The 115,343-nt window shown below is 32.2% G+C and carries 98 protein-coding genes (2 of these 98 only partly in view); 64 read left to right on the forward strand and 34 right to left on the reverse strand.

The features are described 5' to 3' along the window. Positions 1–353 carry the beginning of an alpha-amylase family glycosyl hydrolase gene (locus D1816_RS03355; protein ID WP_118501174.1) on the reverse strand. 1,348 nt of this gene lie to the left of the window's left edge, so only the first 353 of its 1,701 coding nucleotides appear in the window; the start codon lies at positions 351–353; its stop codon lies beyond the left edge, outside the window. A 261-nt stretch (positions 354–614) separates the two neighbouring features. On the opposite strand from D1816_RS03355, the gene menA reads away from it, so the two are divergent. From menA to D1816_RS03385, 6 genes are all read left to right on the forward strand, one after another. Further along, a complete protein-coding gene (gene menA / locus D1816_RS03360) occupies positions 615–1,514 on the forward strand; it encodes a 1,4-dihydroxy-2-naphthoate octaprenyltransferase (RefSeq protein ID WP_118501175.1) in 900 nt (299 codons plus the stop codon). Between the two features lie 58 nt (positions 1,515–1,572). Next, the gene (locus D1816_RS03365) at positions 1,573–2,253 is read left to right on the forward strand and encodes a metal-dependent hydrolase (RefSeq protein ID WP_118501176.1); all 681 of its coding nucleotides are present in this window, start codon (positions 1,573–1,575) and stop codon (positions 2,251–2,253) included. Further along, complete coding sequence (locus D1816_RS03370) at positions 2,254–3,294, forward strand: o-succinylbenzoate synthase (protein WP_118501177.1); 1,041 nt, start codon at positions 2,254–2,256, stop codon at positions 3,292–3,294. A gap of 12 nt (positions 3,295–3,306) precedes the next feature. Then, the gene (locus D1816_RS03375) at positions 3,307–4,206 is read left to right on the forward strand and encodes a CPBP family intramembrane glutamic endopeptidase (RefSeq protein ID WP_066310540.1); all 900 of its coding nucleotides are present in this window, start codon (positions 3,307–3,309) and stop codon (positions 4,204–4,206) included. Between the two features lie 75 nt (positions 4,207–4,281). After that, positions 4,282–5,385, forward strand: coding sequence for an AMP-binding protein (locus D1816_RS03380; RefSeq protein WP_232517345.1), 1,104 nt, complete (start codon positions 4,282–4,284; stop codon positions 5,383–5,385). 71 nt (positions 5,386–5,456) lie between these two features. After that, the gene (locus D1816_RS03385) at positions 5,457–6,773 is read left to right on the forward strand and encodes a M24 family metallopeptidase (protein WP_118501178.1); all 1,317 of its coding nucleotides are present in this window, start codon (positions 5,457–5,459) and stop codon (positions 6,771–6,773) included. A gap of 72 nt (positions 6,774–6,845) precedes the next feature. On the opposite strand, the gene D1816_RS03390 is transcribed toward D1816_RS03385, so the two are convergent. The 8 genes from D1816_RS03390 to D1816_RS03425 form a co-directional block, all read right to left on the reverse strand. Continuing rightward, positions 6,846–7,046, reverse strand: coding sequence for a hypothetical protein (locus D1816_RS03390; protein WP_066310531.1), 201 nt, complete (start codon positions 7,044–7,046; stop codon positions 6,846–6,848). Between the two features lie 162 nt (positions 7,047–7,208). Beyond that, positions 7,209–7,520 (reverse strand): hypothetical protein, encoded by a 312-nt coding sequence (locus tag D1816_RS03395; RefSeq protein ID WP_118501179.1) that lies wholly within the window; start codon positions 7,518–7,520, stop codon positions 7,209–7,211. 57 nt (positions 7,521–7,577) lie between these two features. Beyond that, positions 7,578–8,300, reverse strand: a complete 723-nt coding sequence (locus tag D1816_RS03400; protein WP_147405046.1) for a hypothetical protein — start codon at positions 8,298–8,300, stop codon at positions 7,578–7,580. 4 nt (positions 8,301–8,304) lie between these two features. Beyond that, a complete protein-coding gene (locus D1816_RS03405) occupies positions 8,305–9,006 on the reverse strand; it encodes a VWA domain-containing protein (RefSeq protein ID WP_066310523.1) in 702 nt (233 codons plus the stop codon). 46 nt (positions 9,007–9,052) lie between these two features. Continuing rightward, on the reverse strand, positions 9,053–9,682 hold the full coding sequence (locus tag D1816_RS03410) for a hypothetical protein (RefSeq protein ID WP_118501181.1): 630 nt from the start codon (positions 9,680–9,682) through the stop codon (positions 9,053–9,055). Between the two features lie 140 nt (positions 9,683–9,822). Continuing rightward, complete coding sequence (locus D1816_RS03415) at positions 9,823–10,572, reverse strand: LytTR family DNA-binding domain-containing protein (protein WP_066310520.1); 750 nt, start codon at positions 10,570–10,572, stop codon at positions 9,823–9,825. A gap of 25 nt (positions 10,573–10,597) precedes the next feature. Next, the gene (locus tag D1816_RS03420) at positions 10,598–12,328 is read right to left on the reverse strand and encodes a tetratricopeptide repeat protein (protein ID WP_158597730.1); all 1,731 of its coding nucleotides are present in this window, start codon (positions 12,326–12,328) and stop codon (positions 10,598–10,600) included. Between the two features lie 133 nt (positions 12,329–12,461). Then, positions 12,462–14,090, reverse strand: coding sequence for an acyl-CoA carboxylase subunit beta (locus tag D1816_RS03425; RefSeq protein ID WP_066310516.1), 1,629 nt, complete (start codon positions 14,088–14,090; stop codon positions 12,462–12,464). Between the two features lie 241 nt (positions 14,091–14,331). On the opposite strand from D1816_RS03425, the gene D1816_RS03430 reads away from it, so the two are divergent. The 7 genes from D1816_RS03430 to D1816_RS03460 all read left to right on the forward strand — a co-directional run bounded on the left by D1816_RS03430 (position 14,332) and on the right by D1816_RS03460 (position 21,554). Further along, positions 14,332–15,768: a DNA/RNA non-specific endonuclease gene (locus tag D1816_RS03430; RefSeq protein WP_118501183.1), complete on the forward strand. Its 1,437-nt coding sequence runs from the start codon at positions 14,332–14,334 to the stop codon at positions 15,766–15,768. 304 nt (positions 15,769–16,072) lie between these two features. Further along, positions 16,073–17,521 carry a DNA/RNA non-specific endonuclease gene (locus tag D1816_RS03435; RefSeq protein ID WP_118501184.1) on the forward strand — a complete coding sequence of 483 codons (1,449 nt, stop codon included), beginning with the start codon at positions 16,073–16,075 and terminating at the stop codon, positions 17,519–17,521. Positions 17,522–17,748: 227 nt separating this feature from the next. After that, entirely contained in the window at positions 17,749–17,931 is a 183-nt protein-coding gene (locus D1816_RS03440; RefSeq protein WP_066310506.1) for a CAL67264 family membrane protein, read from the forward strand. A gap of 51 nt (positions 17,932–17,982) precedes the next feature. After that, positions 17,983–19,674 (forward strand): energy-dependent translational throttle protein EttA, encoded by a 1,692-nt coding sequence (gene ettA / locus D1816_RS03445; RefSeq protein ID WP_118501185.1) that lies wholly within the window; start codon positions 17,983–17,985, stop codon positions 19,672–19,674. 88 nt (positions 19,675–19,762) lie between these two features. After that, on the forward strand, positions 19,763–20,455 hold the full coding sequence (locus tag D1816_RS03450) for an HAD family hydrolase (protein ID WP_066310497.1): 693 nt from the start codon (positions 19,763–19,765) through the stop codon (positions 20,453–20,455). Beyond that, complete coding sequence (locus tag D1816_RS03455; protein ID WP_118501186.1) at positions 20,455–21,084, forward strand: chloramphenicol acetyltransferase; 630 nt, start codon at positions 20,455–20,457, stop codon at positions 21,082–21,084. Before D1816_RS03450 ends, D1816_RS03455 begins: the two co-directional genes overlap by 1 nt. A gap of 8 nt (positions 21,085–21,092) precedes the next feature. Further along, a complete protein-coding gene (locus D1816_RS03460) occupies positions 21,093–21,554 on the forward strand; it encodes a hypothetical protein (RefSeq protein WP_118501187.1) in 462 nt (153 codons plus the stop codon). Here the strand turns inward: D1816_RS03460 and D1816_RS03465 are convergent. After that, on the reverse strand, positions 21,513–22,142 hold the full coding sequence (locus tag D1816_RS03465) for a pseudouridine synthase (RefSeq protein ID WP_118501188.1): 630 nt from the start codon (positions 22,140–22,142) through the stop codon (positions 21,513–21,515). The two genes, D1816_RS03460 and D1816_RS03465, sit on opposite strands and share 42 nt — an antisense overlap. 301 nt (positions 22,143–22,443) lie before the next feature. Between D1816_RS03465 and D1816_RS03470 the strand changes: the two genes are divergently transcribed. Continuing rightward, positions 22,444–22,887, forward strand: coding sequence for a cold-shock protein (locus D1816_RS03470; protein WP_066310485.1), 444 nt, complete (start codon positions 22,444–22,446; stop codon positions 22,885–22,887). A 67-nt stretch (positions 22,888–22,954) separates the two neighbouring features. On the opposite strand, the gene D1816_RS03475 is transcribed toward D1816_RS03470, so the two are convergent. After that, positions 22,955–23,755 carry an MBL fold metallo-hydrolase gene (locus D1816_RS03475; RefSeq protein WP_118501189.1) on the reverse strand — a complete coding sequence of 267 codons (801 nt, stop codon included), beginning with the start codon at positions 23,753–23,755 and terminating at the stop codon, positions 22,955–22,957. 101 nt (positions 23,756–23,856) lie between these two features. Then, complete coding sequence (locus D1816_RS03480; protein WP_118501190.1) at positions 23,857–24,612, reverse strand: sulfite exporter TauE/SafE family protein; 756 nt, start codon at positions 24,610–24,612, stop codon at positions 23,857–23,859. A gap of 239 nt (positions 24,613–24,851) precedes the next feature. Between D1816_RS03480 and D1816_RS03485 the strand changes: the two genes are divergently transcribed. After that, positions 24,852–26,498, forward strand: a complete 1,647-nt coding sequence (locus tag D1816_RS03485) for a SulP family inorganic anion transporter (RefSeq protein ID WP_233565246.1) — start codon at positions 24,852–24,854, stop codon at positions 26,496–26,498. Positions 26,499–26,514: 16 nt separating this feature from the next. Here the strand turns inward: D1816_RS03485 and D1816_RS03490 are convergent, their stop codons facing one another. Beyond that, on the reverse strand, positions 26,515–27,480 hold the full coding sequence (locus D1816_RS03490) for a hypothetical protein (RefSeq protein ID WP_118501192.1): 966 nt from the start codon (positions 27,478–27,480) through the stop codon (positions 26,515–26,517). A gap of 395 nt (positions 27,481–27,875) precedes the next feature. On the opposite strand from D1816_RS03490, the gene D1816_RS03495 reads away from it, so the two are divergent. Next, positions 27,876–28,706 (forward strand): DMT family transporter, encoded by an 831-nt coding sequence (locus D1816_RS03495; protein ID WP_232517343.1) that lies wholly within the window; start codon positions 27,876–27,878, stop codon positions 28,704–28,706. Positions 28,707–28,710: 4 nt separating this feature from the next. Here the strand turns inward: D1816_RS03495 and D1816_RS03500 are convergent, their stop codons facing one another. Further along, on the reverse strand, positions 28,711–28,962 hold the full coding sequence (locus D1816_RS03500; protein WP_066310470.1) for a hypothetical protein: 252 nt from the start codon (positions 28,960–28,962) through the stop codon (positions 28,711–28,713). A 266-nt stretch (positions 28,963–29,228) separates the two neighbouring features. Here D1816_RS03500 and D1816_RS03505 point away from each other — a divergent pair, with 266 nt between their 5' ends. From D1816_RS03505 to D1816_RS03515, 3 genes are all read left to right on the forward strand, one after another. Next, a complete protein-coding gene (locus D1816_RS03505; RefSeq protein ID WP_118501193.1) occupies positions 29,229–30,140 on the forward strand; it encodes a DUF4350 domain-containing protein in 912 nt (303 codons plus the stop codon). A gap of 31 nt (positions 30,141–30,171) precedes the next feature. Then, positions 30,172–31,458: a nuclear transport factor 2 family protein gene (locus D1816_RS03510; protein ID WP_118501194.1), complete on the forward strand. Its 1,287-nt coding sequence runs from the start codon at positions 30,172–30,174 to the stop codon at positions 31,456–31,458. Between the two features lie 118 nt (positions 31,459–31,576). Next, positions 31,577–32,203: a DUF6624 domain-containing protein gene (locus D1816_RS03515; RefSeq protein WP_118501195.1), complete on the forward strand. Its 627-nt coding sequence runs from the start codon at positions 31,577–31,579 to the stop codon at positions 32,201–32,203. A 13-nt stretch (positions 32,204–32,216) separates the two neighbouring features. Here the strand turns inward: D1816_RS03515 and D1816_RS03520 are convergent, their stop codons facing one another. The 5 genes from D1816_RS03520 to D1816_RS03540 form a co-directional block, all read right to left on the reverse strand. Beyond that, complete coding sequence (locus D1816_RS03520; protein WP_118501196.1) at positions 32,217–32,930, reverse strand: LytTR family DNA-binding domain-containing protein; 714 nt, start codon at positions 32,928–32,930, stop codon at positions 32,217–32,219. Further along, on the reverse strand, positions 32,923–33,879 hold the full coding sequence (locus tag D1816_RS03525) for a sensor histidine kinase (protein ID WP_158597731.1): 957 nt from the start codon (positions 33,877–33,879) through the stop codon (positions 32,923–32,925). Before D1816_RS03525 ends, D1816_RS03520 begins: the two co-directional genes overlap by 8 nt. Positions 33,880–34,052: 173 nt before the next feature. After that, positions 34,053–34,745 (reverse strand): FRG domain-containing protein, encoded by a 693-nt coding sequence (locus tag D1816_RS03530; RefSeq protein ID WP_082832318.1) that lies wholly within the window; start codon positions 34,743–34,745, stop codon positions 34,053–34,055. A gap of 170 nt (positions 34,746–34,915) precedes the next feature. Continuing rightward, the gene (locus D1816_RS03535; RefSeq protein ID WP_118501198.1) at positions 34,916–36,067 is read right to left on the reverse strand and encodes a sorbosone dehydrogenase family protein; all 1,152 of its coding nucleotides are present in this window, start codon (positions 36,065–36,067) and stop codon (positions 34,916–34,918) included. Positions 36,068–36,144: 77 nt separating this feature from the next. After that, the gene (locus tag D1816_RS03540) at positions 36,145–36,585 is read right to left on the reverse strand and encodes an SRPBCC family protein (RefSeq protein ID WP_118501199.1); all 441 of its coding nucleotides are present in this window, start codon (positions 36,583–36,585) and stop codon (positions 36,145–36,147) included. Between the two features lie 325 nt (positions 36,586–36,910). Here D1816_RS03540 and D1816_RS03545 point away from each other — a divergent pair, with 325 nt between their 5' ends. From D1816_RS03545 to D1816_RS03560, 4 genes are all read left to right on the forward strand, one after another. Next, a complete protein-coding gene (locus tag D1816_RS03545) occupies positions 36,911–39,652 on the forward strand; it encodes a tetratricopeptide repeat protein (RefSeq protein ID WP_205504652.1) in 2,742 nt (913 codons plus the stop codon). A gap of 146 nt (positions 39,653–39,798) precedes the next feature. Further along, positions 39,799–40,533 (forward strand): hypothetical protein, encoded by a 735-nt coding sequence (locus D1816_RS03550; RefSeq protein ID WP_118501201.1) that lies wholly within the window; start codon positions 39,799–39,801, stop codon positions 40,531–40,533. Positions 40,534–40,806: 273 nt separating this feature from the next. Then, a complete protein-coding gene (locus tag D1816_RS03555; protein WP_118501202.1) occupies positions 40,807–42,213 on the forward strand; it encodes an RICIN domain-containing protein in 1,407 nt (468 codons plus the stop codon). 189 nt (positions 42,214–42,402) lie between these two features. After that, the gene (locus D1816_RS03560) at positions 42,403–43,305 is read left to right on the forward strand and encodes a hypothetical protein (RefSeq protein WP_118501203.1); all 903 of its coding nucleotides are present in this window, start codon (positions 42,403–42,405) and stop codon (positions 43,303–43,305) included. 89 nt (positions 43,306–43,394) lie between these two features. Here D1816_RS03560 and D1816_RS03565 read toward each other — a convergent pair whose 3' ends face one another. Then, positions 43,395–44,168 carry a hypothetical protein gene (locus D1816_RS03565; RefSeq protein ID WP_118501204.1) on the reverse strand — a complete coding sequence of 258 codons (774 nt, stop codon included), beginning with the start codon at positions 44,166–44,168 and terminating at the stop codon, positions 43,395–43,397. Positions 44,169–44,351: 183 nt separating this feature from the next. On the opposite strand from D1816_RS03565, the gene D1816_RS03570 reads away from it, so the two are divergent. Further along, positions 44,352–44,828 carry a hypothetical protein gene (locus D1816_RS03570; RefSeq protein WP_066310442.1) on the forward strand — a complete coding sequence of 159 codons (477 nt, stop codon included), beginning with the start codon at positions 44,352–44,354 and terminating at the stop codon, positions 44,826–44,828. Between the two features lie 45 nt (positions 44,829–44,873). On the opposite strand, the gene D1816_RS03575 is transcribed toward D1816_RS03570, so the two are convergent. Together D1816_RS03575 and D1816_RS03580 are read right to left on the reverse strand one after the other, a co-directional pair. Further along, positions 44,874–45,872, reverse strand: coding sequence for a type IX secretion system membrane protein PorP/SprF (locus tag D1816_RS03575; protein WP_118501205.1), 999 nt, complete (start codon positions 45,870–45,872; stop codon positions 44,874–44,876). A gap of 35 nt (positions 45,873–45,907) precedes the next feature. Continuing rightward, the gene (locus D1816_RS03580) at positions 45,908–49,909 is read right to left on the reverse strand and encodes a T9SS type B sorting domain-containing protein (protein ID WP_147405047.1); all 4,002 of its coding nucleotides are present in this window, start codon (positions 49,907–49,909) and stop codon (positions 45,908–45,910) included. Between the two features lie 252 nt (positions 49,910–50,161). On the opposite strand from D1816_RS03580, the gene D1816_RS03585 reads away from it, so the two are divergent. Then, complete coding sequence (locus D1816_RS03585; protein ID WP_118501207.1) at positions 50,162–53,017, forward strand: carboxypeptidase-like regulatory domain-containing protein; 2,856 nt, start codon at positions 50,162–50,164, stop codon at positions 53,015–53,017. Positions 53,018–53,021: 4 nt separating this feature from the next. After that, positions 53,022–57,599, forward strand: coding sequence for a TonB-dependent receptor plug domain-containing protein (locus tag D1816_RS03590; RefSeq protein ID WP_147405048.1), 4,578 nt, complete (start codon positions 53,022–53,024; stop codon positions 57,597–57,599). 78 nt (positions 57,600–57,677) lie between these two features. On the opposite strand, the gene D1816_RS03595 is transcribed toward D1816_RS03590, so the two are convergent. Further along, positions 57,678–58,532, reverse strand: coding sequence for a T9SS type A sorting domain-containing protein (locus tag D1816_RS03595; protein WP_118501209.1), 855 nt, complete (start codon positions 58,530–58,532; stop codon positions 57,678–57,680). A gap of 313 nt (positions 58,533–58,845) precedes the next feature. On the opposite strand from D1816_RS03595, the gene D1816_RS03600 reads away from it, so the two are divergent. The 3 genes from D1816_RS03600 (at position 58,846) to D1816_RS03610 (ending at position 59,911) form a co-directional block, all read left to right on the forward strand. Continuing rightward, positions 58,846–59,076, forward strand: a complete 231-nt coding sequence (locus D1816_RS03600) for a hypothetical protein (protein WP_118501210.1) — start codon at positions 58,846–58,848, stop codon at positions 59,074–59,076. Positions 59,077–59,358: 282 nt separating this feature from the next. Next, the gene (locus D1816_RS25560) at positions 59,359–59,529 is read left to right on the forward strand and encodes a hypothetical protein (protein ID WP_162900332.1); all 171 of its coding nucleotides are present in this window, start codon (positions 59,359–59,361) and stop codon (positions 59,527–59,529) included. Further along, positions 59,522–59,911: a YchJ family protein gene (locus tag D1816_RS03610; protein ID WP_118501211.1), complete on the forward strand. Its 390-nt coding sequence runs from the start codon at positions 59,522–59,524 to the stop codon at positions 59,909–59,911. Before D1816_RS25560 ends, D1816_RS03610 begins: the two co-directional genes overlap by 8 nt. Before the next feature lie 4 nt (positions 59,912–59,915). Here D1816_RS03610 and D1816_RS03615 read toward each other — a convergent pair whose 3' ends face one another. After that, positions 59,916–61,001, reverse strand: coding sequence for an adenylate/guanylate cyclase domain-containing protein (locus tag D1816_RS03615; RefSeq protein WP_118501212.1), 1,086 nt, complete (start codon positions 60,999–61,001; stop codon positions 59,916–59,918). Between the two features lie 181 nt (positions 61,002–61,182). Then, entirely contained in the window at positions 61,183–62,268 is a 1,086-nt protein-coding gene (locus D1816_RS03620; RefSeq protein WP_066310409.1) for an adenylate/guanylate cyclase domain-containing protein, read from the reverse strand. Between the two features lie 187 nt (positions 62,269–62,455). Between D1816_RS03620 and D1816_RS03625 the strand changes: the two genes are divergently transcribed. Beyond that, positions 62,456–63,034, forward strand: coding sequence for a carboxymuconolactone decarboxylase family protein (locus D1816_RS03625; protein ID WP_066310408.1), 579 nt, complete (start codon positions 62,456–62,458; stop codon positions 63,032–63,034). Between the two features lie 6 nt (positions 63,035–63,040). Here the strand turns inward: D1816_RS03625 and D1816_RS03630 are convergent, their stop codons facing one another. Together D1816_RS03630 and D1816_RS03635 are read right to left on the reverse strand one after the other, a co-directional pair. After that, positions 63,041–64,393, reverse strand: coding sequence for a hypothetical protein (locus D1816_RS03630; protein ID WP_118501213.1), 1,353 nt, complete (start codon positions 64,391–64,393; stop codon positions 63,041–63,043). A 250-nt stretch (positions 64,394–64,643) separates the two neighbouring features. Further along, on the reverse strand, positions 64,644–65,378 hold the full coding sequence (locus D1816_RS03635; RefSeq protein WP_118501214.1) for a hypothetical protein: 735 nt from the start codon (positions 65,376–65,378) through the stop codon (positions 64,644–64,646). Between the two features lie 438 nt (positions 65,379–65,816). On the opposite strand from D1816_RS03635, the gene D1816_RS03640 reads away from it, so the two are divergent. The 3 genes from D1816_RS03640 (at position 65,817) to D1816_RS03650 (ending at position 70,086) form a co-directional block, all read left to right on the forward strand. Continuing rightward, on the forward strand, positions 65,817–68,228 hold the full coding sequence (locus D1816_RS03640) for a T9SS type A sorting domain-containing protein (RefSeq protein WP_118501215.1): 2,412 nt from the start codon (positions 65,817–65,819) through the stop codon (positions 68,226–68,228). 145 nt (positions 68,229–68,373) lie between these two features. Continuing rightward, a complete protein-coding gene (locus tag D1816_RS03645; RefSeq protein WP_118501216.1) occupies positions 68,374–69,282 on the forward strand; it encodes a DUF6268 family outer membrane beta-barrel protein in 909 nt (302 codons plus the stop codon). A 237-nt stretch (positions 69,283–69,519) separates the two neighbouring features. Continuing rightward, a complete protein-coding gene (locus D1816_RS03650) occupies positions 69,520–70,086 on the forward strand; it encodes a hypothetical protein (protein WP_066311004.1) in 567 nt (188 codons plus the stop codon). Here D1816_RS03650 and D1816_RS03655 read toward each other — a convergent pair. Beyond that, on the reverse strand, positions 70,083–70,964 hold the full coding sequence (locus D1816_RS03655; protein ID WP_118501217.1) for a pirin family protein: 882 nt from the start codon (positions 70,962–70,964) through the stop codon (positions 70,083–70,085). The genes D1816_RS03650 and D1816_RS03655 overlap by 4 nt on opposite strands. A gap of 646 nt (positions 70,965–71,610) precedes the next feature. On the opposite strand from D1816_RS03655, the gene D1816_RS03660 reads away from it, so the two are divergent. The 7 genes from D1816_RS03660 (at position 71,611) to glgB (ending at position 79,904) form a co-directional block, all read left to right on the forward strand. Further along, positions 71,611–72,930: a cation:proton antiporter gene (locus D1816_RS03660; RefSeq protein WP_118501218.1), complete on the forward strand. Its 1,320-nt coding sequence runs from the start codon at positions 71,611–71,613 to the stop codon at positions 72,928–72,930. Between the two features lie 3 nt (positions 72,931–72,933). After that, positions 72,934–73,638 carry a YafY family protein gene (locus tag D1816_RS03665; RefSeq protein WP_066310390.1) on the forward strand — a complete coding sequence of 235 codons (705 nt, stop codon included), beginning with the start codon at positions 72,934–72,936 and terminating at the stop codon, positions 73,636–73,638. Positions 73,639–73,797: 159 nt separating this feature from the next. After that, positions 73,798–74,112: a hypothetical protein gene (locus D1816_RS03670; RefSeq protein WP_147405049.1), complete on the forward strand. Its 315-nt coding sequence runs from the start codon at positions 73,798–73,800 to the stop codon at positions 74,110–74,112. A gap of 144 nt (positions 74,113–74,256) precedes the next feature. Further along, positions 74,257–75,060: a DNA alkylation repair protein gene (locus D1816_RS03675; protein ID WP_199729944.1), complete on the forward strand. Its 804-nt coding sequence runs from the start codon at positions 74,257–74,259 to the stop codon at positions 75,058–75,060. 193 nt (positions 75,061–75,253) lie between these two features. After that, a complete protein-coding gene (locus D1816_RS03680) occupies positions 75,254–76,666 on the forward strand; it encodes a glycogen synthase (RefSeq protein WP_118501220.1) in 1,413 nt (470 codons plus the stop codon). A 1-nt stretch (position 76,667) separates the two neighbouring features. Then, on the forward strand, positions 76,668–77,939 hold the full coding sequence (locus tag D1816_RS03685) for a glucose-1-phosphate adenylyltransferase (protein ID WP_118501221.1): 1,272 nt from the start codon (positions 76,668–76,670) through the stop codon (positions 77,937–77,939). A 54-nt stretch (positions 77,940–77,993) separates the two neighbouring features. Then, entirely contained in the window at positions 77,994–79,904 is a 1,911-nt protein-coding gene (glgB, locus tag D1816_RS03690; protein WP_118501222.1) for a 1,4-alpha-glucan branching protein GlgB, read from the forward strand. A gap of 104 nt (positions 79,905–80,008) precedes the next feature. Here glgB and D1816_RS03695 read toward each other — a convergent pair whose 3' ends face one another. Further along, the gene (locus tag D1816_RS03695) at positions 80,009–81,808 is read right to left on the reverse strand and encodes a glycoside hydrolase family 15 protein (protein ID WP_066310373.1); all 1,800 of its coding nucleotides are present in this window, start codon (positions 81,806–81,808) and stop codon (positions 80,009–80,011) included. An 82-nt stretch (positions 81,809–81,890) separates the two neighbouring features. Here D1816_RS03695 and D1816_RS03700 point away from each other — a divergent pair, with 82 nt between their 5' ends. Continuing rightward, positions 81,891–84,083: a bifunctional alpha,alpha-trehalose-phosphate synthase (UDP-forming)/trehalose-phosphatase gene (locus tag D1816_RS03700; protein ID WP_118501223.1), complete on the forward strand. Its 2,193-nt coding sequence runs from the start codon at positions 81,891–81,893 to the stop codon at positions 84,081–84,083. A gap of 368 nt (positions 84,084–84,451) precedes the next feature. After that, positions 84,452–86,854 (forward strand): glycoside hydrolase family 31 protein, encoded by a 2,403-nt coding sequence (locus tag D1816_RS03705; protein WP_066310367.1) that lies wholly within the window; start codon positions 84,452–84,454, stop codon positions 86,852–86,854. A gap of 6 nt (positions 86,855–86,860) precedes the next feature. On the opposite strand, the gene D1816_RS03710 is transcribed toward D1816_RS03705, so the two are convergent. Genes D1816_RS03710 through D1816_RS03725 form a run of 4 tightly spaced genes read right to left on the reverse strand, consistent with a single transcriptional unit; the run spans position 86,861 to position 96,276 of the window. Beyond that, positions 86,861–90,742 carry an AAA family ATPase gene (locus D1816_RS03710; RefSeq protein WP_118501224.1) on the reverse strand — a complete coding sequence of 1,294 codons (3,882 nt, stop codon included), beginning with the start codon at positions 90,740–90,742 and terminating at the stop codon, positions 86,861–86,863. Continuing rightward, positions 90,739–92,523 carry a hypothetical protein gene (locus D1816_RS03715; RefSeq protein WP_066310363.1) on the reverse strand — a complete coding sequence of 595 codons (1,785 nt, stop codon included), beginning with the start codon at positions 92,521–92,523 and terminating at the stop codon, positions 90,739–90,741. The genes D1816_RS03710 and D1816_RS03715 overlap by 4 nt, the downstream gene beginning before the upstream one ends. A 35-nt stretch (positions 92,524–92,558) precedes the next feature. Next, a complete protein-coding gene (locus D1816_RS03720) occupies positions 92,559–93,389 on the reverse strand; it encodes a hypothetical protein (RefSeq protein WP_118501225.1) in 831 nt (276 codons plus the stop codon). Continuing rightward, positions 93,370–96,276, reverse strand: coding sequence for a caspase family protein (locus D1816_RS03725; RefSeq protein ID WP_118501226.1), 2,907 nt, complete (start codon positions 96,274–96,276; stop codon positions 93,370–93,372). The genes D1816_RS03720 and D1816_RS03725 overlap by 20 nt, the downstream gene beginning before the upstream one ends. A 430-nt stretch (positions 96,277–96,706) precedes the next feature. On the opposite strand from D1816_RS03725, the gene D1816_RS03730 reads away from it, so the two are divergent. The 14 genes from D1816_RS03730 (at position 96,707) to D1816_RS03795 (ending at position 108,231) form a co-directional block, all read left to right on the forward strand. Next, a complete protein-coding gene (locus D1816_RS03730) occupies positions 96,707–97,528 on the forward strand; it encodes a M48 family metallopeptidase (RefSeq protein ID WP_198403798.1) in 822 nt (273 codons plus the stop codon). Positions 97,529–97,665: 137 nt separating this feature from the next. Continuing rightward, positions 97,666–98,988, forward strand: a complete 1,323-nt coding sequence (locus tag D1816_RS03735; protein ID WP_066310353.1) for an MFS transporter — start codon at positions 97,666–97,668, stop codon at positions 98,986–98,988. Positions 98,989–99,202: 214 nt separating this feature from the next. Next, positions 99,203–99,691: a lipocalin family protein gene (locus D1816_RS03740; protein ID WP_066310350.1), complete on the forward strand. Its 489-nt coding sequence runs from the start codon at positions 99,203–99,205 to the stop codon at positions 99,689–99,691. Positions 99,692–99,710: 19 nt separating this feature from the next. After that, entirely contained in the window at positions 99,711–100,403 is a 693-nt protein-coding gene (locus tag D1816_RS03745; protein ID WP_118501227.1) for an OmpA family protein, read from the forward strand. An 82-nt stretch (positions 100,404–100,485) separates the two neighbouring features. Then, positions 100,486–101,619 carry an NAD(P)/FAD-dependent oxidoreductase gene (locus tag D1816_RS03750; protein WP_118501228.1) on the forward strand — a complete coding sequence of 378 codons (1,134 nt, stop codon included), beginning with the start codon at positions 100,486–100,488 and terminating at the stop codon, positions 101,617–101,619. Continuing rightward, complete coding sequence (locus D1816_RS03755; protein ID WP_118501229.1) at positions 101,613–102,335, forward strand: methyltransferase domain-containing protein; 723 nt, start codon at positions 101,613–101,615, stop codon at positions 102,333–102,335. The genes D1816_RS03750 and D1816_RS03755 overlap by 7 nt, the downstream gene beginning before the upstream one ends. Before the next feature lie 12 nt (positions 102,336–102,347). Next, a complete protein-coding gene (locus D1816_RS03760) occupies positions 102,348–103,400 on the forward strand; it encodes a type III polyketide synthase (RefSeq protein WP_066310338.1) in 1,053 nt (350 codons plus the stop codon). A gap of 40 nt (positions 103,401–103,440) precedes the next feature. Then, complete coding sequence (locus D1816_RS03765) at positions 103,441–104,232, forward strand: SDR family oxidoreductase (protein WP_066310336.1); 792 nt, start codon at positions 103,441–103,443, stop codon at positions 104,230–104,232. A gap of 51 nt (positions 104,233–104,283) precedes the next feature. Next, the gene (locus tag D1816_RS03770) at positions 104,284–104,775 is read left to right on the forward strand and encodes a hypothetical protein (protein WP_233565247.1); all 492 of its coding nucleotides are present in this window, start codon (positions 104,284–104,286) and stop codon (positions 104,773–104,775) included. A 10-nt stretch (positions 104,776–104,785) separates the two neighbouring features. Further along, on the forward strand, positions 104,786–105,223 hold the full coding sequence (locus D1816_RS03775; RefSeq protein WP_118506204.1) for a 3-hydroxyacyl-ACP dehydratase FabZ family protein: 438 nt from the start codon (positions 104,786–104,788) through the stop codon (positions 105,221–105,223). Positions 105,224–105,228: 5 nt separating this feature from the next. Beyond that, a complete protein-coding gene (locus tag D1816_RS03780) occupies positions 105,229–106,128 on the forward strand; it encodes an alpha/beta hydrolase (RefSeq protein ID WP_118501231.1) in 900 nt (299 codons plus the stop codon). After that, positions 106,121–107,395: a beta-ketoacyl synthase gene (locus D1816_RS03785; RefSeq protein WP_118501232.1), complete on the forward strand. Its 1,275-nt coding sequence runs from the start codon at positions 106,121–106,123 to the stop codon at positions 107,393–107,395. Before D1816_RS03780 ends, D1816_RS03785 begins: the two co-directional genes overlap by 8 nt. 45 nt (positions 107,396–107,440) lie before the next feature. Beyond that, positions 107,441–107,695: an acyl carrier protein gene (locus D1816_RS03790; RefSeq protein ID WP_066310328.1), complete on the forward strand. Its 255-nt coding sequence runs from the start codon at positions 107,441–107,443 to the stop codon at positions 107,693–107,695. After that, a complete protein-coding gene (locus tag D1816_RS03795) occupies positions 107,692–108,231 on the forward strand; it encodes a 4'-phosphopantetheinyl transferase superfamily protein (protein WP_118501233.1) in 540 nt (179 codons plus the stop codon). Before D1816_RS03790 ends, D1816_RS03795 begins: the two co-directional genes overlap by 4 nt. A gap of 19 nt (positions 108,232–108,250) precedes the next feature. On the opposite strand, the gene D1816_RS03800 is transcribed toward D1816_RS03795, so the two are convergent. Further along, on the reverse strand, positions 108,251–108,850 hold the full coding sequence (locus D1816_RS03800) for a YceI family protein (RefSeq protein ID WP_066310320.1): 600 nt from the start codon (positions 108,848–108,850) through the stop codon (positions 108,251–108,253). Between the two features lie 318 nt (positions 108,851–109,168). On the opposite strand from D1816_RS03800, the gene D1816_RS25565 reads away from it, so the two are divergent. The 8 genes from D1816_RS25565 to D1816_RS03835 form a co-directional block, all read left to right on the forward strand. Next, a complete protein-coding gene (locus D1816_RS25565) occupies positions 109,169–109,339 on the forward strand; it encodes a hypothetical protein (protein ID WP_158597732.1) in 171 nt (56 codons plus the stop codon). A gap of 196 nt (positions 109,340–109,535) precedes the next feature. Beyond that, positions 109,536–109,943 (forward strand): DUF983 domain-containing protein, encoded by a 408-nt coding sequence (locus D1816_RS03805; protein ID WP_066310318.1) that lies wholly within the window; start codon positions 109,536–109,538, stop codon positions 109,941–109,943. Next, positions 109,936–110,568: a Crp/Fnr family transcriptional regulator gene (locus D1816_RS03810; protein ID WP_066310316.1), complete on the forward strand. Its 633-nt coding sequence runs from the start codon at positions 109,936–109,938 to the stop codon at positions 110,566–110,568. The genes D1816_RS03805 and D1816_RS03810 overlap by 8 nt, the downstream gene beginning before the upstream one ends. A 73-nt stretch (positions 110,569–110,641) precedes the next feature. Continuing rightward, positions 110,642–112,372, forward strand: a complete 1,731-nt coding sequence (locus D1816_RS03815) for a SulP family inorganic anion transporter (RefSeq protein WP_118501234.1) — start codon at positions 110,642–110,644, stop codon at positions 112,370–112,372. A gap of 72 nt (positions 112,373–112,444) precedes the next feature. Further along, the gene (locus D1816_RS03820; protein ID WP_118501235.1) at positions 112,445–113,857 is read left to right on the forward strand and encodes a rhodanese-like domain-containing protein; all 1,413 of its coding nucleotides are present in this window, start codon (positions 112,445–112,447) and stop codon (positions 113,855–113,857) included. A gap of 104 nt (positions 113,858–113,961) precedes the next feature. Beyond that, the gene (locus D1816_RS03825) at positions 113,962–114,351 is read left to right on the forward strand and encodes a rhodanese-like domain-containing protein (RefSeq protein WP_118501236.1); all 390 of its coding nucleotides are present in this window, start codon (positions 113,962–113,964) and stop codon (positions 114,349–114,351) included. A gap of 88 nt (positions 114,352–114,439) precedes the next feature. Then, the gene (locus D1816_RS03830) at positions 114,440–115,039 is read left to right on the forward strand and encodes a Crp/Fnr family transcriptional regulator (RefSeq protein ID WP_066310999.1); all 600 of its coding nucleotides are present in this window, start codon (positions 114,440–114,442) and stop codon (positions 115,037–115,039) included. 172 nt (positions 115,040–115,211) lie between these two features. Beyond that, a protein-coding gene (locus D1816_RS03835; RefSeq protein WP_066310302.1) for a peroxiredoxin crosses the window boundary here: on the forward strand, positions 115,212–115,343 show its 5' end (the start). The gene runs 531 nt beyond the window's last position; 132 of the gene's 663 nt are visible here — the first part of the coding sequence; its start codon is at positions 115,212–115,214; its stop codon lies beyond the right edge, outside the window.

Consider the following 115,343-nt stretch of genomic DNA (forward strand, 5'->3'; position numbering starts at 1 on the left):
TGTTCGACAACAGGGTTAAACCATAATGCATTAATTCCTAAATCATTAAAATAACCATCTTCTATCTTTTGTATAACCCCTTTTATATCTCCACCTTCAAACCCTCTTAGTTTTCCTGTTTCTTTGGTTCTATCAAGGACACTATCATTTGTGAGATCACCATTATAAAATCTATCTGTTAGAAGAAAGTACACATTGGCGCCTTCCCAAACAAAAGAGTTTTTTATAGCTACGGTTTCGGATTCCTCTTTTCCGGTATCAATTGCCGGAGTTTTGTCTTTTTTTATTTCACTTTTACAAGAAATGGTTATGTATAAAAGTAAAAAAACTGTAGTTTTTAGTAATTTCTTCATAAGAATTTAGTGGTTTGAAATGCTAATCTATAAAAAGTATGGATAAGTTAGAATGATAAGTATATGAGAAATTCGTAAAAATAATTTAGTCGATTACAGTTTTAAAATGTTAAGCATTTCCTAGGAAGGGGTTTCCTATGCCTTAGAAAAGAAGGTGTTTCAAAGAAAGAAATTTATGGTATAAAGTTAAAGTAAAGAATAGATGCAATTTAGTTTTATTTTTTAGTAAAATACTGTTCCTTTGAAAACTAAATTATTGAAATGACTAAAATCAAAGCTTGGGTTTCGGCGGCAAGACTTCGTACCCTTCCTTTATCAATATCGGGAATTATTGTAGGTTCTTCTTTGGGGAATAATGATTTTTTAAATACAAAGATCTTTTGGTTTGCAATTGCAACAACTTTAGGACTGCAGATTTTATCGAATTTTGCAAATGATTACGGAGATGGTGTAAAAGGAACAGATAACGAAGATCGAGTAGGACCGACTAGAGCATTACAAAGTGGTGTCATTTCCAAAAAAGAAATGTTTAGGGGTATTGTCATAACATCTATTATTGCACTTTTATTTGCTATTACTTTAATTTATGTCTCTTTTGGTGCTGCTCATTTTTTATACTCATTAGTTTTTTTCGTTTTAGGAATTACTGCTATAGCTGCCGCCATTAAATATACCGTGGGTAAAACAGCGTATGGATATCGTGGTTTAGGAGATGTATTTGTATTTATGTTCTTCGGGTTGGTTAGTGTAGTAGGGTGCTATTTTTTATATACAAAAACCCTAAATATATTTGTTGTCCTTCCTGCAATAACTATTGGTTTATTAAGTACTGCAGTCTTAAACCTTAATAATATGAGAGATTATGAAAGTGATAAGAAATCAAATAAAAATACTCTGGTTGTTAAAATAGGAGTAAGCAAATCAAGAAAATATCACTTTAGTTTGATTGTAGTTGCAATGATTACGATACTTTCTTTTTCTATACTTAAATATAGTTCTCCAATTAATTTATTGTTTCTAGTCGCGTTTATTCCGTTAAGTATTCATCTAAAAAAAGTTAAGGATACAAATGATACCAAATTGTTAGATCCAGAACTAAAAAAAGTGGCTTTAACAACTTTTTTACTAGCGATCCTATTTAGTCTGGGTCAGATTTTATAATTTAGATTAACATAATTTGTAAAAAGTCTGCGTTAAAAAAGTTTAAATAGTTTCTCAAATGAAAATCACATTTTACGGTCACAATACATTATTACTAGAAATAGGAGATACTAAGGTACTTATAGATCCATTTATTACAGGAAATCCATTGGCCAAAGATAAAGTGACTCTAGATAGTATTAAAGTAGATTATATTTTGCTCACACATGCGCACCAAGATCATATTTTGGATGTAGAAGAAATAGCAAAACAGAGTAATGTAATTATCGTTTCGAATTATGAAATTGCGACCTATTATCAAAATAAAGGGTTTGAAGTACACCCTATGAATCATGGGGGTAATTGGAATTTTAATTTCGGAAAAGTAAAGTATGTAAATGCGATACACACAAGTAGTTTTCCTGATGGGACTTATGGGGGTCAGCCTGGTGGATTTGTAATTGAGGCCGATTCTAAAACCATTTACATAGCAGGAGATACAGCATTAACAATGGATATGAAACTAATTCCTTTGAGTCATAAGATTGATCTTGCGATATTACCATTAGGAGATAATTTCACAATGGGTGTTGATGATGCTATTATAGCAAGTGACTTTGTTGAATGTAACAAGGTTTTAGGTGTACATTATGATACATTTGGATTTATTAAAATTGATCATAAAGAGGCAAAACTGAAATTTACAGAAAAGAATAAAGATTTAATATTACTAGAAATAGGAGAGAGTATCAGTTTGTAAATGAAAGCGACTTATCACAAATACATTCTTAATTTCAAAAGACCAAGTGGTACTTCTAGAGGTGTCTTAAAGACTAAAGAAACATGGTTTATTGTTATTTCTAATGACGACACTAAAGGTATAGGAGAATGTGGAATACTAAGAACGCTTAGCATAGATGATCGACCAGATTATGAAAAGAAGTTAAAATGGACATGTGATAATATACATCTAGGAGAAGAAACACTTTGGGAAGCATTAAAAGAGTTTCCTAGTATTCAATTTGGAGTAGAAATGGCTTTTAAATCTTTAAATAGTGAATCTCCATTTCTATTGTTTCCATCCCTTTTTGTTAAAAATCAAGACTATATACCTATTAATGGATTGATCTGGATGGGAGATAAGGAGTATATGAAAGAACAAATTTCAGATAAACTGAGTCAGGGATTTGATTGTATCAAAATGAAAATAGGTGCCATTGATTTTAAAACAGAATTAAATTTATTAGCTCATATTAGAGAACAATTTTCTGCAAAAGATATAGAATTGCGAGTAGATGCAAATGGAGCTTTTACTGCAAATGATGCCTTAGGTAAATTGGAGCAATTAGCAGACTTTGATTTACATAGTATCGAACAACCTATAAAACAAGGTCAGTATCAATCTATGAAAATCTTATGTAGTAAAACTCCTTTACCTATCGCCTTAGATGAAGAATTAATTGGTGTTTTTGATGTAGCAGAAAAAGAAAAATTATTAAGAACCGTACGACCACAATATATTATTTTGAAACCTAGTTTAATTGGTGGTTTTAAAGGAACTAAAGAGTGGATCACTATTGCAGAATCTTTAGGTATTGGTTGGTGGATAACAAGTGCTCTGGAAAGTAATATAGGATTAAATGCCATAGCACAGTTTACATATACACTACAAAGCAAATTGCCCCAAGGATTGGGTACAGGCGGTCTGTATACTAATAATTTTGAGTCCCCGTTAATGGTGCAAGACGGAACCCTAACTTATAATCCAGCATTGGACTGGGTCGTTAAATATTTAAATTAATAAGAAACATATATGTTTATAGAACAAGGAAGAGAAGGAAAATTAGGAATGTGGAAATATATTCCGATACCATTAGGATTTTTTGCACTTATGGCATTTAACTATTTAGTGACTACAATGACAGATATGGATACAAATGCCGCTATGGAACAACAGATTGATCTCATCGGTAAAAAAGGGTTATTCTTGCTTTTATTGGCTCCTTTTGTGGTTTTTTTAGGTGGTTTGTTGTTTTGGGTAAAATTTGTGCATCAACAATCGATAAAATCTCTTACGACGTCTAGAAAGAAAATAGATTGGAAAAGATTTTTTTTCGTTTTTGGTCTTATGGCTGCCTTTATAATTATTTCTATTGGAATTAGTTATTTTGCGAGCCCCGAAGATTTTATAGTAAATTTTGATCCGGTTTCATTTGCGGTACTATTTGTAATGGCTATAATCTTAGTTCCAATACAAACAAGTTTTGAAGAATACCTTTTTAGAGGATACTTGATGCAAGGTTTAGGACTAGCCACAAAAAGTAGAGCAGTAGCTTTAATTGTTACTTCTGTAACCTTTGGTGTAATGCATCTTGGTAATCCAGAAGTAGAAATGCTAGGTCCAATGATCATGGTGTATTATATTGGTACTGGTTTGTTTTTAGGAATAATGACACTTATGGATGAAGGCCTTGAATTAGCTTTAGGGTTTCATGCTGCAAATAATTTGATTACAGCACTGTTAGTTACAGCAAACTGGACGGCCTTTCAAACAGATTCTATTTTGGTTGATATTTCTGATCCCACAGAAAGTGCTGGATATGAGATACTATTTCCTGTATTTGTTATCTTCCCTATATTTTTATTTATCTTATCAAAGAAATATAAATGGACTGGTTGGAAAGACAAGCTTTTTGGTACTGTAAAACAGTAACATATTTATAATATAATTTTTACAGTTTGATAACATAATTATCTGTAATATGGTAGAAATTTGGGTATGCAAATCATGAATACATTTTCTATCCCCGAAATACATGAAGATTTTACGATTAACGGAAAAACTGTAGACGTTGATCGCCTTAAACGTATGTCTCAAAATCTTATTAAAACAGGAGAGGTGTATGAACAAGAAGTAGGACATTTTTTGTTAGAGTGGTTAAATGATAAAGATTATATCGTTGTAAAAACTTCGGGATCTACAGGGAAACCTAAAAAGATTAAAGTATATAAAGCCCATATGGTAAATAGTGCCAAAGCTACTGGTAAGTTTTTTAAAGTAGAAGAAGGAACCACTGCACTTCTTTGTCTATCGGCTAATTACATTGCAGGTAAAATGATGTTGGTAAGAGCATTAGTGCTAGGATGGAAAATTGATATTTTACCTCCTAGAACAAACCCTTTGGATAATGTGTACAAGCAATATGATTTTTGTGCAATGGTTCCACTACAATTAGATAACTCGCTTAATAGGCTTCATTTGATTAAGAAGCTTATTGTTGGTGGAGGAACAATTTCAGAGCATTTAAAAACATTAATACAAGGGGTCAAAACCAAAATTTTTGAAACATATGGTATGACCGAAACAGTTTCTCATATTGCAGCTAGAAGAGTAAATTCTAAGAAAAGAGAAAAAAAGAGTATCTACTTTAAAGCATTACCAAATATTACATTGGGGGTAGATGATAGAAATTGTTTGGTTATTAAAGCTCCATTGTTAAATAAGGAAACTATCATTACAAATGATGTTGTTGAATTAGAAACTTATAAAAGGTTTCTCTGGAAAGGTAGGTATGATAATGTCATTAATAGTGGTGGAATAAAACTCTATCCTGAGCAAATAGAGACCAAATTGCAGCTCCTTATCGGTCATCGTTTTTTTATCGCAAGTATACCTGATGACGCTCTAGGTGATAAAGTTATTTTGATTGTTGAGCGTGACTATGATAAAATTGCAAAATTAGCATTGCAAAACGGTCTTCAAAACCTCAAAAACCTAACTAAATACGAAGTGCCAAAAGACATATATTTTCTCCCACAGTTTATCGAAACAGATAACGGTAAGGTGCAAAGAATAAAAACACTAGAATTAGTTGTAAATATGAAGCACTAGTTTTTAATAGCAGTATCTGTTTTTGTAGTACCTTAGTTTCTTCTAATAATTAATGATTCACAATTGTCAAAATGAAGAGACTACTTATTCTTTTAATGTTTATACAGACTATTTCTAACGCTCAAATCCTTCCGCAAAGAGAACGAGCGGCTGTTATTGATATGGTCTTAGAGGATCGATTTAATAATCTTTTACCTCAATTAATGGATCGCACTAACTTTGATATGTGGATCATAATATCAAGAGAGTATAATGAAGACCCGGTGCTTAGAACTATGTTGCCTGCAACATGGTTAAACGCCAGAAGGAGAACCATTCTTGTTTTTTATAGAGATAAATCTAAAAATACAATAGAAAAATTAGCAGTTGCTAGATATAATGTTGGTAAAAATATTGAATCGGCTTGGGATAAAGAAAAGCAACCAAACCAATGGAAGGCTTTAATGCAAATTATTCAAGATAGAAACCCTAATAAAATAGGTATTAACTTTTCTAAAGACTTTGGAATTGTTGATGGTGTTGTAAAGACAGATTATGAAGAATTTATACAAGAATTACCAGAGGTCTATAAAAATAAAGTTACCTCTGCAGAAAAATTAGCCATTGCTTGGATAGAAACTCGTACGTCTCAAGAAATTGAAATTTATAAAGACCTTGTAGACATAACTCATACTATTATTTCTGAAGCCTTTAGTACAGCGGTTATAAAACCAGGAACCACTACAACTGATGATGTAGTTTGGTGGTTACGACAAAAAGTAACTGATATGGGGCTAAAAACATGGTTTCATCCTACGGTTGATATTCAACGAACTGGGGAAGATTTACAAAATCATATTGTTTCTTTTTCGAATAGACCGAAGGATAAGGTGATCCGGCAAGGAGATCTTATTCACTGTGATTTTGGTATTACGTATTTAAGACTAAATACGGATTGTCAGCAACATGCTTATATTCTAAAAAATGAAGAAAACAAACCACCAGTATTTTTGGTTAATGCTTTTAAAGATGGAAACAGAATTCAAGATATTTTTACTGCTAATTTCGAAACTGGTAAGACAGGAAATGAAATATTAATTAAATCATTAGAGCAAGGTAGGGCAGAAGGACTTAAACCTGCCATATATACGCATCCTTTAGGTTTATATGGGCACTCATCAGGTCCGACTATAGGAATGTGGGATTCACAAGAAGGTGTGCCCGGTACAGGAGACTATCCTTTGTTTGAAAATACAGTGTATGCTATCGAATTAAATACAACTGTTACTATTCCCGAATGGAAAAAAGATATTCGAATTATGTTAGAAGAAGCAGGGTTCTGGGGAAAAGAAGGGTTTAAATACGTAAATAAAAGACAAACAGATCTAATAACTGTTCCCAAACGATAATACAATTAAAATCAGAGCTAACTTTAGTAAAGTCAGCTCTGATTTTAAAATTCTTACTTTTTGTTGTTTTTTTTAGAATGCACAAAGATCAGGTATATAAAGATCCTCTCCATTATTGTTTACTGTTACACCACAACCACCGCAAGCGCAATCACTATCTCTCCAGCAAGGCTGAAACTGAGGGCAATTGGCAAAAAATCCTGCGTTAATAGCTTTTTGTTCTCCTTTTTTAAGGATAGTAACACTGTCTAAGTTTAAAATGTTCTTAATCATTACATGAAATTTAGATGTTAATTTTGATTAGTTTCCCTTACTAATTTTGAACATACCTAAATATCGTTTTTTTGTTGACCGAAAAATAGTCATTAAGGACACAAGTTGTTATACTTTGTTCTTGACATTTATAAATTTAGACTTCATTTTTACTAACCTAGATTAAATGAATTGTTTGATTAGCAGTACTATACTTATTGCACTAAAAATAATCCCCCAGTATTCCATCTTAATCCAGAATAAACTATGATTTGGCTTTAAAATAATTTCTTGACCAGTACTTTTGTCAATAACAGTTCTACCTTCTGGTTTATTCCATTTTTTACCCATAATCCAACTAAAAATTCCAGCAATAAAAAGTCCAATGACTAATGCATAATCTCCTTGTTCTTTTGGTATGAAATTTAAAAGCACTACATAGACAATGACTAAAATTATAAGAGAAAGGAATCCCCTTCCTGACCATACTATCATATCGTTTTTGTTATTTGTTACTACTGTTTGTTTGTTTAATTGAAGATTTCTTTTTTGCTATAGTACTTTTGTAAGTTCGTGGTAACCGATTAGTTTACCTTTTTTGTTATATGATTCTGATCGCACAACCATAACATCATTATAATACCATTCTACTCCAGATCCTCTTATATTTAAAATCCCGAACTTTGATTCAAAATCAAAAGTTACTTTTTTGCACTTATATGTTCCTGCTGGGGTAGTAATTTGTTCTTCTCCTACAATCTCTCTGTTTAAAACATCAAAACTTAGTGTAACCAAAGTAAAGGTATTGTCTTCATTATTGATTTTAATATTTATTGTTCCATCATCAAGATCATCTCCCGGTTTCATTTGATATGGAAATTCAAGTACATCTCCATCAATCTTAATGTTAAGGTTATTTTTGTTGTGTTCTGATAGTTTATCAAAATCAAAAAACCGCAACATATCTACACTAAACAGGCCATAATTACATTTTACATTGTAATCTGTACTATACTTGTCTTTATTCTTATTATCAACTACTGTTGCTTTGATTACAGCATTAACGATACCATCTGTAGAAGGTGATATAGCAGTAGTTTCGTGGCGAGTGGTACCTTGTAGTTTTCCTTTTTTGTTGTAATCGGTATATTCTAAAACTGCTCCGACTTTCATAAAAGGTACCGCATTACAGTCTTGTGCTTTTACCTCTGTATAAACAATACATTGTAATAGAAGTAGGAATATTACCGTTTTGATTGTGATCTTGAAATTCATTGTTTTACATTTTGGATGTAATAAATGTCCCATTATTTTCTTGAGCTAATGTTCGCATAAAATTATGATCTGCGTCTTCTCCAAAAGCAATTGTATGAATAATAACATTGTTAGTATTGGTTTTTCGAATTTCTTCTAAAACTGCTTCTGGCCCCCCATTAGGTAACCCATCACTCATTAAAACAATTTCTTGTACTCCTGGTGTTGATATTGCTTCGATTAAACCTTTGGCAGTATTAGTTCCACCGCCGGCTTTAAGGTTTTCAACAAAAATATTAGCAGAAGTTCGGGACATATTACTAGCTACTCGAAGCTCTATAGATTGTTTGGTAACATCATTATTATATGCAAAAACTGTAAATTTCTTACCATCGGGTAACCCTTTAATAGCAGGAATTAATTTTCGTTTTACTGCACCTAATTTAGTTGCTTGTTTGGTTACTTGTTTACCTAGTATATTGCCAATTTTGCCCCCTATAGCATTACTTACTACATTACCAGCTTTATTACCGGCTTCTCGCATTACCTGATCTTTTATAGATCCTTCGTCTATACCTTCCATACTACCTGAAATATCAATAAGATATAAGGTGTTTTTAGTTGAAGTTTCGATACCAAAAAATTGATCTGATTTTTTCATGACATAGCAAGACTGAAACATCATAAATACAGTACAGATTGATAGTAATAATTTTACTTTTTTCATTTCCAAATTTTAAATATAATTTATGTGTAATAGGGGGTAGTTTTTATTAGTTTATGTCGTTTAGAACTCCTAGTTTTATTTGATCTACTGCTTTTTTTAATTGCTCTAAAGGTATACTTTGTCCTTCTAGAGAGACAATAAAACGTTTTGAAATTAAAAGATCGATTTTAGAATTTAGGTCATCACTATAGTCATCTTCTTCTACTTCCTCTATAGCTTTATACCCATTAATTTTAGTTGATTTTTTATAACCTCTTTCACTTTGTTCTTCAAAATCACGAGCAAAACCTAAACGTGCCAGGGTAATCATTGCACTTCCTGTTTCTCCGGCTCCATCCATAATTGATAATGAAATAATATTTCCATTTTCGTTTTCATATTCTGCTTCTGCCATTGCTACATCTGGCATAAATTGATTTCCTATTGTAAAGGTCTTTCTTGTAAATCCAATCAATTCTTTTGGTAGCAGGGCTTTCAGTTTTTCGTTAGATATCGGTGTTGCTTTCAGAAGTTTGTCATTTTCTTCTTCTAAATTTTCAACTTCTTTGGCCATTTTATTAAGATCAGAGATTCCTTCAATAGCATCAAGTAATCCAGGCTCTTTGTCTTTGCTTTTATCCTTTCCACAGGAAAAAAATAGCGTTATGAAAATTAGGATTAAGAATATTTTGTTCATTATCTGTTGTATTTTAATAAGTTGTTTAATAGTAGTTCTTAGAACTAAATTAAACCTTAAATGAACAGAAATATGAGTAAATGAGAATTTGGGTAGTAGTTTTTAGGAATACAAGAGTTTTGAATAGAATTTGATAGAACTTATAAATGATTTTCGATGTATTCGATCAAATTTTTTCTTCGACTTTGTGCTACAGGAATAGTGTATTCTTCTTTTAAGACAACTTCTTCATCACGTTTATTAAACGAGGAAACATGACTTAAGTTAATTAAAAAACTTTGATGTACTCTGAAAAAATTATATGGTGTTAACTTTTCATCAAAGGCTTTTAGAGGTTTAGAAATCAATATTTCTTTTCTGTTGTTGAGCAGAAATGTAGTATAATTGTTATCAGATTTTGCATATAAAATATCTTCGGTATTTACAATGTGTATGGTTTCGGTAGTTTTTAGAACAATTTTTTTAGGACCTTCTTTAGTAGAAAAGTTTTGAAGTAAGGTTTTTAATTGAATCTGATAATTTTCTTTATGGATATCTTTAGAGACTTTTTCAAGAGCGTTAATCATTTCTTGTTTATCATATGGCTTTAATAAGTAGTCTAAAGCACTAAATTTAAAAGCATCTACGGCATATTTTGCAAAAGAAGTGGTGAATATAATCTTAAATGATATGGTTTCGAACAAGGCAAGGAATTCAAAAGCATTGCCATCTGTTAAAAAAACATCGAGTATAATAAAATCAGGTTGTAACTTTTTTATAGCATCAGCAGCATTATGAATACTGTCTGAAGTACCTAGAACGTCTATGTTTTCATATTGTTGAAGTATGTTTATGGCATATTCATATGCTTGAGGGTCATCTTCTACAATAAAACAGCTTATATCGGTCATATGCTAAAAATACGATACTTTGATGTTATTTAGAGGCAAAGCTTAAGGTAACTTTTGTACCACTTTGAGATGGATGTATACTAATATCTCCATTAAACCCTTTTGAGGTTCTATTTAAATTTTCGAGTTGTTCTTTTATAATGTTCATACTCATTGACTTGTGCAGTTTTTTTGATTCCTCACTTTTAACCTCAAATCCTTTTCCATTATCCTTTATAGAAACAAATAACATAGCATTCTCTTTGTAGTAGCTAACAGCAATATTGCCATTAGTAACATTTTTTAACCCATGTAGAACAGCATTTTCTACAAATGGTTGTGTTATTAAAGTAGGTAAGGTGTCAAAATCTTCATCTACTGTATTTTCTACAGTCACTGTATATGAAAATGAATCATTTTGATTTAACTGCTGCAGTTTGAGGTAGGATTCTATTGCTAATTGATCATCTGCAACACTCGTAAAATTATCATCCGATTTTTCTAATACTAGTCGTATGAGCTTAGAATAACTGCTTAAATAAGAACTAGATTTTTCTTTATCATTTTTGTAAATAAAATTTTGAATGCTCTGTAGGGCATTAAATAAGAAATGTGGATTTAACTGGGTTTTTCTTAACTTTTGTTGTAGTAATACCGTGTTTAGCTGTTGTTTTGTTTTATAGTTTTGGAAACCAAAATATCCTAGAATTAGAAATAATAAACCAAAAGCAATCAAAACTATCAATAAATACTTTTGCTGAGAAATAGTAAGTGCCTGTAATTCAGTTTTGGTGTCTAGAATATCAATTTGTTGTTGTTTCTTTTCTGACTCAAATTTCTCTGTTAACTCTGCTACTTTTTCTTTTTGTTGTGCATTGTTTATAGAGTCCTTAAGTTGATCCTTTAAATCAGCATATATTATAGCTTTCTTAAAATTATTAATACCTTCATATGATTCTTTTAAATTGTTATATACATAAGATTTTAAAAGACCCTGTGACTTTGGTAAAGCGCTATCTAAATACTTAATAGCTGTTTGATATTGGCCTTTTCTTAAATACGAATGACCTATATTATTATAAGGTAATCCAAGAGAGTGAATAAGATTTAATTCCTTCTTAATGGCAACGGATTTTTTACCATACGTAATGGATAGGTCATAATCAAGTTCAGGGTTATTTAGAGCATCTTCACTATAATGTGTAGAAAGATTATTGTAAATAGCAGACAAAGACCTTTTAGATTTATATTTCTCAGCAAGTTGCTCAGCCTCCAATATAGTACTACTAAATTTTTTATAAAGTTTTTGTTCTTTGTATATATTACTTAAGTTGACTAAAATTTGCAATCGAAGAATTTCGTTAAATTCACTTAACGGTAATGCTCTTTCAAGGTATGTTGTGGCATTTTTGAAATTCTTTAAAATTGAATTGATCGTTCCAATATTTGTATATGTATTTACAAGAAGCTTAGAATTACTTACTTTTTCCATAGTTTTTGCCGCTTGCAAATATATATCCAAAGCTTTTTCAAAATCTTGTTTATAATACTGTATAGTGCCCAGATTGTGCAAAGTCTGTCCCTCTATATGTAATGGTAATCTTTTTGTTAGGTTACCTTGAAGTAGTGAGTCAGCTTCGTTAAATCCTTTTTTAAATATAAGAACACTACTTTTTTGTATGTTGGCTTTAGCTAGCAAAGTATCGTTATCGATCTTTTGGGACAGCAATTGGGCTCGATTGGCATAGAAAAAAGAGCTATCTAGATTTTTTTGCATAAAATCTTTCGAGCTTTTTAGATTCTGTTCTATGATATCGATCTTTTCAGAGTTAGATTGAGCGCAAATAGTTAATATATTACCTAACAAGAGGCTAAAAAGAATAGTATAAAAAAATCTCATGCAGTATTGATTATGCTTGTATCACGCCTAAATTAAACTTCTTTTCAATAGGGGAGTGATTGGCAGCTTCGATACCCATAGAAATAACGTTTCTTGTTTCTAACGGGTCAATAATACCATCTGTCCAGATTCGTGCTGCAGCATAATAAGGAGAAATTTGTTTGTCATATCTAGCTTTAATTTTATCAAACAATGCTTTCTCATCTTCTTCTGATAGTTTTTCTCCTTTCTTTTTAAGAGAAGCAGTTTCGATTTGTAATAAAACTTTTGCAGCTTGAGCACCACCCATTACAGCTAATTCTGCACTTGGCCATGCATAAATAAGTCTTGGATCATAAGCCTTACCGCACATTGCATAATTACCAGCGCCATAGGAGTTGCCGATTACGATAGTAAATTTAGGCACAACACTATTACTTACAGCATTTACCATTTTTGCACCATCTTTTATAATGCCACCATGTTCACTTTTACTACCTACCATAAACCCGGTAACATCTTGTAGAAATACTAAAGGAATTTTCTTTTGATTGCAATTTGCAATAAAACGAGTGGCTTTGTCGGCAGAGTCAGAATAGATCACACCTCCAAATTGCATTTCTCCTTTTTTAGTTTTTACAATTTTACGTTGATTAGCTACAATACCAACAGCCCAGCCATCTATACGCGCATATCCTGTAATTATACTTTGCCCATAGCCAGCTTTGTACTCTTCAAAATCAGAATCATCTACTAATCGTTTTATGATTTCCATCATGTCATACTGCTCATTTCGAGCTTTGGGTAAAATACCATAAATTTCTTGAGGATCTTCTTTTGGTTTTACAGCTTTAATACGGTTGAATCCAGCTTTATCAAAATCTCCAATTTTCGACATAACATTTTTGATGGTGTCTAATGCATCTTTGTCGTTTTTGGCCTTATAGTCTGTAACACCAGAAATTTCACAATGTGTTGTTGCTCCTCCTAGAGTTTCATTATCAATAGTTTCTCCAATAGCAGCTTTTACCAGATAACTACCGGCAAGAAAAATACTTCCCGTTTTATCAACGATAAGTGCTTCGTCACTCATAATGGGTAAATAAGCACCTCCTGCAACACAACTTCCCATTACAGCAGATATTTGAGTAATCCCCATACTGCTCATAACCGCATTGTTTCTAAAAATTCTACCAAAATGCTCTTTATCAGGGAATATCTCATCTTGCATAGGTAGATATACCCCAGCACTATCAACCAAGTAAATAATCGGCAGTCTGTTTTCAATAGATAACTCCTGCGCTCTTAAATTTTTCTTTCCAGTAATAGGAAACCATGCACCTGCTTTAACAGTGGCATCATTTGCTACAACGATACATTGTTTTCCACTTACATATCCTATTTTAACAACTACACCTCCGCTAGGGCATCCACCATGTTCTTCATACATGTCTTCTCCGGCAAAAGCTCCTATTTCTATAGACTTTGAATCTTTGTCTAATAAATATGAAACTCTTTCTCGAGCAGTCATTTTACCTTTTGCGTGTAGTTTTTCAATTCGTTTTTCGCCACCACCTAATTTAACTTTAGCAAGTCTTTGGCGTAAATCAGATACTAATAACTTATTATGATCTTCGTTTTTATTGAAGTTTATATCCATTTGTATGTATTGTGTGTATTGTCTGCACGAAAATACAAAAAAGGTACAGTATATGAAGTGTGCAAAAAGAATTTAAGTGTCGTGAAACTAATGTTTCGGTAATTTTATTTTATGGTTATTTAATTGTTTGGTTATTAATTATTTAGTAACATTTTTTTGGCAAGTGATTAACATTGTTACGAGGCATTTGGGGTTATTTTGATTTTAATCTTACACAAATCAATAACCTAAAAATTCAACTATGAGACTATTAAATGTCAATTTTATTATTCTTTTTATTGCTACAACACTTCTAATTACATCATGTAATACTAATGATGATGATGTTTATGAACCTATAGTATCTATGCCATTAACAATTAATGGAGAATTAGATGCAGCTACCAATTTTTATGATAATCAAGGCCCTCATGAACACAATTTTTCAGGTAAAAGATCTTCTGGTTTTACAGAAGGGTATGAATCAGGCTCTAAACCAAGATATGCCACAGGAAATGTAACACTTTCTTCTTCTGGAAATTGGACTTTTAGTGATGCTTTGATCGGAACACTTTCTAGAGATAGGAAATTTGGTAGAAAATCTGTTAGAATGAGAAATACAGGTTATGTTGTTATGTCTTTTAATATGGATAATGGGGCGAGAACAGTTCGAGTTCGTCATGCAAAATATGGTAATGATGGTAATTCGTCTTGGAGATTAATAGCGTCTTATGACAATGGAGCTTCATGGTCTTTTGTAGGCACAACGGTTAATACTGCGTCAACTACATTAAATACAGTTTCTTTTGAGGTAAATGAAACTCGTAGTGTACGTTATGGAATTTCCAAAACCTCTGGTGGAAGTAACAGAATTAATATTGATAACTTAGAAATTGTTACAGAAGGTACAGGTGGCGGTGATGGTGATGGTGGTAATAATGGAGGTAGTGGTAGAAATAGTAATATAGCCTTTGGAAATCCTTCAAATGCAAACTCTTCGGCGAACAACTATTTCTTGTCAAAACCAGAGTTCACACTTTCTTATAATAACAATAACGGAACTCCAAACTGGGTGAGTTGGCATTTAAATTCTGATTGGTTAGGAAATAGAGGCCGCTGTAACTGTTTTCAACAAGATAGGTCTTTACCCAGCTCTTTTAATAGAATAACAGAAAATGAGTATAGAGGTTCTGGTTTTCATAGAGGTCATATCTGTCCGTCTGCAGATAGAACGGTTACTGCTCAAGAAAATGAAAACACTTTCTTTATGACAAATATGGCTCCGCAAGCCCCAAGAAATAATACGAGACCATGGGTTGGATTAGAACGATACTTAAGAACTTTGGTTAATAACGGTAACGAAATTCATATCATATCTGGTGTTTCTGGCACTGGTGGTACAGGAAGTAATGGGTTTAGAACAACTTTAAGTAATGGTAGGATAAATGTTCCTGATTCTTTTTGGAAAGTTGCCCTAGTATTGCGAAATGGATCAAATGATATTAATAGAGTAACTACTTCGACTAGAATAATTGCTATAAACGTACCAAATGATCAGAATGTAAGTAGTGACTGGAGACAATACACGACCACAGTGGATGCTATTGAAAGTCTAACAGGTTATGATTTATTTGAAAACATACCTAATGATATCGAAGCCGTTTTAGAATCAAGATTAGCAAATAGATCTTTTAACTAAACGAATACGCTATTCATATTACGAATACTAGAATATACTCCTTAGATTCGATTTGTATAAAGTAGTATTTTTTTAATAAACCCCGTAATACTATATGATTGTGATTTTATATGATAATCATTGGGTTACGGGTATTTGCATTAATGGTATTATTTTTTGTTCATAGAAATTCGGTTTTATTTGGTGCACCAATAATTAAAGTTTACATATCGAATACTAATCTTTGAAATATTAATTATGCGGATTGAAATACTTTTAAGGTTTTCATAAACACAAACTCAATTATTAATTTAACAATTCAATCATGAGATTTTTTAAAATTAATTTTAAACTCATTTTCCTAATTACAACACTGTTTATTATAAGTTGTGAAACTTATGAGTCAGTCGATGCACCTGTAGAGTTCGTTCCACTAGAACTAAACTCAGAAGTTATTGAGGCAGAAACTAATTATTATGACAATCAAGGCCCACATGAATATAATTTTTCTCCTAAAGTAAGCTCTGGATTTACCGAAGGTTATGAATCGGGAACAAAATTTACATATGCTACACGAAACATAGATTTGACTTCTGGTACTTGGCGTTTTAGCAGTGCTAAAATAGGTACATCATCACGAGATAGAAAATTTGGTAGAAAAGCAGCTCGGTTACGAAACAACGGATATGTGATCATGTCTTTTAATATGGATAATGGTGCAAAAACAGTAAGAATTAGACATGCAAAATATGGTAGTGATGGTAATTCTTCTTGGAGATTAGTAGCTTCATATGATAACGGTGAGAATTGGTCTTTTGTGGGAGAAACAGTAAACGTAAACTCTACAACATTAAATACAGTATCATTTGAAGTAAATGAAACAAGAAGCGTTCGATATGGTGTTTATAAAAGTTCTGGTGGGCGTAACCGCATAAATATAGATAATATAGAAATAGTTACTGATACTACCGATGGAGGTGGTGACGGTGGCGATGGTGGCGACGGCGGAGATGGTGGTGAAGATAATGGAGGTAATGGTAGAAATAGCAACCTTACTTTTGGTAATCCTTCAAATGCAAATACAGATGCAAATAATTATTTTGTAATAAGACCAGAATATACTTTATCATATAATAGCAGTAAAGGAACTCCTAATTGGGTCAGCTGGCATTTAAATAGTGCATGGATCGGAAATAGAGGTAGATGTAATTGTTTTCAGCAAGATACATCATTACCGTCTTCATTCTTTAGTCCTACAGAAAATGATTATCGTGGTTCGGGGTTTCAAAGAGGTCATTTATGCCCATCGGCAGATAGAACTGTTACAGCTCAAGAAAATGAGAATACATTTTTTATGACAAACATGGCTCCTCAAGCCAGAGATAATAATACAGGTCCTTGGGTTGATCTTGAAAGGTATTTAAGGTCTTTAGTAAGAAGAGGAAATGAGGTTCATATTATAGCAGGTGTTGCAGGAACTGGGGGAACTGGAACAAGAGGTTTTAGAACAACTACTAGAAATGGTAGAATTAATGTACCAGATTCTTTTTGGAAAGTAGCTTTAATTTTACCAAATGGTTCAAATGATATTAGTAGAGTTACAAACGCTACACGAGTAATAGCTGTTAATATGCCAAATGATCAAGGGATTTCTAGTAATTGGAGAAATTTTAGAACATCTGTAGATGATATTGAAGCGCTAACAGGATATGACCTTTTAGAAAATATACCCGATGCTATTGAAACAGTGATTGAGTCTCGAGTAGGAAATTAATCTATTTCACATTAGATAACTATTTACGATCAAATAAGGATATTCTATTAAGAATATCCTTATTTTTTTTATTAAAAGTTAATTTTAAATCATTGTAATACAGAAGGTAAACAAGAATCGAATCTTAACAACCTTATAAAAAATAATATTTTGATGATAAAATAACGATATTTGCATTTAATTACCCCTAATTTTAAAACTAACCACACTAAACTAAAAAATAATTTATGGGAATGAATAAAAACACAGTATTAGCTTGGGCAACTTTTATAATGATATTGGTAGGCCTCTTGCTTATCGGATTAGGAGCGTTTAGATACCGCGATGTATCTGGTTGGGGTTTTGCAGCTGTTGGATTAGGTTTTTTCGCAAATGCTTGGGTTTTTAATGCTTTAAAAGGAAGAGTATAATTCTTCTAAGTTTCACATCATTTTTATAATATAACAAAAAAATAAGGGCTTATGTCAGATGATAAAAAGGTTATCTTCTCAATGTCAGGAGTTAGCAAAACTTTTAAAACTGCAAATACTCCAGTACTTAAGAATATCTATTTAAGTTTTTTTTATGGAGCAAAAATAGGGATCCTTGGACTTAATGGTTCTGGTAAATCTACGTTATTAAAAATTATAGCAGGAATTGATAAAAACTATCAAGGAGATGTTGTATTTGCACCAGGTTATACCGTAGGGCTTTTAGAACAAGAGCCCCAATTAGACCCAGATAAAACAGTGTTAGAGGTTGTTAAAGAGGGTGTTGCAGAAACGGTAGCAGTACTGGATGAATATAATAAAATCAACGATATGTTTGGTTTGCCAGAGGTATATGAGAATCCTGATAAAATGCAGGAGCTTATGGATAAGCAGGCAAACTTACAAGATCAGATTGATGCAAGTAATGCTTGGGAACTAGACACCAAACTAGAAATAGCAATGGATGCCTTACGTACTCCTGATTCTGATAAAAAAATAAGTGTGCTCTCTGGGGGAGAAAAAAGAAGAGTAGCACTTTGTCGTCTTTTACTAAAAGAACCAGATGTATTGTTATTAGATGAGCCAACCAACCACCTTGATGCAGAATCTGTGCACTGGTTAGAACATCATTTGCAACAATATAAAGGTACTGTTATAGCCGTTACTCACGATCGTTACTTTTTAGATAACGTTGCAGGTTGGATACTAGAATTAGATCGAGGAGAAGGTATACCTTGGAAAGGAAATTATTCGTCATGGTTAGATCAAAAGGCTAAAAAACTGGCTCAAGAACAAAAGCAAGCTTCTAAACGTCAAAAAACATTAGAAAGAGAGCTAGAGTGGGTTCGTATGGCACCAAAAGGACGTCAGGCTAAACAAAAAGCACGTTTAAGTAATTATGATAAATTACTTAGTCAAGATCAAAAACAGGTAGATGAAAAGCTTGAGATTTATATTCCAAATGGACCTAGGTTAGGTACTAATGTTATCGAAGCCACAGGTGTTAGTAAAGCTTTTAGAGATAAGCTGTTATATGAAGATTTAAACTTTAATCTTCCACAGGCAGGTATTGTTGGAATAATCGGTCCAAATGGAGCTGGTAAAACAACAATATTTAAAATGATTATGGGTGAAGAAAAACCGGATAAAGGAAGTTTTAATGTTGGTGATACTGCAAAAATTGCATACGTAGATCAAAGTCATAGTAATATTGATACTGAAAAAACTATTTGGCAAAACTTTAGTGACGAACAAGAGTTGGTCATGATGGGTGGAAAACAAGTTAATTCCAGAGCATATCTAAGTCGTTTTAATTTTAGCGGTAGTGAGCAGAATAAAAAAGTTTCTATGCTTTCTGGTGGTGAACGTAACCGTTTACATTTAGCTATGACCTTAAAAGAAGAAGGTAATGTATTACTTTTAGATGAGCCAACTAATGACTTAGATGTTAACACGTTAAGGGCTTTGGAAGAAGGTTTAGAGAACTTTGCCGGATGTGCGGTAGTAATCTCTCACGACCGTTGGTTTTTAGACAGGATTTGTACACATATTCTGGCGTTTGAAGGGGATTCTCAAGTATATTTTTTTGAGGGGAGTTTTTCTGATTATGAAGAAAATAAAAAGAAACGTTTAGGTGGTGATTTAATGCCAAAACGTATCAAATATAAGAAACTAGTTAGGTAGTAATTTTGATTAGAATGGTTTGTACATAGCATAGTAATTTATTGTGCTACGACACCCTTTTATATAAATTACTTAGTAATCGTAATATATGCCATTAAGTAAAATTAAAGTCATAGCCTTTGACGCAGATGACACACTTTGGGTAAATGAAACTTTTTTTAGAAAAGCAGAAGAAGAGTTTTGCGAACTTTTAGAAGATTTTATGCCTAAAGAAGAAGCTAATAAACTTCTTTTTGATGTTGAAATGAAAAATCTTCCTTTGTATGGTTATGGCATTAAACCTTTTACATTATCATTGATAGAAGCGGCTATTACCATTTCTAATGGTAGTACTACCGTAGACTTGATACAGAAGCTTATCGAAAAAGGTAAACAAATGCTTCAGGAACCTATAGAATTGATAGATGGAATAGATGTTACATTAGATGTACTTTCTAAGAAATACAGATTGGTGATGGCTACTAAAGGTGATTTGTTAGATCAAGAACGAAAACTAATAAACTCAGGATTAGAAAAATATTTTCATCATATCGAAATTGTTTCCGATAAGACCGAAAAACAATATAGTAAGCTAGTCAAGCATTTAGATATTAATGTAGAAGAGTTTTTAATGGTCGGTAATTCATTAAAATCTGATGTTTTACCTGTTTTGAATATTGGGGCACATGCATTTCACATTCCATTTCATACTACTTGGGTACATGAAATGGTAGAAGAAGAGGTGAGACATCCTAATTTTAAGAGTTTTACAAAAGCAAGTCAACTACTTGACTATTTATAATGAAAACAAAACTAGATCTTAATACCTGGAACCGCAAAGAACATTTCGAGTTCTTTGGTAATTTTGATGAGCCTTTTTTTGGAATTAATACTACGGTAGATTTTACAAAAGGATATCAAAAGATAAAAGATCATGGCTATCCGTATTTTTTGTATTATTTGCATAAGTCGCTTCAGGCAGTTAATGCTATAGAAGCTTTTAAGTATCGTATTGAGGGTGATGAAGTATTTATATATGATACTGTACATGCTTCTGCAACGATAGGAAGGGATGATCATACCTTTGGATTTTCTTTTATCGAATTTAATGAAGATTTTGAACGCTTTATTAAGAATGGTCAAGAAGAAATCGATGCTGTAAAAAACAGCACAGGTATTCGTCATACTGCTAATGCGAAACGTGTTGATAGTATACACTATTCCTCGATACCTTGGTATACATTTACGGGTTTAACCCATGCTAGACATTTTAAATATAAAGATAGTGTTCCAAAAATCTCTTTTGGAAAATATACCAAAACAGGTGATACATTAAGTTTGCCTATAGCAATTTATGTAAATCATGGATTAATGGATGGGTACCATATTGGACAATATTTAGAAGAGTTTCAACGATTATTAAACGAATAATAATAAAAATGAGTGGTGAAGCAGGAGCTGGCATCAGCTCAAAATATTTTAAAATGTATTTTTCTTCAGGCATGACTGTTAGTGTTGCTATGCCTCCTGATTTAGGAGATCACCCTAATTATATAGAAGATTACTTTAAAGAAGCTAGTAAACCCTTTGAAACAAAGCTAAAAGATGTTCTTCCTAGAGTAGATCAAAGTTTTGAAACATTAATACAGCAGCATGGTTTTCCGATATCTTTATATGATCCTAAAGCTGTATTTATTGCCGATGCTATTATAGAAGATGTCGATTTAGATCATGAAAATAAATCAACGCGAAATTTATTGGTAAGTAGTGGGGCAGATGTTAACTTGTCATTTTTTACAAGATCGTTTTCCAAAATAAACTTATCTATAACAATTAATAAACAGATAAAAAGATCAGAGTTAAATACTATTAGAGCTCAAATTATAGAAATATTTGATTGATGTAGGATTTGCTTGTTTAACTTCTCCTACGTTCAATGTATCTAATTTGATGTTTCCAACTCGAACGCGAACAAGTCTTAATGTAGGAAATCCAACGGCTGATGTCATTTTACGAACCTGTCTAAATTTGCCTTCTTTTAATGTAATAGAAACCCAACTCGTAGGTCCATGACGATCATCTCTTATTTTTTTTGATCTTTCGGGGAATTTTGGTACCGTATCAAGTTTAACAACCTTGCATGTTTTGGTATTGTATTTTTTACCATCAAAACCTATTTTAACACCATTAGCCATTTCTATAATTGCTTCAGGAGTTATTTCTCCGTCTACTTGCGCATAGTATTCTTTTTCTATAGCGCCACTATTAATGCGGTTGCTTAATTTCCCATCGGTTGTGAGTAACAATAAACCTTCAGATTTTTCATCTAATCTACCAATTGACATTGTGCCTTCTGGAAATTTGTATAACTCGCCTAAAAGTTTTTTAGAATTTTGTTTTTGACCATTGTTTACAAACTGACTTAAGTATCCATAAGGCTTGTATAGTAAGAAATGTTCATGTTCATTCTCTTGGATATTACTATTCATTGAAGATGTTTTAAGGTCAAGTGTTACCAAAGCGAAATTAGAAGTTTATTTCTAAATTTGGGGAAAAATGGTTAATTAACGAAAGAGTTTTCTTAAATTAAAAATGAAAACTTACCTTTGTAGAGATTTCAGTAGATTTTAAAGAAAGAAAACTGTTACCAGTTATTGTAGTGACTAGGTAGATTTTGAGGTAAATCTAAGATATTTAGATTTTCTGATTATTCGTTTAGTATTTCAATGACGGCTTTTGTATTAACATGCAAAAGTTATGAATAAGTAAATAAACTAGTAAAGATAGCGAATGGCAAAATCACAACAGACATTTAGTAAAATTGAAAAAGAAAAAAAGAAATTAAAAAAACGCGAAGAAAAGCAAAAAAAGAAGGCTGAACGCCTGGCTAATTCTAACAAAGGTAATGGGTTAGATAGTATGATTGCTTATGTGGATGAAAATGGTTATTTAACAGATACTCCACCAGACCCAAGAAAAAAGGTGAAAGCTGAAAATATTGAAATCGGCGTTCCAAAAAGAGAGAAAGTAGAATTTGACCCAGTGCGTAAAGGTAAAGTAGCTTTTTTTAACGACTCTAAAGGGTATGGGTTTATTAATGATGAAGAAACTCAAGAGCGTTACTTTGTGCATGTAAATGGATTAACTCAAGAAGTAAAAGAAAATGATAGAGTTAGTTTTGAGTTAGAAAAGGGACAGAAAGGAATGAATGCTGTTCGAGTTAAGAAGATTTAATATAATAGGTATACTACTTCATATATAAAAAAGCCTAGTTAATACTAGGCTTTTTTATATTTTTATTTTAACGCTTGGGGTACCAATCTAGCTGTACTACTTCGATATCAGCATTTTTCGAAACGATTTCTTTAAATTTTGAAACGCTACTAAATCCGTTGGTACCACGATAGTGGTATGGATATACTTGTTTTGGTTTAAAAGCTAATACTGCATCAGCAGCTCTTTCTACAGTCATTGTATACGGTAGGTTCATACAGACAAAAGCTTTATCTATATACTGTAATTTTCGCATTTCAGGAATATCTTCCGTATCTCCGGAAAAATATAAGCGTTCCTTTCCTAAAGTAATTACATACCCATTTCCGCGACCCTTTTTGTGAAATTTTAAAGCTTCTTCACGTAGATTATACATTGGTATAGCCTCTATGGTAATGCCTTCTATCTCTTTGGTTTCCCCATTGTTGATAATAACAAGTTGCTCTGTGTAGTTAGCGGGTAGTTTTTCTGCTACGGCCTGCGGAACTATAATTTGAGATTTTGCTAGATCTAGACTATCTAGAGTGTCAATATTCATATGATCACCATGTATATCTGTAATCAAAACTAAATCTGCCGTCTTTTTGCCTGCAAAAGCTTTAGCCCCACCAGTAGGATCAATATAAATGGTTTTTCCTTTCCATTCTAAAATTAATGTAGCATGTTGTATTGGGATAATGGTAATATCACTTTTCTTTTTTTCAATAACTTTTTCAGGTAGGGGATCAGATACTGTCTCTTCGATAACTTCTTTTTCTTCATTTTTTTGAGACTTGCAACTTATAAAAAAAGAGCAAATCAAAATGATAATCAAAACATTACGTTTCATTTTTAGACGATTTTGTGGTTGTATGATTGGTATAAGATAAGAATAATACTGGGTACCCAAAAAGAACTCTATCTATAAATCTGCATTTTCGTATACAAAATTTAATTATCCAACCATAGCTTGATCGCCATAGCGACAACCATAATAACTAAAAAAACTTTTACAAGCCCATCACCTTTTTTTACAGCCCATCTACTTGCGATCCATCCTCCTGTAGCGTTACCTAGTGCAAGGACAATACCGTATAGATAGTTAATCTGTTGGTTATATGCAAAAATGGCAAGTGCTGCTATGGTGTAAATAAAAACTACTAGTACTTTAACAGCGTTAGATTTAACAAGACTTAGATAGTTTATCGAGGTTAGGGCTAATAAAATAAAAATACCTACTCCAGCTTGGATAAAACCACCATAAATTCCTATAAAGAAAAAGGCTACTATAGATATCCAAAGATGTTTCCCTTGTATTCTTTCTACTACATCATTAAGTTTTACTTTAGGCTTGAACACCATAAAAAAAACGATAAATACCATTACTATGGCTAAAATCTTATTAAATGTATCTCCTTTAATATCAACAGCGATTTGCGCTCCAATAATAGATCCAATTAAGGCAGATATCCCTAAGTAAACACCAAAAGATGTAGGTTTTATACCTTTACTTTTGAAACCTGCAATAGAGGTAATACATTGAATAAAAATCCCAATACGGTTTGTTCCGTTTGCCACAGCAGGAGGTAACCCCATAAAAATTAGCATGGGTAATGTTAAGAGAGAGCCACCACCAGCGATAGTATTAATAACACCAGCTATAAAACCTATGATAGCTAAAAGAAGAAGGAGTAGTATTTCATTCATTAGATTATTGCTAAAAATGTGGATTTCTGATCAAAAATAGATAAAAGCAAGAAAGGATTCTATGAATACGAAATTCTTTTGGGATAAATTATCAACTGTTGTAGATTTACAGTATTAATCAAACTATTGATAACGTTAAAGCGCTACATAAAATAATTCCGTTTTTTCAATTTTTTTCTGATAAGAAGTATACTAAATCTACTTTTTCGTCAGATGTTGTTGCGGGCCTTACAGTTGGGGTGATTCTAATTCCACAAGCTATAGCTTATGCTTTACTAATGGGAGTGCCACCTATTTACGGTCTTTATGCTTGTTTGGTACCATTAGTTTTATATGCTTTTTTTGGGTCCTCTATGCAGCTAAGTATTGGTCCAGTGGCTGTTACAGCAATTTTGGTAATGAGTAGTGTGAGTCAACTTGCAGAACCTTTTAGTGCTAAGTTTGTAGAATTAGCGTTGTTTGCAAGTTTTTTGATTGGAGTACTACAAATTATAATGAGTGTTTTGAGGATGGGGTTTCTTGTAAACTTAATCTCTCAACCCGTGATTTCAGGCTTTATATCTGCAGCAGCAATTATAATTATTGTCTCGCAGCTAGAGGAAAGCCTAGGAATTGGGATTCCTAATTTTAAGTATACACATCAAACAGTTTGGTATAGTTTACGTCATTTATCAGAAGTAAACTGGATTACGATATTGATCTGCGTATCTTCCATTATAATTATTGTAGCTCTAAAAAAATGGAAACGCTCTTTTCCCGGAGCACTTACCGTTTTGGTAATCTCTACTTTACTGACTTATTTTTTTAAGTTAAATGAAAATGGAGTATCCATAATTAAAGATGTTCCTAGTGGTCTACCATCTTTCAATATACCCGAAATGGAGTATGCTACTATGATGTCACTTATTCCAGCAGTATTAACAGTTACTTTTATTGGTTATGTTGGTAGTATTGGTATTGCCAAATCTATGGAAATGAAAAATAGAGATCATGTGGTTAGACCAAATCAAGAATTATTTGCATTAGGAATAGCAAAAGTGATCGGTGCCTTTTTTCAGGCAGTACCCTCATCAGGAAGTTATAGTAGAACAGCTATTAATGATGAAGCAGGTGCCAAGACTACTGTGTCTTCTATTATTGCTGCAGTATTAGTATTACTTTCTTTACTGTTTCTAACATCATTTTTTTATTATATTCCTAAAGCTGTATTGGCTGCAATCATACTTGTCTCTGTTTTTGGATTGATAAATTTTAGTGAAGCTAAACATTTGTTTGAACTTAGAAGGCGTGATTTTATCGTTATGATCATTACCTTTTTTGGGACCTTAATCTTTGGTGTTGAAAATGGTATATTTATAGGGGTTATTCTATCATTTGTATTTCTGCAGTACTATAGTTCGCGACCACATATAGCAGAATTAGTAAATATTCCCGGAACTACCTATTATAGAAATATTAATAGGTTTCCAGATGCACTTCAATCTACCGAATATTTAATTATCCGTTTTGATAATCAGTTATATTTTGGAAATGCAAGTTTTTTTAAAGATACCATTCAAGAATACATTACAAAACGAAAGCCTGTACCAAAATTTTTGATTTTAGATAATACGAACATGCATGATATAGATAGCACAGGTTTGCATGTTTTAGAAGATATTTATCAGTATACACAGGGGTTAGGGGTTCAGTTGTTAATGGTTGGTACGATCGGCCCTGTAAGAGATTTTCTTAAAAGATCAGGGTTTACTGATAGATTGGGAGTTTCTTATTATTATTTAACAATATCAGATGCTGTGGATTATGCAGAAAACAGAACAATTCATGAAACAAAACATGAGGCAGCAGTACAATTCAATAAAAAAAGAAGGTCATTTTTAGAATAAGATCTTGCAAAACAATTTATTTATCTTCATATAGTCTTAATTTTAGACCCATTCCGTAATTTGTATTATTGCTTTTAATAAGGTTGTTGTTTGTGCTATATTTTCTGTCAAAACGTTGCCAGGTGCGATTTTTGTAAAAAATTCTGCGTGTAAAAGTATGATAGTGATCAAATTTATTTGTGAATGGTAATAAAGGTCTAAATGTAGTTGAAACTTTTACAAGACCTTTTCTAGTTTCTACTTCGTGATATTTCCTTGTTTGTTGAAGTTTACCATTTTTGTCTGCGTATCCCAAAACTTGTACAGAAATAAAGATCCCTTCTTTTGGGATGTACACTTTATATTCTGAAACGTTCAGTTCAAAATTAGATTTATCTTTTTCGGTTATTTTGAATATGATATCTTCATAAGCCAGCCTTTTACCAGGAAACCCTTTTTCATTGGCGTAGAATTGCATTTTAAATAGCGTAGAGAATGGCTGTTCTTTTCCAGAATGCTTATTCGAACTTTCTACTTTAACAGGTAGAAAGACAGAAGATATGCTAGTGGATTTTTCTGATTCTTTAGGAAAAAAGACTGCTATTTCTGATTCTACAGTAGGAAGCCAACATCTAAAATAATCATTATGTACAGTAGAGGCTAGTCTCTTGGTTTTGTATTTTCTTTTCTTTTCGGCGGTAATATATACTTCCTTTAATTCTGCGATATTTTGCTCTAAAAGTATAGTCTTGGGGATCGCATTTGTGGAAATAGTGATCTCTTTATACCCTAATGCAGAAACGTAAAGAGAATCTACTTTTGGATACCATTTTTTATAATACTTAAAACGGCCATCGGCATCCGCAAAGGTTCCGCTTCCGTTACCAAAAGAAATAGTAGCATATGAAACAGGAGATTTGTTCGCTGCATCGAGTATCGAATATGCCTGCGAATATATAAATTGCGATAAAAAAAGCAGTAGTAGGGCAAACAGCTTTTTCATAGGTTTGATTGGGGATTAAATAACTAATGTACTAAAATAATTTATAATAGAACTATTATCATGCCAAAGAGCACCGTTTATTAGATTTAAGTTTTATGAACTAAATACTTATAGAATAGGAATAAAAAAAACATTCTACTTGTTGTTTTTAAAAAACATAAATATCTTATTTTTAATTACTTAAATTAGTTTACTTGTAGTTTTTATTTATATTGATAAAATCTATAATGTACTATTTAGATATGATACTATTTCGTTGAAGATGATTAAGAAATTAAGGTAAAAAATCAATTATGATAGATTAATACATTGATAATTAAGAAAAATATAAAAATACATAGGAAGTTAGTTTTAAAGCGTTAGTTTTTGATGAAACGCTTATCTTTGGAGCCTTTATGAAAAAGGCGATATACTTTATGCTCTTAAGTGCCGTATGTTTTACGGTAATGAATTTACTGGTAAAGTATTTATCTCATTTTGGAGGAGGAGAATTAGTGTTTTTTAGAGCAATTGGTTCTTTGTTTTTTACAATGAGTTATTTAAGATACCATAAAATTTCAATTTTCGGGAATCAGAAGAAGTTATTAATCTATAGAGGACTGGCAGGAGTTACCTCTATGTGTTTGTTTTTTATGTCTGTAAATTACTTACCAATAGGTTCTGCAGTTTCGTTACGATATATTTCTCCAATTTTTGCTACAATTCTAGCTGTTTTTTTTCTTAGAGAAAAAGTGAAACCTATTCAGTGGTTATTTTTTTTAATGGCGTTCGGGGGAGTTTTAATGATTAAAGGCTTTGACCCCAATATTAATTCATATGGATTACTTCTAATTCTATTTTCTGCTTTATTTAGTGGTGTAGTGTATGTTTTGATAAACAAAATAGGACAAAAAGACCATCCAGTAGTGATCGTCAACTATTTTATGTGGATTTCTGTAATTGTAGGAGGTATACTATCAATATTTAATTGGAAAACACCAATAGGGATAGAGTGGGTTATACTGCTTAGCTTAGGTATTTTTGGATACTTTGGCCAATTATTTATGACAAAAGCATTTCAATCCCAAGCTACCAATAAAATAGTTTCTCTAAAGTATATAGAGGTTATATTTACTATGATAGCAGGGGTATTTTGGTTTTCAGATGTTTATCCAATAATGAGTTTGATAGGAACTCTACTTGTTATCACCGGACTTATACTTAATATTATATATCGCAGTAAATAGTATTCTAGTTAAAATCTTCTGTCATATAATAAATCATTTTTGCCTTATCACTAAAACTATTAATAGTGATAATATCTCCGGTAAGTTTATTGTAAATGACCTCTGCGAATAACAGATCTATATAAAAGATACTATATTGAAAATCACGGTTTTTATCGTCTATTGTAAATAGATGGATACCTCTGTTCCAGATATCATTATACTTCAGGTCTAGTTTTCGAGCGTTGAATTTTCGCTCAAGAGTAGTTTTTTGCATAAGTAGTCAATTTTATATTGGGAATCCTAAATTACGGAAAAACCATAATATATGCAAGTTTTTTTTGTATCTAGTGGTAAGTAGGGGTATTTCTATCACTAACATGATATACTCGATAAAAGGCATGATATCAGGTTTTTACTATATGTCGAGTGAAATATTGTTTATGTAGTATAGTTGAAGTTGTTGAGCAAAAATATTTATTTGGGATACTAGATTATGATACTTTAGATGCTCTAATGTATCTGTTGATTATCTATTAAATTATGAACTCAAATTTTCTGTTTTTTATAAGTTTATTGTTTGTTACTACTGTATTTTCTCAACAAATAACCGATACTCTTTATAATCCAAAGATCTTATCTAAAGCATACCAAGATAACTCTGGTCCTTTATTGTATATAGATGAGGGGCATCATAATTTTCATACCAAAAATGATCGTTTTTCTCCTTTTTCTAAAGTTTTAACCGAAGATGGTTATCGAGTAGTTGGTTTTAATGGGAAGTTTGAAAAGCAAAAGCTAAAAGAAGTAAAAATACTTGTTATTTCTAATGCATTGGCGCCAAATAGTAGACCTCCATTTGTCACACCTACAAAAACTGCTTTTTCTAAGAATGAAATTGAGAATATAGAAGAGTGGGTTTATAAAGGAGGTTCTTTATTTCTTATAGCCGACCATATGCCATTTGCTGGTGCTTCTGCCAATCTTGCTCATATTTTTGGTTTTGAGTTTTATGATGGTTTTGTATTAGACAAAGATGATAACGGAATTTTAGATTTTTCTTTAGAAAACATGATGCTAAATAAAAATAGTATAACCAATGGTCGTAACAATATGGAGACTGTTAGGCATATAAGAACATTTACGGGTCAAGCATTCAAGATTCCTAAAAAGGCATCTTCTATTTTAAATTTGAAAAGAGAATATAAGGTGTTCATGACTGATACAATGTGGAGATTTAATAGTAAAACACCAAAATTTCCGGCTACCAACTTGTCTCAGGGAGCTATTTTAAAACATGGGAAAGGTAGAGTAGCTGTATTTGGAGAAGCAGCTATGTTTACGGCTCAAATTGCAGGAAGAAATAGAATTAAAGTAGGAATGAACTCTGATAAAGCTACCGAAAATTATCAACTACTATTAAATGTAATACACTGGTTAGATCATCTTTATTAATCAAATTATAAGTCAAAAAAAGTATACCTATATGAAACGCATCGTCGATATTACTATATGTTTTGTATTTCTTTTATTACCGTTATCGCATTTTTCGCAATCTAATAATCAAAAAGAAACAATTACAAAATATTTTAGACATTTAAGATATAATCATGTATCGCCTCATGTTCCATTAAAAGGTATTCATGAGATAAGCAAGGAAACAGCTTCTAAAACATCACACTATGTCTTTAAGTATGCTAATTCAAATAAATTAGTAGAGATTGTAAATTATAATTATCATGGCAAGAGACACCATCCTTTAGCGACTATAGGAGCTCACAAAATCGTTTTTAATTATACAGATCATGATGTTACTCGCATTTTTCTAGATATCAACGGAAATCGAATGACAAACGATAGAGCGGTGTATAAAGAAGTATATAAGTTTGATAAAAAGAAATTTATATATGCCCTGGATTTTTATGATTTAGAAGATAAACCTATGGAGTCTAATTGGAACATTACTAAATATAAATGGACGAAAACTAAAAATATGGTAATTGAGCACCGTTATAATTTAAAAGATAAACTGGTTGATATTTCTCCGTATTTTGAATTTGGAATCACTGGTATTGTATATCGTAAAGATGGCTCTCCAAAAATCAATTATAATCTCAATGAAAAGTTAGAAATACGAGAAAACTCAGTTGGAGTTGCATCATACCGAGATACTTATGACAATAATGGTAATCATATCACTTATTCTTATCATAATAAAAAAGGTGAATTAACACTAAATCCTTGGGGATATGCGGTTGCAAAACAAGAGTTTGATGAATTTGGATATCATACAATGCGCTTGCAATATGATGAAAACAATAAATTAATAAAGAAGTTCAAATACCCAAACATAAGAAAAATATCTGTTGCAAGTCCCGCTAGCGTTGAGGATACTCTCGCAATTAAAGAAATGTCATTAGGATATCTAATTGCTTTGCAGAAACTTAAACCAGAACTCATGAAACGAGTGTTTCATAAAGAATTGGCTAAAAGAACAATAGGGTATGATCGGGATAATAAAAAGCAGATCATACGCGAAACGAGTTATGATCAAATGGTATCATTTGCAGAATCCTGGAACCAATCGGGCACTAAATTTCCGCCTAAACCGAGTAATAATATTAAAATACTTGATATATACGATCATATAGCTACCGTTAAACTTTTTTCAGATAATTGGGTAGAGTATCTGCATTTAACTAAAACAAATGGGCAATGGCAAATCATTAACCTGTTATGGCAAGATAAGAATAGTAGCAGGTATGCAGATTAACACTAGCTAAAATAGCTTAGATGTAATGAGAAAAATAACAATTGAAACGCTCCCCAGATTTTATTAATTCTGTTTAAAATCTAATAATTAACAATCAAAAACGAGTAGAAACAGTACTATGAAAAGAATAATTTACTTAATCATCATTGGAATATTCATCGCGTCCTTCCAAACTAAAGCCCAAGATATACCCCAAATTAAATTAGATTCTTTAAAAATGAAACTGGAAACATTATTTATGAAGGATCAGATTTTTAGAAGGATGTATAAAGATGTTGAGAAAAGGTATGGACAAGAATCTGATGAAATTGAATATTTTTGGGAAGTGGTGGAAAAACAAGATAAAGTTTTAGAAAAAGAAGTTGTCGCCATCATCGAAAAATATGGTTGGTTAGGAATATCTCAAGTAGGTAGACTAGCCAATACTACGATATGGGGAGTCTTGCAACATGGTTCGGTAGCTTCAAAAGAGAAATATGCGCCATTATTAAAAGAATCAGTACTTCTAAAAGAATCACAACCCAAACATTATGCAAGACTAATAGATAGAATGTTAATCAATTCTGATAAGCCCCAACTATACGGAAGCCAGTTTGAATATGGTCTAGATGGTAAAGCTACCTTTTTTCCAATTAAAGATCCAGAGACTGTAAACAAGAGAAGACAGGATTTAGGACTAAACACTATCCAAGAATTTGCAAAACAAAAAGGAATTGAATTAGGAGTGGTGCTAAAGACTAAATAAGGGTATTTGCATATTACCTCCAACCTTTTTTTCCAGTTAGATATATTTTTTTCATAGCATTTTCTCGATAGCTACGTCCGATCGGTATAGAATGTTCTTCAATAGTTAACATATTACCTTCTATTGCGTTTACATATTGATAATTGATAACGAACGATTTATGTATTTGGACAAAATGAGTATCTGGTAATAAGGCTAATACTCCTGAAAGTGTTTGATAGGTTACAAAGGATCTATCTTTTAAAACTACTTTTATATAATCTTTTAAACTTTCTATAAACAGAATATCTATGTAATGTACTTTGATTTTTTTGTTTTCAACTTTAAAAAAAGCAGCATTTGTATCTTCTATTAGTTGTGTCGTAGTATTTGTTCTTTCTTTTATCTTTTCTATTGCCTGTACAAACCTGTAGAAAGGAATGGGTTTAACAAGATAATCTACAGCATTTAACTCAAATCCATCAACTGCATAATGCCTGTGCGCAGTAGTAAAGATGACAGTGGGAGGGTGAGAAAGTGCTTTTAAAAAATTGATACCATCCAGTATAGGCATTTGTATATCAAGAAATATCAGGTCGACTGATTCATTGTTAAGAAATTTGATTGCAGATAAAGCATCATCAAACCTCCCAACTTCTGCCAAAAAGTCTAATCGTCCAATATAATCAGAGATCACATCCTGTGCCAATGGCTCATCATCAACAATAATACACTTTATCTTATTCATTTAACTCGATGGTTAGATCAGTATAAAACTTTTTTTCTCTTTCTTCTAATTTAAAGATATGCTTTTGGGGATAGATAATTTCTAATCTTTTAGACAAGTTTTTAACACCAATACCATGTTTGTTATCTGACTTAATAGTATTGCCTACAGGGTTTATAGTACTGATGTAGATTTTGCCTTTATCTACTTGTATTCTTATTTTTATGTTGATATTTCCTCTTTCATTAAGAGAACAATGTTTAAAAGCATTTTCTGCAAGTGGAATAATAATCATTGGTGGTATCATCACTGTATTAAAATCACCTATCATTTCCAAAGTAAGATCAAGACGGTTTCCAAAACGTAGTTTTTCTAATTCGATATAATCATTAAGATGATGGATTTCTTTTTCTAAAGAAATTTTATCTTCTGTACCATCATATAACATATAAGATAATAAATTAGAAAGCTGCAGTAGCGCTTCTGGTGTTTTTTTAGATCCCTTTAATGCTAGTGAATATAGATTGTTAAGTGTGTTAAAAAGAAAATGAGGGTTCATCTGTGACTTTAAGAAATTTAACTCACTAATTTTTTGTTCTTTCTTTATTCGTTCTAAATTCACCTTATTTTGATAATAATCTCTTAAAATTTTAATTGCGGTAGGTGGTCCAAACCATAACAATATACTTCTTGCTAAACCTAATACCCTTGGAAAAGACATGAAATTCTCAGGAAGATCTGTAATCTCAAGAAAAACGGGAAAAACTACATGGTAGTTTAAAAGACGTACTAGATAAGCATTAAGCAATACAAGTGGAAGGAAAAAAGCAAAGTAATACAAATAGCGTTTTGTAGTAATATATTTAGGCCATAGGTAATACATATGTATGTAGTAGAAGGGAATTTCTAAACCACATCCAAGATAATTAAACAATGCTCTTTTAAACGGAAGACCGTATATGACATCCATTAATACCCAAATAAAAAGATAAAATATCCAAAATATAGTATGTGTTACAACCCTGTTTTTTTGTAATACTTTAATAATCATGTTTGTATTAATGGAAAATAAATAGGTAATATCGTTAATTAAGTTATCTATTACTAGGCTTTTCTCTAAACGACATGGATTTCTCGATGAAATTAAAACATTTTAGTTTCCAACCATTTCAGGTCTCTAGCAACACCATCTAGGCCTGGATAAATTAATCGCTGATTAATTCCATATTTAAATAATGTCTTTTTAATAGTAGATTTTAGTTGTTTAGGGATGACGACTTTTTTAAGTTTATCATGCTCAAAAGGAGTGTCAGGAGTGTTATGAACAGTAAACAATCCTGCTTGATTTTGAATTCTGGCAGAAATATAAGGAGGTCTGTATTTAAATACTTTATCTAACTTATAAGGATTTGTTTTATCAGGTATTTGGATGGTTGAACATCCAGATAGTATATAAATAGCAGCATCGTTAATAGGAGTAGATTCTACAGCAAAATAAGTAGATACTAGTGGGTTATATGTCCAATCTAGTAGGCGAGTGGGTAATCCATAGTGCTGTGCCACGGCTAGCCATTCTAACTCATTATTAGGCTTATGTTCAAGATAAGGGATAGAAGATTCTTTGAACAATTTTATTAGTCGAGCTTCTAAACGCTCTATAGGTTTACCCATAGCAGATTCACAACGCCCCAATGAAGTAATAAGCTCGTATGATGTATTCGAAACGCCCCTGTAAACAAAGTTTTGCCCTGCTTTTTGACTTTCAAAGGCCTCTAATAATTCGTCAAATTTTTTAATCTCTATTATTTCCATAACTAGTTTCCATAAAGGTATCATTTTTTAAGAATTCCGAATATAGATTTTGTATGAAGTTTATGTAGTTTCAGTATTTTTTTTAATAGATTTCATTATCAAATGTGTATAAAAATAATAGCTCCAAGTTTTAACTTAGAGCTATATAAAGCTATATTCATAAACAAGCTTTAATTTTTTATTAAAACTAATTTTTACTCAATTTTATTGATCTCTATAATGCTATGTGTATTGCTGTTATCTTGATAAGAAGTACCGTTTGTGGCAATAAAAACCCGTCCAGAAGGAGAAATAGCGATATCTCTAAGACGCCCGTATTTACGATCAAAAAAGGTTTCTTCGTTTATAACCTCGGTACCATCGGCATTTAATGTAAGTGCAATAACTTGTTGTTCCTTTAATACAGTCATGACCAATTTATTTTTCCATTCAGGAATACGATCACTAGTATAATATATCAAATCCGACGGTGCAATTGTAGGTGTCCAGTTATATATTGATTCGACTGTTGTGGTAGTATTAGCAAAAGCTTCTTCATTGGGAGTATCGATTACTCCACGAATATCAGGCCAACCATAATTTTTACCAGCTTCAATTCGGTTTATTTCGTCATCAGAGCTAGGTCCGTGTTCGGATATATACAAACTACCATTAGGATGAAGGACTAGGCCCTGAGCATTTCTATGGCCATAACTGTAGACATAACTACCTGGCGTTGGATTATCATTTGGGATACTACCATCTAAGTTTAATCTAAGGATCTTACCTGCCAAGGAGCTCATGTCTTGAGAAGAGTTCGCACTACCGGCATCTCCAGTGGTCATGATTAAATGTTCATCTGGCGTGATAAGTAGGCGAGAACCATTATGAATAGAATTTGCAGGAATATTATCCAACAATGTCGTCTCGTTAGAAAGCGCATTGTTTTCATATCGATATCGAACTAATCTTTCTAGCAAACCACTTGTGCCATTATCATATGTATATACTACATAAACAAACGGATTAGTATTAAAATCTGGATGATGTACCATTCCTAATAAACCACTTTCCTGTACTTGAGCGACACTTGTAATTTCCATTACTTCGGTTTGTTTTCCAGAATCGGGATCGATACGACTAATCTTTCCATTTCGTTCTGTTAGCCATAAAAAATCGTCAGGTCCCCAAATAAGTTCCCAAGGAACATTTAATGTGTTTATTAATGTGGTAACTGCTTCTACAGGTTCACCACCACCATCTGGGTCTGGGTCTGGATCGGGGTTTGTGCTATTGTCACTATCAGAACAATAAAATAATAGTGATGATATAAATATAATCCCAGTTATTTTAAATATTTTCTTCATGATACGCTATTTGGTTACGTGAAACTATCTTATAATAACTCAATAGTCTATGAATTTATTTCATAAGAAACCTTGTTTTATTGTTGCTCTGCGAAGGTCTTAAAATTTTTCATCCACCGTTCACCTGGTTTGCGATACATACTAGGAAATAGAATAGCAATGAGTTTGGGCATTACCCAATTAATCCGAGTATATTCAACTTCAGTTTCATACCTCGTTTGTTTATCACTTAAAGCAGTAAATGTTGTTTTCATAGTATTATCCATATGTTTATGGTGATAGAAAGCTTCAAAAGTATGGGGTAAACGATTGGCAATAATGGTTTCTGTTAGTTCCATCTCATGTTTATCACTTTTATAGTACAACTTAGAAACAGCACCATCTTGTCCTTCAGTTCCTTTTATCAATTCTTTTTTCTGAAACCCATCCTGATATTTTACAAGATTTTTAGAATCAGCAAAAAGAGCAGTAACAATTGCCAAGGGTTGATTAATATCTATAGATCCTTTATATTTCATGATAAAGCGATTTACTATTCTATTGCTTAAAATACGGATTTTTAATGTAACTACAATTTTAAAGAATAAAGGACCTCTTTATTTTTATAGATATGATTATACAGTTATCCAATAAAAAAGTAAAATTCTAAATTAGTTCTGCTAGACTATACTTGTTTAGACATATCCTTTTGTCTAAATTTATATGATATAAATAAAGAATGGATTCTTAATTATTTGATACTATTTTCTTATGAAACAAATCCTTTTCTCAATATTTTTGGTATCTCATTCCATATTATTTTCCCAATCAGAAATTGATAGTCTTCTTAATTCGTTATCAACTATGAAAGAAGATACCACAAAAGTAAACAAGTATCTTACCCTATGGGAAAAGTATAAAAGAATAGATCAAAATAGCGCATTAAATTTTGCTATTGAAGCAGAAAAACTATCTAAAAAACTAAAATTTAAAGATGGTCTAGGTGAAGCAAAATATAGAAGAGGTGTAATCTTGAGAGATAAAGGACTAAATGTCGAATCACAGAAGTATTTAGAGGAAGCCTTATCTATATTTTCAGAACTAGATGATCTTCGTACAATAGGTTTTGTGAAAATAGATTTAGGTAAACTTAAGCAAAATCAATCTAAGCATAAAGAAGCATTATCCCTTTATTTAGAAGTTCTTCCGATAGCAAAAAAAAATAACGATAAAAATACAGAGGCGAGAATATACAATTACATTGCGGCCATTTATGCGACTCAAAAACAATATGTCGAGGGAATTAAAAATTATGAACATGCTCTTAAATTAGTAAGAGAAATTAATCATTTACCAGGTATTTCGGCTTGTCTGCTAAATTTAGGAACTGTATACGCTACTATTTTAGAAAATGATAAAGCACTACCTTATTTTAAGGAGTCTTTGGCAATAAAAGAAAGCATAGGAGATAAATTAGGTGCGAGTAGAATTTGGTATAAACTTGCAATGATTTATCTCGAAAAAAAACAATACAATTTAGCAGAAAATAACATTAAAAAAGCCTATGATTTAGTGATTGCGGTAGACCATCCTAACCATTTTTTTGATGTGCAATATGGTATGGCTTTGATTTTCTTAGAAAAAGGAGAACACAATAGAAGTATTGACATTGCAAAAAAGATTTTATCTAATGCCAAAGCTTCAAAATACACAACACTTTCTATACGAGTTCATAGACTATTACACAAAGCATATAATCAAAAAAAAGAACATAAAAAGGCATATAATTATGCCCTAAAAGTAATTGCTATATCAGATAGTTTATATAATCAAAATATACTTTCTGTTACGAATGATATGGAAGCCAAATATCAAAATGAACAAAAAGCTACAGAAATTGCTTTGTTGGCCTCAGAAAATAAATCAAAAACAATCACTCTTGCAAAACAAAAGAGTGAACGTAATGCGATTATTGCTTTTTCTATTATAATACTACTATTGGCTATGTTACTCTTTAGTCAATATCGTCTTAAACAAAAAAGTAACGATAAATTAAAAGAATTAGATCGTTTAAAATCGAATTTTTTTGCTAATATTTCTCATGAGTTTCGTACACCTTTAACACTTATAAAAGGACCCATAGAAAAATTAGAAAAGGATCCTAATACACCCTTAAGTATTGAAAGCGTTAAAATGATAAAGCGTAACTCAAATCGATTACTAAACTTAGTAAATCAATTGTTAGAACTTTCTAAACTAGACGCCGGTAGTTTGAAACTGGAGCTTAAAGAAGGTAATGTTTACAAATGTTTACGCGTTGCAGCTACATCGTTTGATTCTCATGCTGAACAGCGAAATATCTATTTTAAAATAAGTATTCCTGATACTGTTTTATGGGCATTATTTGATAGAGATAAACTCGAAAAAATTATCTACAACCTGTTAAGCAATGCGTTTAAATTTAGTGAGGATAGTTCGGTAATTGTCTGCAAAGTAGATTGTATAGATACATCTTTACGAATAGAAGTAATCGATTCTGGTTGTGGTATTGCTAAAGAGAATATACCTTTCATATTTGATCGATTTTATCAAGTAGATAGCAGTACAACCAAAGAAAGAGAAGGATCGGGGATAGGGTTATCATTATCCAAAGATCTAGTTACTTTAATGGGTGGAACTATACTATGTACAAGTGAAATTAATCAAGGGTCTTGCTTTACCGTAACTATTCCTATTCATGAAATTAAAGTGAAAACAAAAATAGATGTAACATCATCAAATGAGATGATCATTACTGATACTAAGATCGAGACATTTGAATTTCACAAACATGATAGTAGAGATATCCCTACAATTCTTGTCATAGAAGATAATTTGGATATGAATGAGTTTATTACACAAGAACTTATTAAGAAATATAAAATTGTACAAGCTACAAATGGCAAAGATGGTTGGCAAAAAGCATTATCTAACCCTCCTGATCTTATTATTACGGACTTAATGATGCCTGGGATAGATGGTATAGAATTATGTGCAAAAGTAAAAACAGAGATACATACAAGTCATATACCTGTAATTATGCTTACTGCAAAAGCGGGATTAGATAATAAAATTGAAGGGCTTGAGACCGGGGCTGATGATTACTTAACAAAACCTTTTGATGTGCACGAATTACAAACCCGAGTAGATAACCTAATTAAACAACGTCAAAAATTAAGACATCTTTTTAGAAATACAACAAGGCAGATAGATCCTAAAAAAATAACAGTTACTTCTTTAGATCAGAAATTTTTAGAAGAAGTATTATCTCTATTTGAGGCTAATTTTTCGGATCCAAGTTTTGGTGTTCCCGAAATGCAAAAGGCTTTAGGAATGAGTAAAACTCAGCTGCATTCTAAATTGAAAGTACTTACAAACGAATCACCAGGGCAATTACTTCGTAATTTCCGCCTTAAAATTGCAGAACAATTATTATCTCAAAAAGAAGATAATATAACTCAGATTGCGTACAAGGTTGGATTTAACAATCTATCCTATTTTGCTAAATGTTTTAAAGAACGTTACGCTGTTGTTCCTTCAGCATATTATATACATAAAACAAAATAAAACGAATTAATTCTTTAGTAATTAGTGAATTAATTGGTGATTTAGAACTATGTTGTTACAATTTAGAACTCTAGTTGTAGTATAAAGAGTAACAAGATACTAGCTTTGAAGTAAGCAAAAACAAATCAACTTAAATTCTAAATTTTATGTCAACTTTAATATCTCTTAAATCTTCTTTGATAGTACTAACTCTAATTCTCTTAGTTTCTATATTTATATATTCACGAATAAGAAATGCAAAGAAGAAAAAAAACAGAAATACTAATTTCGGAAATGATACCTTGGATTATGATGAAAGCAAGTTTGAACTTATATCTCCCCAAATTCACAATTATCATAATGCTAATGATACTAATGGAGCTGATAAATGGAATAGTGATATAGCCACCTATTTAAAAAATAATGACCTGCAAATACCTGGAACAATATACGAATGGTTTTATAGAATTGCCATTGGTACAGGTGATAAACCAAATGGTGAGAGTAGAGATAATATCAATGCATTTATAAGTTTAAACACAAATAAAGGTACAATACATCACAAAATCAATCTTGAGAACACACATCGAAAGGGAATAGATAATTACTTTATTAAAGTACTATCTGTAGATAAAATAGAATGGGTAGAAATAAAAAGTGCTTTCTTTAAGATAGATGGGGATATAAGGCATCCTGATGACTGGTTTATGGAATCTGTAGATATTTCATTATGCCCATTAGATCAAACACAATCTACTGATAAAAATAGTTACTCTTACATAAAATTAAAACCAAATACATGGTTAGCAGATCAAAGTGATACCATACCCAATAGATATCACACAGGTAACGTTGGTAAGGGTAGATTAACTTTTGTAAATGGTCAGTTTTTCCCTTTGTAAATCATTAATATAAAAAAAGGGATTTTAATATTCCTTTTGAAATTTTAAAATTCTATCCTTGAAACAAAAGCGATAGTGATCAACTATGCATATGTTTTCCTGAAATAATATGGCTTAAATTCTATACACAGTACCCATTTACATTACCCATTAGTATCTAACATAGTAGCCTAATGACTATCATGCTATAGTTAGTGTTGCAAAATAATTAATCAATAAATAAAAGAACTCAAGATGAGTTGAAATATGTACTAATAATCTAAATCAAATATTATGATAAAAATATCTTTAGAAAAAATCAAATGTAATGAGGAAACCAATGAGGTAGGATCAGATGAACCTTATGTTTTAGTAACAGCCGTAGATTATTCAACTACACCTCCTGCTTTTGAAGTAGTTAGATATGGTCCATTTAACGATGTAGATCAAGGAGAAACCCATAAAGTATTGCCTAATTCACCAGTTTTTTGGGGTTTAAATAATAAGGAAGCACAACTTACAAATTCAAACGATGCTGTTTTTATAGTAGCATTGATGGAAAATGATGATGGAGATGCAGAGACTTTGCGGGGAATTGTTAAAGGAATTGTTGCTTCATCTGTCTTAGGAAGCCTTAACTTTAGTCGAGCAGAGAGAGTTTCTAAACTCATAAATGATATTAATTCGGCGACAGGAACACCTACAGGTGCTCCAAATTTTGATGATAGGGTGGGCAAACCTAAAGAACTACGTTTTACAAATCAAGAATTACTATTAGCACACAGTATTTTTAGTATTAAAAAAGAAATGATATTTGTAGGAGATGGAGGGGTATACACATTAACCTTTGAGGCACAAAACCCAAAGAGTGCTATTGGAAATAGAAGTGGATTTAAAATTATACAAGCCAGTAGTAATCGATTTTTTGATGCTCATACATCAGCAGCTAACGATTTTTCTTTAGTCACTCGTACGGCGCAAAACAATAACACACAACTTTGGGGATTAAAATTAGTAGGTGCTGTATATACCATTCAGCAAAAAAGTAATGGTAGATTTATAGATGCTCATGTATCATCAAATAACGATTTTTCTGTCGTTACCCGTACCGCTCAAAATAATGATACGCAACGATGGGTGATTATGCCAAGTACAAATGGTACATCAACTATACAACAATTATATAACGGCCGATTTATAGATGCTCATACATCAGCAGCTAACGATTTTTCTTTAGTCACTCGTACTGCACAAAATAATGATACACAACGGTGGGTCATAAGAAATATAGGTAGTAACAACTATACTATAAAACAAAAAAGTAGTAACAGATTTGTAGATGCGCATGAAGCATCTAGTCATGATTTTTCTGTAGTAACACGCACCGCACAGAGTAATAATACACAACGTTGGATTCTAACTCAAGTAGGAGGTGTATATACTATTCGACAAAAAGCTAATGGGCGGTATGTGGATGCTCATGTATCATCAAACAATGATTTTTCTGTGGTAACACGCACCGCTCAGAATAATGATACACAACGATGGGTAATTATACCAAATATAAATGGTACATCAACTATACAACAATTGTATAATGGTAGGTTTGTAGATGCTCATGTCGTATCTAGTAAAGACTTTTCTATAGTCACACGTACAGCACAAAATAACGATACCCAAAGATGGATTATTACTATATAAAAACTTGGTATTGTAATTAAGACATCTCTCTTCTCGGTGTGGTGTAACAATTATTACATTTTTCAAAAACATATAAAACTATACTGTTTGAGGTTAACCACTCTTAAAACAGAGTTTGTTTTGTTAACAATAACCAGTAACATTTAATTATAACTAATATCAATTCTTTAAATCCAAAAAACAGAAATCATGAAAAAATTATCAATCGCATTATTACACTTTATACTTTTGACAGTAATCATCTCTTGTGAAAAAGATTCTATCGAAAATCAAGAACTTTACGAGTTTAAAAAAGCAAAGGAATCTATAAGCATATCAAATACAATAAAAGCTAATACGGGAAACATATTTGGCGTAAGTCTTAATAAGAAAGATATTTTCAGATACAATAATTCACCTAATAATTGGTCTAAAATTGGCGGAGCTGGTGCAGACTGGGTATGGGCAAATGGGAAATTATATGGGTTGTCATCAAACAAAAGTGGTGTATATGAATATACCGGAGTAGGGCAAAATTGGCGTAAAATAGGTGGACCCGCCAGTAGAATATTTGGAGGTGACTTTTTACTCGCTACAAACCCAAATACCGGCGATATTTATCAATTTAAGAATAACAATTGGTCCAAAATCGGGGGAGCTGGTGCCGATTGGGTTTGGGCTAACGGAAAATTGTATGGACTATCATCTAACAAAAGCGCAGTATATGAATATACTGGATTAGGACAAAACTGGAATAGAGTCGGAGGACCGGCTAGCAGAATATTTGGAGGTGATTTTTTACTTGCTACAAATCCTAATTCTGGGGATATCTATCAATTTAAGAATACTAATTGGACAAAAATTGGTGGACCTGGTGCTGATTGGGTTTGGGCAAATGGAAAACTGTATGGATTATCATCTAATAGAAATGCCGTATATGAATATACTGGTGTAGGTCAAAATTGGAATAGAGTTGGAGGAGCTGCAAAAAGAATATATGGAGGAGTTGTTCTTTGTGCCACAAACCCAAGTTCTGGTGATATCTATCAATTTAAGAACAATGTATGGGGTAAAATTGGAGGGCCAGGAAATAAGTTTATTATAAGAAGATAATTTCTTAGATAGTATTAAATCAAAAGGCTGTTTTTTAAAAGACAGTCTTTTTTTATTTAAACAGTTATTAGAAGATATACCAATAACGATTAATTGCGGGGTAAGGTTATTTTCTTAACCACTTCTGTAAAAAAAGTAATATCTAAATTATCAAGATACATTAAGTACACCGATTCTCCTTGACTATCATTTGTACTGTATATTCTAGAGAGTGACCCAGGCATCTCTCCTGTAATAGTAGTAGCAAAGGTATAGGCAGATAAAAAAGCACCTAACCTAGAAGGGTGAGTGCCATCAGCATCATACAATTTAATAGTTGGTCGCAATTGCTTCGCTAATTCCCAAGCGCGACCTACAGGAACAATTGTAGCTTCATTTGCAGTAGCTACTTCTTCATATACTTTAGCAATGGTTTCTTGATGTTGTGGAACTTTTTCTCTTGCCCAGGTTTGATATAAATAGGGTTTAGCACCCTTATCTTTAATTAAATCACAAAACAGTTTGGCGTATTTACGAATGCTATCAGATTCATATATCGTCCCTAAGCTCCATTCTTGAAGTACTACAATATCAAATTTATTTTTTTTGATGATCTCTTTCGTTTTTAACCCCCTGTTACCAAGCCAGTGATCTCTTAATTTCGCACCACCAATAACACTTTTCTTAGTAATTAGTTTTGTTTGTAAACTATCCGAAATTATAGATGTGATTTGCGGTATGTTTTCTACATATGTATAACTATTTCCAACAAATAATACTTTAAGTGTCTTTTTTTTGCTTTGTGCCAGTACTGATGAACCAAAACTCAAAAATACTAGTAGTAGGGTGGTAAATATAGAGTTAGATAAGTGACGTATTTTCATTTGTATTTTGATTTGTCTTAATAAAGATAATGTTTGAAATAGCTTAATGTGAGCGTTATAAATATAATACTAATTTTTAGTCGTAAAGAGGTTCCAAAAAAAACAAAAGATTTGCAATACTAACGCAACCTTTTTTAAGGTATATAATCTATATAATATATTGATCGTATTAAAATATACATGATGAGAAAACTTGCTATCTATATATTCATCTTATATTCCTTCTTAAACTGCGGAAATGATAGCACTAAGGATACCTTAGTATCAAATGGAAATATACTAAATGGAAATAGCCGAGATTGTAAAAACATTATTGTAAACGAGTCTTTGTATAGTGCGGCTTTAGTAGATGATTTTAAAATCAATAAAGCCTTAATTGAAGATGATTTTTTAAAACTGGATGTACAGTATGGGGGAGGTTGCGGAACCACAAATTTTGAACTTCTTACGACACATTTGTTTTTAGAATCTGATCCTGTTCAATTAGAGGTAATCGTATCATTTGAAGATAATGATTCTTGCGAAGCTTTAATACAAGAACAAGTTTGTTTTGATCTTTCAGCACTTGCAAAAATTTATAAAGATAGCTATCAAACTAACAGCGGGACTATTATTCTTAGATTTGGTTCCAAAAACTCAAATTTAAGGTATGATTTTTAAAGTCTAAATTATATACTTATTTATTATCAAAATAAGATGTCAAATCTAATTCACAGCAGGACAGTAACAAGCATATCGTTTTTTTCTACAAGAGAAATCAATTCCTAAAGTTATTTGATGAAAGCCTCCGTTATTAAAAGTCACAGGGTTCGATTGATAAGAATAAGTATAGGCAAAAACATACTTGCCATAGTTAACTCCGACAAAAGGAGTGATATAATTTAGTTTTTGTGTTTTCAGTTCAGCACCATCTACAAAATCAATATCATCAAGACTCGTTCTATACGATAGACCTCCCCAGATTTTACCCACACTTACATTGCGATAAAATTTAATATTGAAATCAACAGAGGATTGTTTCACTCCATCTCTATAAGAATAGAGCAAAGAGGGTTCAAAAGACCAGTCTTTATTTCCTCTTTCAAAAACATAACCTACAGACACCAATAAATTTCTGAGGTTAGTTGCGGGTTGTAAATCAGAATTAATCCCAGAGTTTTCTAGAACGTTTTTCATTGTTACATGTGTATAGAAATTATAGAGGTTGTATGACATACCAAAGTCTATATTAAATTCTGCAGAACTTAAGGAACCATTTGATATTAGTGGGTCTCCGTTAGGAATAAAACTACTTTGGTCAAGTCTATACTGTATTACTCCGGCACTTAAGCCAAAGGATAACATATTTAAATCTACTTCACTTCTCGAAAACATCAAATGATGTGCATATGTGAGATAACCTCCTGTTTGAGAAAAGAATCCATTTTTATCGTTGTATGCTGTTGCCCCTATAGCAGATTGATCATTTATTCTACCATTATATGCTGCCGTAAAAAGTCCAGGAGTATCTTCTTCGCCAACCCAATTTCTTCTGCCTGTTAAGCGTACCTGAGAACACTGTGATGCTCCGGCCATAGAGGGGTGAATAAGATAATAGTTATCTGTAAGGTAATCTGAGTATATAGGTAATCCCTCTTGGGCATAATTACTATGTATAGATACTACTATAAATATACCGATAAGGAGAATGTCTTTAATTTTCATGTGAATACTATTGATATAAAATATTGATGCCACAGTTATCTTTTTAATGTGAAATGACTGCGGTAGGTCTGTGATCCATCTTCGAGTTGAGCAGTAAACCAATAATCTGTAGAGGGTAGTACTTCTCCGTTATAAATTCCATCCCATCCACTACCTTTTGGGTCGAGTTGTTTTAAAAGCTTTCCGTATCTATCGAATATGTAAATAATCATTTCAGGTAAGTTCTCGTCTGCTATCACATTCCATGTGTCATTAAAGCCATCATTATTTGGGGTAAAGAAATTTGGAAAACCAATAACAAAGATATCTTCAGTAAGGGTTCCACAACCGTTTACATCTCTTACAATTACTTGATGTAGTCCCAAAGCAACATTTCTAAATACATTATCAGATTGAAATGATCCATTGTCTAAACTAAATTCATGAGCGCCGTCACCAACAACAGTGGCGATAATGTCATTACTCTCTGCAAAAGAACCGGAGGACAATGATAATTCAAGACTTTGAGGGCCTCTAGATGCGTTTATAGTAACACTGGCTGTATCAGAACATGTAGAAACAATATCCGTGTAGGTAACCGTATATGTGCCTGGCAATAGTGTTTCTATTCCCGAAGATGTTTGTCCGGGAATTATGGTTCCTTCAAAACTCCACACAAATGTGAAATCAGATGGGTCTAAAAAGGTATCTATAAAAGGAAAATCATTATCAGGTCTAGGAATTCCGTTTTCTGTAACGCATATTACATTTTCATTAGCTAATTCTACTTGAGGAGCAGTTACAATATCAAAAGATACATTAATACGATCGCTAGGACACTTTTCTGTAGTATCAAAAGCCTCTACACTGTAGGTATAATTTCCAACGGCAGTCTCAGTAGGAGTATAGGTAGTTGTATTTTCTGCTAGTAATGTGCCGTCAGGAGCGTACCAATTTGCGGTTTGTCCAGTTAACACTGTCACAGATAATGCAGGATTAGGGCTACCTACACATATTCTTTGATTTGTTGGGCTTGTAGGTTCTGCAATATCTGGACAAGTGCAATCAGGGGCAATTATATCTAAAATATCTTCACATGTAGTATTAGCTGGGTTACTAGCGGTGATACTAAAATTTGTACCTGCTGCTATATCCGTAATCCTAGCATTTGCAGCATCTATCGTACCTGCACTAGGAGGATCAATAGTAATAGTCCAAGTTCCGTTTGTAATAAAAGAAACAGAATAACTATCGCGATCATCAGAACAAGTAGTGCCATCAAAAGCAAGATTGGGAGTAGTTTCTATTGCAACTGTAATGATTGCTGAATCTGGCGTAGGACAGGTTGTTGTAGATACAGTGTAGGTATAATCACCAGCAAGTGTTGTAGGGTCAGACGGATCTATAGTACCTCGATCTGTTGTTCCAAAAGGATTACCGTTAGGATCAGTCCATGAACCTCCCACATCTGGGGTCGTTCCTAAACTATCAAAGAGATCAGAAGTACTATCGGTAGAACAAAAAGAAACTGTATCATCATCACCCGCATTTGCTCCCGTATTAATGGTAACTTCTACGTCTACACTTTGACTACATCCCGTAACACCCAGTGTATAGGTATATGTACCTGATAACGCTCCCATTACTGAAGGATCTAAAACACCTTGATCTGTTGTTCCAAAAGGATCTCCATTAGGATCTGTCCATGATCCTCCTGGATCTGGTGTTCCTCCAATTCTAGTAAATAAACTAGTAGGTGCTGCGGATATACAGGTATTTAAGGTACCGTCTGTTCCAGACACAGGAACATTTACTATCGACACGGTCACTTCTCCTTTTCTAGGAGGACATGTTCCTATGATGGGTAGGGTATAGGTATATACTCCCGCAACATTGGTTGTTGCACTAAAAGTACCTAACTCTCCACCTGTCAATGCACTTGGCCCTGTCCATGTACCACCAGGTATAGCAGCCAGTTCAAGACTATCAAATAGATTAATAGTAGGAATTCCGCTAGCACAACCACCTGCGGTTTTCTTTTCATCTATTTCTGTAAATGCTTCTCTAAAATCTACATCGTTACCTGGGGGATCGGGAGTGTTGGGGTTATGATTATCAGGTAGATCGGTTGGTAATTCACCACCATCAGTAGGATTTGTTACTGCCGTTGTCGCATCAAGGGGTACCGTATCAAAGGCATTATCTAAACCGTCATTATCTGTATCGCCTCCAGCTGGAACAATATCGGCAATACCATCTTGGTTAAGGTCATGAGCTTCAATGGTATCACTTAAACAATCATCATCAGAGTTTACGTCTAAATAATCTGGTATTGTATCTGCATCAGTATCTACTGGTGATATAGCACCAGTACCCTCATAAGCATCATCAACACCGTTTTTATCAAAGTCATTTCCGCTAGGCGCAATATATGTAGCTGTAGGCTGTCCTTCAATATTGTCTTGTATACCATCATTATCAGAATCGATATCGAGATAATCAGGTACTGTGTCTGTATCACTATTTATGGGCGTTAATTTACCAGCTACGGCAAGTGGTACACCATTTGCATCAACACCAACATCTGCTATTCCGTCTCCATCGGTATCTATAATTCCATCTACGATTCCGTCATTATTTGCATCTAAATCTCCACGACCAGCTTCTACAATATCAAAAATACCATCATTATCACTATCAAGGTCAAGGAAATTTGGAACTTCATCTCTATCAGTATCGCACTCTAGGGGAGCAAAACGAATATTATCAATTCCCATATCATTACCATTAGAACCTTGAAGCTGTTGATTTCGTATTCTTAAGGTTAGAAATGTATTGGTAGGCACCGTAATCTTGTCTAGTAAAGTTCTCCAGATATCATCATTGGCCACGCCTAATGCTGCAGAAGTGGTAGTTAATATAGTGGCGCCACTATTTTGATCTATTATTTCGAGATCTAGTGCAGGGACATGTGCACAACCTTGATCACATAGACCTACCATATCAATTCTAAAGTTATATTCTATTCCGGCAGAAATGGGAATATCTTTTAATTCGTATAAAACTTGATTTCCAAAGTTAGATGCAATGTTGACTGCTAAAAATCTTCCATTGGTATCACCTCCTCCATCAGAATGGGGTATTGGATTTTGATCTGTAGTTACAAACCATACATCAAAATTAGCCGAGTTAAACATGTATAAAGATGTAGCTACGTTATAGAAACCATCATCTGGCCAGTTTGGGTTATGTTGATGTCCTATAATATTAGGATCTGTTGTAGGGGTATCTCCTGTACCGAAATCGATATCTACTACAGGGCTTGATTCTGTTAAGGTAGCGGGTGTACAAGCAGCGTTTTCATCTGCATCCAGTATTCCGTCATTGTCATCATCAAGGTCAGTAGCATTGGGAACACCGTCATTATCAAAATCATCATTAAAACATTCTTTAACCACCACACGAGATTCACTATCAGAACATGGGGAAGTAGCAGATACCAGGTATCTATATACTCCAGGTGCATCGGTACCAATAGTAAAAGTACCTCTATCTCCATTGGCTAAAGGGGGATCCCAAGTACCTCCTGTATCAGGACCACCTTGTAACAAAGTAAAAAGATCAACATCTCCGGTTTTATTACAAAGAAGAAGACTTCCTTCGGTACCAGGATTAGCGGGTTGTTGTACAATAATATCTATAGTCTCTGATAAATTACCGCCAGTACCGCCAAAAGCTTCTACTCTAATAGTTGTATTTGTTAGTAATCTATCGGCTCCAGTAAATTGATGAAAAGTACCTGCATTACCATTTTCACCTTTTATAAACTGACCAGTGGTTACATTAGTCCAATTATATCCAGTAGCTCCATTGGGTGGGGTAATATCTAAGTTAACCTGAATGACATCTCCTCTACAAATCGTATTTGAAGGCGCATCAGAGCTTAATGTTAAAGTCTGTGCAAATAATCCTTTTGACATAGCCAATAGGAAGACTAATATCAAGTATGTTTTTGTGTTCACTATAGTTTGAGTTTGTGTGAGTTTTACTCTTTTCACCTTTTCTTATGTTAGAATAGATTCAATTAAATAAGCCCTTTGAGATCATATTCTATTTATAAAAACAACTAAAACATCAAATATCCTTTTAGAAACTACAAGTATTTTTAATTATATCATTTAAGGGTAAATGATCTTGCGTAAATAATCATGAAAAAATCAGTTCCCTCATTAGAATGTGCGTTTCACTCATTTACTATTTTCGAATTGTCGATACCGTAGTACTTTTAAAACACACTAAAAGGAACGACTATGAAAAATCAACTACTCTTGAGGTATATAGGTATATTGATACTACTGAATTCTCAATGCATATATGCTCAACAAGGAATTGTCTCTGGCACTCTTAAAGATGAAGAAGGGTTACCATTACCAGGAGTTAATATTATAATCAAAGGGACTACAACGGGAACGCAGACAGATTTTGATGGTAATTACAATATATCATGTGCTATCGGAGACGTTTTAACATTTAGCTATGTGGGTTTTGGGCAAAAAGAGATTTTAGTAACTGCTAAAATGTTTGGTGGAAATGATAGTACAGAGATTATCAAAAAGCAAGCCGTAGAACCCATAAAAAGTAAGTCTTACGGGAAAGCGATAACGAATAACCAGACGACCGGTTTTATGATTCCGGATATTGGAAATGATGGTTATACGTATAATAAGGATGGCCCCAACTACTTTAACCATTATAGAATTAAGGGTATTGTAGTTGACAATCCTGAAACAAAAGTAAAACTAACCTATTTTACACCTGATATTTTTTATGAAACGGGTTGGAATAGTACTCTTGCAATGCAATTTATTCAAAACAGTAATTTACCTAGACTTCAAAAGGAATTTAGTCAAGGTCAACCTTTTAATAATCAAAATACATTTTTTGGACCAGAAAGCGGGGTTCCATTTTCATACGGACCTAGACTAAGTACTCTAAGATTTGATGGATTAAGTAATCCCTTTGATCAAAATGGAAGGTTAATACCTAATACAAATAATGATGGAGCTATTGTAAACGCATATGATAATGAAATATTAAGAACTGTAGTAAAGACAGGTAATGATTTGTTTTTTAATGTTTCAACACAAAATCATTTTATAGGAATACTTTTTAATAGCAAAAAAAACAGGGATATTTTTAATAGAGAAAATAGTCGATTTGAAAAAGTAACATTAAACTATAATAATGCGAAAAATAGTTCTAAAAAATTAATTTGGGACACTTTTATTACATACACTAACACAATTGATAATCAGCCTAATTTAAATGGATTTTTAAACACATTGTTGCTTAATACATGGGCTACACCAACAAGTTTTGATAGTAAACAAGGTACCATACTACCCGATAATAAACAACGTACGTTTAGTGCAAATAATTTTAATAATCCTAATTGGCTCTTAGAAAATAATAGAAACCGAATAAGAACTAATGATTTTGTTGCCAGTTTACAAAATACTCTGGAGCTCTCAGACAACACTTCTATATACGCTAATACAAATTATACCAGTACAAAAAATACGCAAGAATTTGGTTTAATACCAGATACTATTGGTTTTTTGGATGGATATGGTAGCACAAAAGATTTTAATAGTGATGCTTTTAATTCGCTGATTAACTTTAAGTTCAATTCAAATGGGAATAAAAATGAATTAGAATTAGAATCGACAGTACAGTATACTTATAATTCTTTAAAGTACTCTTTAAAAGAAGAAACAGGTTTTACCCCTTTTTCTTTTAATAATCCAAATAGTACGACAATTATTGAAAAAAACGTAGTCAGAAATATGGTACAGTTTACGAATAGTTTGAGTTATTCTTTTTCCGAGTATGAAGCCAAGGCTTCTATAACTCACAATGCAATTACTTCATCGATTCAAAATAATAAATGGTTTTTACCGAGTTTTCAATTTGAAATAGATTTGTCTAACTTTTTAGATAGTTACTGGCTATACGACATAAAACTACATACAAGTACTTCTTTTGAAGCTCAGCAAACACCTTTATATTATGCAAATCAAAGTCATAATAGTTTAGATATTACACCGATTCAAAGTCTTGCCCTGATGGCAAATGATGACTTATTTGTAAGTAATGATATTGAATTAGAAGAAAAAAACAGTTTTACTTTAGGAACTAACTTAGTATTTGAACTTTTTAATAGGCCAGCTACTCTAGAAGCTAATTATTATAATTATAAGCACAAAAAAAGTGTATTTCCGGTTATAAATGAAAACCAATTTCAATTAAAGAATGTAGCAGATATTAATCAATATGGTTTTGAAAGCACGTTTAGTTTTCCAATATACTTTAAGTATAACTTTTCGTATACTCCAAAACTTGTATTTTCTACTTATCGCAATAAAGTATCTAAAATATACGGAAACAATGAAAGAGTTCCTATTGCAGGTTTTTCTACAATCTCGAAAAACTTGATTAAAGGGCAACCAGCAGGAGTTTTGGTTGGGTCCGCATATGCCAGAGATAATCAAAATAACATTATTATAGATCAAGATGGATTTCCTTTGATTTCGTCTACTCCACAAATTATAGGAGATCCAACTCCAGACTTTAGTCTTGGTTTTTCAAATTCATTTGACTGGGAGAGATTACAATTTAGTTTTCTTATAGATTTTCAGAAAGGAGGAGATGTATGGAATGGCACACAAAGTGCACTTAATTACTTGGGAACCTCACAACAATCTGCAGAAGAAAGAGAAATATCACAATTTGTATATGATGGTGTTGATCAACAGGGGCAAATAAATACTATTCCTGTAGATTTTGCCAATCCAGAAAATGATATTCAGGACAATAGGTTTGTGCGATATGGGTTCGAAGGAGTTGCAGAAGAAGCTATAGTAAAAGGAACCTACCTTAATTTAAAATCTATTCAATTATCATATCAATTTAGAAGGGATACTGATAGAGACTTTATACGACTTTTAGATATAGGAATTTATGCCAAAAACATATTTACCTATACAAAATATAGAGGCGCTTCACCTTACAGTAGTCTTTTTGATCACAGTTCAGGTCAACAACTTCAATTTTTTAATACGCCACTAACAAGTGAAGTTGGTCTACAAGTTAAAATCAAAATATAAGCATATGAGAACTATTACAAACAATAAATACATCGTTCTTGTCATACTAATACTAAGCGTTACTTCTGTTTCATTTACTATTTATGATCAAGAACAAAAATTGATTGAAGATATTTATACGCATACCGATCGTTCATTCTATTTTCCAGGAGAAACCATTTGGTTTAAGTCTTATGTTGTGGATACAGATCATAATATAACTACTTTAAGCGATGTCATGTATGCAGAATTAATATCTCCAAAAGGTACAGTGGTTGAGCAGTTAAAAATAAGAATTAATCAAGGTTATGCTTACGGTAACTTTGATACCAAAGAAGAATGGGCAGGGGGGGTGTATACTTTAAAAATGTATACGCATTGGATGAGAAACTATGGGGAAGAGATTTTCTTTACAAAGAAACTTACAATTCAAAAAGTAGTTCAACCCAATGTACTGTTTACTCTTAAATTTGAAAAAGAAGGCTATGGTAAAGGAGCTGAGGTTGTTGCTGATTTTAAGGTCAAAGACTTAAAAAATAAACCGTTATCTAATAAAGAGTTACGATATGAGGTAGCGGTAAAAGGTGAGAAAATTATATCTGATAAATTTAGTACCGATGCAAAAGGAGTTGCAAGACCAAGGTTTATGTTACCTATGGATTTATCTACGGCAGATGTAGTATTTACAGTTTTAATGCCCTATAACGGCACTACAGAATCTATATCCAGAAGTGTTCCTGTCATATTAGATACAATAGATTTACAGTTTTTTCCTGAAAGCGGTAATATTATTGCGGGAGCTACCAATCAAGTTGCGTTTAAAGCTTTAAATGAGTTTGGAAAACCAGTTGATTTATCAGGAGAGATTATTGATAGTAATAATGAGATAATTACTCAATTTAAAAGTTATCATGACGGTATGGGTGGTTTTTCATTGTTAGCACAATCAAATGTCAAATATTATGCGCGTATAACCTCACCGTTTACTTCAAAAAAGAAATTGCCTTTACCATTAATTAAAGAAAAAGGAGTAACATTTTCGGCTACTACAGATAGTACATCTACAATACTTAGACTATTTTCTAGTATAGACGAAGAGTTACAATTAGAAGTTTCAAATGGATCAAAAAAACTTTTAAATCGATCTATAGCAAAAGAAGAAAAAGTAATAAAAATATTTACAAAAGATATGCCCATAGGTATAACTCGCTTTTCAATTAAAAATCAAAACAAAATCCCAATAGCAGAACGGTTAGTATTTTTAAATAAAGACAGACAACTAAACATAGAGATTAGTACTGATAAAGAAAATTATGAAACTCGAGAAAAAGTTACAGTTCATCTTAAAACAATGGATAAAAAGGGTAAGCCTATTCCATCTAACATTTCATTAGCCGTAGCAGATAATAAATTACTTTCATTTGCAGATGATAAACAAGATAACATATTGTCGTATTTATTAATGTCTTCAGAATTGAAAGGAAAAATTCATAAACCTATTTTTTATTTTAATAAAACAGAACCTAAAGCAACAAAAGCTTTGGATTATGTAATGCAGACACATGGGTGGAGAAATTATTTGACCGAAGCAGTAATCACAAAAAATAATGTAAGATTTTTACCAGAGCAAGAAGATATTCATCGGGGAGTCGTATTAAACAAGTCAGGAAAACCCGTAAAAGCACATTTATTGTTATTTGATGAATCAGGAAATAAGGTGTTAGTCTTTGATACCAATGATAAGGGACAATATTTATGTAAGCTAGGAAAATCAAGAAGTTACACCTTAATAGCCTATACCGATACTAAAGAATCACTTCGTATAGTTGAGACTGCTTCAAAAAGAGGGTATTATGCTTCTAGACATCAAACAAATAATGGTAAAGATACTAGAAGAGTAAAAGCGTTTGTTGGTAATACACTACCAATAAAGAAGCCAATTAAAAAGAAAGCTACGGCTTCTGTAACTTTAGATGAGAGTAGTGCAGCGTTAGAAGAAATTGTTATTGTTGGCTATGGTATCGATCGTAAAAAATCACTTGGTGGTTGTATTTCATATATTAAATCAAATGATATTACAGAGAATTCTAATGTCATTGAACTTTTACAAGGTAATGTAGCCGGTGTTAGTATTGTAAATGCAGATGGTATATATGGCAGTGCACATAAAATTCATATACGAGGAAATGCAACTATATCGGGTAATAATCAACCCCTTTTTGTTATAGATGGTGTTGTTGTTTCTTCAGAATCTATGATGAACATGGATACAGCAAATATTGAGTCTATTACAGTTTTAAAAGATGCTGCCGCTACCTCGCTTTACGGAAGTCCTGGAACTAACGGTGTTGTTGTAGTCTCATCTAAAAACAAAAAACACATTTCTAACAGTTGGAAAAAGAAATTAAATAATTCAAGAAGATATAGTAATTATAGTTTTCATAATATATATAATAACAACTCAATTACATATTATACGCCAAGTCAATTTTATGTTCCGATATATGACAGTGAATTGGTACCTCAAAAACGTACGGATTTTAGAAAAACTATTTATTGGAATCCCGTAGTGCAAACTGATAGTAAGGGTGAAGCATCTTTATCATTTTATAATTCTGATGCCATTACTTCTTTTAAAATTACAGTAGAAGGGATTGGATACAATGGACTTGTAGGAAGAAAAGAAAAGGATTATAGCACCAAAAAACTCTTATCTATAGATGTAAAAACACCTAATTATATGGCACTTAATGATACGGTCATATTACCTTTTACGATTAAAAATGAATCTCGTGATACTATAACTACAACTTTAGGGATAATTGTACCAGAAGGAATAGAACATATCGCCTCTGTAGATAACCAAATTAAAATTTATCCAGGAACTGTATTAGTACAAGAGGTAAAAGTTCGACCATTTAAGACAATGAAATTGGGGACCATTAGAGCATCAGTCTCTACAGAACAAGGGTATAGTGATATCGTACATAAGGATATATCGGTTATAAGTCCTTATTTCCCAACAGAAACATCAATATCAGGTTCAAAAAATGAATCATTTACTTTTGATGTAAATCATGTTGTTCCCGGGAGTGTTACAGCTAATTTTAAAATATATACGGATATCGTAGGTGATGTTATGAATGGTGTAGAATCTCTAATAAGAGAACCTCATGGATGCTTTGAACAAACATCATCGAGTACATATCCAAATATTTTAGTACTTAAATACCTTCAAGAAACAGGTAAAACTAATCCTGCTATTTCTAAAAAGGCGATGCATTATATACAAGAAGGATATAAGCGATTAATAAGTTTTGAAACCAAAGAAGGAGGTTTTGAATGGTTCGGGCATACACCCCCTCATGAATCATTAACCGCTTATGGGGTGCTGGAATTTACAGAAATGAAAGAGATTTACCCAGAGGTAGATCAGAAAATGATCAATAGAACCGTAGATTGGCTGTTAAGTAGAAGAGATGGTAAAGGAGGGTTTAAAAAAAGTAAAAAGGGATATGATAGCTTTGCAAGTTCTCCTAAAGAAGTAGCTGATGCTTATATCGTGTATGCAATTATTGAAGCGGTACCTACTGCAGCTATTAGTAAAGAATATGATGCGACTTATGCCAAGGCATTACAAACTAATGATACCTATAGAATGGCGTTGTTAGCTCTTTCTAGCTTTAACTTAGGTAAAACAGATAATAGTGCATTACTGCTATCGGCACTACAAGAAAATATAGCAACCCATGGGTTTGATAATTTACCTGTAGAAAATACAATAACAAGATCATATGCCAATTCAAAGAACATAGAGACAGTTGCTTTTACGCTATTGGCACTTATGAGAGATTATAAAAAAAATGAGCTTCTTATTACTAAAGGAATTGAATATTTAGTAAGTAAAAGAAAAAATGGGCGTTTTGGAACTACACAATCTACATCCATAGCGCTTAAAACCTTAATTGAATATACCAAAAGACAGAAGTCAGAAATTATAAATAAAGATCAGACACTAAAGCTCACTATAAACGGTAAAGAATTAGTTAAGAAATTAGAAATAAATGAAAAAGGACAGGTTGTTATACAGAACCTTAATAGCTATATAAAAGAGGGTGAACAGCAGATAGAAGTATATTTTTCTAACCCCAAACAGACGTTTCCGTATGAGATGATTGTAAAATGGGAAAGCACCTTACCAGACACTTCTAATTTATGTAAAATGCAACTAGAAAGCATAATTAAAGATCAGAAATATGCAGTAGGAGATAATGTGAGAATGACATTACAGGTATCAAATACATCTTCAACTGGAGTGGGGTTACCAATGGCTATTATTGGGATACCATCAGGAACAACAACGCAACCATGGCAACTAAAGGAATTACTAGAAAAAAAGGAAGTTGCTTATTATGAGATATTTGAAAATTACTTAGTGTTGTATTGGCGAGAATTTGCTGCAAAAGAAACTAAAGCTATTGCATTAGACCTTAAAGCAGATATTGCTGGAGCGTATACCGCACCAGCCAGTACAACATACTTATATTATGAAGATGAATATAAACATTGGATACCAGGAAACACCCTAGAAATTGAGCGTTGATAAGATGCTAGAATAAGTTTGTGTTGTATTAAGTTAATGATGGGAGTACGAAATACTCCCATCATTAATTTTACAGTTTTATTCTACGACTATTTTCTTACTATGGGTTTCCCCGTTCTTATTAATAGTTTTTAAGATATATATACCATTAACCAATGACTCTATATCAAGTATATTATTTTTCGTACCTCTATATTCAAGTTCTAATATCCCGCTGAGGTTATATATAAGAACATCCATAGGTTCTTTTTGTGCATTATCAATGATCAATTTATCATTTTCTAATGTAGTTTTAAATCCGATTCCTATCCCTCCAGTTCCACAAACAGGTGGTTGAAAATTAGTAGTTACTGTTCTTAAGCAAGAAGTAGAACCAGCAGATGCGTTTACAGTTACACTTACTCTTTTTACACGATCATTACATGGAACAGGAATAATGATTTGAGGAAAACCATTAGGATTTAGTGTTCCAATAAAGTTTGAAGTGTTGTTAGATTGAAAAGTAACAGAAAACGAACTACTCGTTATGGACCAACCAGATTGAAGGTTAGGGACGGTAAAGAATGCTAGATTATCTTGTCCCAATACATTAAGTTCGGTAACACTGCCAAGAGTTACCCCACACGAAGTACCAGTAACGGTGATATTTCTAGAGGCACAACAAGGAGCAGTTCCAGCTCTGAACTTGGTGATATAAACTGTTCCATTTGAATTTCCTCTTACTGTAACTGAGGACCCTGTATTGGTACCAACAATAGCTAAACCACCAGTAACAGACCAGAAATAACTAAACCCCGAGGAAGACGGAACGCTATAGGTACGATTAGTATTTGAAGGAATCGTACTAGACCCAGATATAGTACAACCTACACCACATTGTGAAGTCGCTACTATTGTGGTCATAAAGAAAAGAACTAACATAAAATTTTTCATAATTTTTGGATTTAAGAGTATTTATCGAAAATTACTTAATAGAATATCAAAATATGCAAAAACTGTATTAAGCTTATGCTAAAAAAGCTACACTGTTAGTAATCAAATTATAGTATTCTAAGAATTCTATCTCCTTGAATTTCTTTTATAATTAATATTTACTGTTATGCTAGCAAATAAATTATATTAACAATTATACCATCGAATGTGAAACTTTAATTATAGAATCGTTAAAGTACAGTCTAGTTATACCTAAAGCAGTAAAAGCATCGTTAGTTGAATGCTGACTTGCGTAATAAAAATTCCCCTGACAATGATGGTGATTGATGGCATCATCATTGAAACACCCTTGACTACTCTGGTAGTGGAGGGTGTTTTTTATTTATTACTATTCTTTAAGGAAGGAAAAGCATTATTTTGGTATGATAAAACAGGAGGTAAGATTGAGTTTTTTACTAAAGGCGGAAAACATCCAACAAATGGTAAAGTGCTAAGACCGGCTATCCAAAAGATCATTCGTAAATATGTATTTGGAGAAGAATAATCACACATGAATTCTTATAGGAAATTTAAGGAGTATTTCTTATCTTAATTGTATACAAATACAAACCTTAAAATAGCATTTATTATGGAACTTATGGAAATCATAGACAAAGATGAAAAGATACACTACATCAATCCAAGTCACATATCAGCAATTTGTGAGATAGACAATCAATGCAAAATTAATTTAATGGGACAAGATTATATGTTGACCAAAAAATCTATGAAAGAAGTAAAAATTCAATTGATGTCTTTTAGGCATTATTAATAGATATATTTGCATATGGCTAAAAAAGGAAAAGAAAAAAATACGCAGAACAAAGCCAAACATGCTAAGTTGATGAATCGTAAAAAGAATAAGCTACGAAAAGAAAAAGAGGCTAGGGCAGCTCGCTTAAAAGAACTAGTGCATAAAATGAATCAACAACAAGATAAAACTGCTTCTAATGAGTAATTGTTATTGCGGTAGGTCTTTCTCGTATGATTCATGTTGTGGTACAATACATCAAGATATTTCATCAGTAACTACTGCAGAGGATTTAATGCGTTCGCGTTACAGCGCTTTTGTTTTGGCTAATGGGGATTATCTTATGCAAAGTCATCATTCTTCTACTAGACCTTCGTCTAAAGAAAAGAAATCAATTGTACGATGGGCCAAATCAGTACAATGGGTTAAGTTAGAAGTGGTAAGAACTACTTTAGGAAAATCAGATGATACAGAAGGAACTGTTCATTTTAAAGCATTGTATTATGAAAATGGTAGTTTGCAAATGATCGAGGAACATTCCAAATTTGTAAAAGAGCAGGGGTATTGGGTATATTTAGATGCATTGTAATAATCTAGGCTATTTGATTTATAGCATGAATACCTACTTTTTCTTGTTTTCCTTTAAGTAAAACACTACCTAAAAATTGCGATGTTATATGTGCGCTCATCTTTAGATCCTGCATTATCTTTTCTGATATTAAAAAAGGAACTTTGTAGGTGTTACATTCGCCTTGTATGCGAGCAGAGGTATTAATCACATCACCATGGTATGCAATTTCTTTCTTAATCACACCTACTTCTGTTACCATTAACTTACCTCCATGTAGTCCCGCTTTAAATTCTGGAATAACACCATATTTATTTTGATAATACTCTGATTTACGTTGTTTTTTCTGTTGAAAAGCAAAAAATAAATCAATACAATTATTATTGGCTAATCCTTTTTTATAGGGCCAGCTCAGTACAACTTCGTCACCTACATATTGATAAATCTCAGCATTAAATTTTGGTACTACAGCATTAAGATCATAAAAACAATCTTGTATAAATTCACTGTATTTATAATGTCCTAAGTTTTCTGCAATAGCAGTAGAGTCTTTTAAATCTAAGAACATAAATATTCTTTTTTCTTCTTGCGGAGTTTTATATTTTCCTAGTAATAGTTTAAGAAATGTACCTTTTCCAAATTTTTCATTTGCCATCTTAATAAAAGAAAACACAAATGAAGCTACTATGATATATAAAATAGCTGTCCAAAATGATTTGTTTTGTGCCCACCATCCAGAATCTGTGTTTACATTGGTGTCGTTGAAATCCGAGAATACATCTGTTACCATGGTAAAAACAAAGATTGTAGTCATGAAATGAAATAAAGTTCTAATAACCACATCATTGGTAAGGGATATTCTTCGGGCGGCAAATGCATCGAAAATAAAGTCTATAGTAGTATATAAAGCACCGATTAGTATACCGATACTAGTTAATTTTAACAAAGAATATAATATTCCTAGAGTGCCACTATATGAGGTAACAACAGTAAAATGATCTTCTTCATCTATTCCGTAGTATCTTAATATCGAATATAATCCCATGGCTATAGACCAAAAAAGAACTGATTGCGATAGTAGCTGCGTATATTGTTTCAACTTGCGATTCATAATAGTATAGCTTTAATTGATTTACATTGACATCGAATCAAATGATTATCAGATGCTTTCTATACCTAAAACAAACAAACGGAAAAATCCCCTACTTTTTTATTTACATTTTATTTTTTAAAAGAGTTTTTAATTGTGTAAAACATTGATTTTTAATAGCTATTTGTTCTTTTTGAAAGTATTAACGAACCTTGTTAATGGTGTGAATATTCACTTTCTCTTGCTTTCCTTTAAGTAAAACACTTCCCAAGAATTTAGAAGTTAAATGAGTGTTTATTTTTAAATCTTGTAATAGTTTCTCTGAAATTAAGAGTAACACTTTATAGGTATTACATTCGGCTTGAATACGCGCAGAAGTATTTATTACGTCTCCGTGATAAGCAATTTCTTTTTTTATGACTCCAACTTCAGTAACCATCAATTCTCCACCATGTAATCCTGCTTTAAACTCTGGGATAACACCATACTTATCAAGATAATACTCGGATTTCTTATGTTTCTTTTGTTGAAAAGCAAAAAATAAATCCACACAATTATTGTTAGCAAGTCCCTTTTTGTAAGGCCAACTTAAAACCGCTTCATCACCTACATACTGATAAATTTCGGCATCGTATTTAGGAACTACTTCATTAAGGTCATAAAAGCAATCTTGTATAAATTGACTGTATTTGAAATGCCCAAGATTTTCTGCAATGGTAGTAGAGTCTTTTAAATCCAAAAACATAAAAATTCGTTTTTCTTCTTGTGGCTGCTTGTATTTACCCATAAGCATTTTAAGAAAAACGCCTTTTCCAAACTTCTCTGTTGCAATTTTGATAAATGAAAAAATAAAAGAAACAAAAACAATATATAATATCGTTGCCCAAAATGATTTGTTTTCTCTCCACCAACCAGCTTCAGTATTTAGATTGATGTCATAAATACTAGAAAACAAATCCATAATAACTGTGAATACAGCAATAGTGGTGATAAAGTAAAAGAAAGTCCTAATTATCAAATCATATACAAGGGATATTCTATTGGAAGCAAAACGATCAAAAACAAAATCTATGGTAGCGTACAAAAAACCTATTAAGGTACCGATACTAGTAAACCCTAGTAAAGCTCGTAAAGTTCCTTGCAGACCACTATACTCTGTTATAACCTGAAATCCTTCTTCTTCCTCAATACCATAATATCTAAATATTGAAAATAACCCCATTACCACAGACCAAAAAAGTACAGATTGCCATAAAAGCTGCAGGTATTGTTTCAACTTACGATTCATGATTGAGTATAACTTTAAGTTCTAAAAATAGAATAGTATTACGGATTAAAGATATAAATATTATCCTAGTATCATATACTAGAAACCTTTTGAGTATTGCATCTATTTCTTTTATTTTTTTTCATCCATAGTGACATTGTCGAGATCATTTAGTAACTTGATAACACCAACTTAAAAATATGATACAATGAAAACAATAAGTTCAATTATTGACGATCCAATTACAACACCCGAATTAGAAAAGACTTTTGAAACTGTTAAAGAAGAACTGGGAGCTCCCTTTGTTCCACATTTTTTTCAAGTATGGGGAGACTCACCGATGGCATTACAGGGTATTGTACCACCAATGAAATTTATATTAGGAAGTGGCGAACTAGACCGAAAAGTCAAAGAAATGATTATGATAGCTGTGTCTTCATATAGACATTGTGACTATTGTGAAGCAGCGCATCATGTGTTTTGTTCTAGTATGGGGGCTGTACCTGAACAAATAGATGCTTTAGTGAATACGTATACGTTACCAGAAGATGATAATCCTAAAGACAAAGCAGCCATAGATTTTGCAGTTAAACTTGCAAAAGACTCTAAATCTAGTAGTGAAGCAGATTTTACAAAACTTAAAGATTTAGGGTATTCTAAATCAGAAATCCTTGAAATCATTGCAATGTCCGGTATGGCAGTTTTTTATAGTCATCTTGCTGATGCAACGAAAATTACGATAGATAAAGGTTTTATTGATGCTTTGTCTAAAAAAGAACTGTCCTGATATATATTATTTACTGTACCATTTTGCAATAGTGTTTTGGGCAGGTTTAAATCTAGGTGAGAAATTAAGACTTTGTGGAGCGCTTTCTTTTGTAGTTCGAGTATCCCACTCCCAAATATATGTTCCGGCGAACCATTCTTTATTCCACAAAGATTCAAATAAGGCTTGATAGGCTAGTTGTTGTGTACGGTCAGATTTTTTTTGGTACAGTATACTAAAATAAGACCCCCATTCCCATGGTTTTATTGTGGCAGATGTTTCACTTTTATAACCTACTTCGGTAAATAGAATAGGTCTTTGATGGTTTCTAGATAAATTCTCTAGTGTCTTGATATGTGTATTCCACCCTTTTTTTATAGATGCTAAATCAGGGTTTACTTTTTGCGTTAACGGAAAATAAGCCTGTATGCCTATATAATCAAGATCTGACCAAAAGTCAATGATCTCATATTCTCCATCCCAATTTGCAGCATACGTGAGTTTACCAGAATAGATTGCTTTTATTTCTTTGACTAAAGCTTTCCATTGCCCTGGTTGCCGTTCTAACGAAGATTTTAACTCGGTACCAATACAAAATAGTGATGCGCCGCTTTTCTCTGCCATATGTGCATAGTGTAGCATGTTTTTACGATATCTTTCAAACCAAATTTTCCAATCCGAATCAGATGAAAAGTCAATTTCTGATCGCCATCCATCGATTACCCAAAGGTGGGGTTTTAATTGCACATGAATTCCTTTGTTTTGTAGTTGTTGAATAGTATTGATAAAAGTTGAATCTCTTTTAGACCATTGACCAATACTATCTGGCATACTTATTTTTGTGGTATTGTTATCTTTTTGAGAAATAAAAGGTATGACTGCTACCCATTCTATATTATTTTTAACCAATGAGGTAATGGCTTTGGTATTATCAGGTTTCCAGCCAAAAACACTCATTCCTCTATGTTTACCGTCATTTTTATATAAGTTTTTAGAGTGTTCATTAGTGTTTTCGATACTATGATCCCATTGATAAATAAAATCTTCTGAGCCGTTAGTATAAACTATAATTTTGTAAAGACAAACAATAACAAAAATCGGAATTACAATACTATATAAGACTCTTTTTCCCATAATGCGTATTCCTTTTTTATAATATAGTCTCTTGAAATATCGAATAAGTAAAAAAAGAACGCACAAGACAATGAAAAGTACATGAATGCTGATTAAGAAAGAAGTATAAGCTAAGGCTTCAATAAGGTTCTTAAGTACTGCTTTAAAGGAAATATCAGTACCTAAAGCGAATAGAAGAGGTACAACAAATACAATCCCCCAAGTAATGATGTATATTATAATTGCAATGACTACTGCTCTTTTCATAGTGTATTATCTAAATACATATGTATTAGAAGTAGAATCACAAAAAATGTTACATTTTTAAACCTAAAATAGACTTATAGAAAGGATAAATAATTTATGTAAGCTAAAGAGGCTGCTTTAGAAAGAAAAATCTCACTTGGTGTAGAGTTAAAGATAATATAATGACTATCAATATTCTCAACTCATTTTAGTGGGATATTTAGTTATGGGTATTCTTTTTAAACAGCCTCAATTCAAATAGTTTTTTTAATTAGAAATTTAATCTTCCGGATTCGTTGGCACTACAGTAAAAATTATCCCAATTGGTACTTTTATCACTATCTAACCATACATTAGGATGTGTCCAAAAACCAGAAGATCCAGTGGTAGCAATGGCTTGATCTTTGGATAATAATTGGCAAATAAATTCTTCGACAAACCATCCATCTGTTCCCTTGAGGTATAATCGACCATTATCGACTTCGACCCATTTTATAGCTCTATCAGGAAAAGAAGCAACAAATAGATAAGCATCATAACCTCCATCTAAATTATCTACTGCATCGTCCATCTGATTAAATGTAGGTCTGTAAGAGCCAGCACTAGTTGTAAATTGAATATAAGCTCCTCTACACCCAGTTGTCTGGTTATTGATCTTAGTTCCTGTTTTTACCCAGAGGCGATATACCCATTCTGTACCAAATCCTTTTTGATGTTGTAAGGCATTGTTCGTTATATATGTATGTACCGCATTATCAAATTGTAACATTGCCTCTTTTTGAGGAACGTCTTTTTCAAAGTGCATTTTTACAACAGGTCTGGTAATTTCCGATTCGATTATATGAAAAGGGTCGTCATTTGTACTTGTTGTACTTTTATAACCTTCTTTTTGTTCTATTTTAAATAAATGGTCTTCTTTATTGATATCGGTTTTTTCATAAGAACCCAAAAAAAGAAACCCAATGACTATGGGTATTATAATCCCTAGATTACTAAATTTCTCCATTTGTTTTAGTTTTAGAGTTAATATACTATTAAATAGGTGTAAGCCATTTAGTTGGTGTTCTTAAGTATTTTTAAACCTGTAGAACATGCTTGTACAAAATTATTTTCTTTAAAAAACTAATAGAAGAGGGATATACCCCGTTTTTTATTTAAATAGCCCCTTTTTAAAGGGGGGAATTTCACCTTTTATTACGTATATTTAATACGGCAAACCTGTAGATTTTAAGTCTAGAGAATTATGTTTTTTTTAGCATTTAAAAAATCTCTTCGGTATGTTTCTTGATGCATTAAGTTTTATGTAATGCCTTTAGTATGATCTAAATAGATCATTGATGTAGTTAAAATATATTGCGTTCAATACGCCAACTTTTGAACAAGGGTACTATAGGATCAGTTTCCTGTAGGACAATTATATATTAATTTTTTAAAACCTATTCTAATGGAAATTAAAACGATTACACAAGTCAAAATGCTTGTGCTAGCATTTGTTTGTTTCGCATTTTCGCCAAGCATATTGTTATCACAACAAAATCCAACAATGACTAAAGCAGCCGAAGATTTACATGCTTATATTAAACATTATAATCAAAGCGCAAATAAGAATACCATTTCTAAACAAAGGACTACAACAAGTACTACAACTTGGCCAAAAGGAGTAAACCCATTTAATAGTTATTTTGGAGATAATGGAAGTTATAAGGAATGGAGCAATTATTTTTATAATGAAGCTCAAGCGATTAAAGATCGTACCGTTAACAAGAAATTGAGAATGACTGTTATTAATGAGGTCGAGGGTGATAATCAGAGTATAAATGATACTCAAGCGTCGGCCCAAGCTATAGCTAACTTTGGTAGTGGTACTTCTAATAATAATAGAATAAATATAATTGGAGGCTTAACAACACAAACAATTCCTGAATTAGAAACAAGTATAACTACCGTTGATGAAGATAACGGTGCTATTCCTGTAGCTACATCGTTAGATTTTGATGGGCCGTTTAAAAGTGTTACTGCTACTTCTACCTTTGGAGATGGTCCTCATGGTAGTGCGGGATCAGGATCAGGAGATACAGATTTTTATGAGGTTGATCTAAAGGCTGGAGATCTAATAGAATTTAAAGCATCTGCTAGTGAAGGCTCTATAGTAAACCCCGTTACAGTGCTTTATAATGCAGCAGGACAGATTATTACTTTTGATGTAAGTCCTACACCTGTTACTTCGGTAAACTTTTTAGCTCCTGAAGATGGTTTATATTACTTTGGATTATATGATTTTAATATGTTGATCCAATTAACACCTGCTACCGTTACACCATTTAATTCTGGTGGAGGAGTAGGTATTGGCTTAGAAGGAGACTATGAAGTAGAAGCAAATTATTTTGGACAGACAGAATCTGATTTTTATTCTTTTCAACTCAAAAAAGGAGATGTTTTTGGTATCGCAGTTAATGCCCGATCAAATACAACCGCTAGATTGTTTTTTCCTAACGGAGAACAGGCAATCGGTACAAGTGGTTTCGGAAACAGAGGAGTAGAGGGGTCTCCACTACCTCTTAATGGAGAAACTTCACTTTCATACATTGCTCCAGAAACAGGAACATATAGAATATCTATAAATGGTAATATAGGTATATATGCTGCCGAAATTGTTGCCGCTAGGCCTGGATTAGAAATTAACAAAGGTCAAAAACAGATCATTTATCTAGATTTTACAGGATCTGATTTTAAACAAAGAGACTTCTTTAATGTGCCAGATAGTGTTTCTGTTGGTGATCCCGAGTTAGATAAAGAACGTTTTTTATCTCCTTTTGGAGATTTTCTTGAAAATTGGGGTATAGAAAATAATAGGTTAAATAGAACTCGAATTACTGCTGATATTACTGATGTGGTGAAAGAAAACCTTCAAAGAGATTTAATAGCATCTGGTATTAATTTTAATTTTAATGTAGAAATTGTAAGTGATTATGGTAATGCAATATTAGGAGATAGAATCCCTAAACTTCTTGAAGCTAGGGGAGTGCCTTACGGAAGAGTAATTATTGGAGGTACAATTGAAGAATCAGGAATAGGAACCATAGGAATCGCAAACTCTATAGATCCAGGTAACTATAGCCTTACAGATGAAGCTTTAGTATTACTAGATGTCTTAAGTGATGTAAATCCAAATGCAGGAGCTTCTATAAATAATATCCCTAGAGCAGATGGGGTACCAATAGAAGATTTGGTATCACTTGTTGTTGGTAATGTTACTGCACACGAAATAGGGCATTATATAGGTAATTTTCATACTACAGTTACCAATGATGTGTTTTCTATTATGGATGAAGGAGGTAATATTTTGTCCCTCGTAGGTATTGAAGCTGGAGCAGCTTTTGGTGATCCTAGTACGGTAGATGTAGATTTTTCTCAGGATACGTATAGCCTTAGGGAATTATTCGAAGTAGAAGGCGTGGATCTTACAGATGTAAATAGTGCTTTTGCTTTTAGTTTTTTTCCATCATTTTTTAGAGAAAAAGATGTTCTTACGTCAAATATAGATGCCCTAGAAAGTAATGTGTTGGCAAAACTGGATAAACAATTCCCAGCTAAAGTTTCTAGCTATCCAAATCCTCAAAAGAGGATAGAAACTTCTCGTTTGATATTTTCTTCAGAAAAGAGTGGTCCTGCAAAAGTAGTACTCTATAATATGCAGGGTAGTACCGTAGGTACTATATATGATGGTTTCTTAGGTAAAGGAGAAAATAAAGAAATACTTTTAGACCCGACCAGATATAATCTTACTAGAGGAATTTATATATACAAAATACAAACTGCAGAAGGTGAAACAAATCATCAAATCGCAATAAAATAGTGTGTTGTTAATTAGATTTTATTTAAAAGACGCCCTTTGCATCCTGCTGGGGCGTTTTATATTTAGAAAAACAGTATTGTAAAGTATAAAAGAATAATTGTATACTTGCTGATATAAAACAAACTATAAATTTATAAAACCTTGTATGATAAACAGATTGTGTACAATTTTCATTGCTTTATTTTTTTCTCAACTATTGGTAGCCCAGGATTATATAGATCTTGTAAAAGTTAATTACGGCTCTATTCTTAATGCTTCTTTTGATAATAGTGATGAAGAGACTAATGTGTCTTTACTAGATATAAATGTAACCTATCCTATAAAAATTAATGATAAATTAGTAATTGTCACAGGAGTCGATTACACCCAACATACCTTAGATTTATTACCAAATGCAGCATCAACAAGTTTAAAAAATATAACGCTTAAAGCAGGGTTTAATATTAAACATAGTGATAAATGGACAGGGACTTATGTGTTTTTACCTAAAATTGCTAGTCAGGATTTACATACAGATGGTGATCATCTATTTTTTGGTGGATTGGCACTTTTAAAATATCAAAAAAATGATCACATGCAATACCGTATTGGTGCATATGCCAGTAGTGAAGGTTTTGGTACTTTTTTAACACCGATTTTAGGCCTTTATCATTTAAGCGAAAATAAAAAATGGGAGGTTTCGGCTAGCTTACCAATTAATGCCGATGTTAATCATCGTTTTAATGATGCTGTAGCTATTGGTTTAGGGTTTCAAGCCTTTGTGAGATCATTTAGTTTAGAACGTCAAGATAATGCACCAAGGTTATATGCGCAAATGTCAAATATAGAGCTGGGGCCTTATGTACAACATAGTTTTTTAGATAATAGCATATTGGTACGATTACAAGGAGGATATTCAACAGCTTCATATGAAGTTTTTCAGGAAAATGATACATTGCCTATTCGTGTTTCGGCATTTGAGTTTGGAGATGATCGTAATCAACTTAATCCAGAAATGACAGGAAACCTTTTTGTGAGAATTGGGGCAACGTATCGCTTTGACCTTAGTAAATAAAGAGGATCAAAATTAATTGTTATATTATTGCTTGATTCCTTTTAAATGGTTGTATAGGAATTTCCTCATATTTGTTTATTTTAAATTATGAGAAGGTATAAAAGACTATTTAAATACTATGTGTAAGTTGAATCATATTTGATTTAAAAACGCTCTTCATAATACAATGTTAAAAACTTGTTTTTACTTTTTCAATAAATTGTGATTTCTTTGCCAGCGGGAAAAAAATACAAGACATTGGAACATCAAGAAAAGGAAACTGTTAAGGTATATACGCGCTATAACTTTTTTAATAAGACATATTGTGTGTTTAAAGGTGCGCCATTATGGGAAATTAGAAAAAGAAAACCTAATTACCGAAGTGAATCAGGGAGCACCTATTATTATACAAAACATGGTGTCTATAGAATGTCTAACCATTGGGGAAGAGCAGCAAAATGCCAATGGCGTTTAGTTTCAGATTTTCCTGCAGAGATTGATGATCTAAGACTTGGGTATGCAGATTGGGCAGATTTTAGAGAAAACTTAGACCCGGATATCGATGCTTACTATATTTCTGTAGATTTTGAGACAAAGAAAGTAAGTTATATGCATAAGGATAATCCGGCATATGATAATATAGCTGTATTGCGGTCTGCAGATGCTACCCGTAAGCTTATCAAACAAATAAAAAACCTTTTGGAAAATCATAAATGGGCAAAATATTATGATTATGAAGATCTTGAAGAGTTTAGAGAAGAAGTGGTGACTAGATTAATAAACAGTACAATCTCACTAAATGAACTACGTAGAGAATTGGTTTAAAAACCTATTTCTGGTAAAGGTACATAAGTATCATCTCCTTTAACTATCGGAAATTCGTGATTTTTCCAGCGTTGTTTGGCTGTTTCTATTTTGTCTTTGCTCGTTGAAACAAAATTCCAGTAGATGTGGCGTTCTTCAGGAAATGGTACGCCTCCAAACAATAGAATATGTGTATTAGGTTCTAAAGTTATCGCACAACTATCTTCTGTTTTAGATACTAACATGTTTCCATTTTCAATACGATCATTACAAGCAATAATAGCGCCTTTTACTATACAGATGCCTATCTCACCTCGCAACTGACCCTTGATTTCTAATTCGTAGGCTGTTTTAGATTTGATTTCAATCATAAATAATTCCGAATGAACGGGTAGAGGAGAGGTTTTACCATAACCTGTGCCCGCAATTAAACGAAACGTAGTTTCTTTATCTTTCCAACTAGGTAAATCTGAAGCATTGATATGATGAAACTCTGGAGCTATATCTTCTAGTTCTTTTGGCAAGGCTACCCATATTTGATACCCATGGGCGATGAATTCAGAACCATCCCTTAGATCATTTGGTGTACGTTCTGTATGAGTAACACCTTTACCGGCTACCATCCAATTTACAGATCCTGGAGAAATACGTTGATGTGTACCAATACTATCTTCATGCATTAGTTCGCCATCAAGCATATATGTTAATGTAGACAGTCCAATATGTGGATGCTGATCTACATCCATGTAATGCCCTTTTTTTATAGTTGTTGGCCCCATATGATCAATAAATATAAAGGGACCTACCATTCTTTTCTTTCTAAAGGGAATCAATCTACCTACTAAAAAGTCGCCTATGTCACGACTTCTTTCTTCTATAATTAAACCTTGATTAGACATTATTAGTTTTTTAATACGGCTATTAAAAGTATAGTTTTTTGAGTGAGATTACGTTAAATATTTATTAAGGTGAAATTTTGAAGATGAAACTTGAAAGTGGTCAAAGATTTCTAATAGATTTTCGAAGAAAATAAAAAGCGAAATTACTAAGTAGTATTTCGCTTTTTAAATTTTTAATTTCCAAATTAATAATTTGGAATCACTAATTATGTCATTCATTTGTAAAACTTTTTATCGCTGTAATGCATATGCAGACGAAGCTGGAAGAGTTTTTAAAAATTTCATAACTGTTGTTAGATCTAATCTAAAATTTGAGTAAAAGTTTTTCATAATATTTTTTTTTAATCTTATAAAAACAAAGTTATAGAAGAACAGCATCTCTTTTTGGTGATAAAAGTCACCGTAACACGTTAAAAAAGTGTTATTTTTTAATCTTAGTGTAAGGTTTTAATCAGTTCATTATAAGTTAGTTCTTTAACTTTTTTTCATATCGTTATTTTATTTTTTAAGTCTTAATTTTTTGTTTGCCCTTTGATGGTTGTTGAATAATACCGCATAGCTATATTTTTAAGGTTAAAATAATTTACTATCTTTTCAATCGTTAAAAGATCTATATCAAATAACATAATCAACCTTAAACCTACTCATGGAAATTTTTTCTTCTTATAATGTAATCATTGGGATTTCATTAACTATAATATTATCTTTTATATTTAATGGTGTTGCCAAAAAAACCAATGTACCTGCTGTATTGTTGTTAATTATATTAGGAATAGTTGTACAGTATATTCTTAAAGCGTTTGGGGGTGAGACAACCTTTTTTACGCCTATGCTCGAAGTATTAGGTATTGTTGGTTTGATTATGATTGTATTAGAAGCGGCACTAGAGCTAGAGCTTAAAAGTGATAAATTGATGCCAATTCTTAAGTCTTTAGCAATAGCATTAATAGGGCTAGTTGCATCGACCTTTATTGCTGCGGTAATTCTTAAGGCTTTAGTAAAAGACATGAGTATGCAATCTGCCTGGTTGTATGCAACACCATTATCCATATTATCTAGCGCAATTATTATACCTAGTGTATCAGGTCTTAAAGAAGCTAAAAAGGAGTTTCATATTTATGAAAGTACGTTCTCAGATATTTTAGGAATTATGCTCTTTTATTTTTTAACCGGAAGGTTGAATCCTGCAGAAGATGCAGGGGTAGGAGGCTTTTTTTTAAACCTTATTCTAACAATAGTGATTTCATTGATCGCTAGTTATGCTATTATTTTAATATTCCAAAAAATTAAAAGCCAGGTAAAGTTATTTCTATTAATAGCAGTGCTGTTATTACTTTATGCCCTAGGAAAGAAAATGCATTTATCATCTTTAATCATAATTTTAATCTTTGGTTTAGTGATTGCAAATATGAAATTGTTTTTTCAAGGACAACTAAGACAATATTTGGATTTTGAAAAGGCTAAATCTATTTATCATGAGTTACATGTAATTACTGCAGAAACAGCTTTTGTTGTTCGTACGCTGTTCTTTGTTATTTTTGGAATTACAATTGTTTTATCATCGCTGTTAAGTTTAAAAGTGACTTTAATTAGTCTTTTAATATTAATTTCTATTTATGCTATTCGTTATGGTTTACTTCGTCTTTTTTTAGGTAAAGATATTTCGCCACAGGTATTTATAGCACCTAGAGGGTTAATTACAGTGTTATTATTTTATGCAATACCTGCAGAAGCAATGGTAGAAGGTTTTGAACCAGGAATACTATTGTTTGTTATCATAGGAACGAGTCTAATTATGACAGGAGGTATGATTAGAGATAAGAAATTAAATCCACCAGAAGATTTAGAAAGTATTGAATCTAAAGAGAATACAAACGAAGAGACCGAGTATTTTATTAATAATGCAACAGATCTTAGTGAACTTGATGAAACTAAAAGCTCACCAGACGAAAATGAAATAGAGTAAGTAATGAAGCGTTTACATCGATTAACTGCTATATTGGTGAAGTTACAATCAAAAAAAGTGGTTCAAGCAGCAGAACTCGCAGATAAGTTTGAGGTTAGTTTACGAACTATTTATCGGGATATGCAAGCATTAACCGATGCTGGCGTACCAATAGGTGCAGAGGCGGGGACAGGATATTTTCTTGTTGATGGATATTCTTTACCACCGGTTATGTTTACAGAGAAAGAAGCCAACGCCTTATTAACGGCAGCTAAAATTATTAATACAAATAACGATCAATCCTTAATAAACGAATACAAAGAAGCGATTGATAAGGTTATTGCTGTACTTAAAACTACGCAAAAAGAAAAACTAGAAATTCTAGAGCAAAGAATTTTTACCTATACTAGAACCAAAGATAACCCTAGTAATACCCTATCTGTAATACAGCAAGCAATAACTGATTTTAGAGTTTTAGAAATTCAATATACTGCGGCATCTAAACAATTTACCAAAAGAAGAGTAGAACCACTCGGAGCATATTTTACTAATAACGTATGGGTAATGATCGCGTATTGTAGATTAAGAAAAGATTACCGCGAATTTAGAACCGATCGTATTATTAATCTTATTGAAACTCAAGAATTTTTTCCGCCACAAGCATTTACATTAGAGGATTACTATAAAAGATGGACAGAAATGTATAATTCATCATCTTCTTCTCAATAAAAAATACTACTGACATAAGGTTGTCATAGACAGGTTTTAGTTTTGATGAAAACATAGTTAGCTATGTTAAAATCAATACTCATGAACAAGTTAATTTTAATAATCATGGTAAACTTATTATTTAATTGTACCACAAAACCTGATCAAAACAATTCGTCAATGAAAACAACACCAAAAGTAGTAGAAGTCGTATTATTTGAAGCCTATCCAGGGTATTCAAAAGAGGATGTGAAAACAGCATTAGCCTCATTAAATGATATTGTGAAATTGTATCATGGATTTGTAGAACGAACAACAGCCAGTAATGGAGATGGTAAATATGTAGATATTGTATATTGGAATGATATGAAATCTGCTAAAGCAGCAGCAGAGGATCTAACCAAAAACCAAGATGCTGCTGCAGTATTTAATATTATAAAGCCAGAATCAATCCAAATGTATCATTTTGATGCCTTTAATCAATTTGAAGAATAAAGGTACACTTAAACTAACACACACACACACACTCTCTCTCTGTAATTAGGAGAGAGTGTTGCAATTTGTAAAATCCATAGTATATGGTGTTCCCTATGATTTAACTACATTTGATACGCCAATATTTGCAATAATAAATCACTTATGATTCCCGAACATATCCAAAATAGAAAAGGAGCTCGTAGTTTTAATAATCTTGATCAAGAGGTCATTGATTATCTTAATCAAGGAAAAATAGAAACTGCAAATCTAATCGAATGGTTAGCTGTTGATCAATTAAAATTAGTAAAATTGATTTTAAAAGATTTAGATAAGAGTCATTGGTATGATAGCTTTTATGAAGCTATTTCGGTACAAAAAAAACCTACAGCAAATACAAATACCAAAATAATTGGACTTACGTTTATGCAATTATCTACTGATCAGTCTATATTAGAGTATCTTTCGAATCATATTTCTGATGTGCCTAGATGTTGGGCAACATATTGGGCTGCAATGCAAGAAACAGAAATTATAAATAGATTAAGGGTAATAGAGCAATATGCTGGTGATTCACATTTTGGAGTTAGAGAAGTTGCAATTTTTGCTACAAAAGACCTTATTATTGATCATTTAGATAAAGCACTTAATTTTTTACTTACTTGGGTTTCAAGTAAAGATGATAATATTCGACGATACGCTATAGAGGTCATAAGACCAATTGGCGTGTGGACTAAAAAAATAGATGATTTGAAAGAAAACCCAGAAAAAGGACTCCCACTTTTAACTCCTCTTCAATCCGATTCATCTAAATATGTAAGAGACTCTGTTGGAAATTGGTTAAACGACGCTAGTAAAACCAGACCAGAATGGGTGCAACAGATTTGCAATGATTGGGAAAAACAATCAGCTACAAAAGAAACTAAATATATCATAAAGAAAGCATTACGTTCTCTTAACAAGGCATAATGTGATTTATTTAATTTTAGCAATATTTCGTGATTTATGCAAAAAGCAAATTTTTTGTGTAATATTTTTATTAAATTATTATTAAATACCCTTCTTTTTAGGAGAATAAGAGGTTGTTTCTAGGAGCTTTTTTATAGCTTTATGTGATTTTAAAATTCAGATAATAATCGCATAATAGTACACCCCCTTTTTAATGAATATTCTTCACATAAGTATTGAGTGTTACCCCATAGCAAAAGTTGGAGGACTTGCCGATGTAGTAGGTGCTTTACCAAAATATCAAAAAGACCTAGGAAATGATGTACTCGTTATTACACCGTTTCATGATAATCAATTTACAAAGGATGCTACTTTACAAGAAGTATATTCTGGCACAATAGTAGTAGGTAATGATGAACATCGGTATACAATTCATAATCTTGTATCCCCTGATTTAGGTTTTACTGTTAATCTTGTGCACATTCCGGGGTTATTGGATAGAGAACAAGTATATGGTCATAAAGACGAAATAGAGCGTTTTGTAGCTTTTCAAATAGCAGTTTTAGACTGGATAAAGGATAAACAATATATCCCAGATGTTATTCATTGTCATGATCATCATACAGGTTTAATTCCTTTTATGATTAGTCATGCTAACGCCTACTATTATATAAGAGATATCCCAACTGTTTTTACGATACATAATGCACAGTATCAGGGTCAAATACCCTATGATAGATTAAACTATTTACCTGATTTTGATCACTCTAAAATTGGGCTGTTAGATTGGGATAATCAAATTAATCCCCTGGCAACAGGGATAAAAAATTCTTGGAGAGTTACTACTGTTTCTCCAACATACATGAAAGAACTTCAGCAACGTGCAAATGGATTAGAAGGTTTATTAAGAGATGAGAAGAAAAAGTGTATAGGTATTTTAAATGGCATTGATACGGTTACTTGGGACCCAGAAACAGATCCTATGCTTATTAAAAACTATGGTGTTGGTTCTGTAATTTCAGGAAGAAAAGCAAATAAGAAATGGATATGTGAGAGTTTTGGACTATCCTTAGATAAACCTCTTTTTGGGTTTATAGGTAGATTAGTTTCAGAAAAAGGTGCCGATTTATTACCAGATATTATCGAAGAATCGTTAAATACCACAGACGTTAATATTTTTATTTTAGGTTCTGGTAGTCCTGAGACCGAAAATCGTTTAAGGGCTTTAAAAGAAAAATTTCCAGATCGATATCATGCACATATTGGGTATGACGAGAAATTGTCACATATAGTCTATGCTGGAGCGGATTTTTTATTGATGCCATCAAGAGTAGAACCATGTGGACTCAATCAGATGTATGCCTTACGCTATGGGTCGGTGCCAATTGTTAGAAGAACTGGTGGTCTTAAAGACACCATTATAGATATAGGAGAAGGTGGTTTTGGAATCTGTCACGATCAGGTCTTGGTTTGGGATGTTTGTTATTCTATAAAAAGAGCTATTGGATTGTATGAGGACGAAAAAATGTATAAGAAATTACAAAGACAAATCATGAAAATTGATCATTCCTGGAATCGATCAGCACAAGAATATACCAATTTATATATTACCCTTATAAACAACTAAAATGATCAACAAAAAAGTATTAGCAATTATTTTGGGAGGAGGCCAAGGAAGCCGATTATACCCATTGACCGAGAAAAGATCCAAACCTGCAGTTTCTATTGCAGGAAAATATCGATTGGTTGATATTCCTATTTCTAACTGTATTCATTGTGATATTAAAAGAATGTTTGTACTTACACAGTTCAATTCAGCATCTCTAAATAGACATATTAAGAACACCTACGTTTTTAGTAATTTTAGCGATGCTTTTGTTGATATATTGGCTGCAGAACAAACCCCAGACAATAAAACCTGGTTTCAAGGTACCGCAGACGCCGTTAGACAATCAATGCATCACCTTTTAAATCATGAGTTTGAATACGCTTTAATATTATCAGGAGACCAATTGTATAAAATGGATTTTGATGAAATGCTTAAAGAACATATGAGTAAAAATGCAGATATATCGATTGCAACCTTGCCCGTAAATCCAAAAGATGCTACACAATTTGGCATATTAAAGACAGATGACAATAATTTTATATCCTCATTTACAGAAAAACCTAGTTTAGATAAATTACCAGGTTGGGAGTCTGAAGTTGGAGAAGAAATGAAAAAAGAAAATCGACATTATCTAGCTTCAATGGGGATTTATATATTTAATAAACAATTATTAATTGATATACTTTCGAATCCAGATACTATCGATTTTGGTAAAGAAATAATACCAAATTCTATAGAAAAACATAAAGTGTTAGCGTATCAATATGAAGGATACTGGACAGATATTGGTAATGTGTCTGCATTTTTCGAGGCAAATCTTAGCCTTACTGATGACGTTCCACAATTTGATTTATTTAATAAAAGAAGTACTGTACTCACTAGACCAAGAATACTACCACCAGCAAAAATATCTGGAACTACACTAAATAAATCGATGATCGCCGAAGGATGTATTATTAATGCAAAGGAAATTGAAAATTCTGTAATAGGGATTCGATCAAGAATAGGAAAAGATACGGTAGTAAAGAATACTTATATGATAGGAAGTAATTCATATGAGGATCTAAGTGATTTGGATGAAAATCATAGCAAAGGCATCCCAAATACAGGTGTTGGTGATCGATGTAATATTAATAATACGATTATTGACAAAGATGCTAGAATTGGTAATGATGTAGTAATCAATGGAGGTAGTCATTTAGAAGACGTAGAAGAAGAATCCTATGTAATAAAAGATGGAATCGTAGTGATTAAAAGTCGTTCTGTAATTAAAGATGGGTTTAAGTTATAACTTTAAAAGGTTAAATGACTCCTTAGTAAATAACAATTAACCAATAATCTTTGGATGAGTAATGTAGTTGCACACAGTTTATTTTCAGAATTTGATGTTAATCTTTTCAAAGCAGGAAAGCATTATCGATTATACCAAAAATTTGGATCTCATATTATCACGGTAAATGGAATAAAAGGTACTTATTTTGCCGTTTGGGCTCCTTCGGCAAAGTCCGTTTCTGTAATTGGAGATTTTAATTATTGGACCCAAGGCGAACATAATTTAAATGTACGATGGGATGGTTCAGGTATTTGGGAAGGTTTTATTCCAAGTGTTGGAAAGGGAAGCACGTATAAATATAAAATCCAATCACATCATAATGATATTGTTACAGAAAAAGCAGATCCATATGCCAGACGTTGTGAGCATCCGCCAAAAACTGCTTCGGTGGTTTGGGAAGACAACTATCATTGGAAAGATGATGAATGGATGGATAAGCGCAAGCAGCACAATGCAATTGATGCCCCTTTTTCTGTATACGAAGTGCATTTAGGTTCCTGGAAAAAAAAGATAGATGAGAATCGATCGCTTTCCTATTTGGAACTTGCAGATGAATTAGTTGCATATATCAAAAAAATGCAGTTTACTCATGTAGAATTAATGCCTATTATGGAGTATCCTTATGATCCTTCATGGGGGTATCAACTTACAGGGTATTTTGCTCCAACATCACGGTTTGGATATCCCGAAGAATTTAAAGTATTAGTGGATACATTACATCAAAACAATATTGGTGTTATTCTAGATTGGGTACCATCTCATTTTCCTGAAGATGCTCATGGGTTAGGGTTTTTTGATGGTTCACACCTTTATGAACATCCAGATAGACGTAAAGGATTTCATCCAGATTGGAACAGTCTGATATTCAATTATGGTCGCAATGAGGTAAAGAGCTTTTTGATTAGTAATGCAATATTCTGGTTAGAGCAGTACCATGCAGATGGATTACGTGTAGATGCGGTGGCTTCAATGCTTTTCTTAGATTATTCCAGAGAAGAAGGAGGGTGGGAACCAAATGAATTTGGAGGAAGAGAAAATCTTGATGCTATTGCTTTTATGAAAGAATTAAATACAGAAGTATATGCCAGTTTTCCGGATGTGCAAACTATTGCCGAAGAATCCACCTCTTTTCCAATGATATCAAAACCAGTACATTTAGGCGGTTTAGGTTTTGGAATGAAGTGGATGATGGGATGGATGCATGACACATTACAATATGTAGCCAAAGAACCTATTTATCGTAGACATCATCAAAATGACCTTACTTTTAGCATGACGTATGCCTTTACCGAAAATTTTATGCTACCATTATCACATGATGAAGTTGTGCATGGTAAAGGAAGTATTATGTCAAGAATGCCTGGTGATGAATGGCAACGTTTTGCTAATTTAAGATTGCTCTACAGTTATATGTTTACACATCCAGGTACCAATTTATTATTTATGGGTGCTGAGTTTGGTCAAAATAATGAATGGAATTTCCTTGGCAGTTTGGATTGGCACTTACTGCAGTATGATTATCATAAAGGAGTACAAAATTTGATTATTGACCTTAACATTTTATATAAAAATTACGCGGCATTATATCTACGACAATTTGATCACGAAGGTTTTGAATGGATAAGCTATGATGATTATGAAAATTCGGTAATAAGCTACATACGGAAAGGAAATGAAGAAGAAGAATCATTGATTGTAATTTGCAATTTTACACCAGTACCAAGATCTCCTTATCGTTTAGGATTGCCGCATGGTGGAGTCCTGTCGGAAATATTTAATAGTGATGATAAAAAGTATGAGGGTAGTGGTTTAACGACCCAGAAAGAATTGAAGATAGAAAATAAGAATTGGAATGGCCGTTCGAAATCTGTAGAAATCATTGTTCCCCCACTAGGTACTTTGGTGTTTACATTAAAAACATAGTAAGTAAAGATCAATATATGAATTAGTCATTATTATGAAATTAATAATGACTAATTTATTATAAATAGCTTTAAGAAAATGTTGAAAAAACAGCCTATAGATATTTAGGACAAAATATCTCTAATTTTTTCCTCTTCAGTAATTTTTGATAGATTAATCGCAGTTTCTATCAATGCCAAGTGCGAATAAGCTTGTGGAAAATTACCTAACAAACGTTTTGTTTTAAAGTCTAAATCCTCGCTAAAGAGACCAAGATGATTGCTATAGGATAACAACTTATCAAATTGTTTTATAGCTTTTTGCTCTTCGCCAATTTTATATAAACTATTAATAAACCAAAAGGTACAAATAGTAAAAGAGGATGATGGCAAACCAAAATCATCTTTGTTTTTATAGCGATACAACAAACCATCGTTAGATAGTTCACGTTCAATAGCTTTTACAGTACTTACATATTTTGGGTGTTTAGCATCTATAAAACCATAAGATTCCATCAACAATACAGAAGCATCTAGATCATCAACACCATACGCTTGTGTAAATGCTTGTGCAGAATCGCTCCACGCGTGTTCCATAATATCTTGACGTATAGCTTCTTCTAGTAATTGCCAACGAGCTAATTTTGAGGTTTTGCCCAACATTTTAGCTACTTTAATGGCTTTGTCGACAGCAGTCCAGCATAGTACTTTAGAAAAGGTAAAATGCTGATCTTCAGATCTAAATTCCCAAATACCTTTGTCTGGTTCTTGCCAATGTTTACTCACAACCCAAACAATACCCTTGGTAATACCCCACAGTTCTTCACCATTTTCAATATCATTATTAAAATTTAATAATAACTGATGAATTACATCCATAAGAATCCCATAAATATCATTCTGTTTTTGTTTATATGCAGCATTTCCAATTCGTACAGGACTAGAATTTTCATATCCAGACAAATGATCTAAGGATTCTTCAGTCAATTCCTTCTCTCCATTAATTCCATACATAATCTGAAGTTTCTCATCTTTATCTGTTATCAAATTGATGATAAATTCTAGGTATCGTTTTGCAATATTCTTGTGTCCTAGTTGAGAAATTACTTTAACTACCATAGAAGCATCACGAATCCAACAAAAACGATAATCCCAGTTCCTAACTTCTCCTATAGTTTCAGGTAAAGAAGTAGTAACTGCTGCCAAAATTGCACCCGATCTGTCGTAACTCAACAATTTTAAAGTCATTGCACTTCGGGCTATATAGTTATTATAGCGCTTATAACTAGGTGTACGCTCCATCCAATTCAACCAATATATCTTGGTACGCTCGTATTCTAGTATTGCTTTTTTTAGATTAGGAGTAAATAATTTCTCATTATAGGCTACCTGAAAAAAATGATCCGAAGTTATGGTCAAATCATGACCTTTAACAATTGCGTCTTTGTCAAAATCTGTATATAAAAATAGGGAGTCAAAAGCTTCATTACTAGTTAGACTCACTACAAAATCATTTTTAATATAAGTAGATGTTTCCCCTTTTGCATATTCTAATTTAGGGTCATAAATAACTTTTAAGCTTGGTTTTCCAGCAACATGTTTGATGTATCTAATAAATTCAGGGGGAGAATGGTAACTTCCGTTTTCTTTATAATATCTAGGCATAAAATCCCTAACCTCAAAAATATCAAGACCATTACTAAAAGTAGTTACCAAAATCACAGTGTTTTCAATATAACTTTGTTTAATGGTATAACTATCATCTACGACAAATCCAAAAGAACCTCCAATCTCTTTGTCAAGCAGCTTACCAAATACTGTTGGGGAATCAAATTGAGGTAAACAACACCAGTCTATTGAACCTTGTTTAGAAACCAAAGCAGCACTCCTACAATTACCGATTATTCCATAATCTAAATTATTCATCAAACTATTTTCTTTTTAAGGGATAACTCACGAATTTTTATTTAAATTAACAAAATCATACCCGTTCAACCAAATTATCTATATGAATAAAACAATAATTGTTTCTAATCGCTTACCGTTACAAGTATCTATAAAGAATAATTCATTAAAAATCATTCCAAGTGTAGGAGGTTTAGCAACCGGAATGAAGTCTGTTCATGCCGAAGGAAATGGAATTTGGATTGGTTGGTCTGGAATTCCGGAAGAAGAACTAGATTCAGCCCTTTCTAAAGAGGTTGCTCAAGAAATACAAAAAGAGAAATGTGTTTCTGTACCCTTATCTGTAAAAGATATTGAAGAATACTATGAAGGCTTTAGTAATAAAGCATTATGGCCATTATTTCATTATTTTATGGAATATACAGAATTTAAAGAGCAAGAGTGGGAAGCTTACAAACGTGTAAATCAAAAATTTGCAGAAGTTATATTAGAAAATATTGAAGACGGGGATACTGTTTGGGTACATGATTATCAGTTATTATTGTTGCCTCAACTTATTAAGGATAAAAAACCAAATACTACCATAGGTTTCTTTTTACATATTCCTTTTCCATCATATGAGATTTTCAGAACATTTCCTTGGCGTAAAGAAATTCTCACTGGCATGATTGGCGCAGATTTATTAGGTTTTCACACCTACGATTATGAACGACATTTTTTGAGTTCCGTTAAGCGAATTTTAAGATTAGAGGTTAATTTCAATCAAATAAGTTATCAAGATAGACTAATTATGGTAGATTCTTTTCCTATGGGCATCGATTATGACAAGTTCTACAATGCTGCTCTTGAACATAGTAGTACGCCTCAAGAAAACCGAGAATTTTATCAAAGACTGCAGGAACATACATCAGAGGACAAAAAGCTAATTTTATCGATTGATCGAATGGATTATACCAAAGGTATTCCGAATAGAATAAAAGCTTTTGAATATTTTTTAGATAAATTTCCCGAATATAAAGAAAAGGCAAGATTGGTTATGTTGGCTGTACCATCACGTTCTAATGTTCCACAATATAAAAAGTTAAAAAGAGAAACCGATGAATTGGTAGGTCGCATTAACGGTAAATTTGCAACCGTAAGTTGGACACCTATCTGGTATTTTTATAGAGCTTTATCTTTCGACGATCTTATAGATTTATATATATCATCAGATGTGGCTCTTATTACACCTATAAGAGATGGAATGAATCTCGTAGCCAAAGAGTATGTTGCTACAAGAACTAAAAGTGATGGAGTGTTGATTTTAAGTGAAATGGCGGGTGCATCTAAAGAAATGAATGAAGCGTTACTCATCAATCCAAACAGTTTTGAAGACTTTGCTGATAATCTAAAAGGGGCCTTGTGTATGCCATTAGATGAGCAACAAAAACGTATGAAGTTTTTACAAAAACGTTTAAAGCGTTACAATGTCGAGAAATGGGCAAAAGAGTTTTTAGCATCTTTGGAAACCACAAAGCAACTTAAAGGAGCAATTATAGCTAAAAAGTTAACTGGGGATTATGAGAAAAAATTATTGAGTGATTATCATCAAAAGAAAAAAAAATTATTGCTTTTGGATTATGATGGTACTCTAGTAGGTTTTAAAGACGATCCGCAAGATGCAAAACCAGATGCTAATCTTTATAATCTTTTGGATAAAATTCAAGAACAAGAAAATACAACAGTAGTACTAATTAGTGGAAGAGATAAAGAAACCTTTAAAAAGTGGTTTGGTCATAAAAATTATGACTTAGTCACCGATCATGGGGTCTGGATATATCAAAACAATGAATGGATAATGCTGGAACGTATAAAGACAGACTGGATGGAAAGTATCAGACCGATTTTGGAAACATTTGTGGATAGAACGCCTGGAACTTTCATAGAAACCAAAAATTATTCGTTGGCATGGCACTATAGAATGGCAGATCCAGAACTTGTTAAAATTCGTACTATAGAGTTAAATACAGTCTTGACCAGTATGGTTGAGAACAATGATTTAATGGTTTTAAAAGGTAATAAGGTCATTGAAATAAAAAGTAGTAATGTTAACAAAGGTAGAGCTATGAGTCGCTTGATAATACAAGAGGATTATGATTTTATGACTGTAATTGGTGATGATTGGACTGATGAGTACATGTTTGAAGAAGCCCCAGAATGGGCTTACACTATTAAAGTAGGGTTTGCTAAAACCAAAGCCATGTATCAGGTTAAAGATCCAGAACAAGTTACAGAATTGCTTACCAAAATGTTATAAAGTACTATGATGTAGTGTTATTTCGAAGATTACTAATATAATTTTAGAAAATAAACATTGAAATGACTATTTAAATTAAACAAAAATCGTGATTCCTTCTTTGGGAGTTATAATTTTTAAGATCAAATCAAAGCAATACTGCAATTGTGTAAATTAGATATTTTATAATAGAAAATTAACTCATTGTTAATTTATTTTAATTCAAACGTTTTCGTTGATTTTTCTTGATAAATAGTAGTAAAAATGATTTTTAAATTGATTTAGATATTGTTCTTTTACAATAGAAGTATTCTTGATTTTAGTGTAAATTATAAGTACTAGACCATGAATAACTTTAATACCTAAGTCTAAATGAAAAAGATAACAATATGATCACTAATACAGAATTAGAGCATAAAGGAAACCTATTTCCGGGTAAAATAACTTCATTTTCTCAACATGTAGATAAAATTAATTTTACAACAGAAAACGGAGTCATTTTACAAATTACAGTTTTAAGAGGTAGTGTATTACGTTTTAGATATGCAACTGATTATAACTTTGAAAAAGATTTTTCTTATGCTATCAGTGAAGATGGAGCAAGAGGATATAGTAAACTTGAAGTAGAAGAACATGACTCCGAATATTCAATTCTTACAGCACGTATTAAAGTAATTGTTAATAAACAAACTCTTAATATAGCGATTTATGATCTAGAGGGAAATGTGATTTGTAAAGACGATTGGGGTTTTCATTGGGAACAGAGTTATGAATACGGTGGTAACATTGTGAAAATGAGTAAATCGGCTCCCCAAGGAGAATGTTACTATGGGTTAGGAGATAAACCTACGCATTTAAACTTAAAAGGAAAGCGATTAGAGAATTGGGCAACAGACCAGTATGCATTTGGTAAAGACCAAGATCCATTATATAAAAGCGTTCCTTTTTATATAGGGATGTATGAAGAAAAAGCATATGGTATTTTCTTTGATAATACATTTAAAACGTATTTTGATTTCTGTCATGAAAGGCGAAATGTAACTAGTTTTTGGGCACAAGGAGGAGAAATGAATTACTATTTCTTTTATGGACCAAATATGCAAGAGGTTGTAACACGATATACAGATCTTACCGGTAAACCCGAACTACCACCACTATGGGCATTGGGATATCACCAATGTAAATGGAGTTATTATCCAGAACAGAAAGTAAAAGAAGTTACGAGTAAGTTCAGAGCGTTAGAAATTCCTTGTGATGCTATCTATTTAGATATTGATTATATGGAAGGCTTTAGATGCTTTACCTGGAATAAAGAGTATTTTCCAGATCCAAAGCGTATGGTTAAAGAACTTGCAGAAGACGGTTTTAAAACTATTGTTATTATAGATCCAGGAATTAAAATTGATGATGAATATTGGGTTTACAAAGAGGCAATAGAAAAAGATTATTTCTGTAAACGTGCTGATGGCCCGTACATGAGAGGAAAAGTATGGCCTGGAGAGTGTTTTTTTCCAGACTTTACGAACCCTGATGTACGAGAATGGTGGGCAGATCTGTTTAAAGAAATTATCGACGAAATAGGAGTGAAGGGAGTTTGGAATGATATGAACGAACCTGCCGTTATGGAAGTTCCAGGAAAAACATTTCCAGATGATGTACGACATAATTATGATGGTAATCCTTGTAGTCACAGAAAAGCTCATAATATTTACGGTACCCAAATGGCAAGAGCTACCTACGAGGGGGTAAAAAAATTCTCGTACCCTAAACGACCATTTATAATTACTAGATCCGCATATTCTGGTGCACAACGTTATACATCCTCTTGGACAGGAGATAACGTTGCTACTTGGGAACATCTTTGGATAGCAAATATCCAAGCGCAACGTATGAGTATGAGTGGTATGTCCTTTACAGGTAGTGATATTGGTGGTTTTGCAGAGCATCCAACAGGAGAATTGTATGCTCGTTGGATACAATTGGGAGTTTTTCATCCTTTTTGCCGAACCCATTCTTCTGGAGATCATGGTAATCAAGAACCATGGACTTTTGGAGACGAAGTAGTAGATGTTACTAGAAAATTTGTATCACTACGGTATCAATTATTACCCTATCTATATACGATGTTTTGGGAATATGCTGAAGATGGTATTCCAATGTTAAAACCATTAGTTTTATTTGATCAAGAAGACTGTCAGACACACTATAGAGCAGATGAATTTGTTTTTGGAAATCAAATTTTGGTATGCCCTATACAAGAACCTAATGCTAAAGGAAGAAGAATGTATATACCAAGAGGAAGTTGGTATAATTACTGGACTAGAGAATATGTAAAAGGAGGAATGGAGCAGTGGGTTGATGCCGATTTGGATACGATACCATTATTTGTAAAAGATGGCGCAATTATTCCAAAATATCCAGTACAACAATATGTTGGTGAAAAGAAAATAGAAGAACTAAAATTAGAAGTATACTATAAATTAGGTAATAAAGAAGTATCAAAAGTTTTTGAAGATGCACAAGATGGCTATGATTATGTAAAAGGAAGGTATTGTTTAAGAAACTTCTCTTTTACAGGTAAAGAAAATGAAATTATTATTCAGCAGCATAAAACTGGAACATATGTTACAGAATATGAGGTTTTTAAAATTGAGTTTATAGGACTTCCTTTTGTGATTAAAGAAGTTGAAATAGATAATGTGATTGTTTCTTTAGATAGTATTCAGTTTAATAAAAAAGAACAAACTATAGTAGTTCCAAAAGATTTTACAGAGTTGCATATTATAGCATAATACAAATTATTCAAAGACTTTATCGGGAGTAAAGCTGTATGTTCTAGAGTTTACAATAGAATCAAATTTGGTTAGATTCCATTTTTTGATATTCCCTTTAGTGTCACCAGAAACGATATAACGACCATTAGGAGAAAAGGTAGCGGCAGTAACACCATAATTGTGTCTAATTAGACTCGGTATTTGTGTAAAGTGTTTTTTACCTTTTTCCTTTTTGTAAATTTGTACAGTATTATCACTACTTGCGGTTAATAATAATTCATCTTTGTAAAAAGCAACATCTTCAATATCACTTGTATGCGCTGTTAATGTATCTAAAGGAATAAAGGTATTATTTTTATTAATTTCCCAAATGATAGCTCTATTGTCTTTGCTTCCAGATACCATGTAATTACCACTTTTTGAAAAATCAATATCTATTACTTTGTCTGTATGCGCCAAGATTACATTTGTCTTCTTTTCATCAAAATCATACATATAGATATTATTGTTGTCAGAAGCAATTGCTAAAACTCTCTTATTAGCACCATTGTATCGTATAGAGTTAACCCCTCTAATGGTATCAGAATTTGGTAACACTAAAATTTTATCTTTAGTAATATTGAGACCATTAATGATTTCATGATCACTTCTAAACCTAGAGATATTCTCTTTTATGTTATCGGCATTTATAGAAAGATCACTTTTTAGTCTAGCAATTTGGCTTTCCTTTCTTTTACCATGTACTAAGAGAATTTCATTTTCATTTTTAAAATAAATTTGAGAAATTTCTCCTTTAACTTTATTTGTAGATAGGGCCACAGGAGCGATATTCCATACTTTTATAGTTTGATCTTCACCACTGGTAATCACATAATCATTATCTATAAAAGAAACATTACGTATAGCAGCAGTATGACCAAATAGTTGTTTTAAAAGTCGACCGTTGGCATTCCATAAGGTTGCAGTTTTATCATAACTCCCTACTAATGTTTGGCTATTGTCAATATCAATCGCACTAATAACTTTGTCATCAATAAAGTTTTGTTTGTATAGATATGTAGAATCGGGTCCGTATCGTTCGATTTTACCGTTTAACCCTAATAATATAGACTTATCCTTTAGTACTTTAAAGGTGTAAACAAAGTCGTCTGTAATGTTTTTACTGTCAAGAATATCATCTACAGTATCATTACTTTTGTATAATTTATTGTCACCATATAATGCAAAATAATTTTTATGATCATCAGGAAAGACTTTTATTCTACGAATTTCTTCTGATAGGACTTTTAGCCGTTTAATAGAATTTCTATTTCCATTATTCATTCTATAGCCTAAATTAACTTGAAACATTTCATTATCAATACCTATTAAAAAAGAATAATTATCTTGATGTTCAATATCTCCTAATTGATTTCCGAAAACAGTAATTTTGGTGCTGCCATTGGGATCCAAAATGAAAGGTTTACCTTCTATATTTAGTAATTGAAGGTATATGTTTTCGCCTCCGGCTAATGTCTTTGAAGCTATAAATGTCATTAAATTACCTTCTTCATCAATAAAGGGTTCAAAGGCAATAATGTTATTTTCTTTAAAAATTTCTTTACCTCGATCATTCTTTTTTTTATACAACAAAGATCTGGCTATTAATTTGTTAGATGCTGTTAATGCAAATACGTATAATGTTGAGTCATTATATTTAAGTCTTCGGGTTTTTGTTTTTATAATGTGGCCTTCTCCAAGAGAAATACTGTTAAAATAGAAGGGGGCTTTTACATAATCTTTAAAGAGGTCATTTTTAAAGTTTCCAAGAAGGTCAAATGCCTTTGGATCTAAACTATCGATATTTTCTAAAAATATAGCTTCTGATTTTTGAAAATAATTAAAAGAACTTGTTTTGTCTACTTTATATTCTTTAAAGGCTAACCCTGTAAATTTATTAATCTTATCTGTGATTTCTCTTTTGGACTTTTCATTAAACCAATTATTCTTGGCATTTCGAATATCTTTATAATTATATGCAAGAATAATAAGAGAAATTAGCATTAATACAGATATAATTCTGGAGTAATTAAAATATTTTCTGAGTTTTATATTTTGTTTTTCTTTTTCGCGTTTTTCTTTTTCTACCTCAATTATACTTTCGTCAAAAAATTGTTGTTTTAAAATAAACGTGTCTTCATTTTCGTCACTAACTATAAAATCTTTGTATTGCCTAATCCGCATTATCTTTTGAAGATTTAACAAATCTTCTTTTCTTCCGGTATCCTCATATATAGCAAAAGAAGAATCAAAATCTTTTTTGATCAAAGATCTAAAGTCATCTTCGGTTCTTATATTGCTAATCACTTTTGCAATAATATCATGACTTAACTCTGCATAATCTGTGCTAATTTTCTGATCGGTACTTACCTTAAGAATGCCTTTATCGGTCAATTCTTCAATAATCTCAGAAATAGTTTCTTTATATTCTTCTTCATTTATATTTCCCCAAATATCTGTTTGTATATCATTAGATATTTTTTGATCATCAATAACATAGTACTTATCTTTATTCGTAGTACGAATTGGGACTCTTTTTTTAAGATCATCTCTTGTTTTGAAATGTCTCAAAAATTTAATGACACTATCTTTATGTTCGACTCCATTATTAAGTTTATTGTTGGTGTTTTTTATGATTTTATCGTTTACCTCTCTAATGTAACTTTCTAAAACATACTCTATGGATCCGAACTCCTTTATCTCTTCTTGCTTAAACTCTAATGGTGGATAGTTTTGCGTTTCTTTTGTAAGATTACTATCAAAAGTACGGTCAAAATCTACCTTATACAACCGATCTAAATACACCTGAAGAAAAGGGAGGTGATAACTATAAGTTTCGTTATTTTGAATTTTGATTTGATCAAGGATAAGTGCTATACGCTCTTGTTTTTCTTCTTGGGACAAAAACTGCTCAGAATGATCTTTGTATTGATTGATATTAAATTCTTCAAAAGACTTTTCTATTATATTTTTAACAATCTCTTCATTTGGGTGAGCTAAACGTATTTTTTTATAAAAAATATGTGGCACATACGATTGTAGTTGGTCGATGTGGCCAAAATATTCTTCGCGTAACGAAATGATTATATTAAAAGGTATTTTATAATCAAACACTAGTTTTAAGAATAAACCAAACTTATTGATTTCGTCTTTAGAACCATATACAAATAACTCTTCAAACTGATCAAAAATAATTAAAGGCGAGAATAAGGTATTAGATTCGGACTTGCCAAGATTAATGAAATACTCATAAATAGTGTTAGAAATAGTGTTGATTGCTGTGTTTTTTTCTCTAAGTTTTTCTAATAAAGCTTTTCTTTCACTACTAAATTGTCGTAATCGTTCTTTATATTTTTCTAATATAACTTTAGGATCTTCTTGCGTAGTATCAGATGTTTGATCGATTGATACAATATCTGACTTCTTCTTATTTTGTCTTAACCTTACGGTTTCTTCTTCTACATCAAGCATCATTCCTTCGATATGCTCTATCGATTTTAAAACTCTATTAAGATCATAATGGGCAGTTAGAAAATCATCTATTAATTGCGGTTGACAGCTTTGAGGATCTTTGTTAGTAGTATCAAATTTAAAGAGGTTTTTCTTAATAGACTCAATAATATTATCATCTCTTCTGATACTTATAACCTTTTTTCCCTCACTAATTTTATTTAAGAGACCACAATAGATCAAACTTGTTTTACCAGAACCAGAAGGTCCATGAAGGATCATGATTGAGGAGTCTTTATACAACTCGAAAAGTTCCAGACTTTCCTTATCTCTTCCAAAATAACTATTAATGTCGTTTTTCTTGTAAGAATCTAGAAACTTAAAAGGAGAAAGTTTTTTGGTATTTAGTGAGATCATGAGTAGGAAATTAAATTCTTTATATATTCAAAATGATCTCGTATTTTTTTCTTTTCTTCAATCTCTATGATATCTTTTTTGCCGTCTTTATATAGGCCTAATATCATGTCTTCATTAAGAGGTACTTCAATTTCTTCGCCTAATTTGTTTTTTTTAGAAGCATCATTTCTATATACTTTTGCATTGATAACTTCTCTATAAATAAGTTTATCTGTTGCTTCAGAATATCTATCAAGATAGTATAACTTTATTTTATCTTTGGCTACCGATGTAGAGTTTACATCGAGATAAAAAGGAGATAAATTTAATTCTCTTTTTGGTTTTCCGTTATTGTTTAAAGTGGTGCATATATATACCGAATGGACATCAATATCTATTGCTCTTTCATTATCGTTTACTTCATGCACAACACTTTTCTTTGTATCTAATGCAGTAGGTCTATTACTTACCGGGTAATAAGACCTATTGATAATATAAGAACGTTGATCATCATATTTAAACTGATTATAGAAAACATCATATATAGATTCTATGGCCAATGATCTTAGGAATTTAAAATTTCTTAAGAATTTTTCAAGGTAAAATTCTGTTTTAATATAGTCATGTTTACTTTTATCGTTATGTTCAAGATATTCAGAAAAGAAATCAGACATTTCTTTAAATAGCGATTGATTTTGTAGGACTGATGTTTTTAATTCTTTCCAAAGGGAGTTATTTTCTAAATACTCATCTGGGATATTAGTATAAATATAAACTAAGTGTTCGGATATTTTGTCTTGCACATAAGACCCCCATCCAATTTCTAGGTTTTCTCTAAGTATTTCTTTTAACTGATCGGTTAACTTTTCTTTAAATTCGGGACTTTCTTTTGAGATAGACCATATGATAGAGTAAGCCGAAAATTTAAGAAAATTTAAAAATTCTTTAAACATACTTCGTATTACCCAATATCGTTCTTTACTTAGTTTTTGGTAAATACTATTGTTTATATCATCAAAGTCAGAAAGAATTTCTAAATGAATACATAAAAAGTAAGGATAATATTTATAAAGATCTTCACTTAATTTTTCTTCGTTACGTATTTCGTCTATTAATGATTTAAAACGATTTCTAACAGGAAAACTATCGGGATCGGCATAATATGTCAAACGTTGTTCAAAGTCTTTTGCTTCATTGTTGATCTTAAAACTATAATTGTTAACTCTCTTGTCTATTTCATCTGCGGCCATTGGCCCTCTTTCTTGATCGTCAGGATTTTGGTAATGTCCTTGTAAGAAACCTTTTGCTTGCTTAAAAATTTCTGAAATTAAATCGCTGTTTTTTAAGTTATCCTTTTGGTTTAAGAGTAATTCATAAAATCTGGTAGATAAAGTTTTTGCAAAATGATCATACACAGGAGTAGTAGTGCCTATTACTATTGGGACATTGTGTAAGGCCTCGACAATTTTTTGGGTAGAACACCCATTTATAAATACAATCTTTAATTTTGGTGAATTGTTTAAAATTTCAATAAGCCCTTTATCGTTAAAAATTTCATCACTAAGTTTAAGAGCTCCATCGGTATCATTATGGTGACCACTAAAATGAAAGATGGTCATATCATTTGTTAGTAATTGTAATTTACTTATAAAACCATCGATACCTTCGTTAGGGATGATTTCTTTATTAAAGACATCATTATTTTGAAGCAAAAGAACATCTATTGCTTTTCGCTCATCATCTAAATAATTTAGTGGTGCCTGAGCATCATTTTCAAATATCCCAACAAAATATTCTTTCATGATTTGTGTGTGTTTTGGTTTAAGAGTTTACTGAGTTAAAATTCTATCAGTAAAGGATTCGCTTGATTTTCATCAAGTATCAATTTAGGAATTTTTATTTGCTTAACATCAGATAAGGGTTTACTATTTACCGATCTAATAGTATCAAGCCATTGTCCTCTAGAGAATTTTCCAGTTTCTGGATCAATATTTATTTCTACACAGGTAAATGCATAAGTTAAAGGTGTTTCTCCTTTAAATTTCACTTCATTTTCAGAAACTTTCTCTATAGTTAATCCCGTTTCTACATTTCCTAAATAATCTTGTATTAACGGAATATTTATTTCGGCACTAGTTTCATTATCCTTGTAAGTGGATAATGAAAAGTCGGTACTCGTTAGAACATCAGTAATTAAGGCGAGTTTAACGTCTTTGTTTTTAGAAATTTCTTCTATAAAAATATTATCTGGATCACCTTTTATATCATTTGCCACTAAGACTTGCCCTAACTCTAAGGTATCCACATATTTACGAATTACATTGCCAAAAGAAAATGATATCTTTCCTGACCCCTTAACCGACGCTCCTATAGCGGCCGGATCTAGTCCAAACGCCTTAATAAAGTTTCCTAATATGTCAAACCCTATCTTGAAATCTATTTTTTTAGTTTTTACGTTAGACACTTGTGAAACCGGAGCTGTATTTATGGTAATGTCATGCTCAAAACCATCTTTTACCAAGAATTTAAATTCTCCTAAATATTTTGGTTTATTATCTTTTATCTCAAGCATACAAAGAGGCTGTATACGCGCTTCCGGTACTCTAACAGGATTAGCGTCAAAAAGATCTCTAATCTGATCGGTGATATTATTTTTGCATATTCTCATGATACTTATATTCTAGTTGATTTATAGCTTCTAAAAATCTATCGCCTACCTTTTTAAACCCATCATCATTTGGATGTATTTCATCATACCATTCATCTTTTTTGACTAAAGTACGCATATCAAGGTATGTAGCGTTTTTGTGTTTTTTGGTAACTCTTTCTAACAGGGCATTAAATTCATCTATAAGATAGTTAATTATGTTGGTTCTATCTTTAATTTCTGTAACTCCTTTTTCTATTAAATACCTATTTACCCAACCGTTTTTAATAGTTTTCTGGCTATGATCTGTTCGTACGTAATCATATCCATGAACAAATACTTGTTTAACATAATCAAATTCATGTATTCTATTAAAAAAGTAGTTATATGTTTCTTCTATATCTTGTGTTTTTTTCTTGTAAAACTCATTTAGATAAGAAGAGGGATCGAGACCAGAAGGCATTTTGTTTTTTAAAATAGCTACAATTGCAGGACCAATAATATCATTACCTCCACCACTTATAAGCACATATTTAGGGCGCTCTTTTTGAATTTCTTTGAGAAGTTGACCACTATGTCTATAATTTTGTATTTCGTCTCCTGCTGCGGCAATACTGCGCAATGGATATTTCTCCATTACATAATCCAGAGTATCTTTGACTAAAAACGGAAATAAAAACCAAGAATCTCCTTCTGCCACTATTATAGGTTGTTTTGGAAATAGTTTTTTTGATTTTTTGTATCGACGATATCTACGTTTATCATCCAGATAATTTCCGAGTTTAAGTTTTAAATTTTCTAAACTTTTACTTTTAATATCTGAAACTTCAGAAACATTAGGAACATCGGAAACTGTATCTACTATAAAACCATTTGATTGTTGTTTGGTATAAATACTATTAATAAATGGCGCAAGTATATCATGATCAGTATACCAGCTTAACTCATTAAGCAATTTTTGGCTGATCCTATTATACGAAGGGTTTATAAGGTTTAAATCTGTAGAATATACATCCCATTTTGGCGATTCCGGAAGAAAATCAGAAATGGCACCATGACCCATTAAATTGCCCAAATGTGTAATAGGTGGAAGCAATCCATTTTGTAACATATCTGGAATCGAAGTAGTTAAATCCTCTTGATCATTTACAATAAATAGATATCGCAACCAATCTTGTTTCCAGTTGTAAATTTCTTTGTATGTATCTAATGACCAGCCGGCATAAGGAGCGCTGCGATGTTCATAAAACATTATAGATTGACCAGGTGCCAATTCTTTGGTTAGATTATCTAATGGATCGGCAGAAATGCCTAAATCAGAACTTAGTAACAAAGCTGTGACATAAATAGTTTCTTTTGAAATATTAGAAACATTGATTTGATATTTTTGAAAATATTCGTCAGTTCTAGTTTTTTGATGTTCAATTGTCATAAGATCTAAACCAGTACCTGTTACATCAATCCAAGGCTGAAGGTGATCACTTCTAATCTCTATTTTAATTGGGATTTCATCAAAACGACTATCTGGGTTTTTTAATGTGGAATAATAGTTCCATTTTAATAATGATTTTAGTTGACGCTCTAATGTTTTATAAGTTACATCATCTTCAGAATCCAATAAATCAATTTGTTTAGCCAATGGTTGGTAAGGGGTTCCCGGAAGGCTTATATAAACAGTTTGATTAAAAATCGTAAGAAAAAAAGAAGAAGAAATAGAGCTACTAAGTTCAATATTTCCTAGTTCTTTACATAATGAAGTAATAAGAGATTCTGCATTCTGATCCTTATCCAAATTATTAATATAAAGATGTAAAGGAGTATAAGTAGTGGTTGTGTTTACCTGATAGGATTGTTTAAAATCTAATGAAACACCTAATTCTAATGGATCTTTTATAAGAGCATCTTCAAGTGATAATTCTATGATTTTTGTTGTAAACTCATTGTTTTGATCAATTTTAATAGTGATCTCTGTACCTTTTTTGATGCCAAATAATTGCCCTTTGTTATAATACCATCCCTTTTTATTATTAAAGGTTATCTGGCCATTCTCATTCAAATTCTGTTTAGGATATAGGTTTAACCAAGAAGAATAATGATCGATTTTCCCTTTACCTTGAACACTTATAGTAGGCGTTTGTTTTTTATTGGTAATATCCTTTAAACTTATTTTGGCCCATTTGGTAATATCTAAATAACTTAATTTATTACTTCTGGCTTTAAGTAATTGTAACAAGTATCGCGTAAAAACTCCACCTTTAGCATCCTCCCATGAAGATTCAGAAGCCATACAGGCAGAAATTGTAATGGCATTTTTATACGGTATTAAAGAAGTCAATTTAGAAGACTTAATACGTGCTTCACTAATTTCTTTGGAGAAAATGAAATTGTCATAATCTCTTGATGAAAATATACTATTGATTTTTCTTTGCCTTGAATCATCGTTTTTCTGAAGAGTAAATGATCTGGTAATATCTCCAGAATGACAACAATCAAAAACAGTTATTAAATTAGGATCATTTTGAAATTTTGAAAATAAATACCGTAACTCTTTATCCGCTAATAGGTATGTACCGCTTTTTTCTTCTTCATCTCCATAACAAACGATGCATTCTATAGTTCCCGAATGTGCATCACTAAACCTATTTGAGCTTTGTTCTAGAGCCCCATGACCACTATAATATAAAAACACGACATCATTATCCGTTGCATTGGCTTGTAAAATCTGAATGGAATCTACTATATTGCCTTTAGTAGCACTTGAATTAATGAGTTTTTTAATCGAAACATTGTCGTAATTTGATTGCAATGTGTTTAAGTATGACTCAATTTTTGTTACATCACCTACACATTGTTGTAGTGGACTAGTAGTGTATTCATTTATCCCAATAAGTAATGCGTAAAGATTCATAATTGCATATTCTATATGTGTTAATAAACAAGGCTTACTTTTTTATAAAGTAAGTGTATAAATAAATCTTGTAATGTTTTGTAAATAAGAGCTTTAAAATGGGGTGGGTGATGCCTTATTTCTTTAAAAAAATGCTATTTATTTAGTAATCAATTTAAATAGTAATGTGAAATTAACAAAAAATATCATTTTTTGATCAATAAAAACCCCCCAAATAAAAGGGGTATTTACCCTAGTGAAGTAGTAGTTATACAAATAAATGAAAAATTATACCTATAATTAATTAGAATTAAGGGCTTATATGTGTAGAATAACGATCAAAACGTGATTTCATCGAAAAAAAAGGGATACAAAAAGTGTCAATGGATTATAAGTAACAAGATTTTTGATTATTTTTAACAATCATTATAAAAAATCCTTAACTACGATTATGAATATCAAAAAATCTATTGTGAGCATATGTGTTGCATTACTGTTTATATCATGTGCAACAAACCCTTTTACAGGTAAATCTACGTTGGCTTTAGTTCCAAATTCTCAGATATTACCAATGGCTTTCCAACAGTACAATCAGTTTTTGGGAGAGAATAAAGTGGTAAAAGGTACTTCAGACGCAGAAATGATAACTAGAGTTGGACAAAGAATTTCTAAAGCATCAGAAAGATGGTTAAATGCAAATGGTTATCAGGGGTATCTCAAAGATTATAAATGGGAATACAACTTGGTTGATGATAAAACGGTAAATGCATGGTGTATGCCTGGTGGTAAGATTGTTTTCTATACGGGAATTTTGCCAATTGCAAAGGATGAAACAGGAATTGCTGCCGTTATGGGACACGAAGTTGCTCATGCACTTGCAAATCATGGTCAACAAAGAATGAGTGCTGCTCAAATACAGCAAGTTGCTGGCGTAGCTACGGCGGTCGCGGTAAGTGGAAAAGATGATAAAACACAGCAAATAGTAGGAACAGCTTTTGGATTGGGAAGTCAATTTGGAGTTATGTTACCTTTTAGCAGAAGTCATGAAACTGAAGCCGATCGTATCGGTTTACAACTTATGGCAATAGCAGGTTATAACCCTGATGAAGCTGCTAACCTTTGGAGGCGTATGAAAGCAAATAGTGGTGGGCAAGCTCCACCAGAGTTTATGAGTACACACCCTTCTAGTGATACCCGAATAAATAACCTTACCGCTTGGGCTCCCGCAGCTAGGGCAGAAGCAAAGAAATTTGGCGTAACCACTTTTAAATAATTGTAAAGTTTACGTTCTTAAAAAGATTATACTTATTTTAGAAGCTGTTCTGATTAACATTTCAGGGCAGCTTTTTTATTGAAAAGTAATATGCTTTAAAATCACAATTTATTTTATATAATTTTCACACATACTAAATGAGTAAAATATTACCTAAAGGACATAAGAAGCTATTAAACGCTTGGGCATTTTATGATTGGGCAAATTCAGTTTATAACCTTACGATATCTTCGGCCGTTTTTCCAATTTTCTGGGGAGCTTTGACTATAGTAAGAAATAATGATGGCGATATCATCAATGATACAGTACGCTTTCTAGGGTATGATTTCAATAATGATTCTTTAATAAGCTATGTTACTGCTTTAGCTTTTTTAACGGTATCATTAATAAGTCCATTATTATCGGGTATTGCTGATTATGTTGGAAATAAGAAAAATTTCTTAAAATTCTTTTGTTACTTAGGAGCCCTTTCTTGTATTGGATTGTATTGGTTTAGTTTAGATTTTCTCTGGTTTGGACTACTATGCTACTTTTTGGCTTTAATCGGGTTTTGGGCAAGTTTGGTTTTTTATAATTCTTATTTACCAGATATAGCATTTCCAGAACAACAAGATGCGATAAGTGCCAAAGGATATTCATTAGGATATATAGGAAGTGTTATCTTATTAATTGTAAATTTAATAATGATCCTGAAATTTGATTGGTTTGGTTTTGAAGATGAAGGAGTTCCTACACGATTATCGTTTGTTATGGTCGGGATATGGTGGATAGGATTTAGTCAATATACGTATTACTATCTCCCAAAAGGAAATAAGAAAGATGTGTTAACCAAGGCTGTTGTGTTTAATGGGTTTAAAGAGCTTAAAATGATATGGCACGCCTTAAAGAGTAATATCCGTTTACGAAGATATCTTAGTGCATTTTTTGTGTATAGCATGGCAGTGCAAACGATTATGCTAATAGCTACATATTTTGGGATAGAAGAACTGGACTGGGGAGATCAAAACCCTACAACAGGTCTTATTATTAGTATATTGCTAATACAGTTAGTTGCAGTTTTAGGTGCATATTTAACTTCAAAAGCTTCTGCAAAATTCGGAAACATACAAACACTAATCACTATTAATTTTATTTGGGTTGCTATATGTATTTATGCATATAGTATTAGTACTCCAAATGAGTTTTATATAACAGCCGCAATTGTAGGTTTAGTAATGGGGGGTATTCAAGCTTTGTCAAGGTCTACCTATTCTAAGTTTTTACCTAAGGATGCAAAAGATACAGCATCTTATTTTAGTTTTTATGATGTTTCAGAAAAAATAGGGATAGTAATTGGTATGTTTTCATATGGAATTATAGCTCAACTTACTGGTAGTGTACGTAATTCAATACTTTTTCTTATTTTATTTTTTGTAGTTGGGCTACTATTACTATTTAGAGTGCCTAGAAGTAATCCTTAAAATAATACTAAATAAATTATATAAATGTAATTACAGTATACATTCATCGTTATTCTATGTATAAAGGTATTGATTAACACTTTATCTTATTTTTCTACCCTTGATCTAATTTTATAAATGTATTTTTTGCAGTTTTTATACAATCATTTTGAAATATAATACTATTGGATACGTTAACGAGATTAGCTATTTTTATAATATAAAACCAACAACAATGAAAAAACTTATGGCAGTGCTGATAGTTGTACTATTAGCTTCGTGTAATGCAACTCAGCAAGCACACAACAAGACAGTAATTTCAGCTAAAAAGACTTTAAAAGGAGAATGGTCATTAGATAAAATCACATACGACCGTTCTGGTATATTTGATGTAAATCTTTATGGTGATGCTTCTGCAGAGTGTTTTACAGGAAGTACTTGGAAATTTATTCCAAATAATAATACAGGTACATACGCGGTAAATCAAAGTAGTTGTACATCTACGGGTGCAAGAAATTTTAGATTTACTATTCCTAAACCTGAAGCGAATGGCGAATATAGTTTTATGTTTAAGCCTATTAATGCAAAAAAGAAAAGTACAAATAATAATGCAGGATATAGAATGGCACTACAACATCTTGATGATGCAACTATGACTTGGGCCATGACAGTGAGCCTAGAAGGGAAGCCTTTTGTAATTACAATGAACTTTAATAAACTATAATAACTCAAATCCATAAATGATGAATACAAATCTTAAAAAAATAACAGTGGCTTTAATGGCAGTTACCCTTTTAACAGGTTGTGATGCTGTTCAAAATGCAAATAATACTCAAAAAGGTGCTGTAATAGGTACAGCTGCTGGAGCAGTATTAGGTGGTATTATAGGTAATAATGTAGGAAAAAGAAACTCTGCGCTAGGTGCCGTATTAGGTGGTGTAGTAGGTGGTGTTGCTGGTGGTGTGATCGGTAAAAAAATGGATAAGCAAGCTCAAAAAATCGAATCAGAGATTCCAGGAGCAGAAGTAACCAGAGTAGGTGAGGGTATCGACGTTGTATTTGATGAAAATAGTGGTGTCTTTTTTGATACTAATAAGTCTAATATCAATGCTAAATCAAAAGCAAATCTAAATAAATTAGCAGGTATATTTAAAGAATACCCAGATACTAATATTATTGTCGAAGGCCATACAGATAGTTCTGGAGATGATGCATATAACATGACATTATCTCAAAAAAGAGCAAATGCAGTATCTGATTATTTGGTTTCTCAAGGTATTAGCAAAAGTAGATTGACAATTTATGCCCACGGAGAAACACTTCCTAAATACGATAATGGTACTGCAGAAGGAAGAGCAAAAAATAGAAGAGTAGAATTAGGTATCGTAGCAAACGAGAAAATGAAGAGAGATGCCCAAAACGAAGTTAAACAATAGTTATCTTTGTAATGATTTATTAAAAATCCCGACTGTTCTAGTCGGGATTTTTTTATGCCCAAAATTTATGTATCTTCATTAAATGACTACAGAATCATACGTACTAATTATTGGTGGGGGATTAGCCGGTTTAACCAGTGCTATTCATTTAGCTAAAGAAGGTGTTTCGGTCATTTTAATCGAAAAAGATAGCTACCCCAAACATAAAGTGTGCGGGGAGTATATTTCTAACGAAGTATTACCATATTTTAACTACCTCGATATAAACCCTGAAAAGATTGGAGCTGTAGCTATTTCAAAGTTTGTCATTACAACACAATCTGGTAATACAATTAAAAGTAAATTACCATTAGGTGGATTTGGTATTAGTCGATATAGTCTTGACCACTTTTTATGGCAAAAAGCTGCTGCACTAGGAGTAGTATTGATCAATGATCAAGTACTAGATGTGCAATATAAAAATGATCTTTTTCAGGTATCTACACAAAATAAAGGACAGTTTACAACTAAATACGTTATTGGGGCGTATGGCAAACGTTCTATTCTGGATAAAACATTAAATAGAGGTTTTAGTACCAAAAAATCACCATGGTTAGCGGTAAAGGGGCATTACAATGCCGATTTTGATGTGGATACCGTTGCTTTGCATAATTTTGAAGGAGGGTATTGTGGTTTGTCAAAAGTCGAAAACAATCGAGTGAATGCCTGTTATTTAGTTAATTATGAGAGTTTTCAGCGTTATAAAGATATTCAGGTTTTTCAAGACGCAGTAATGAAAAAAAATAAACATTTAAATACCTTTTTTAATGAAGCGCAACCCATATTTGATAAACCTATTACCATAAGTCAAATCAATTTTGATAAAAAGAAACCGGTAGAAAATCATGTGTTTATGACAGGTGATGCTGCAGGGCTAATACATCCACTTTGTGGAAACGGTATGGCGATGGCAATTCAAGGCGGACAAATAATATCAAAATTATTAATCGATACATATACAAATAAGCTGCGGGTGCCAAGAACGACCATAGAAGAGATGTATCTAAAAGAGTGGAATACAGCTTTTTCAAAACGATTGTATGCGGGTAGAGTGCTGCAGAAGGTACTACTAAATTCAAGCTTGCAAAAAATGTCATATACTATAGCCAATATGGTTCCAGGCATTGTTCCAAAAATTATTAAACAAACCCACGGAGAACCATTAGTCGTATGTTAACTAGCTTAAAATATAGAAGTAACGAAGAAGAACTTATGGATGATCCTGAGATTGATGACATAGCACTAAACACCGCCTTATCAGATATCTCTAGAGTGAATAAAATGCTGGGAGGGAATGCGATTACAATAAAGGCAGTTCATAAATTACTACATGATCAGAATCAGGAAAGAGAGTTTACTATATTGGATTTAGGATGTGGAGATGGAGAAATGCTAAGGGCGATTTCAGATTCATTTAAAACTAAAAAGAAAAGGATACGATTGATAGGGGTAGATTTGAACGAGAAAAGCATATCTTATGCTAGAAAAAAAAGTGCATCATATCCTGAAATTGAATTTTCAACATTAGATCTTCTCGAGATTGATGCTTCAAAGCTTTCATGCGATATCATTATTTGTACATTAACATTACATCATCTAAAGTGTGAAGAGATTAAAAAAGTAATGAAAAAGTCTGTAGAACTTGCTAAAATAGGAATAGTGATCAATGACTTGCAAAGAAGCCCAATAGCGTATTATCTTTTTAAACTCTTTAGTTTCTTTTTTATTAAAGGATATATAGCAAAAAATGACGGTTTAGTCTCTATAAAAAGAGGTTTTAGAAAAAAAGAATTAGTAAACTATGCCAAGGCACTAAGACTAAAACATTATAGAATAGATTGGAAATGGGCTTTTAGGTACAGATGGATCGTAGAAACAGGTCATACAAATTAAAAAGAAAAAATATTGGATGTAAAAATTGCTACGGTAGCTAAACAGTTACCAAAATATGTAAGGGAAACTAAAGAAATATTACCTTTCGTTTCGCAGTGGTTAGATGGTCAAGAAGAACGATTTAAGCGTAAAGTGCTTAAAATTTTTGAAAATGCTGCAGTAGACAAGAGATACGGCATAATGAGTATTGAAGAAGTGTTTAGTGCAACATCTTTTGAACAAAAAAATGATATTTACATTCGAGAGGTTAAAAAACTAGGAACTTCAGTATTAGAAAAAGCCCTTAATAAAGTAAATTGGGACCCAAAATCTCTAGATTATATTATTACGGTAAGTTGTACAGGTATTATGATACCTTCATTAGATGCTTTTATTATTAATGATCTTAATTTAAGACAAGATATTGTAAGACTACCTGTTACCGAGATGGGGTGTGCAGCTGGAGTGTCTGGTATTATTTATGCTAAGAATTTTTTGCAAGCCAATCCAGGAAAAAGAGCAGCCGTGATCGCTGTAGAATCGCCTACAGCAACGTTTCAGTTAGACGATTTTAGTATGACTAATATGGTGAGTGCGGCAATCTTTGGCGATGGTGCAGCGTGCACATTATTATCTTCTGAAGAGGATATCGAAGGACCTAAAATAGTAGGGGATGAGATGTATCATTTTTATGAAGCTACGACAATGATGGGTTTTAAATTGACAAATGGCGGATTACAAATGGTGTTAGATCCAGAAGTACCAGGTAAAATTGCCAATCATTTTCCTAATGTTATTCACCCATTCTTAAAAAAATACAACAGAAGTATTGATGATATTGATCATCTCGTTTTTCATCCAGGAGGAAAAAAAATTGTACAAACTGTTGAAGAATTATTCGGGCATTTGGGTAAAAATATAGACGACACTAAAGCGGTATTAATGGAGTACGGTAATATGAGTAGTGCAACTGTCCTATACGTTCTTGAACGATTTATGGATCGTAAGCCTTCAAAAGGAGAAACCGGATTAATGCTAAGTTTTGGACCTGGATTTTCTGCACAACGGATTTTGTTAGAATGGTAGATAAATAGTAATTTCATTTTAGAATATATAAACCTAAATTATGTACAAAGACTTTGCTGATAAAAATGAATGGGCTCTTATACTTGGTGGAAGCAGTGGTTTAGGTCTTGCGACAGGAAAAAAACTGGCAAAACATGGTATGCATATTATCATTGTTCATAGAAATCGAAAAAGTGAAATAAATACCATAAAAAGCGATTTTAAAGAAATTCTTGATCACGGAGTACAATTATTAACATATAATACCGATTTATTAAAACCCGAAAAACAGGCAGAAGTTATAGTCGATATAAAAGAAAAAATAAAAGACGGAAAAATAAAAACTCTGATACATAGCATTGCCAAAGGTAATTTAAAACCTATGGTGAATTCAAAGCACATCTTAAAAAATCATGATTTTCATTTAACAATTGATGCTATGGCTATTAGTCTTTATGATTGGGTAAAATTAGTTTTTGATAAAGACTTATTTGCTAAAGATACTAGGGTTATTTCTTTTACTAGTGAAGGAAATACAAAAGCTTGGGAAAATTATGCAGCTGTTTCTGCTGCCAAAGTAGCTTTAGAAGCGATTACTAGAAGTATAGCCTTAGAGTTTGCTCCATATGGTATTAAAGCCAATTGCTTACAACCTGGTGCAGTAGATACACAATCGTTGCGTATGATTCCTGGTTATGAACAAATTGTAGCACATAGCATTGATCGCAATCCTTTTAATCGTATTACTACAGCTATAGATGTGGCTAATACAGTATATTTATTCTGTAAAGATGAAGCAGCATGGATTAATGGATGTGTAATTCCAGTAAATGGAGGTGAACATTTGAACTAACGATAGTCTAAGTCTAGTAATGATAGTTTTAGAGAATAAAAAATGAAAAAAATGAAAAGTATACTCATCTTACTCTTACCAATACTATTTTATATAGTATCATGTAAAGAGGATAATACCATGGATATAGCAGACAATAACCCGCCAATAACTAATGATAATACTGCAGCAGCTGTAGTTAGTGTTTCTGTGAGTGGAAATGAAAATTCGTACTCTTTCAGTGTTGGGATTAAAAGCCCTGATACAGGATGTAATCAGTATGCTGATTGGTGGGAAGTAATTACAGAGAATGAAACATTGCTATACAGAAGAATTTTGGCGCATAGTCATGTAAATGAACAGCCTTTTGTAAGATCCGGAGGTCCCGTTTCAATAACTAAAGATCAAGTGGTGATTATACGAGCGCATATGAATACTAGCGGATATGGAGATAAAGTATTTAAAGGAAGTGTATCTACAGGATTTAAAGAGGAAGATTTAGAAAAAACCTTTGCTAATGCTCTAGAAACAGTTGCACCATTGCCTAGTGGGTGTGCTTTTTAATTTTGGACTTATGACTAAAAAAAAAATTGTATCTAAACTACCGTATACGAAACCTTTCTTGTTTGTTGATGAAATTATTGATATTGATGAAGAACACATTAAAGCACATTATACGTTTTTAGAAGATGAGTTTTTCTATAAAGGTCATTTTAAAGATAATCCAGTTACTCCAGGAGTTATCTTGACAGAATGTATGGCGCAAATTGGTATGGCCTGTCTTGGGATTTATTTGTTAAAAGATTCTTGGGATGATGAAAATTGGCAGGTGGCAATGACCAATAGCCAAGTAGATTTTTATAAACCCGTTTTTCCTGGAGAAAAAGTAATAGTAACTGCTAATAAAATATATTTTAGATTTAATAAACTAAAATGTGATGTAGTGATGCATAATGCAAATGATACTATTGTAGCAAAAGGAACAGTAGCCGGAATGGCATTTAAAAAATAAAACAAATGAGTTTAGGGTATTCACTAGTAAAACTATTTCTAAAGTTAAAAGGAGAGAAGAAATCATGGTCAGAAGACCCTATAAACTATGTAAAAAAAAGGAAACAAGATGTATATAAACCAAGTAGTTTTCTATTATCTGGTTGTAGTTTTAAAACTAAAAAAATAGCCGATAGTTCAGTAACATTTCTTGAGCCTAAACAACTAAAAAGTGATTTTTTATTAATCTATTGTCATGGTGGAGCATTTGTCTATGGACCAACAAGAGAGAATTGGGTGGCACTTGCCAAAATAGCTAATCAATCTAAAATTTGTGCTTGGATGGTAGACTATCCTAAGGCACCAGAAAATAAGATAGAACATATTACAGATAGTGTGTTCAAAGTATATACAGAAGCTACAAAATCATATGATCCCTCAAAAATAATAGTAATGGGTGATTCTGCTGGTGGAAGTCTTATACTTACACTCGCTCAGCGTCTTGTTAGTGAGGGTAGCACGTTACCAAATAGACTTATCGCAATCACGCCTGTTGTGGATGCTAGCGTCTCTAATGTAGATATTCCTAAAGTTGATCTTATTGATCCTATACTTAGTTTAAAAGGTGTTCGATCTGCAAATCTTATGTGTGTAGGTGAATTACCGTTAAAAACGCCATTAATATCGCCACTTTACGGTGAGTTTAAGGGGCTGCCTAGTATTCATTTGTTTATGGCTACAAATGATATTCTTACTCCTGATCAGGAATTGTTCGTCGAGAAAATACGAAATAGTAATGGAGAGATAGAAGTGATTAGAGGAGAAGGAATGCCTCATGTATGGCCAATTTTACCTTTTATGCCAGAAGCAAAAACAGGATTAAAAAAGATAATATCAATTATAAATTCTGCTTTAGATAATGAATAAAAGGAGAGTTGTAATTACAGGTTTAGGAGTTGTTTCTCCAAATGGAATGACCGTTTCAGAATTTAAAGATGCGATGTATAATGGTGTAAGTGGTATTCGATTTATTGAACAGTTAAAAGAGTTAAAGTTTTCATGTCAAATTGCTGGTTTACCGAATTATAATAAAGATTATTTAAATAATTACTTTACGTCTATTCAACAACGTGGTTTGAATGCTTCTGGTATGGAGTACGGAGTAATTGCTGGTCTAGATGCTTGGAAAGATGCTGGCCTATCTACTAATGATTCGGAAATACCTTTATGGGATGTTGGAGTAATATTTGGTACAGGGATTTTAGGAGTAGATAAGTTTCGAGATGCCATTTATAAAGTAGATGATGGTAACGTTCGGCGTTTAGGAAGTACAACAGTAATACAAACAATGGCTAGCGGAATTAGTGCCTTTTTAGGAGGTATGTTAGGTTGTGGAAATGTGGTAACCACAAATTCCTCAGCTTGTAGTACAGGAACAGAAGCTATTTTAATGGCATATGATAGAATTGCTAGTGGTAATGCCGAAATTATTCTTGCCGGTAGTACCAGCGATAGTGGTCCGTATGTTTGGGGTGGATTTGATGCTATGCGTATTTTACCATATAAATATAATGACAATCCTACAGAAGCTTCTAGACCCATGAGTGCAACTGCTAGCGGTTTTGTTCCCGGTAGTGGAGCAGGGGCATTAGTGGTAGAAAGTCTCGAAAGTGCGCAAAAAAGGGGAGCAAAAATCTATGCAGAAATTTTAGGTGGCCATGTAAATAGTGGTGGACAACGAAATGGAGGTAGTATGACTGCTCCTAATAGTGAGGCGGTGCAATACTGTATTAAAAAAGCTGTACAGAATTCGAATATTGAAGCAAAAGATATAGATCTCATTAATGGCCATCTAACGGCTACTACAAAAGATAGTTCCGAAATCTTGAATTGGTGTGAGGCTTTAGGAGTTAGTACAATAGATTTTCCGTATATAAATTCATTAAAAAGTATGATAGGTCACTGTTTAGCTGCATCTGGTAGCATAGAAAGTGTGGCTACTGTTTTACAACTAAAAGAAGGATTTGTTTTTGGAAATATTAATTGCGAAGACCTTCATCCTGATATAAAACCATTGATTGATAGAGATAAAGTACCTACTCAAACTATTGATTTTAATGTAAAAATAGCGGCAAAAGCAAGTTTTGGCTTTGGAGATGTTAATGCGTGCATTATTTTTAAAGAATATAGCTAATTTGCGTCGTCTTATTTTATGAATAAAAAATAGAATATTAATACTATGAATAAAGAAGAATTACTTTCAAAATTAAAAACAATTATAACTCCTTATGTTCAGAATCAAGAAGGGCTCGAAAACCTTACAGAGGATACTGATTTTATACAGGATTTAGAAATCAATTCAGCAAATTTAGTTGATGTGATTCTCGATGTAGAAGATGAGTTTGATATTGAAATTGATAATGAGGCAATGGAAAAAATGTTAACAGTTAAAGCTTCTTTGGTAATTATAGAAGAAAAATTAAATGAAAAATGATTGGTAATGATATTGTAGATCTAGAGTTAGCCAAGAAACAGAGTAATTGGCAACGAAAAGGATGGTTACAAAAAATCTTTACCGAAACTGAACAGCAGCTTATTTTAGATTCATGTAAACCCGAGTTACAAGTTTGGAAATTCTGGAGTATGAAAGAAGCCTGTTATAAAGCACATCAAAGGTGTTTGGCACATTCACCAAGGTATAATCCATTAAGTTTTGAGTGCGCATTAAATGGTCTGATTAGCATTCAAGGAGAACAATATCAGTCAATTGTAGAGTCAACAGGGCAGTACGTGTATAGTGTTGCAAAAAAAATGCCGCTGCCATATACCTCTAAAATATTTGACACAAAAGTAGACTTGAAAGTTAAGTTGTCAGAATTTGTAACTATGAGTTCAAATAATATTTCTTCTGTACATATTACAAAAGATCAAAATAATATACCCCAATTACTAGTGAACGCTAAAACTGTGAAATATACTTTTTCATTTACCAATCATGGTAAATATGCTGCATTTGCGATTACAATTTAAGAATGATTAAACGGCATTGCTATTTAAGAAAAGGGAAGTGAAATTGTATCTCTAGCTTATTTTTCTCACGCTCATCATGAATGTTAACACCAAAATCACTAGTGTGAATGATCGTATTGCCTAGTAATTTATTATCTCCAAGAGAGAATGTAATGATTACCTCTTTTGATGTTCCCTTAATAGTTAAGGTACCTATAACCTTAAAAGTATTTTCATTAAAAGCTACTACTTGCTTGCTTTGAAAATCGATTTTAGGATACTTTTTTTTATGAAAGAATTTCTGCCACATTAAATGACCATCTCGTAAAAAGTTATCAGTATCAATCGTTTCAACCAATGCTGTCCCCTTAAAAAAGGCATTATCTACATCATTAGGGTTAAAATCAATTCTGAAATCTAATCCGCTGATTGTACCAGACGTATCTTCTTCTGTAAAGACGAATGATATTTTCGCATTTTTTTCATCAAAATCTAATCCTTTAAAATCGTTGATTAAGGTATAATCGGTGTCAGAATAATTAATCTCAATTTGTTGTGCTGTAATTTCAGGATTCAATTGCTGACCAAATCCTAATGTCAAACTACATAAGCAAAATAAAAAACTAAAAGAAAACTTCATAAAAGGGGATATGTTTAAGTGACAATATAAAAATAATCAATAATCATTCCAAAGGATTAGGATATTTTACCCCTTTTAATACGGGTTAATTAACGCTAATTAACTTTGTTTTAATCTTATGTATTTGATCTGCAACACTTTTAAGGTAATATGTATATGGTTTGTGCAGATTGTTTTAGACTTTGTAGGATTTAGGATTACATAGATCATAAAATAAATATAAAGTCATATCAACAGATAGTCTAAAATTAAAAAAAGTAATAAATTTAGAATAGGGAAGATTGATAGTCAAGACCAATTAATCTAAAATGTTGAGTTATGAGTAAAGAAAAACCCACCAAAAAAAGAATTTTTGCAGATTTTCAAAATAAGTATAGAAGATCATCAAACTTTGGATATGGATCCAAAAGAGATCGGTTTGCTATAGCCGGTAACGGAGAGTTACTGCCATCAGAAGAAGATGAAAATTCAGAAAATCAAAATCACTAAGTATTGTATAAAGTTACTTTGTTGTAAATAAATAGCTTTTTTAGTATTGTTTTGGATACTTCAAAACAAATCTCTTATGTGCTTTTTTTAAGTTAAAATCTCTAAGTATGTAACTTTTGTTACTGTACAAGGAGAGTTTCAAGTATACCTTTACATATCTAATTTCAAGCAAAAGTTTTGCTATAACATAATAGATATGATCGGTAAAGGAACTAAACTATATAGTATTTTAAGAATGAAATGTCCCAGATGCCATGAAGGCGATTTTTTTGAAGGACATCCTTATAACTTGTCAACAATGGGTAAGGTTAAAAGTCATTGCCCAAAATGTGATGTAAAGTATTCTATCGAACCTAGTTTTTATCAAGGGTCTTATTATGTTGTCTACAGTTTAGGAGTTGCTTTGTTTATTGGTATTTGGGTATTAAAAGCTATTTTATTTCCCGAAGCCGGTCCAGGGATATTATTGTTATCTATTTTTGGTTCTTTGGTGTTATTATCTCCACTGTTATATGCGTTATCAAAAATTATTTGGGCAAACCTTTTCTTTACATATGAAAAAGAAATCACTAACAAAAAGATTGTAAATTCACAAAATGATTAAAGAACTTAAGGATAGCTATGGGCACCTTTTTGAAGATGCCTTACTTGATGAAATCAGTCGTGTTGGAACGTTTAAAGAGGTTCCAGAAGGGTTTAAACTTATGGAGATTGGCCAATATATTAAAGTAATGCCATTGCTGATTAGTGGTGCGATTAAGATACTTAGAAATGATAATGACGGAGATGAATTGTTGTTATACTTTTTAGAACGTGGTGATACTTGTGCTGTAACCCTTAGTTGTTGTCTTGGCGAAACTAAAAGTCAGATACGAGCCATTGCAGAAATGGACACTAAATTGATTATGATTCCGATAGGAAAAATGGAAGAATGGGCTGCTAAGTATAAAAGTTGGAGACGTTTTGTGTTTCAAAGCTATCATGAGCGCTTACTAGAGATGTTGTCAACCATAGATAGTATTGCTTTTTTAAAAATGGATGAGCGTCTCTTAAAGTACTTAAGGGATAAGGTTAATGTAAATAAAAACAATGTTATTCATAATACCCATCAAGAGATAGCATATGAGTTGCATACTTCTCGCGTTGTGATATCAAGATTATTAAAAAACTTAGAAAATCAAGATAAAATTAAATTACACAGAAACAATATAGAGGTGATTTCAATTTAGTGTCGAGTTTTTGTAACAAATGTTACTGTTGATGCCCTTTGATCGAATTACTTTTGAGAAAGAATAATACACTATGTTGAAACGATTTTTCCCCATTTTTGATTGGCTTTCTACCTATAAAAAAGAATATTTACCTGGTGATCTTTTTGCTGGACTTACGGTTGGGATTATGCTAATTCCTCAAGGTATGGCCTATGCGATGATTGCAGGTTTACCGCCTATTTTTGGATTGTATGCATCATTGATTCCTCAAGTTATATATGCTATAATGGGGACTTCAAGACAACTTGCTGTTGGTCCTGTTGCTATGGATTCGTTACTTGTAGCTTCGGGTTTAGGGGCATTATCTTTATCTGGTATTGATGAGTATGTTTCAATGGCAATATTTTTAGCTCTTTTTATGGGAGCAATTCAGTTGTTTCTTGGTGTATTACGAATGGGGTTTCTTGTAAATTTCCTATCAAAACCTGTCATTAGTGGGTTTACATCGGCAGCGGCTATTATTATTGCGTTAAGTCAGTTAAAACATATTTTGGGAATTGATATAGCTGGGGGTAACCGAATTCAGATTGTTTTCAAAAATACTTTCGATAATATATCCGATATCAATTGGTACACTCTATGTATTGGATTGGTAGCAATAGTATTGATCAAAGGCATAAAAAAAGTGAAGAAGACTTTTCCTGCGGCTTTGGTTGTCGTGGTCTTAGGGATTGTGTTAATGTATTTTAGTGGTTGGAGTACTATAGGAGTTAAAATAATGGGTGAAATTCCGCAAGGATTACCCAAATTTCAGGTTCCTAATATAGAATTTTCAAGAATTTCAGAACTACTACCTATTGCAATGACTCTAGCACTCATTGCATTTATGGAAGCAATTTCTGTAGCAAAAGCCGTTGCCGAAAAGCATACCGATTATGAATTGGATTCGAATCAAGAATTAATAGCACTAGGCGCTTCTAATATTATAGGTTCCTTATTTCAGTCTTATCCAACCACAGGTGGTTTTTCAAGAACAGCAGTTAATGAGCAAGCTGGAGCTAAAACAGGTATAGCTCCAATAATAAGCGCAATAATTGTTGGCTTAACATTACTGTTTCTTACACCTCTCTTTTATTATTTACCTAATGCTGTTTTGGCAGCAATTATTATGGTAGCAGTATTTGGATTAATAGATGTTAAGTATCCTATGCAACTTTTAAAATCAAGAAAAGATGAGTTTGCATTATTGCTAATTACCTTTTTAATAACACTAACAGTGGGAATTAAAGAAGGAATAATTCTAGGGGTATTAATTTCTTTAATAGTTGTTATATATAGAACATCTAAACCTCATATGGCTGTATTGGGTAGAATTGAAGGAACAAATTACTTTAAAAATATAAATCGGTTTAATACAAATGACAAGGAGCGAGAAGATGTTCTTATTGTAAGATTTGATGCGCAGTTATTCTTTGGTAACAAAGATTATTTTAAAAAACGACTTCAGAAGCATATATTGCGCAAAGGATTATCGCTAAGAACTATTATTCTTAATGCCGAAGCAATTAATTATATTGATAGTAGTGCCACTCATATGTTAATGCAATTAATAGATGAATTAAAAGCTAAAAAAATAAGACTTATTATTGCAGGAGCAATCGGACCTACAAGAGATATTATATTTAGTAGTGGTATGATTGATAAAATTGGTTTAAACAACCTTTTTGTTAGAACCTACGAAGCAATGGATGAATTAGACGGGAAAGAAGAGAAAACAAAAATTCAAGAAAAAATCAGCCAACAAACAAAAAGTGCTGTGTAACAATTGTTACTGCACTTCTTTTTAATATAAAATACATTTGTAACTATAATTTAAGTAGTAAAAGAAAACGATATGCAAATAGAACAAATATATACAGGATGTTTAGCACAAGGAGCTTATTATATAGAAAGTCAAGGTGAAGTTGCTATTATAGATCCATTAAGAGAAATTACTCCTTATGTAAATCGTGCAAAACTTGATAATGCCAAAATCAAGTATATTTTTGAGACTCATTTTCATGCTGATTTTGTAAGCGGACATGTTACTTTATCTAAAGAAACTGGTGCTCCCATAATTTATGGACCTAATGCTGAGCCTTCTTTTGATGCTATTATTGCTACAGACGATCAAGAATTTACAGTTGGAGAGCTTACAATTAAAGTATTACACACTCCAGGGCATACAATGGAAAGTACGTCGTATTTATTAAGAGACCATAATGGGAAAGATCATGCTGTTTTTAGCGGTGACACCTTGTTTTTAGGAGATGTTGGCCGTCCTGATCTAGCACAAAAAGCAGCAGATATGACCCAAGAACAATTGGCCGAAACACTATATGATAGTTTAAGAACCAAAATAATGCCTCTTGGAGATGATGTTATTGTATACCCAGCTCACGGTGCGGGTTCTGCATGCGGAAAAAACCTGAGTAAAGAAACAGTAGGAACTATTGGTGGTCAAAAGGAAACAAATTATGCGCTAAGGGCTAATATGACTAAGCAAGAGTTTGTAAAAGAGGTAACAGATGGGTTATTGCCTCCACCACAATATTTTCCGCTAAATGTAAAAATGAACAAAGAAGGGTATGAAGATATTGATGCAGTAATTAAAAGAGGAACTAGAGCTCTTACTCCCGAAGCTTTTGAGGTAGCTGCAAATGAAACCGATGCGTTAATACTGGATGTGCGTAGTCAAGAAGAATTTGCTGATGGCCATATACCAAGATCAATTTTTATAGGAATCGATGGTGGTTTTGCCCCTTGGGTCGGTGCATTGATAGGAGATGTGCAACAACCCATATTATTGGTAACCCCAGAAGGAAGACAAGAAGAAACAATAACCCGTTTGTCACGAGTAGGTTTTGATAATACAATAGGATATCTTGAAGGTGGTTTTATGGCTTGGAAAAAAGCGGCAAAAGAGTATGATAGTGTATCGTCTATTCCCGCAGCCCGTTTTAAAGAAATTATCGAAAAAGAAGAAACTCCTATTTTTGATGTTCGTAAAAATGGTGAGTTTACATCAGAACATATAGATAAAGCTCATAATACGCCATTAGATTTTATAAATGACCATTTACCAGAGTTTCCATCAGATAAAACCTTTTATGTGCATTGCGCTGGGGGCTACCGAAGTATGATCGCCGCTTCTATTCTAAAAAGCAGAGGAATCCATAACTTAATTGATGTGGCTGGTGGATTTAAGTCTATTAAAGAAGCGGGTATTCCTGTAACAAATTATGTTTGTCCGTCAACATTAAAATAGAATGATTATACAATAAAAGTGTACAGTTTAGTACCTATATAATTTCTATAACACTATAAAAAGGAAGTGCTTTTAAAAGCACTTCCTTTTACAATTTTTAAAAAATGATAAAAAGATATTTACCATTCTTCATTTTACTTGTATTTATATGTGCAATTGATGCTCAAGAAGCTCCTAAGGTTTCAATTATTGATATTACAGTTTTTAAGGAAGCTGTTATTGGAAAAGATGTTCAATTAATAGATATTAGAACTTCAAAAGAGTATAGTGCAGGCTATATTGATGATGCCAGAAATATTAGTATTGCTGATATAGATAACTTTAATGCCCAATTTAGTAAACTAAACAAAGAAAAACCGGTGTATTTATACTGTTATTCTGGTGTTAGAAGCAATCGTGCTAGTAAAAAGTTGTTAGCTATGGGATTTAAGTATGTTTATGATTTTAAGGGAGGATACAAAGCCTGGAGTAATCAAGTCATTATAGATAAATAAGTATGTTAAACTATTTATTAAATTAGTAAGCTAAAACTATATTTTGATCTCAGAAGCCTTAAATACTTATTTTCCTAAATTGGCAAAAATGCCAAAATTAAAAGAAGAGCTTATAGCCATTAGTAGCATTCATAAATTTGATGCGGGTACTGTAATTCTTAAACAAGGTTCGTATATAAAGGTAATTCCGTTAGTAGTTTCAGGATTAGCAAAAGTGTTTAAAGAAGAACCTGTTAACGGAAACGAGGTATTACTGTATTATATAAAACCAGGAGAAAGTTGTGTAATGTCTGTAACAACCTTAGTAAGAAATGAAACGAGTAGGGTTAAAGCAGTTATAGAAGAAGATTCTGAAGTAGTCATTATACCTGCTGATAAGGCATTAGAAATTGCTAAAAAGTATCCTAAATGGAATGAGTTTATTTATGATTTGTTCAATTTTAAGTTTGAAGAGTTAATTAATGTTATTGAGATACTAACATTCTCAAATAAAGATAAACGACTTCTAGAATACCTTAAGAAAGAAGCTCGTTTAAAAGGAAGTTTTATGTTGCACACTACGCATCAGCATATAGCCTATGATCTTGGTTCGTCAAGAGAGGTCATCTCAAGATTACTAAAAAAACTAGAACAAGACGGTTTAATTACACTTAGACAAGGTGTAATTGAGCTTCTACATACTACCTAAATTGTGATACAGATTGTACTGTTAAACTTTCATTAATAGTATTAGATGAAATTTATTAATCATTTGATTATCAAATGATTGAATGTTTTTGTTTGAAGTGATTTTGTTGTGTAACTTAAGTTGCTGATACTATTGATTAGGGAGCTTATCTTAGTTACAAAATCATATAATTATGGAAGTTACCGAACAAAAAATTACCACGATTCCTAGAATAGGAGATATGGCTCCTGATTTTGAAGCCATGACTACAAAAGGCAAAATTAAATTCTCTGAATTTGCAAAAGATAAATGGATTGTCATGTTT

The sequence above is a fragment of the Aquimarina sp. AD10 genome (assembly GCF_003443715.1).
Taxonomy (GTDB): Bacteria; Bacteroidota; Bacteroidia; order Flavobacteriales; family Flavobacteriaceae; genus Aquimarina; species Aquimarina aggregata.

Bases quoted from the DNA above. Each gene is read 5' to 3' on its own strand.
- menA (WP_118501175.1), top strand. From the start codon at position 615: ATGACTAAAATCAAAGCTTGGGTTTCGGCGGCAAGACTTCGTACCCTT.
- D1816_RS03365 (WP_118501176.1), top strand. From the start codon at position 1,573: ATGAAAATCACATTTTACGGTCACAATACATTATTACTAGAAATAGGA.
- D1816_RS03370 (WP_118501177.1), top strand. From the start codon at position 2,254: ATGAAAGCGACTTATCACAAATACATTCTTAATTTCAAAAGACCAAGT.
- D1816_RS03375 (WP_066310540.1), top strand. From the start codon at position 3,307: ATGTTTATAGAACAAGGAAGAGAAGGAAAATTAGGAATGTGGAAATAT.
- D1816_RS03380 (WP_232517345.1), top strand. From the start codon at position 4,282: ATGAATACATTTTCTATCCCCGAAATACATGAAGATTTTACGATTAAC.
- D1816_RS03385 (WP_118501178.1), top strand. From the start codon at position 5,457: ATGAAGAGACTACTTATTCTTTTAATGTTTATACAGACTATTTCTAAC.
- D1816_RS03390 (WP_066310531.1), bottom strand. From the start codon at position 7,046: ATGATTAAGAACATTTTAAACTTAGACAGTGTTACTATCCTTAAAAAA.
- D1816_RS03395 (WP_118501179.1), bottom strand. From the start codon at position 7,520: ATGATAGTATGGTCAGGAAGGGGATTCCTTTCTCTTATAATTTTAGTC.
- D1816_RS03400 (WP_147405046.1), bottom strand. From the start codon at position 8,300: ATGAATTTCAAGATCACAATCAAAACGGTAATATTCCTACTTCTATTA.
- D1816_RS03405 (WP_066310523.1), bottom strand. From the start codon at position 9,006: ATGAAAAAAGTAAAATTATTACTATCAATCTGTACTGTATTTATGATG.
- D1816_RS03410 (WP_118501181.1), bottom strand. From the start codon at position 9,682: ATGAACAAAATATTCTTAATCCTAATTTTCATAACGCTATTTTTTTCC.
- D1816_RS03415 (WP_066310520.1), bottom strand. From the start codon at position 10,572: ATGACCGATATAAGCTGTTTTATTGTAGAAGATGACCCTCAAGCATAT.
- D1816_RS03420 (WP_158597730.1), bottom strand. From the start codon at position 12,328: ATGCAAAAAAATCTAGATAGCTCTTTTTTCTATGCCAATCGAGCCCAA.
- D1816_RS03425 (WP_066310516.1), bottom strand. From the start codon at position 14,090: ATGGATATAAACTTCAATAAAAACGAAGATCATAATAAGTTATTAGTA.
- D1816_RS03430 (WP_118501183.1), top strand. From the start codon at position 14,332: ATGAGACTATTAAATGTCAATTTTATTATTCTTTTTATTGCTACAACA.
- D1816_RS03435 (WP_118501184.1), top strand. From the start codon at position 16,073: ATGAGATTTTTTAAAATTAATTTTAAACTCATTTTCCTAATTACAACA.
- D1816_RS03440 (WP_066310506.1), top strand. From the start codon at position 17,749: ATGGGAATGAATAAAAACACAGTATTAGCTTGGGCAACTTTTATAATG.
- ettA (WP_118501185.1), top strand. From the start codon at position 17,983: ATGTCAGATGATAAAAAGGTTATCTTCTCAATGTCAGGAGTTAGCAAA.
- D1816_RS03450 (WP_066310497.1), top strand. From the start codon at position 19,763: ATGCCATTAAGTAAAATTAAAGTCATAGCCTTTGACGCAGATGACACA.
- D1816_RS03455 (WP_118501186.1), top strand. From the start codon at position 20,455: ATGAAAACAAAACTAGATCTTAATACCTGGAACCGCAAAGAACATTTC.
- D1816_RS03460 (WP_118501187.1), top strand. From the start codon at position 21,093: ATGAGTGGTGAAGCAGGAGCTGGCATCAGCTCAAAATATTTTAAAATG.
- D1816_RS03465 (WP_118501188.1), bottom strand. From the start codon at position 22,142: ATGAATAGTAATATCCAAGAGAATGAACATGAACATTTCTTACTATAC.
- D1816_RS03470 (WP_066310485.1), top strand. From the start codon at position 22,444: ATGGCAAAATCACAACAGACATTTAGTAAAATTGAAAAAGAAAAAAAG.
- D1816_RS03475 (WP_118501189.1), bottom strand. From the start codon at position 23,755: ATGAAACGTAATGTTTTGATTATCATTTTGATTTGCTCTTTTTTTATA.
- D1816_RS03480 (WP_118501190.1), bottom strand. From the start codon at position 24,612: ATGAATGAAATACTACTCCTTCTTCTTTTAGCTATCATAGGTTTTATA.
- D1816_RS03490 (WP_118501192.1), bottom strand. From the start codon at position 27,480: ATGAAAAAGCTGTTTGCCCTACTACTGCTTTTTTTATCGCAATTTATA.
- D1816_RS03495 (WP_232517343.1), top strand. From the start codon at position 27,876: ATGAAAAAGGCGATATACTTTATGCTCTTAAGTGCCGTATGTTTTACG.
- D1816_RS03500 (WP_066310470.1), bottom strand. From the start codon at position 28,962: ATGCAAAAAACTACTCTTGAGCGAAAATTCAACGCTCGAAAACTAGAC.
- D1816_RS03505 (WP_118501193.1), top strand. From the start codon at position 29,229: ATGAACTCAAATTTTCTGTTTTTTATAAGTTTATTGTTTGTTACTACT.
- D1816_RS03510 (WP_118501194.1), top strand. From the start codon at position 30,172: ATGAAACGCATCGTCGATATTACTATATGTTTTGTATTTCTTTTATTA.
- D1816_RS03515 (WP_118501195.1), top strand. From the start codon at position 31,577: ATGAAAAGAATAATTTACTTAATCATCATTGGAATATTCATCGCGTCC.
- D1816_RS03520 (WP_118501196.1), bottom strand. From the start codon at position 32,930: ATGAATAAGATAAAGTGTATTATTGTTGATGATGAGCCATTGGCACAG.
- D1816_RS03525 (WP_158597731.1), bottom strand. From the start codon at position 33,879: ATGGATGTCATATACGGTCTTCCGTTTAAAAGAGCATTGTTTAATTAT.
- D1816_RS03530 (WP_082832318.1), bottom strand. From the start codon at position 34,745: ATGATACCTTTATGGAAACTAGTTATGGAAATAATAGAGATTAAAAAA.
- D1816_RS03535 (WP_118501198.1), bottom strand. From the start codon at position 36,067: ATGAAGAAAATATTTAAAATAACTGGGATTATATTTATATCATCACTA.
- D1816_RS03540 (WP_118501199.1), bottom strand. From the start codon at position 36,585: ATGAAATATAAAGGATCTATAGATATTAATCAACCCTTGGCAATTGTT.
- D1816_RS03545 (WP_205504652.1), top strand. From the start codon at position 36,911: ATGAAAGAAGATACCACAAAAGTAAACAAGTATCTTACCCTATGGGAA.
- D1816_RS03550 (WP_118501201.1), top strand. From the start codon at position 39,799: ATGTCAACTTTAATATCTCTTAAATCTTCTTTGATAGTACTAACTCTA.
- D1816_RS03555 (WP_118501202.1), top strand. From the start codon at position 40,807: ATGATAAAAATATCTTTAGAAAAAATCAAATGTAATGAGGAAACCAAT.
- D1816_RS03560 (WP_118501203.1), top strand. From the start codon at position 42,403: ATGAAAAAATTATCAATCGCATTATTACACTTTATACTTTTGACAGTA.
- D1816_RS03565 (WP_118501204.1), bottom strand. From the start codon at position 44,168: ATGAAAATACGTCACTTATCTAACTCTATATTTACCACCCTACTACTA.
- D1816_RS03570 (WP_066310442.1), top strand. From the start codon at position 44,352: ATGAGAAAACTTGCTATCTATATATTCATCTTATATTCCTTCTTAAAC.
- D1816_RS03575 (WP_118501205.1), bottom strand. From the start codon at position 45,872: ATGAAAATTAAAGACATTCTCCTTATCGGTATATTTATAGTAGTATCT.
- D1816_RS03585 (WP_118501207.1), top strand. From the start codon at position 50,162: ATGAAAAATCAACTACTCTTGAGGTATATAGGTATATTGATACTACTG.
- D1816_RS03590 (WP_147405048.1), top strand. From the start codon at position 53,022: ATGAGAACTATTACAAACAATAAATACATCGTTCTTGTCATACTAATA.
- D1816_RS03595 (WP_118501209.1), bottom strand. From the start codon at position 58,532: ATGAAAAATTTTATGTTAGTTCTTTTCTTTATGACCACAATAGTAGCG.
- D1816_RS03600 (WP_118501210.1), top strand. From the start codon at position 58,846: ATGATGGTGATTGATGGCATCATCATTGAAACACCCTTGACTACTCTG.
- D1816_RS25560 (WP_162900332.1), top strand. From the start codon at position 59,359: ATGGCTAAAAAAGGAAAAGAAAAAAATACGCAGAACAAAGCCAAACAT.
- D1816_RS03610 (WP_118501211.1), top strand. From the start codon at position 59,522: ATGAGTAATTGTTATTGCGGTAGGTCTTTCTCGTATGATTCATGTTGT.
- D1816_RS03615 (WP_118501212.1), bottom strand. From the start codon at position 61,001: ATGAATCGCAAGTTGAAACAATATACGCAGCTACTATCGCAATCAGTT.
- D1816_RS03620 (WP_066310409.1), bottom strand. From the start codon at position 62,268: ATGAATCGTAAGTTGAAACAATACCTGCAGCTTTTATGGCAATCTGTA.
- D1816_RS03625 (WP_066310408.1), top strand. From the start codon at position 62,456: ATGAAAACAATAAGTTCAATTATTGACGATCCAATTACAACACCCGAA.
- D1816_RS03630 (WP_118501213.1), bottom strand. From the start codon at position 64,393: ATGAAAAGAGCAGTAGTCATTGCAATTATAATATACATCATTACTTGG.
- D1816_RS03635 (WP_118501214.1), bottom strand. From the start codon at position 65,378: ATGGAGAAATTTAGTAATCTAGGGATTATAATACCCATAGTCATTGGG.
- D1816_RS03640 (WP_118501215.1), top strand. From the start codon at position 65,817: ATGGAAATTAAAACGATTACACAAGTCAAAATGCTTGTGCTAGCATTT.
- D1816_RS03645 (WP_118501216.1), top strand. From the start codon at position 68,374: ATGATAAACAGATTGTGTACAATTTTCATTGCTTTATTTTTTTCTCAA.
- D1816_RS03655 (WP_118501217.1), bottom strand. From the start codon at position 70,964: ATGTCTAATCAAGGTTTAATTATAGAAGAAAGAAGTCGTGACATAGGC.
- D1816_RS03660 (WP_118501218.1), top strand. From the start codon at position 71,611: ATGGAAATTTTTTCTTCTTATAATGTAATCATTGGGATTTCATTAACT.
- D1816_RS03665 (WP_066310390.1), top strand. From the start codon at position 72,934: ATGAAGCGTTTACATCGATTAACTGCTATATTGGTGAAGTTACAATCA.
- D1816_RS03670 (WP_147405049.1), top strand. From the start codon at position 73,798: ATGAAAACAACACCAAAAGTAGTAGAAGTCGTATTATTTGAAGCCTAT.
- D1816_RS03675 (WP_199729944.1), top strand. From the start codon at position 74,257: ATGATTCCCGAACATATCCAAAATAGAAAAGGAGCTCGTAGTTTTAAT.
- D1816_RS03680 (WP_118501220.1), top strand. From the start codon at position 75,254: ATGAATATTCTTCACATAAGTATTGAGTGTTACCCCATAGCAAAAGTT.
- D1816_RS03685 (WP_118501221.1), top strand. From the start codon at position 76,668: ATGATCAACAAAAAAGTATTAGCAATTATTTTGGGAGGAGGCCAAGGA.
- glgB (WP_118501222.1), top strand. From the start codon at position 77,994: ATGAGTAATGTAGTTGCACACAGTTTATTTTCAGAATTTGATGTTAAT.
- D1816_RS03695 (WP_066310373.1), bottom strand. From the start codon at position 81,808: ATGAATAATTTAGATTATGGAATAATCGGTAATTGTAGGAGTGCTGCT.
- D1816_RS03700 (WP_118501223.1), top strand. From the start codon at position 81,891: ATGAATAAAACAATAATTGTTTCTAATCGCTTACCGTTACAAGTATCT.
- D1816_RS03705 (WP_066310367.1), top strand. From the start codon at position 84,452: ATGATCACTAATACAGAATTAGAGCATAAAGGAAACCTATTTCCGGGT.
- D1816_RS03710 (WP_118501224.1), bottom strand. From the start codon at position 90,742: ATGATCTCACTAAATACCAAAAAACTTTCTCCTTTTAAGTTTCTAGAT.
- D1816_RS03715 (WP_066310363.1), bottom strand. From the start codon at position 92,523: ATGAAAGAATATTTTGTTGGGATATTTGAAAATGATGCTCAGGCACCA.
- D1816_RS03720 (WP_118501225.1), bottom strand. From the start codon at position 93,389: ATGAGAATATGCAAAAATAATATCACCGATCAGATTAGAGATCTTTTT.
- D1816_RS03725 (WP_118501226.1), bottom strand. From the start codon at position 96,276: ATGAATCTTTACGCATTACTTATTGGGATAAATGAATACACTACTAGT.
- D1816_RS03730 (WP_198403798.1), top strand. From the start codon at position 96,707: ATGAATATCAAAAAATCTATTGTGAGCATATGTGTTGCATTACTGTTT.
- D1816_RS03735 (WP_066310353.1), top strand. From the start codon at position 97,666: ATGAGTAAAATATTACCTAAAGGACATAAGAAGCTATTAAACGCTTGG.
- D1816_RS03740 (WP_066310350.1), top strand. From the start codon at position 99,203: ATGAAAAAACTTATGGCAGTGCTGATAGTTGTACTATTAGCTTCGTGT.
- D1816_RS03745 (WP_118501227.1), top strand. From the start codon at position 99,711: ATGAATACAAATCTTAAAAAAATAACAGTGGCTTTAATGGCAGTTACC.
- D1816_RS03750 (WP_118501228.1), top strand. From the start codon at position 100,486: ATGACTACAGAATCATACGTACTAATTATTGGTGGGGGATTAGCCGGT.
- D1816_RS03755 (WP_118501229.1), top strand. From the start codon at position 101,613: ATGTTAACTAGCTTAAAATATAGAAGTAACGAAGAAGAACTTATGGAT.
- D1816_RS03765 (WP_066310336.1), top strand. From the start codon at position 103,441: ATGTACAAAGACTTTGCTGATAAAAATGAATGGGCTCTTATACTTGGT.
- D1816_RS03770 (WP_233565247.1), top strand. From the start codon at position 104,284: ATGAAAAGTATACTCATCTTACTCTTACCAATACTATTTTATATAGTA.
- D1816_RS03775 (WP_118506204.1), top strand. From the start codon at position 104,786: ATGACTAAAAAAAAAATTGTATCTAAACTACCGTATACGAAACCTTTC.
- D1816_RS03780 (WP_118501231.1), top strand. From the start codon at position 105,229: ATGAGTTTAGGGTATTCACTAGTAAAACTATTTCTAAAGTTAAAAGGA.
- D1816_RS03785 (WP_118501232.1), top strand. From the start codon at position 106,121: ATGAATAAAAGGAGAGTTGTAATTACAGGTTTAGGAGTTGTTTCTCCA.
- D1816_RS03790 (WP_066310328.1), top strand. From the start codon at position 107,441: ATGAATAAAGAAGAATTACTTTCAAAATTAAAAACAATTATAACTCCT.
- D1816_RS03795 (WP_118501233.1), top strand. From the start codon at position 107,692: ATGATTGGTAATGATATTGTAGATCTAGAGTTAGCCAAGAAACAGAGT.
- D1816_RS03800 (WP_066310320.1), bottom strand. From the start codon at position 108,850: ATGAAGTTTTCTTTTAGTTTTTTATTTTGCTTATGTAGTTTGACATTA.
- D1816_RS25565 (WP_158597732.1), top strand. From the start codon at position 109,169: ATGAGTAAAGAAAAACCCACCAAAAAAAGAATTTTTGCAGATTTTCAA.
- D1816_RS03805 (WP_066310318.1), top strand. From the start codon at position 109,536: ATGATCGGTAAAGGAACTAAACTATATAGTATTTTAAGAATGAAATGT.
- D1816_RS03810 (WP_066310316.1), top strand. From the start codon at position 109,936: ATGATTAAAGAACTTAAGGATAGCTATGGGCACCTTTTTGAAGATGCC.
- D1816_RS03815 (WP_118501234.1), top strand. From the start codon at position 110,642: ATGTTGAAACGATTTTTCCCCATTTTTGATTGGCTTTCTACCTATAAA.
- D1816_RS03820 (WP_118501235.1), top strand. From the start codon at position 112,445: ATGCAAATAGAACAAATATATACAGGATGTTTAGCACAAGGAGCTTAT.
- D1816_RS03825 (WP_118501236.1), top strand. From the start codon at position 113,962: ATGATAAAAAGATATTTACCATTCTTCATTTTACTTGTATTTATATGT.
- D1816_RS03830 (WP_066310999.1), top strand. From the start codon at position 114,440: ATGCCAAAATTAAAAGAAGAGCTTATAGCCATTAGTAGCATTCATAAA.